At 70.0% G+C, this 115343-nt stretch carries 99 protein-coding genes and 2 tRNA genes (1 of these 101 running past the window's edge); 49 read left to right on the forward strand and 52 right to left on the reverse strand.

The window, feature by feature from the left end; genetic code table 11:
• Positions 1–1157: Nramp family divalent metal transporter (locus tag ABD893_RS14625; protein WP_345081860.1), on the forward strand; the 1157-nt coding region annotated here is incomplete at its 5' end.
• Between the two features lie 27 nt (positions 1158–1184).
• Here the strand turns inward: ABD893_RS14625 and ABD893_RS14630 are convergent.
• Genes ABD893_RS14630 through ABD893_RS14640 form a run of 3 tightly spaced genes read right to left on the reverse strand, consistent with a single transcriptional unit; the run spans position 1185 to position 4022 of the window.
• On the reverse strand, positions 1185–2117 hold the full coding sequence (locus ABD893_RS14630; RefSeq protein WP_345081865.1) for an alpha/beta hydrolase family protein: 933 nt from the start codon (positions 2115–2117) through the stop codon (positions 1185–1187).
• A gap of 7 nt (positions 2118–2124) precedes the next feature.
• Positions 2125–3159, reverse strand: a complete 1035-nt coding sequence (locus ABD893_RS14635; protein WP_345081868.1) for a Gfo/Idh/MocA family protein — start codon at positions 3157–3159, stop codon at positions 2125–2127.
• The gene (locus ABD893_RS14640) at positions 3159–4022 is read right to left on the reverse strand and encodes a Gfo/Idh/MocA family protein (RefSeq protein WP_345081871.1); all 864 of its coding nucleotides are present in this window, start codon (positions 4020–4022) and stop codon (positions 3159–3161) included. The genes ABD893_RS14635 and ABD893_RS14640 overlap by 1 nt, the downstream gene beginning before the upstream one ends.
• A gap of 216 nt (positions 4023–4238) precedes the next feature.
• Between ABD893_RS14640 and ABD893_RS14645 the strand changes: the two genes are divergently transcribed.
• The 4 genes from ABD893_RS14645 (at position 4239) to ABD893_RS14660 (ending at position 8571) form a co-directional block, all read left to right on the forward strand.
• Positions 4239–5282, forward strand: a complete 1044-nt coding sequence (locus ABD893_RS14645; protein WP_345081874.1) for a Gfo/Idh/MocA family protein — start codon at positions 4239–4241, stop codon at positions 5280–5282.
• 13 nt (positions 5283–5295) lie between these two features.
• Positions 5296–6297, forward strand: a complete 1002-nt coding sequence (locus ABD893_RS14650; protein WP_345081877.1) for a Gfo/Idh/MocA family protein — start codon at positions 5296–5298, stop codon at positions 6295–6297.
• Between the two features lie 117 nt (positions 6298–6414).
• Complete coding sequence (locus ABD893_RS14655) at positions 6415–7392, forward strand: LacI family DNA-binding transcriptional regulator (RefSeq protein ID WP_345081880.1); 978 nt, start codon at positions 6415–6417, stop codon at positions 7390–7392.
• 9 nt (positions 7393–7401) lie between these two features.
• A complete protein-coding gene (locus ABD893_RS14660) occupies positions 7402–8571 on the forward strand; it encodes an ROK family protein (RefSeq protein WP_345081883.1) in 1170 nt (389 codons plus the stop codon).
• Between the two features lie 36 nt (positions 8572–8607).
• Here the strand turns inward: ABD893_RS14660 and ABD893_RS14665 are convergent, their stop codons facing one another.
• Genes ABD893_RS14665 through ABD893_RS14680 form a run of 4 tightly spaced genes read right to left on the reverse strand, consistent with a single transcriptional unit; the run spans position 8608 to position 14185 of the window.
• A complete protein-coding gene (locus ABD893_RS14665) occupies positions 8608–9999 on the reverse strand; it encodes an ABC transporter substrate-binding protein (RefSeq protein WP_345081886.1) in 1392 nt (463 codons plus the stop codon).
• A gap of 8 nt (positions 10000–10007) precedes the next feature.
• Positions 10008–10979, reverse strand: coding sequence for a carbohydrate ABC transporter permease (locus ABD893_RS14670; protein ID WP_345081889.1), 972 nt, complete (start codon positions 10977–10979; stop codon positions 10008–10010).
• Between the two features lie 13 nt (positions 10980–10992).
• On the reverse strand, positions 10993–11907 hold the full coding sequence (locus ABD893_RS14675) for a carbohydrate ABC transporter permease (protein ID WP_345081892.1): 915 nt from the start codon (positions 11905–11907) through the stop codon (positions 10993–10995).
• 28 nt (positions 11908–11935) lie between these two features.
• The gene (locus ABD893_RS14680) at positions 11936–14185 is read right to left on the reverse strand and encodes an alpha-galactosidase (protein ID WP_345081895.1); all 2250 of its coding nucleotides are present in this window, start codon (positions 14183–14185) and stop codon (positions 11936–11938) included.
• A 163-nt stretch (positions 14186–14348) separates the two neighbouring features.
• Here ABD893_RS14680 and ABD893_RS14685 point away from each other — a divergent pair, with 163 nt between their 5' ends.
• Both ABD893_RS14685 and ABD893_RS14690 read left to right on the forward strand, forming a co-directional pair.
• The gene (locus tag ABD893_RS14685; protein ID WP_345081898.1) at positions 14349–15560 is read left to right on the forward strand and encodes a pyridoxal phosphate-dependent aminotransferase; all 1212 of its coding nucleotides are present in this window, start codon (positions 14349–14351) and stop codon (positions 15558–15560) included.
• A 65-nt stretch (positions 15561–15625) separates the two neighbouring features.
• Entirely contained in the window at positions 15626–17059 is a 1434-nt protein-coding gene (locus ABD893_RS14690) for an SGNH/GDSL hydrolase family protein (RefSeq protein WP_345081901.1), read from the forward strand.
• Between the two features lie 164 nt (positions 17060–17223).
• Here ABD893_RS14690 and ABD893_RS14695 read toward each other — a convergent pair whose 3' ends face one another.
• From ABD893_RS14695 to ABD893_RS14715, 5 genes are all read right to left on the reverse strand, one after another.
• Positions 17224–18690: an FAD-dependent oxidoreductase gene (locus ABD893_RS14695; RefSeq protein ID WP_345081904.1), complete on the reverse strand. Its 1467-nt coding sequence runs from the start codon at positions 18688–18690 to the stop codon at positions 17224–17226.
• 168 nt (positions 18691–18858) lie between these two features.
• A complete protein-coding gene (locus ABD893_RS14700; protein ID WP_345081907.1) occupies positions 18859–19791 on the reverse strand; it encodes a formate transporter FocA in 933 nt (310 codons plus the stop codon).
• Positions 19792–19913: 122 nt separating this feature from the next.
• Positions 19914–20912: a transglutaminase family protein gene (locus ABD893_RS14705; RefSeq protein ID WP_345081910.1), complete on the reverse strand. Its 999-nt coding sequence runs from the start codon at positions 20910–20912 to the stop codon at positions 19914–19916.
• A complete protein-coding gene (locus tag ABD893_RS14710) occupies positions 20905–23172 on the reverse strand; it encodes a circularly permuted type 2 ATP-grasp protein (protein WP_345081913.1) in 2268 nt (755 codons plus the stop codon). The genes ABD893_RS14705 and ABD893_RS14710 overlap by 8 nt, the downstream gene beginning before the upstream one ends.
• A gap of 35 nt (positions 23173–23207) precedes the next feature.
• Positions 23208–23885: an AIM24 family protein gene (locus ABD893_RS14715; RefSeq protein WP_345081916.1), complete on the reverse strand. Its 678-nt coding sequence runs from the start codon at positions 23883–23885 to the stop codon at positions 23208–23210.
• Between the two features lie 221 nt (positions 23886–24106).
• On the opposite strand from ABD893_RS14715, the gene ABD893_RS14720 reads away from it, so the two are divergent.
• The 3 genes from ABD893_RS14720 (at position 24107) to ABD893_RS14730 (ending at position 27218) form a co-directional block, all read left to right on the forward strand.
• Complete coding sequence (locus ABD893_RS14720) at positions 24107–26137, forward strand: serine/threonine-protein kinase (protein WP_345081919.1); 2031 nt, start codon at positions 24107–24109, stop codon at positions 26135–26137.
• A gap of 125 nt (positions 26138–26262) precedes the next feature.
• Positions 26263–27057, forward strand: a complete 795-nt coding sequence (locus ABD893_RS14725) for a DsbA family protein (protein ID WP_345081922.1) — start codon at positions 26263–26265, stop codon at positions 27055–27057.
• Positions 27058–27146: 89 nt separating this feature from the next.
• Positions 27147–27218, forward strand: a tRNA-Thr gene (locus ABD893_RS14730).
• 91 nt (positions 27219–27309) lie between these two features.
• Here ABD893_RS14730 and ABD893_RS14735 read toward each other — a convergent pair.
• Positions 27310–28614 (reverse strand): variant leucine-rich repeat-containing protein, encoded by a 1305-nt coding sequence (locus tag ABD893_RS14735; RefSeq protein ID WP_345081925.1) that lies wholly within the window; start codon positions 28612–28614, stop codon positions 27310–27312.
• Positions 28615–28987: 373 nt separating this feature from the next.
• Here ABD893_RS14735 and ABD893_RS14740 point away from each other — a divergent pair, with 373 nt between their 5' ends.
• Entirely contained in the window at positions 28988–29452 is a 465-nt protein-coding gene (locus tag ABD893_RS14740; protein ID WP_345081928.1) for a hypothetical protein, read from the forward strand.
• 30 nt (positions 29453–29482) lie between these two features.
• Here ABD893_RS14740 and treS read toward each other — a convergent pair whose 3' ends face one another.
• Positions 29483–31282: a maltose alpha-D-glucosyltransferase gene (treS, locus tag ABD893_RS14745; protein ID WP_345081931.1), complete on the reverse strand. Its 1800-nt coding sequence runs from the start codon at positions 31280–31282 to the stop codon at positions 29483–29485.
• Between the two features lie 126 nt (positions 31283–31408).
• Here treS and ABD893_RS14750 point away from each other — a divergent pair, with 126 nt between their 5' ends.
• Positions 31409–32062 (forward strand): hypothetical protein, encoded by a 654-nt coding sequence (locus tag ABD893_RS14750; protein ID WP_345081934.1) that lies wholly within the window; start codon positions 31409–31411, stop codon positions 32060–32062.
• 21 nt (positions 32063–32083) lie between these two features.
• Here the strand turns inward: ABD893_RS14750 and ABD893_RS14755 are convergent, their stop codons facing one another.
• A complete protein-coding gene (locus ABD893_RS14755; RefSeq protein ID WP_345081937.1) occupies positions 32084–32761 on the reverse strand; it encodes a uracil-DNA glycosylase in 678 nt (225 codons plus the stop codon).
• Between the two features lie 151 nt (positions 32762–32912).
• Between ABD893_RS14755 and ABD893_RS14760 the strand changes: the two genes are divergently transcribed.
• The 4 genes from ABD893_RS14760 to ABD893_RS14775 all read left to right on the forward strand — a co-directional run bounded on the left by ABD893_RS14760 (position 32913) and on the right by ABD893_RS14775 (position 36573).
• Positions 32913–33290: a DUF3263 domain-containing protein gene (locus ABD893_RS14760; protein ID WP_345081940.1), complete on the forward strand. Its 378-nt coding sequence runs from the start codon at positions 32913–32915 to the stop codon at positions 33288–33290.
• Between the two features lie 63 nt (positions 33291–33353).
• Positions 33354–33947 (forward strand): LytR C-terminal domain-containing protein, encoded by a 594-nt coding sequence (locus ABD893_RS14765; protein ID WP_345081943.1) that lies wholly within the window; start codon positions 33354–33356, stop codon positions 33945–33947.
• Between the two features lie 378 nt (positions 33948–34325).
• Complete coding sequence (groL, locus tag ABD893_RS14770; protein WP_345081946.1) at positions 34326–35966, forward strand: chaperonin GroEL; 1641 nt, start codon at positions 34326–34328, stop codon at positions 35964–35966.
• Between the two features lie 145 nt (positions 35967–36111).
• Entirely contained in the window at positions 36112–36573 is a 462-nt protein-coding gene (locus tag ABD893_RS14775) for an SRPBCC family protein (protein ID WP_345081949.1), read from the forward strand.
• A 39-nt stretch (positions 36574–36612) separates the two neighbouring features.
• Here ABD893_RS14775 and ABD893_RS14780 read toward each other — a convergent pair whose 3' ends face one another.
• Positions 36613–37443 carry a CPBP family intramembrane glutamic endopeptidase gene (locus ABD893_RS14780; RefSeq protein ID WP_345081952.1) on the reverse strand — a complete coding sequence of 277 codons (831 nt, stop codon included), beginning with the start codon at positions 37441–37443 and terminating at the stop codon, positions 36613–36615.
• Positions 37444–37626: 183 nt separating this feature from the next.
• Entirely contained in the window at positions 37627–38631 is a 1005-nt protein-coding gene (locus tag ABD893_RS14785) for an LLM class flavin-dependent oxidoreductase (protein ID WP_345081955.1), read from the reverse strand.
• A gap of 106 nt (positions 38632–38737) precedes the next feature.
• Between ABD893_RS14785 and ABD893_RS14790 the strand changes: the two genes are divergently transcribed.
• Positions 38738–39709, forward strand: coding sequence for an MsnO8 family LLM class oxidoreductase (locus ABD893_RS14790; RefSeq protein WP_345081957.1), 972 nt, complete (start codon positions 38738–38740; stop codon positions 39707–39709).
• Positions 39710–39788: 79 nt separating this feature from the next.
• Here ABD893_RS14790 and ABD893_RS14795 read toward each other — a convergent pair whose 3' ends face one another.
• A complete protein-coding gene (locus ABD893_RS14795; RefSeq protein ID WP_345081959.1) occupies positions 39789–40778 on the reverse strand; it encodes a cation diffusion facilitator family transporter in 990 nt (329 codons plus the stop codon).
• The gene (locus tag ABD893_RS14800; protein WP_345081961.1) at positions 40775–41155 is read right to left on the reverse strand and encodes an ArsR/SmtB family transcription factor; all 381 of its coding nucleotides are present in this window, start codon (positions 41153–41155) and stop codon (positions 40775–40777) included. Before ABD893_RS14800 ends, ABD893_RS14795 begins: the two co-directional genes overlap by 4 nt.
• A gap of 126 nt (positions 41156–41281) precedes the next feature.
• On the opposite strand from ABD893_RS14800, the gene ABD893_RS14805 reads away from it, so the two are divergent.
• A complete protein-coding gene (locus ABD893_RS14805) occupies positions 41282–42877 on the forward strand; it encodes a long-chain-fatty-acid--CoA ligase (protein ID WP_345081963.1) in 1596 nt (531 codons plus the stop codon).
• Between the two features lie 61 nt (positions 42878–42938).
• Here ABD893_RS14805 and ABD893_RS14810 read toward each other — a convergent pair whose 3' ends face one another.
• Both ABD893_RS14810 and ABD893_RS14815 read right to left on the reverse strand, forming a co-directional pair.
• Entirely contained in the window at positions 42939–43388 is a 450-nt protein-coding gene (locus ABD893_RS14810; RefSeq protein ID WP_345081965.1) for a rhodanese-like domain-containing protein, read from the reverse strand.
• On the reverse strand, positions 43385–44956 hold the full coding sequence (locus ABD893_RS14815) for a DEAD/DEAH box helicase (protein WP_345081968.1): 1572 nt from the start codon (positions 44954–44956) through the stop codon (positions 43385–43387). The genes ABD893_RS14810 and ABD893_RS14815 overlap by 4 nt, the downstream gene beginning before the upstream one ends.
• A gap of 373 nt (positions 44957–45329) precedes the next feature.
• Here ABD893_RS14815 and ABD893_RS14820 point away from each other — a divergent pair, with 373 nt between their 5' ends.
• Positions 45330–47297: a glycoside hydrolase family 2 protein gene (locus ABD893_RS14820; protein ID WP_345081971.1), complete on the forward strand. Its 1968-nt coding sequence runs from the start codon at positions 45330–45332 to the stop codon at positions 47295–47297.
• A gap of 18 nt (positions 47298–47315) precedes the next feature.
• Here the strand turns inward: ABD893_RS14820 and ABD893_RS14825 are convergent, their stop codons facing one another.
• Positions 47316–47696, reverse strand: a complete 381-nt coding sequence (locus ABD893_RS14825) for a hypothetical protein (protein ID WP_345081974.1) — start codon at positions 47694–47696, stop codon at positions 47316–47318.
• A 92-nt stretch (positions 47697–47788) separates the two neighbouring features.
• Positions 47789–48238, reverse strand: coding sequence for a hypothetical protein (locus tag ABD893_RS14830; RefSeq protein WP_345081977.1), 450 nt, complete (start codon positions 48236–48238; stop codon positions 47789–47791).
• A gap of 933 nt (positions 48239–49171) precedes the next feature.
• On the opposite strand from ABD893_RS14830, the gene ABD893_RS14840 reads away from it, so the two are divergent.
• The 3 genes from ABD893_RS14840 to ABD893_RS14850 all read left to right on the forward strand — a co-directional run bounded on the left by ABD893_RS14840 (position 49172) and on the right by ABD893_RS14850 (position 52306).
• Entirely contained in the window at positions 49172–50197 is a 1026-nt protein-coding gene (locus ABD893_RS14840) for a GNAT family N-acetyltransferase (RefSeq protein WP_345081979.1), read from the forward strand.
• Between the two features lie 66 nt (positions 50198–50263).
• On the forward strand, positions 50264–51298 hold the full coding sequence (locus ABD893_RS14845) for an alcohol dehydrogenase catalytic domain-containing protein (protein WP_345081982.1): 1035 nt from the start codon (positions 50264–50266) through the stop codon (positions 51296–51298).
• 36 nt (positions 51299–51334) lie between these two features.
• Positions 51335–52306, forward strand: coding sequence for an RNase H family protein (locus ABD893_RS14850; RefSeq protein WP_345081985.1), 972 nt, complete (start codon positions 51335–51337; stop codon positions 52304–52306).
• A gap of 54 nt (positions 52307–52360) precedes the next feature.
• Here ABD893_RS14850 and ABD893_RS14855 read toward each other — a convergent pair whose 3' ends face one another.
• Positions 52361–54289, reverse strand: a complete 1929-nt coding sequence (locus tag ABD893_RS14855; RefSeq protein WP_345081988.1) for an HNH endonuclease — start codon at positions 54287–54289, stop codon at positions 52361–52363.
• 507 nt (positions 54290–54796) lie between these two features.
• Between ABD893_RS14855 and ABD893_RS14860 the strand changes: the two genes are divergently transcribed.
• From ABD893_RS14860 to ABD893_RS14890, 7 genes are all read left to right on the forward strand, one after another.
• On the forward strand, positions 54797–55174 hold the full coding sequence (locus ABD893_RS14860; RefSeq protein WP_345081991.1) for a GntR family transcriptional regulator: 378 nt from the start codon (positions 54797–54799) through the stop codon (positions 55172–55174).
• On the forward strand, positions 55171–56136 hold the full coding sequence (locus tag ABD893_RS14865; protein WP_345081994.1) for an ABC transporter ATP-binding protein: 966 nt from the start codon (positions 55171–55173) through the stop codon (positions 56134–56136). Before ABD893_RS14860 ends, ABD893_RS14865 begins: the two co-directional genes overlap by 4 nt.
• Complete coding sequence (locus ABD893_RS14870) at positions 56133–56858, forward strand: hypothetical protein (RefSeq protein ID WP_345081997.1); 726 nt, start codon at positions 56133–56135, stop codon at positions 56856–56858. The genes ABD893_RS14865 and ABD893_RS14870 overlap by 4 nt, the downstream gene beginning before the upstream one ends.
• A complete protein-coding gene (locus ABD893_RS14875; protein WP_345082000.1) occupies positions 56855–57787 on the forward strand; it encodes an ABC transporter ATP-binding protein in 933 nt (310 codons plus the stop codon). The genes ABD893_RS14870 and ABD893_RS14875 overlap by 4 nt, the downstream gene beginning before the upstream one ends.
• On the forward strand, positions 57784–58545 hold the full coding sequence (locus tag ABD893_RS14880; protein WP_345082003.1) for a hypothetical protein: 762 nt from the start codon (positions 57784–57786) through the stop codon (positions 58543–58545). Before ABD893_RS14875 ends, ABD893_RS14880 begins: the two co-directional genes overlap by 4 nt.
• Before the next feature lie 139 nt (positions 58546–58684).
• Positions 58685–59944: a DUF418 domain-containing protein gene (locus tag ABD893_RS14885; protein ID WP_345082006.1), complete on the forward strand. Its 1260-nt coding sequence runs from the start codon at positions 58685–58687 to the stop codon at positions 59942–59944.
• Positions 59941–60498 carry a DUF4031 domain-containing protein gene (locus tag ABD893_RS14890; protein ID WP_345082009.1) on the forward strand — a complete coding sequence of 186 codons (558 nt, stop codon included), beginning with the start codon at positions 59941–59943 and terminating at the stop codon, positions 60496–60498. Before ABD893_RS14885 ends, ABD893_RS14890 begins: the two co-directional genes overlap by 4 nt.
• A 14-nt stretch (positions 60499–60512) precedes the next feature.
• On the opposite strand, the gene ABD893_RS14895 is transcribed toward ABD893_RS14890, so the two are convergent.
• The 7 genes from ABD893_RS14895 to ABD893_RS14925 form a co-directional block, all read right to left on the reverse strand.
• Entirely contained in the window at positions 60513–62111 is a 1599-nt protein-coding gene (locus ABD893_RS14895; protein WP_345082012.1) for a sensor histidine kinase, read from the reverse strand.
• A 3-nt stretch (positions 62112–62114) separates the two neighbouring features.
• Entirely contained in the window at positions 62115–62834 is a 720-nt protein-coding gene (locus ABD893_RS14900; RefSeq protein ID WP_345082014.1) for a response regulator transcription factor, read from the reverse strand.
• 54 nt (positions 62835–62888) lie between these two features.
• Entirely contained in the window at positions 62889–63383 is a 495-nt protein-coding gene (locus ABD893_RS14905) for a LapA family protein (protein WP_345082016.1), read from the reverse strand.
• 122 nt (positions 63384–63505) lie between these two features.
• Positions 63506–65161 (reverse strand): DNA repair helicase XPB, encoded by a 1656-nt coding sequence (locus ABD893_RS14910; protein WP_345082019.1) that lies wholly within the window; start codon positions 65159–65161, stop codon positions 63506–63508.
• Between the two features lie 22 nt (positions 65162–65183).
• Positions 65184–65969, reverse strand: a complete 786-nt coding sequence (locus tag ABD893_RS14915) for a hypothetical protein (RefSeq protein WP_345082022.1) — start codon at positions 65967–65969, stop codon at positions 65184–65186.
• A 148-nt stretch (positions 65970–66117) separates the two neighbouring features.
• Complete coding sequence (locus ABD893_RS14920) at positions 66118–66294, reverse strand: hypothetical protein (protein WP_345082025.1); 177 nt, start codon at positions 66292–66294, stop codon at positions 66118–66120.
• Complete coding sequence (locus tag ABD893_RS14925) at positions 66243–66875, reverse strand: hypothetical protein (protein ID WP_345082028.1); 633 nt, start codon at positions 66873–66875, stop codon at positions 66243–66245. The genes ABD893_RS14920 and ABD893_RS14925 overlap by 52 nt, the downstream gene beginning before the upstream one ends.
• A gap of 238 nt (positions 66876–67113) precedes the next feature.
• Here ABD893_RS14925 and gndA point away from each other — a divergent pair, with 238 nt between their 5' ends.
• Positions 67114–68574 (forward strand): NADP-dependent phosphogluconate dehydrogenase, encoded by a 1461-nt coding sequence (gene gndA, locus ABD893_RS14930; RefSeq protein ID WP_345082031.1) that lies wholly within the window; start codon positions 67114–67116, stop codon positions 68572–68574.
• Between the two features lie 187 nt (positions 68575–68761).
• Here the strand turns inward: gndA and ABD893_RS14935 are convergent, their stop codons facing one another.
• Together ABD893_RS14935 and ABD893_RS14940 are read right to left on the reverse strand one after the other, a co-directional pair.
• Positions 68762–69028 carry a hypothetical protein gene (locus ABD893_RS14935; protein WP_345082034.1) on the reverse strand — a complete coding sequence of 89 codons (267 nt, stop codon included), beginning with the start codon at positions 69026–69028 and terminating at the stop codon, positions 68762–68764.
• A 182-nt stretch (positions 69029–69210) separates the two neighbouring features.
• The gene (locus ABD893_RS14940; RefSeq protein ID WP_345082037.1) at positions 69211–71370 is read right to left on the reverse strand and encodes a helicase-associated domain-containing protein; all 2160 of its coding nucleotides are present in this window, start codon (positions 71368–71370) and stop codon (positions 69211–69213) included.
• Between the two features lie 61 nt (positions 71371–71431).
• On the opposite strand from ABD893_RS14940, the gene ABD893_RS14945 reads away from it, so the two are divergent.
• From ABD893_RS14945 to ABD893_RS14955, 3 genes are all read left to right on the forward strand, one after another.
• Positions 71432–71508, forward strand: a tRNA-Leu gene (locus tag ABD893_RS14945).
• A 102-nt stretch (positions 71509–71610) separates the two neighbouring features.
• The gene (locus ABD893_RS14950; protein ID WP_345082040.1) at positions 71611–72387 is read left to right on the forward strand and encodes a YggS family pyridoxal phosphate-dependent enzyme; all 777 of its coding nucleotides are present in this window, start codon (positions 71611–71613) and stop codon (positions 72385–72387) included.
• Positions 72388–72574: 187 nt separating this feature from the next.
• Positions 72575–73879, forward strand: a complete 1305-nt coding sequence (locus ABD893_RS14955) for an MFS transporter (RefSeq protein WP_345082043.1) — start codon at positions 72575–72577, stop codon at positions 73877–73879.
• A gap of 31 nt (positions 73880–73910) precedes the next feature.
• Here the strand turns inward: ABD893_RS14955 and ABD893_RS14960 are convergent, their stop codons facing one another.
• Positions 73911–75020, reverse strand: a complete 1110-nt coding sequence (locus tag ABD893_RS14960; protein WP_345082046.1) for an ROK family protein — start codon at positions 75018–75020, stop codon at positions 73911–73913.
• 146 nt (positions 75021–75166) lie between these two features.
• Between ABD893_RS14960 and ABD893_RS14965 the strand changes: the two genes are divergently transcribed.
• The 4 genes from ABD893_RS14965 (at position 75167) to cls (ending at position 80458) form a co-directional block, all read left to right on the forward strand.
• Positions 75167–76567: an MFS transporter gene (locus ABD893_RS14965; protein WP_345082049.1), complete on the forward strand. Its 1401-nt coding sequence runs from the start codon at positions 75167–75169 to the stop codon at positions 76565–76567.
• A gap of 112 nt (positions 76568–76679) precedes the next feature.
• The gene (locus tag ABD893_RS14970; RefSeq protein ID WP_345082052.1) at positions 76680–77813 is read left to right on the forward strand and encodes a trans-sulfuration enzyme family protein; all 1134 of its coding nucleotides are present in this window, start codon (positions 76680–76682) and stop codon (positions 77811–77813) included.
• A gap of 148 nt (positions 77814–77961) precedes the next feature.
• Complete coding sequence (locus ABD893_RS14975) at positions 77962–78885, forward strand: Bax inhibitor-1/YccA family protein (RefSeq protein WP_345082055.1); 924 nt, start codon at positions 77962–77964, stop codon at positions 78883–78885.
• A gap of 85 nt (positions 78886–78970) precedes the next feature.
• Positions 78971–80458 carry a cardiolipin synthase gene (gene cls, locus ABD893_RS14980; protein WP_345082057.1) on the forward strand — a complete coding sequence of 496 codons (1488 nt, stop codon included), beginning with the start codon at positions 78971–78973 and terminating at the stop codon, positions 80456–80458.
• 42 nt (positions 80459–80500) lie between these two features.
• On the opposite strand, the gene ABD893_RS14985 is transcribed toward cls, so the two are convergent.
• Both ABD893_RS14985 and ABD893_RS14990 read right to left on the reverse strand, forming a co-directional pair.
• A complete protein-coding gene (locus tag ABD893_RS14985) occupies positions 80501–81313 on the reverse strand; it encodes a hypothetical protein (RefSeq protein ID WP_345082059.1) in 813 nt (270 codons plus the stop codon).
• 55 nt (positions 81314–81368) lie between these two features.
• The gene (locus ABD893_RS14990; RefSeq protein WP_345082062.1) at positions 81369–82307 is read right to left on the reverse strand and encodes a hypothetical protein; all 939 of its coding nucleotides are present in this window, start codon (positions 82305–82307) and stop codon (positions 81369–81371) included.
• 234 nt (positions 82308–82541) lie between these two features.
• Between ABD893_RS14990 and thiD the strand changes: the two genes are divergently transcribed.
• Entirely contained in the window at positions 82542–83417 is an 876-nt protein-coding gene (gene thiD, locus ABD893_RS14995) for a bifunctional hydroxymethylpyrimidine kinase/phosphomethylpyrimidine kinase (RefSeq protein ID WP_345082065.1), read from the forward strand.
• Between the two features lie 9 nt (positions 83418–83426).
• On the opposite strand, the gene ABD893_RS15000 is transcribed toward thiD, so the two are convergent.
• Complete coding sequence (locus ABD893_RS15000; protein ID WP_345082068.1) at positions 83427–84641, reverse strand: glycoside hydrolase family 3 N-terminal domain-containing protein; 1215 nt, start codon at positions 84639–84641, stop codon at positions 83427–83429.
• Between the two features lie 76 nt (positions 84642–84717).
• On the opposite strand from ABD893_RS15000, the gene ABD893_RS15005 reads away from it, so the two are divergent.
• The 5 genes from ABD893_RS15005 to ABD893_RS15025 all read left to right on the forward strand — a co-directional run bounded on the left by ABD893_RS15005 (position 84718) and on the right by ABD893_RS15025 (position 90548).
• The gene (locus ABD893_RS15005; RefSeq protein WP_345082071.1) at positions 84718–85314 is read left to right on the forward strand and encodes a hypothetical protein; all 597 of its coding nucleotides are present in this window, start codon (positions 84718–84720) and stop codon (positions 85312–85314) included.
• The gene (locus ABD893_RS15010; RefSeq protein ID WP_345082074.1) at positions 85311–87482 is read left to right on the forward strand and encodes a prolyl oligopeptidase family serine peptidase; all 2172 of its coding nucleotides are present in this window, start codon (positions 85311–85313) and stop codon (positions 87480–87482) included. The genes ABD893_RS15005 and ABD893_RS15010 overlap by 4 nt, the downstream gene beginning before the upstream one ends.
• A complete protein-coding gene (locus ABD893_RS15015; RefSeq protein WP_345082077.1) occupies positions 87479–88135 on the forward strand; it encodes a DinB family protein in 657 nt (218 codons plus the stop codon). Before ABD893_RS15010 ends, ABD893_RS15015 begins: the two co-directional genes overlap by 4 nt.
• Complete coding sequence (locus ABD893_RS15020) at positions 88132–89592, forward strand: alpha/beta fold hydrolase (RefSeq protein ID WP_345082080.1); 1461 nt, start codon at positions 88132–88134, stop codon at positions 89590–89592. Before ABD893_RS15015 ends, ABD893_RS15020 begins: the two co-directional genes overlap by 4 nt.
• An 83-nt stretch (positions 89593–89675) precedes the next feature.
• On the forward strand, positions 89676–90548 hold the full coding sequence (locus ABD893_RS15025; protein WP_345082083.1) for a hypothetical protein: 873 nt from the start codon (positions 89676–89678) through the stop codon (positions 90546–90548).
• Here ABD893_RS15025 and ABD893_RS15030 read toward each other — a convergent pair.
• Positions 90526–91971 carry a DUF2079 domain-containing protein gene (locus ABD893_RS15030; protein ID WP_345082086.1) on the reverse strand — a complete coding sequence of 482 codons (1446 nt, stop codon included), beginning with the start codon at positions 91969–91971 and terminating at the stop codon, positions 90526–90528. The genes ABD893_RS15025 and ABD893_RS15030 overlap by 23 nt on opposite strands.
• A gap of 54 nt (positions 91972–92025) precedes the next feature.
• Between ABD893_RS15030 and ABD893_RS15035 the strand changes: the two genes are divergently transcribed.
• Both ABD893_RS15035 and ABD893_RS15040 read left to right on the forward strand, forming a co-directional pair.
• Positions 92026–92841, forward strand: coding sequence for a hypothetical protein (locus ABD893_RS15035; RefSeq protein ID WP_345082089.1), 816 nt, complete (start codon positions 92026–92028; stop codon positions 92839–92841).
• Positions 92842–93018: 177 nt separating this feature from the next.
• Positions 93019–95703 carry a S8 family serine peptidase gene (locus ABD893_RS15040; RefSeq protein ID WP_345082092.1) on the forward strand — a complete coding sequence of 895 codons (2685 nt, stop codon included), beginning with the start codon at positions 93019–93021 and terminating at the stop codon, positions 95701–95703.
• A gap of 432 nt (positions 95704–96135) precedes the next feature.
• Here ABD893_RS15040 and ABD893_RS15045 read toward each other — a convergent pair whose 3' ends face one another.
• The 9 genes from ABD893_RS15045 to ABD893_RS15085 form a co-directional block, all read right to left on the reverse strand.
• A complete protein-coding gene (locus ABD893_RS15045) occupies positions 96136–97293 on the reverse strand; it encodes a sialidase family protein (protein WP_345082095.1) in 1158 nt (385 codons plus the stop codon).
• Positions 97290–98525 (reverse strand): sialidase family protein, encoded by a 1236-nt coding sequence (locus tag ABD893_RS15050; protein WP_345082098.1) that lies wholly within the window; start codon positions 98523–98525, stop codon positions 97290–97292. Before ABD893_RS15050 ends, ABD893_RS15045 begins: the two co-directional genes overlap by 4 nt.
• Positions 98526–98646: 121 nt before the next feature.
• Positions 98647–99330, reverse strand: a complete 684-nt coding sequence (locus tag ABD893_RS15055; protein ID WP_345082101.1) for an N-acetylmannosamine-6-phosphate 2-epimerase — start codon at positions 99328–99330, stop codon at positions 98647–98649.
• Between the two features lie 72 nt (positions 99331–99402).
• A complete protein-coding gene (locus ABD893_RS15060; RefSeq protein ID WP_345082104.1) occupies positions 99403–100368 on the reverse strand; it encodes an ROK family protein in 966 nt (321 codons plus the stop codon).
• On the reverse strand, positions 100361–101332 hold the full coding sequence (locus ABD893_RS15065; RefSeq protein ID WP_345082107.1) for a dihydrodipicolinate synthase family protein: 972 nt from the start codon (positions 101330–101332) through the stop codon (positions 100361–100363). Before ABD893_RS15065 ends, ABD893_RS15060 begins: the two co-directional genes overlap by 8 nt.
• 81 nt (positions 101333–101413) lie before the next feature.
• Positions 101414–102244: an ABC transporter ATP-binding protein gene (locus tag ABD893_RS15070; RefSeq protein WP_345082110.1), complete on the reverse strand. Its 831-nt coding sequence runs from the start codon at positions 102242–102244 to the stop codon at positions 101414–101416.
• On the reverse strand, positions 102241–104298 hold the full coding sequence (locus ABD893_RS15075) for a dipeptide/oligopeptide/nickel ABC transporter permease/ATP-binding protein (protein ID WP_345082113.1): 2058 nt from the start codon (positions 104296–104298) through the stop codon (positions 102241–102243). The genes ABD893_RS15070 and ABD893_RS15075 overlap by 4 nt, the downstream gene beginning before the upstream one ends.
• Position 104299: 1 nt before the next feature.
• Positions 104300–105265: an ABC transporter permease gene (locus ABD893_RS15080; protein ID WP_345082116.1), complete on the reverse strand. Its 966-nt coding sequence runs from the start codon at positions 105263–105265 to the stop codon at positions 104300–104302.
• Positions 105266–105367: 102 nt separating this feature from the next.
• The gene (locus ABD893_RS15085; protein ID WP_345082119.1) at positions 105368–107011 is read right to left on the reverse strand and encodes an ABC transporter substrate-binding protein; all 1644 of its coding nucleotides are present in this window, start codon (positions 107009–107011) and stop codon (positions 105368–105370) included.
• 310 nt (positions 107012–107321) lie between these two features.
• On the opposite strand from ABD893_RS15085, the gene ABD893_RS15090 reads away from it, so the two are divergent.
• Positions 107322–108062, forward strand: coding sequence for a FadR/GntR family transcriptional regulator (locus ABD893_RS15090; RefSeq protein ID WP_345082122.1), 741 nt, complete (start codon positions 107322–107324; stop codon positions 108060–108062).
• A gap of 5 nt (positions 108063–108067) precedes the next feature.
• Entirely contained in the window at positions 108068–109051 is a 984-nt protein-coding gene (locus tag ABD893_RS15095; protein ID WP_345082125.1) for an aminoglycoside phosphotransferase family protein, read from the forward strand.
• A gap of 25 nt (positions 109052–109076) precedes the next feature.
• Here ABD893_RS15095 and ABD893_RS15100 read toward each other — a convergent pair whose 3' ends face one another.
• Complete coding sequence (locus ABD893_RS15100) at positions 109077–109679, reverse strand: LURP-one-related/scramblase family protein (protein ID WP_345082128.1); 603 nt, start codon at positions 109677–109679, stop codon at positions 109077–109079.
• A 42-nt stretch (positions 109680–109721) separates the two neighbouring features.
• On the opposite strand from ABD893_RS15100, the gene ABD893_RS15105 reads away from it, so the two are divergent.
• Entirely contained in the window at positions 109722–110261 is a 540-nt protein-coding gene (locus tag ABD893_RS15105) for an arsenic metallochaperone ArsD family protein (protein ID WP_345082131.1), read from the forward strand.
• Between the two features lie 5 nt (positions 110262–110266).
• Here ABD893_RS15105 and msrA read toward each other — a convergent pair whose 3' ends face one another.
• Positions 110267–110959, reverse strand: a complete 693-nt coding sequence (msrA, locus tag ABD893_RS15110; protein WP_345082134.1) for a peptide-methionine (S)-S-oxide reductase MsrA — start codon at positions 110957–110959, stop codon at positions 110267–110269.
• Between the two features lie 236 nt (positions 110960–111195).
• Between msrA and ABD893_RS15115 the strand changes: the two genes are divergently transcribed.
• Entirely contained in the window at positions 111196–112923 is a 1728-nt protein-coding gene (locus tag ABD893_RS15115; RefSeq protein ID WP_345082137.1) for an HNH endonuclease, read from the forward strand.
• Between the two features lie 43 nt (positions 112924–112966).
• On the opposite strand, the gene ABD893_RS15120 is transcribed toward ABD893_RS15115, so the two are convergent.
• The 3 genes in view from ABD893_RS15120 to ABD893_RS15130 are tightly spaced (each overlapping or abutting the next) and all read right to left on the reverse strand, a layout consistent with a single transcriptional unit that may run on beyond the window.
• Positions 112967–113518: a hypothetical protein gene (locus tag ABD893_RS15120; protein WP_345082140.1), complete on the reverse strand. Its 552-nt coding sequence runs from the start codon at positions 113516–113518 to the stop codon at positions 112967–112969.
• The gene (locus ABD893_RS15125; RefSeq protein WP_345082143.1) at positions 113518–114855 is read right to left on the reverse strand and encodes a DUF58 domain-containing protein; all 1338 of its coding nucleotides are present in this window, start codon (positions 114853–114855) and stop codon (positions 113518–113520) included. The genes ABD893_RS15120 and ABD893_RS15125 overlap by 1 nt, the downstream gene beginning before the upstream one ends.
• A protein-coding gene (locus ABD893_RS15130; protein ID WP_425548385.1) for an AAA family ATPase crosses the window boundary here: on the reverse strand, positions 114852–115343 show its final stretch. It continues 531 nt past the right edge of the window; the window shows 492 of its 1023 coding nt (coding positions 532–1023); its start codon lies off the right edge, out of view — the gene reads right to left on this strand; the stop codon is at positions 114852–114854. Before ABD893_RS15130 ends, ABD893_RS15125 begins: the two co-directional genes overlap by 4 nt.

The raw sequence follows: 115343 nt of genomic DNA on the forward strand, positions 1-115343 counted from the left end.
GGACCTCGACGTCTATCCCCAGCTACCCCGTTTCACCGGCGCGCCCACACTCAACTCTGAAGAGCCCCTATGACCTGGTCTGGGTGCCGGTGCTGGCCACCATCTTGATGCTCTGCTTCGTGAATCTCTCGGTGCGGATCGGCCTGACCACCGACCGTTCGCCGGTGGCGACCGTGAGCCTCGCCTTCGGCCGGATCGTGGGGGTCCTGATCGGGCTCGGCGCCTTCCTCGTCGCAGCCTCATTCCAAGCAGGGAACTCGGCCGGGACCGGAGCGGCCGGGCAGGTGCTGCTCGGTGGGGACCCTCGCCTGTATGCGGTGCTCTTCACCGCCGCCGCCATCGGTTTCCTCTGGCTGCCCCGCTTCTACCGCAACCTCGAGCGGACGATGGTGGTGATCATCGTGCTGATGCTGGTGATCTACGTGGCCACCGCCGTGGTCACCCGCCCGGACCTGCTCGGGGTGCTCCGAGGCCTGATCCCGTCGATACCCTCCGGCGCCAATGCCCTGGTGGTCAGCGCCGTCGCCACCACCTTCTCGGTGGTCGGGGCGTTCTACCAGATCCAGCTCGTGCGCGAGAAGGGGTGGACCATCGAGCAGTTCCCCGACGCGCGCCGGGACGCAGCGCTGGGGACGTTGATCCTCGGCTCGCTCTCCCTGGTCATCATGGTGGCGGCGGCCGCAGTGCTGCACCCTCTCGGCGCCACCGTCAGCTCCCCGGCGGATATGGCCGTGATCCTGGAGCCGACCCTCGGCCGCTGGGCGACCATCCTGTTCGCCCTCGGCCTCTGGGCGGCGGCCTTCTCCTCCCTGCTGGGAAACAGCACGATCGGCGGCTCCATGCTGGCCGGGGCGCTCGGGATCGACCAGCGCGGCCTGGACTCCGCCGCGGTGAAGATCTGCATCACGGTGGTGATCGCGCTCGGCGGCGTGGTCGCGATCCTCTTCGGTGGGATCCCTGTCCAGCTGATCCTCACCGCCCAGGCGGTCACCATCTTCGTGGTGCCGCTGATCGGCATCGTGCTGGTCGCGCTGGCCCGCAGCCGCCGCCGAGGCACGCTGCGGATCGGAGTCGGGCAGACGATCCTCGCTCTGCTCGGCATCGGCTTCCTGCTGGTGCTGGCCGTGCAGTACCTGATGGCGCTGCTGGGGCGGTGAGTCTCGGGCTGCGGTGAGGGCCGGCCCTCAGCACAGCCTCTCGCCCAGCCAGGCGGCGATGCCGGCCATGACGTGGGTGGGCACCGGGTGTCCACCATCGTGCAGCAGCAGGTCCAGGCCCTGCTCCTCGGGCCAGTGGCGGCGGGCGGAGTGGAACAGGCCGAGGTTGTGCACGCCGTCGCTGCCTCCGCCTCCGGCCAGCAGGAAGGGGCGCGGGGCGACCAGCCCCAGCAGCTCGTCCTGGTCCCGGCCTGCGGGGATATCGCCGTCCAGATACCAGGGATCGGCCCAGTTGGAGTGGGCGAAGCCGAGGCCGGGCTCGTGCGCGGCGCCGGCTTCGATCCGAGGATCCAGGGCCGCCAGATGCAGGGAGAGCTTGCCGCCCAGGGAGTGGCCGAAGGAGGCCAGCCGGGAGAAGGGGGCGAGCCCGGACTCCTGCAGCGCCGTGACGGCGAGCATCAGATCCGCGACGCTCCTGCCGAGTCCGGTCAGGGGCTGCTCGCCGCCGTCGTGCTCGCGACGGTGCCGCTCGGCGGCAGGGCTGTAGCGGGCATCGAGCCCGAGCGCTCCAGCGGTCGCCGGGTCTGCCGCAGCGACCTGCTCGAACCACCACGGCACGGCGAGCACCGAGTGCCCGGCCTGCGCGAGCTGCAGACCGAAGGCGCTGCCGGCAGGATCCCTACCGCTGAGCTCGGTGCGCGGGGAGGGCTCCGCGAACAGCGGAGCGGTGTCATAGAACGGCACCACCACCACGACCCCGGTCGACGGGGCGGTCGTCGGCCGCAGCAGCTCGCATACCAGCTCGCTGCCGAAGCTCTGGATCACCAGCTGATGGATCTCACCGCGCACCCCGGGATGCCCGGGGGCGCGGCGCCCGCCGGGGCGCCAGCTGCCCCCGGGATCGGGAACCGCTCCGAGGCGCTCCTGCCACCAGCGGCGGGTGTCCTCCCTCGAGGGCATCGTCTGCTCAGACCTCCACGGGAAGGGCGGCCGGGCGCACCGGGGCGCCGGTGCGCCCGGATTCGTAGACCGCCTCGATGAAGGCGACCGCGGCGCGGGCCTCGGCCGAGGAGACCAGCGGAGCGGTCTGGTTCTGCACCGCGGAGACGAAGTCCTTCAAGCCCTCGAGCAGGATCTCCCGCGGGGTGAACTCGGGCAGCTCGAGCCCGTCCCGGGAGTGCATGTGCACGACCCGTTCGTTCTCGGTGACGATCGAACCGGCATCGCCCATCAGGTTCATCCGGATCGGAAGGTTCCCGTAGGCGGCGGTGGTGGCCTGGAAGGTCAGCTGGGCACCGCTCTTCATCCGGGCGGTGACGGTGACGGTGTCCTCCACCTCGATCCGCTCATGGGCGAGCAGCCCGGTGAAGGCGAACAGCTCCTCGACCTCGCCGAGCAGCCAGAGGGTCAGGTCCACCAGGTGCACGCCCTGGTTCATCAGCGCGCCGCCGCCGTCGAGGGCCCAGGTGCCGCGCCAGGCACCGGAGTCGTAGTACTCCTGGCTGCGCCAGAGCGGCACCTCGATGGTCGCCGAGGTGAGGCGACCCAGCTTCCCCTCGTCGATGATCTGCTTGAGGAACTGGTTCTCCGCGGCGAAGCGACGCTGGCTGGCGATGGTCAGAATCTTGCCGGAGCGCTGTTCAGCGGCCCGGATCCGGTCCGCCGCCTCGACGGTGATCTCGATCGGCTTCTCGAGGAAGACATGCTTGCCCGCGTCGAGCGCCTGGATCGTGACCGCGGCATGCAGCCCGGAGGGCACGGCGATGATGACCGCGTCGATGTCCTCACGCGCCAGCAGCGCGGTGACATCCTCGGCGGCCTCGACCCCGTGCTCGGCGGCGATCTTCTGGGCCGCCTCGGGGTTCTGGTCGGCGACCGCGATCAGCGCGGCGGGGGCGGCGTCGGAGGTGAGGCGCTTGGCGTGACCCTGGCCGATGATCCCGACCCCGATGATGCCGAAGCGCAGCAGATCATGCGAAGCAGGGGTGGTGGACTCGGACATCAGGAGTTCCTCTCGAGAGAAGCGGTGATCGCGGAGAGCACGACGATGGGGGACAGCAGGTCCTGTGGGGAGCGGGGGGAGGTGCCACTCTCGACTGCGGCCAGGAACTCTGTGAGCGCGGGGGCGTTGTAGTCGTTCGTCAGGCTCAACGGGTGGGAGACGACGGCGTTCTCGTAGGCGCCGGTCGCGTGGAAGGGCGCCCGGGTCCCCTCGCCCGGGACGAGGAAGGTCAGGGTGAGCTGGGTGCCCGCGATCTCGAGCGAGGCGACCACGGTGTCCCCCCGGCGCACCGTGCGGACCTCGAGGGAGCCTGGTTCGACCACCGGGTTCCCCAGGATCTCGAGGGCCGCTTCGACGTGATGGATGCCGTAGAAGAACAGTCCCGAGTACTCGCTGTCCGGGTCCGCCGCACCGATCACGTGGAGATGGCGCAGCGCTCCGGTCTCCGCGGTCGGGGCGAAGCGGGGGAGCTCGGGCACGAAGCGCAGCGCCGAGCAGGACAGCAGCACGGCGTCATGGCGCGCGGCGAGGTCCAGCAGCTCCCGGGCATCCTCCACGGAGGCGGCCAGCGGCTTGTCCACCAGCACCGCCTTGCCGGCCTCGAGCAGCGGCCGGGCGTGCTCGAGATGCTTGGCGCCGTCGCGGGTGGAGACGATAGCAGCGTCCACCTGGTCGCCGAGGTCGCGGGGCTCCTCGACGATCAGCTCGATGCTGCCGAGCTCTGCGAGCTCCTGGTTCCGTGTCGATGGGCCGCCGACGAGAGCGACCGCGCGGGTCCCCGGGTGGCGATCTTCGACGTTCAGGAAGCGGGTGAAGTGGGTGATGTGCGAATTCTCGGTGCCGATGAGGCCGATGCGTAGCATGGCTGTTCCCCTCGTGGCCGGGCGGTGCCGGGTTGGTCGGTGGATCCGGTCGAGTCCCGCACGTCGGCTGCGATGTCACGGCGACGGGACAGGGTTCAAGCCTGTACTGCAATCGCTTGCACGTCAAGGGGGAAAACGTATCCACCGGCCACGGAACCTGAACTGCGGTCCGCGCAACCGATTGCGGTCCCGGGGTGGAGAGCCTACTGTCGAGCTATGGAGAAGATCGATGGCGTTCCTCGCGTGGGCCTGCTGGGTCTGGGCACCATCGGCGTCTCGCATGCCCGGGCGCTCGCCCAGCTCCGGGACCGCGCGACGCTCGTGGCCTTCAGCGGGGGCAGTGCCCAGAGAGCGGCGGACGCCGACTGGCCGGAGGCAGCGCAGCAGAGCCCCGCGGAGCTCCTGCGCCGGGACGACCTCGACGTGATCGCGATCTGCACCCCCAGCGGTGCGCACGCCGAGAACGTCCTGTCCGCACTGGGCCAGGGCAAGCACGTCGTGGTGGAGAAGCCGCTCGCGCTCACGGCGGCCGACGCGGACCGGATCGTCTCCCTCGCTGAGGACACTGGCGTGAGCGTCCATGTCATCTCCCAGCGCCGCCTCGAGCCCGAGGTGCGGGCCGTGCGGGCCGCGCTCGAGGAAGGTCTGCTCGGAGCGGTGCGGCTCGCCACCACCCATGTCCACTGGTGGCGGGACGAGAGCTACTACGCCGCCGCCTCCTGGCGCGGCGATGCCGCGGGCGGTGGCGGTTCCCTCATGAACCAGGGTGCCCACAACGTCGACCTGCTGCGCTGGCTCGCCGGCCCCGTGGACTCCGTCACCGCGCAGTCCGCGACCCTCGCCCATCAGCCCGGCGCCGAGGACACCACCGTCGCGACCGTGCGCTTCACCAGTGGTGCTCTAGGGATGATCAGCACCTCGACGGCGACCCCGCCCGGGACTCCGGCCACCCTCACCCTGCACTGCGAGCGCGGAGTCGTCGCGATCGGACAGGGCGTGCTGCTGCGTTGGGAGGTCGAGGGTGTCCCGGCACCGACGATCGGCGGCGAGGGGGACGGGATCGGCGTCGGCGCTTCCGATCCCGCCGCCATCGGCATCGCCGGGCATGTCCAGCAGTGGACCGACATCCTCGAGGCGCTGCGCGAGGGACGGGACTCCTCGATCCCCGGACACGATGGCGCCGAGACCGTGCGCCTGCTCGATGCCCTCACCACCGCGGCCGCCACCGGCCGGACGGTCACCATGGACGAGCTGCGATGACGGAGGAACTGCGATGAAGGTTGCCATCCTGGGCGCGGCCCACCAGCACGTCGACTATGCGCTGGCGGAGATCCAGCACCGAGGCGAGCTCGAGCTGGTCGCCGCCTCCGAGCCCGATGCCGCCCTGCGCGAACGCTTCCTCGGTGGCGTGGACGCGCCGCTCTACGACACCCCGGAGGAGCTGCTGGCAGCCCACGACGTCGACGTCGCGCTGGTGGCCGGGATCTACAGTGAGCGCGCGCGGGCGAGCATCGCCGCGCTGAACGCCGGCGCGCATGTGCTGGCCGACAAGCCGCTGTGCACCAGCCTCGACCAGCTCGACAAGATCAGGACCATCGCCGCTCGGGCCGAGCGGCACGTCTCGATCGTGTTCGAGAAGCGGTTCTACCCCGAGACCCTGGCACTGCGCCGGCTGCTCGTGGGCGACGTGCTGGGCAGGATCGCAATGGTCGCGAGCACCGGTCCCCACAAGCTGGGTCAGGCCAGTCGTCCGGACTGGTTCATGGACCCCGCCACCTACGGCGGGATCGCTGGAGACCTGCCCATCCACGACATCGATCTGGTCCTGCACCTGGTCGCCGGACAATCAGGCCTGGCAGCGCTGCACGGCAGCGTGAGCGCCTTCGTCGGCAATGCGCGGGAGCAGGACCACCCCGGCTTCGATGATCACGTCAGCCTGCTGATGCGGGTCGGAGAGGTCCCCGCCACCATCGAGGCGAACTGGCTGGGGCCGGAGGCGTCCGATGTCCACGGCCACTACCGCATGCGGGTCACCGGGGAGAAGGGGACCGCCGAGGTGGACTGGGCCTACCACCGCCTCACGGTCACCACCCACGACCGACCCACCTGGGAGGAGCCGCTGGGCCCGGCGCCCCGCCCCGCGCAGTACTTCTTCGACGCCCTGCTGGCGGGACGTGAACCCGAAGTCACCACCGCCGCGAGCCTGCAGGCCACCGAGGTCGCGCTCAAGGCGCAGCAGAGCGCCGAATCCGGGGGAGCGCTCCTGGGATTCTGAGGGCCAGGAGCGTTCGCCCGAGATCCGGTGCGGCACAATGAGGCTCCAGACCAGGCAGGCTGGTGACCAGCACCGCGGTGATCAGCACTGCAGCGACCGGCATTCAGGAGGTGGGCGATGCGCAGAGCGACGATCTACTCGATCGCGGAGAGTCTGGGGGTCTCACCCTCGACGGTCTCCCGGGCCTTCTCCCGCCCGGAGATGGTCAAGCAGTCCGTGCGCGAGCAGATCCTCGAGACCGCACGCCAGCTCGGCTACACCCCCAACCGTGCGGCCCGCGGGCTGGCGACAGGGCGCACCGGCGTGATCGGCATGCTGGTCCCCGATGTCGAGAACCCCTTCTTCCCGCCGCTGATCCGCGCGGTCCAGGACGCCGCGCGGGAGCAGGACGCGGAGCTGCTGCTGATCGACTCCGAGCTCAGCGCGAGCGCGGAGCAGGAGCTCGTCGCCCGGATCCGCCCGCAGGTCGACGGCCTGATCATTGCCTCGGCCCGCCTCCCCTCGAAACAGCTCCATGAGGTGCTCCGGGGAGTCCCCGCGGTGATCGTCAATCGCGCGGTGCGCTCCCTGCCGGCGGTGGTCTGCGACAACACCGCCGCGCTGCAGAGCCTGGCGCAGCAGCTGCGCGAGCACGGCCATTCCCGGTTCGCGCTGCTGCGCGGGCCGAGCGCTTCCTGGGCCGCGACCAGCCGCGCCCGGGCCGTGCGGTCATGGGCCGAGAGCTCCGAGATCGAGCTGGTGGAGCTGGGCCCCTTCGAGGCGCAGTTCGAGGACGGCCGCGCCGCTGCGCAGCAGATCATCGACGCCGACGCCACCGCCGTCTTCGCCTTCGATGATCTGATGGCCGCGGGAGTGATCGCGGGCCTCAGCGAGCGAGGGGAGCGGGTCCCCGCCGACCGCAGCATCGTCGGCTGCGACGACGTGCTGCTCGCCCGCACCATGACCCCTGGCCTGACCACCGTCGCCGCGCCCTTCACCGAGCTCGGCCGCGCTTCCGTCGAGGTGCTGAGCGACGTCATCGCCGGCGGCCCGGCACGCACGGTGACCCTGCCCGGCACCGTGGTGCTGCGCGGGACCGTCGGCCCGCCCGGATAAGCTCGGCGCATGCAGGGGGACGGAGACACAGGCACCGGTGCTGACGCCGCCGCGGTGGCAGATCTCGGAAGCGAGAGTGCACGTGCGGTCTATCGAGATCTGCTCCGTTTCGGGCCCCGCTCCCGCAGCGAGCTGTCCCAGCGGCTCGGCCTCTCGGCACCCACCGTCACCCGGGTGAGCCGAGATCTGCTCGAGCGCGGCCTGCTGCACCCGCTCGACATCGTGCAGCAGGCCAAAGGCCGCCCTCAGGAGCCGCTCGATGTCGAGGAGAACCTCGGCCCCCGCTTCATCGGGGTCAAGGTCACGGCCGACGAGGTCCACGCCGTGGTCGCCACCGTGCGTGCCAATGTCCTCGAGGAGCTCACGCTGCCCCTGGCCGACACCGCCCCGGGGACGGTGCAGGAGACGATCCTCCTCGCGGTCGAGGCGATGATCTCCGCGCACCCCCACGTGCTTGGGATCGGGGTGGGCCTGGGAGGGCTGGTCGCCGAGCGCCGCACCGTGATCTCCGCTCACCTGCTGGGCTGGCGGGAGCCCGTCGAGCTCGCCGCCGCCCTCGAAGCCCGGGTGCAGCTCCCAGTGGTCGTCGAGAACGACCTGGTCGCGATGGTGGGCGGGCTGCACTGGTTCGGAATGGGGCGCTCCTACGACTCCTTCGCCGTGCTCACCGTCGGCGCCGGGGTGGGTATCGCGACGGTGGTCGGCGGTAGGATCCTGCGCGGACGCCACCATATGGCGGGGCTGACCGGCCTGCTGCCGATCGGCGCCGGCCCCGGTGGGGAGCTGGTCGCAGTGCGGGACGTGGCCAGCACGCAGGCCGTGGTCCGTCGCGCTCGCGAGCAGGGCGTGCTCGGTGAGGGGGAGGGCGTCGAGGACCTGCGTGCCCTGCTGGCGACCGGACACGACGGCGCGCTCGCGATCGCGAGGGAGATGACCCGCGCGCTCGCGCTCGCGGCGGCCAGCCTGGCCGCAGTGGTGGACCCCGACGCGATCGTGCTCGGCGGGGAGAACGTGGACCTGCTGCGGGCCGCGGCTCCCGCCTTCGAGGAGATGCTGCGCCAGGGCCTCACCAGTGACCAGCAGGATCTGGCGATCCGCACCCTCAGCGGAGACTTCGATGAATGGGCTCGCGGGGTCGCCGTCATCGCCGTGCAGGAGTTCGTCGGAGTCGAGCCCTGAGGCGCGACCCCGACGACGCCCTGCCGACAGCTCTGGTCACTCGAACAGGGAGTTGACCCGGTCGTTGAACGAGACGAAGTCCGCACCGTCGATCTGCCGCATCCAGCACTGGTCGAAGGCCGTCTGCATGAGCGGCATGATCGAGGCGGAGTTCTCCACCAGCGGGTACAGCCCCGTCTCCCCGTTCGCCACGCGATCGGTGAACGCGGTGACGTCCAGTCCCTTGTCGGCATAGCTCTCGATCGCGGCCTCGGTCCCCGCATCCGTCGCCGGGAAGAAGGGGGAGCGTTCGCCGATGAGCTGCTGCGCCTCGTCGGAGGCGAGGAAGGCGATCAGGCGTGCCGCCTCCTCCTTGTGCTCCGACTGCGAGGAGATCGAGTCCCCGAGGCCGTTGAACATCGACATCGGGGTGCCGATCGGGCCCGTCGGCAGGGGAGCGATCCCCAGCTCCATGCCCTCCATGTTCGCGTAGGTCGAGATCATCCAGGAGCCGGCCAGAGCGATCCCCGCCTTCCTGGACTGCAGCTGGGTCTGGCCGGGGCTGGAGTCGCCGAAGACGCCGAAGGGTGGGAAGAACCCCTTGTCGACCAGGCCGAAGTACCAGTCCATGGTGGCGGCGAAGCGGTCGTCGTCGTAGTTGAAATGCGTGCCCCAGGTGTCGGAGTCCGTGAAGGTCCATCCCGTGGAGAAGGCGAACGGCGACCAGCTGGTCTGTCCCGTGTAGTCGATCACGGCGTCAGCGGCCATGCCGTAGCGCACCACGTTCTGCGGATCGAAGCCTTCCTCGTCACCGCGCACCCCGTTCGCATCCAGGGAGAGCCGGGCCAGCAACCGCTCGAAGCTGCCGCCGTCCTCGGGGTTCCAGTCCAGCCCCTCGAGGTCCTCGGGGGCGATCCCCTCCTCGGAGAGCAGGTTCTTGTCGTACATGATCGCGACCGTGTCGTAGTCCTTGGGGATCCCGTAGCGGGTGCCCTCCTGATCGCTCCACAGCTCCTGGAGTCCGTCCTGGAAGTGCTCCGCTGTGACGTCCTCGAGGGCGGCGAGCCCATCCAGCGGCGCGATCACCCCGAGGTTCACGAACTCGGGGAAGCGGGCAAGGTGGTCGGTGAAGGCATCCGGGCCCGCTTCGGCGACGAAGCTCGCCGTGAGCTTGGTCCAGTAGTCGCCCCAGCCCAGCTGCGTGACACGCACGAAGATGTCGGGGTTCTGCTCCATGAAGAGGTCGATCGCCGCGGAGTACGCGGGCAGCTGGTTGGCGTCCCACAGCCAGTAGTCGATCTCGGTGGCGCCCGCCGGGGCAGAGGCCCCGCCGCACGCGGACAGGGCACCGGCGCCGACCGTGCCGGCAGCGAGGGCGGCTGAGCCCTGCAGCAGGCGGCGTCGGGACAGGGAGGTGGGGGAGGGCAGGGTGTGCTCGGGGGTATGCATGGGTGACCTCACTTGATCCCGCTGAAGCCGATGGAGTTGACGATCTTCTTCGCGAACAGCGCGAAGAGGATCAGCATGGGAGCGGCGGCGACCAGGGTCGCGGCCATCAGGCCCGACCAGTCCGGGCCGGTGCCGGGAGATTGCGCGCGGAAGACTCCGAGGGCGACGGTGAGCACCCGGGACTGATCGGTATAGGAGACCATCAGCGACCAGAAGTACTCGTTCCAGGCTCCCATGTAGGTGAGCAGGGCCAGGGTCGCGAGCGGCGCGCTGGACATCGGCAGGATGAGGGTGAAGAACACCCGGGCCTTGCTCGCCCCGTCGATCAGCGCCGCCTCCTCGACCTCGCGGGAGATGTTGTTGAAGAACTGTCGCAGGAAGAAGATCGCGAAGCTCGAGATGAACAGCGTCGGCAGCATGATGCCGAGCAGTGTGTCCACCAGGCCCAGGTTCTTGATCAGGATGAAGTTGGGCAGCAAGGTGAAGATCTGCGGGATCATCAGCGAACCCAGGAAGATCAGGAACACCGTCTCCCGACCGCGCCAGCGCAGCCGCGAGAAGGCATAGGCGGCCATCGCGCAGGAGAACGTCTGCACGACCGTCACGGCGGTCGCGACGACGACGGAATTCAGCAGATAGCGCCAGAAGTTGATCGAGGCACCGGAGCCGCCCTGGGAGATCGCCGTCTCGACGTCCTGCAGGCCGAAGACGCGCTCGAAGCCGCCGAGGTTCAGGCCCACGGGCAGCAGGCTGCCGGGGTCGGTGGCCAGGGCGTTGTTGCTGGACAGTGCGGTGCGCAGCATCCAGTAGAAGGGGAACAGCGTGATCAGCAGGAAGATCACCATCACGGCCCAGGCCGCGATCTTCCCCCACGGGATCGGCTGCTTCGGGCGATGGATCGTGCGACCGGTGGGGTCGGTGGAGTGTGTGCTGCCGGCGGTGCCGGGACTGCCCGTGACGGGATGCGATGTGGTGGTCATGTCTTCTTTCCCCTCAGTCCAGGTCCGACTGTCCGGCCTTGGTCAGCCAGTACTGCGTGAAGGTGATGATCATGAGGATCACCAGCAGGGCCACGGACAGTGCCGAGGCATAGCCGAACTCGTACTGCGCGAAGGCGTTCTCGTAGATGTACATCTGCAGGACCTTCGAGGCGTCGGCCGGACCGCCCTGGGTGGTCACGGAGATCGTGTCGAACACCTGGAAGGAGCCGATCACGGTCATGATCAGCACCAGCGCCAGGATCGGGCGCAGCAGCGGCAGGGTGATGCGGCGGAACTGCGTGAGCTCGCCGGCACCCTCGGTGCGGGCCGCCTCGTAGAGGTAGGTGGGGATGGATTGCAGGCCCGCGAACAGCAGCAGAGCGGTGTAGCCCACGTGGCGCCAGACGTTGACCAGGGCGACCGTGGGGATCACCCAGGTCTCGCTGGCCCAGAAGGAGACCGGGTCGAAGCCGATCCACTGCAGGAAGATGTTGAAGATGCCCAGCTGGGTGTCCAGGATCCACAGGAACACGATCGCGGCGACCACGTTGGAGACGAGATAGGGGGTGAGCACCAGCGAGCGCAGGATCGTGGATTGCGTGAGGCGCTGCATGAGCACGCCGATGAGCAGGGCGACGACCGTCTGGACGCCGATGTTGATCAGCACGTACCAGACCGTCACCTTGAGCGAGTTCCAGAAGACGGGATCAGCGAACAGCCGCTGGTAGTTCTCCAGCCCCACCCAGACAGGTGGGGTGAGGGTGGTGTACTCCGTGAAGGAGTAGTAGATGCCGGTCAGCAGCGGCCACACCAGAAACACCAGCAGGCCGACGGACGCCGGCGCGATGAAGAGAAGCGCGAGCTTGGTGTCGTCCTTCCTGCGGCGTCTGGTGGGGGCTGACCGTGTCGACGTCGTCACGGTGGACATGGCGTTCTTCTTCCTGTGGGGTGAGAGGTCAGTGGCCGGAGACGGTGGTGGCCGGCTCGCGGACGAGGGAGAACAGCACGCCCTGCTCGGGGTCGATCAGGGGAGCGGCGAGGCCGGAGGTGCTCAGCACGGCACCGGGCAGGAGCAGCCCGTCCTCGTCGGCCGCTCGCTGCCACCAGGGAGGCAGGACGAGGCCGGTGGGACGCTCGCCGATCAGCAGCGGGCGGATCCGGTAGTGGGCGCGGGCATCGAGCCCGGGGAAGCGCAGCCGCTCGTGCTGAGACTCGGAGGAGCGCCCGACGGCCGCGAGGGCGAACAACGCTTCCGCCTGGCCCGGGGCCACCACTCCGTACATCCACAGCGGGCTGCTGCCACGGTCCACACGCACCAGGTCGCCGGTGAACAGCAGCTCACGGTGCTCCTTGTACAGCGCGATCCACTCCCGCAGCTCGTCCAGCTCCTCAGGGGTGGCCCGGGCGAGATCCCACTCGATGCCGAGGTGGCCGAACAGGGCGGAGAGACCCCGGAAGGCGAGGGTGTGGAGGCGTCCGGTGGTGTGGGAGCGGCCGGAGGCGATGTGGCTGCCCATCAGCTCGAGCGGGATCAGCTGGGAGGTCCAGCGGTTCATCTGCTGGCGGTCCAGCGGATCGATGCAGTCCGAGACCCACACCCGGTCGGTGTGCTCGAGCACCTCGAGGTCGACGCGGGCTCCGCCCGAGGAGCAGGATTCGATCTCCAGGCCCGGGTGGGCCGCCTTCAGCGCGTCCATCAGGGCGTAGGTGGCGAGGGTCTGCTCGTGCACTGCGGCCCGGCCGGTCTGCGAGGTCGCAGCCTCCAGCAGGTCACGGTTGTGGTCCCACTTGAGGTAGCCGATCTCGTACCGGTCCAGGATCGCCAGCATCTGGTCCCGGACATGGGTCGCAGCGGCCGGGAGGGACAGGTTCAGCACCTGCTGGTTCCGCGATGGAAGGGGCATCCGTGCGGGGGAGGGCGCCATGATCCACTCCGGGTGGGCGCGGGCGACGTCGGAGTCCTCGTTGATCATCTCCGGCTCGAACCAGAGACCGAATTCCATCCCCAGCGCCCGCACATGGTCGATCAGCGGGCCGAGCCCGTCGGGCCACACCTGCGTGGAGACCACCCAGTCGCCGAGCCCTGAGGTGTCATCGCGGCGGGAGCCGAACCAGCCGTCATCGAGCACGAAGCGCTCCACCCCGAGCGCCGCCGCGCGGTCCGCGAGGTCCTGGAGCCGGGCCAGGTCATGATCGAAGTAGACCGCCTCCCAGACGTTCAGGGTGACCGGCCGGCGCGTGTCCACGTGCTGGGAGCGGGAGCGCAGATGGCGGTGGAAGCGGGAGGCGACGGCATCGAGCCCCTCGCCGTAGGAGGCGTACAGCCACGGGCCCGCGTACTTCTGCCCGGGGGCGAGCTGCAGCTCGCCCGGCAGCAGCAGCTCACCGCCGCCGAGGACTCGTCGGCCGGTGTTGATCTGCTCGGCGAGATGGCGGTGGTTGCCGGAGAAGGCGGTGTGCACGCCCCATGCCTCACCGTGGCGGAAGCCGAGCCCGGGGCGGCCGGCGTGCAGGACGTGGGCGGCGTCGGCCCCGGTGCGACCGCGGCGGTTCTCGCGCAGGTGGGTGCCGACGGTGAAGGCGCTGCGCTGCGGGGTGCGCTCCTTCGCCCAGCGGCCGGCGAAGTCCAGCAGCTCCTCGGCATCGGCCGGGACCGGGACGGTGAGGGTCAGCTCTGCAAGTGCGTAGGAGGTCTCAGCAGTGTTGGTCAGGGCGGCGCGCATCCGCAGCAGCCCGGAGGGGAGCAGTTCGACCTCGAGGTCGACGGTGAGGCCGAGCAGGGCATCGGCCAGGGAGAAGTGCACCGTGGCGGCACCGGCCTCGACATGCGCCGCCGTCACCGCGGCGCCGCCCAGGGTGACGCCCTCGGTGACGAGTCGGGGGTTCCAGCCGGAGCCGTCCGGGCGGGAGCCGCCGAGTCCGGGCCGGCCGATCCAGCCGTCGCTCTGCTGGGGGATGATCCCGATCCGCACCGGGACATCCACCGCGTTCTGGGGGACGACGTCGACGGCGGCCTCGCACACCGCATCGATCCCTGCCTCGCCGAGCTCGCCGAGGGTTGCGCCCCAGTGGGTGATCGCCGGAGCCCGTCCCTCCGTGACATCCAGGACCACCGAGACGCCGGAGGCGGTGAGGTGGAGGCGGTGCGTCACCCCGGGGTGCGGAGCGAGCAAGGGGTGAGCGGCGGGGATCGGGCGAAGGGGCATCAGCGGCCTTCCGGGAGCGGTCGTGGCGACGGTGCGACGTCGGCGGCGACCTCGCATTACTGAAACTATGAAATTAAAGCTGTCTCGTCAAGTGCCCACGCAAGATTCGTTGGCATCGTGAGCGCTACGCTGTCGCTCACCCGAGAAGGCCAGGAGCCCCAGAATGATCTTCACCCAGTCCTCGAAACTGCGCGATGTGTGCTACGAGATCCGAGGACCGGTCCCCGCAGAGGCGGCCCGTATGGAGGCCGAGGGGCACAAGATCCTCAAACTGAACATCGGCAACCCCGCACCGTTCGGCTTCGAGGCGCCCGACGAGATCCTCGTCGACATGATCAAGAACCTGCCCACCGCGCAGGGCTACTCCGACTCAAAGGGCATCCCCTCGGCCCGTCGGGCAGTCGCGCAGTACTACCAGACCCGCGGGATGCCCGGCATCGAGCTCGAGGACGTCTACCTCGGCAACGGGGTCTCCGAGCTGATCCAGATGGTGTGCCAGGCCCTGGTGGACGACGGCGACGAGGTGCTGATCCCGCAGCCCGACTATCCGCTCTGGACCGCGTCGGTCTCCCTCGCCGGCGGCCGCGCCGTGCACTATCGCTGCGATGAGGACGAGCACTGGTGGCCGGATGTCACCGACATCGCTGACAAGGTCACCGAGCGCACCAAGGCGATCGTGATCATCAACCCCAACAACCCCACCGGCGCGGTCTATCCCGAGCACGTCCTGCGCGACATCCTCGAGGTCGCCCGCAAGCACGGCCTGATGATCCTCGCGGACGAGATCTACGACAAGATCCTCTACGACGACGCCGTGCACATTCCGATCGCCTCGCTCGCACCGGACCTGCTCTCGATCACCTTCAACGGCCTCTCCAAGGCCTACCGGGTGGCGGGCTTCCGGGCCGGCTGGATGGCGCTGTACGGGCCGAAGGACCATGCGACGAGCTTCATCGAAGGCCTGGACGTGCTCTCCAACATGCGCCTGTGCCCCAACGTCCCCGCGCAGCACATCGTGGCCACGGCGCTCGGTGGTCAGCAGTCGATCCAGCAGCTGATCCTGCCCGGGGGCCGGCTGCGGGAGCAGCGCGACGTCGCCTATGAGGGTTTGTCGGAGATCCCGGGGGTCTCGGTGCAGAAGGCGCAGGGCGCGCTGTACATGTTCCCGAAGCTCGATCTGGAGATGTACCGCATCGAGGACGACGAGCAGTTCGCCTATGACCTGCTGCGCGCGCGGAAGCTCCTGGTCACTCAGGGCACCGGCTTCAACTACCCCACCCATGACCACTTCCGGCTGGTCACCCTGCCGTCGGTCGAGGTGCTGGAGGATGCCGTGGACCGGATCGGAGACTTCCTGGCCGGGATCCGGCGCTGAGCCCGACAGCGGCGGAGCAGCTCGCCCAGCTCAGCCAGTTGCGGAGTTCTGCTGGCCTGCGCTGGGTGTTCACCGGGGACTCGATCACCCACGGCGCACTCCACACTCGCGGCTATCTCTCCTGGACCCAGCTGGTCGAGCATCATCTCCACCACGGGCTGGGCCGCGCGGACCTGGTGATGAACACTGCCATCAGCGGTGACACGATCCTGGCCACGGCCAACCCCGCCGCTGGCGGCATCACGCCGGGAGTGCTCACCGAGTCCGGGCCGCGCATCCATGACCTGCGACCCGACGTGGTCACCGTGATGATCGGGATGAACGACTGCGCCCTCGAGGTCCCGCTGCCGGACTACACCGTCGCGCTGCGCACGCTGGTCGCAGACGTCCGGGCCCGGGGAGCGCTGCCGATCCTGGCCACCTCCCCACCGATCCTCGGCATCGACCCTCGCCGTCCCCGGTATCCGGAGTTCATGGATCAGGTGCGACAGGTCGCCGCGGAGCTCACCGTGCCGCTGGTCGACAACCACCGCCGCTGGGAGCACGAGGGGCTCACCCACCAGACCACCTTGTGGGGCGACGCCATCCACCCCTCACCGGAAGGGCACCGGCACATGGCCCAGCACTTCCTGCGCACGCTGGGAATGCTGGACGACGATGCCCCGCTGGCTCGAGCCTCCGGCGAGCGTCATGCCGGGCTCGATCCCGTCCCGCTCGGGGCCACGGCGCCAGCCGTGGCGTCCGCACCGGCGGATCCCGTGGCGGATTCCACGGCAGCCACCGACGCAGTACCTGGTGCGGATTCCGAGCTGGATGCGGCCGCGACGGCGACACTGGATCGGATGCGGACGGTGCTCGGAGCTCCCGGCGAGGATTCTCTGCGTTCCCGGCCGCTGCTCGTCCTGGGGGACACCGGTCCGATGGCGCTGGCCGTGGATGGTCATCAGGCGAGCCGCAGCTGGTTGCACCATCTCGAGGAGGTGCGACGCTTCGAGCACGGCCACCGCCTGGACTACTTCCACCTGCAGCGGCTGGGGACGCTGCGCGACGGGGCGGACGCACTCGCTCCGGGGCACGTGGTTCCCCATGCGGCAGTGCTCCTGGTGCCGACTGCCGAGGACCTCGACGCCGCCGCCGCTGCTGCCACCACCACCGACGCCGCTGCCGACGCCGACGTCCGGCGACTGCTCGGCGAGCTCGCCGCCGCACTCGCGGCCGACGTGCCAGGCGCGCTGGTGCTGCGGCACCCGCTGTCCCGGGCTGCCCATGAGCGCTGGCTTCGCCTCGGCGCAGAATCGGGCCTCGCGCTGTTCGACCTCACGTCGGTGCTGCCGTCCCGTGAGTCGGCGATGCTCCTCGGCATCGCCGGGATGGTCGACATCGCCGGTGCCGAGGCTGATCTCGCCGCCGCCAGCCTGGTGCTCGAGCAACTGGGCTGGAGCACCCCCGCCGCGACGGTGGCGCGGCTCGATCCCCGCACCGCCGCGCTCTGCCCCTGAGCCGCGGCCAACTCCCGGCCCTCTCCGCGCCCCTCTCCCGGCACCGGAATCGGCCTGCAACACAGGATCGCGCGATTCCGAGCCATCCCGGGCAGGGGAATGGCTCAGAATCGCGCGATCCTGTGTGCACCCGCTCTGTGTGCACCCGTCACGGGTGCCGGGGGTCAGGCGGGGGAGGGCTGGTTCACCGCGTCGCGGGAGACGCGCACCATCTCCTCGCGCTCGACGACCTTGATCCGGGCGCGGGGCTCGCCGTCGGCGTCCACCGCGGCGGCGCCGAGCGCCTTCTCGTGCTCATCCAGCGCCATCCAGCCGTCCCAGGTCGTGTACGGCACGCCCCGGTCCTCGAGCAGGCGCAGGATCGCCTCGCCGTCACGCTCGGGCGCGGAGGGCAGCGCGCCGGACTCGATGTCCTCGAGCAGGCTGGCGATGGTCTCGATGGCGTCGGACTTGGTCGCGCCGATCAGGCCCACCGGGCCGCGCTTGATCCAGCCGTTGGCGTAGAGGCCGGGCAGCACGTCACCCTCGGCAGCGGTGACGCGGCCAGCGGTATTGCTGATCACGCCGCGCTTCGCGTCGTAGGGGATGCCGGGCAGCTCGGAGCCGTGGTAGCCGACGGCGCGGTAGATCGCGCCGAGCTCGTAGTCCACGAACTCGCCGGTGCCCTCGAGGTTGCCCTCGGCGTCCAGCTCGGTGCGCTCGAAGCGCATGCCGGTGACCTGGCCGTCCTCTCCCAGGACCTCGACCGGACGGTGCCAGAAGTGCATGTGCAGGCGGCGCTGGACCGGGCGGCCCTCGCGGTCCGTCGGCTCCTCGCCGGCGGCCTCACGACGCTGCTGCTCCTCGAGCCAGCCCACGAAGGTCTGCGTCACCTGGGACGTGCGCTTGTCGGCGTTGATGACCTCCCACTGCGCCTCGGTGATCTGCTCGATGTCCCGCGGATCCATGACGACCTGGAGACCACGCGGATGGGCGAGCTCGCGGGCCTCGAGCGGGGAGAACTTGGTCTGGGCCGGGCCCCGTCGGCCGAAGACGTGCACGTCGGTGGTCTTGGCGGCCTGGAGGCCCGCGTAGACGTTGTCGGGGATCTCGGTGCGCAGCAGCTCATCCGCGCTCTTGGAGAGCACCCGGGCCACGTCGAGGGCGACGTTGCCGTTGCCGATCACCGCGACGGACTCGGCATCCAACTCCCAGCTGCGGGGGTAATCCGGATTGCCGTCATACCAGGCCACGAAGTCCGCAGCGCCGTGGGAGCCCTCGAGCTCGACACCGGGCACGGTGAGCTCGGCGTCCTTGAGCGCGCCGGTGGCGAAGATGACCGCGTCGTAGTGATGGCGCAGGTCGTCGACGGTGAGATCCGTGCCGAACTCGACATCGCCCAGGAAGCGGATGTCACCGCGGCCCAGGATGCGGTGCAGCGCGGTGATGATCCCCTTGATGCGCGGGTGATCGGGGGCGACGCCATAACGGATCAGGCCGAAAGGAGCCGGGAGGCGGTCGAACAGATCGATGGCGACCTCGAGCTCACCGCTCTTGACCTGCTTGTTCTTGAGCAGGGTCTCGGCGGCATAGACGCCGGCGGGGCCGGAGCCGATCACGGCCAGACGGAAGGGCTGCTGGGAGGAGGACATCTCACCTCGGTCTCATGGCGCGGTGGCGCCGGGTCGGATGCGATCCGGAGCGGTCACGGCCTCACTCACCGGTCTCCGCTCTGCGCAGATTTCCGCACCACTCTATACGCGAAATTCGCGCTGACCCGGGCCACTGTGAGCGGCCTGACGTCCGGGCCCGCGAGCAGGTCAGCTCTTCGCCAGGTCGTCGTCGCCGCGACGGTAGGTGGCCCAGAAGTAGGCGCCGACCAGCACTGCGCCGCCCACGATATTGCCGAGGAGCACGGGGATCAGGTTGTCCCAGAGCGCGGCGCCGATGGTGAGGGAGGAGTAGTCCTCGAGCGACTTCCCGGCCGCCTGGATCGCCTCGCCCTGCCAGAAGGAGTCGCCGGCGAAGTTCTTGATCAGCAGGCCCATCGGGAGCATGAACATATTGGCGACGGAGTGCTCGAAGCCGGTGGCGACGAACAGTGCGATCGGCCCGGCCACCCCGAGCACCTTGTCCGTGACGGTCTTGCCGGCGGTGGCGACCCAGACCGCCAGGCAGACGGCGAGGTTCGCGAGGATGCCCAGGAAGAACGCCTGATGCCAGTCGTGGCCGAGCTTGGCCTGAGTGGTGTCCAGGACGATCAGCCCCCAGGCGGAGCCGTTGGTCGCGTGGGTCCCGGCGCCCAGCATCAGCAGTGCGATGAGCAGGGCGCCGATCAGATTGCCGCCGGCGGACATCCCCCAGTGGCCCAGCATCCGGCCGGTGGAGATCCGCCCGGACAGCCGCGGCATGAGCGTCAGGGTGGTGCCGGTGAACAGGTCGGAGCCGCTGATCACTACCAGACCGAGGCCGACGGAGAAGACGGTGCCGCCGATGAGCTTGGCGATGCCGATCGGCCAGTCGCCCATTCCCTGCTGGGTGGTGACCATGAAGACGAATCCCAGGGCGATGAAGGCGCCCCCGGTGAGGGTCTGCAGGAACATCTGGCTCCACGGCGCGGTGGCCTTCGCATACATCGCATCCTCGAGCGCCTTGGTGAGCGGCTTCGGGGCAGTGATCACGAGGCTCGGTGCTGCAGACGCCGCTGGTGGAGCGGAGGGAGCGGCGGTGTCGGTGGGCTCGTGCGTGTTCATGGAAGAGGTCTCCAGGAGGGGGTGAGGGGACGGCACCCGGAGCCTGCATGACCTGCACCGACCGGCTGCCGGGGGTCAGGCTACGCCCGTGCTGCGCACCCCAGGGCGCGAGGTGCCGAGGCTCACTCCGGGCTGCCGGCGCCCGTCTCCTCAGGCACCACTCCGACGGCGACGGAGAGGGTGCTGCTGGCACCGGGAGGTCCCACCACGATCCCCTTCAGCGGGGGCACATCCGCATAGTCCCGACCCCAGGCGGTGGTCACGAAGCGCTGGTCCACGAAGGTGCGGTTGGTGGGGTCGATGTCCACCCAGCCGGTTCCCGGCACCAGCACGCTCAGCCAGGCATGGGAGGCGGCCGAGCCGATCATCTCCCCGACGGGTGCCGTGCCCAGCGCCCCACCGGCCGAGGGCGCGGTCCGCAGGTACCCGGAGACATAGCGGGCGGCGAGTCCCGCGGCCCGTACCGCCGCGAGCCCGACATGCGAGAAGTCCTGGCAGACGCCGTGCCGGGCGGCGAGCACCTCCTCGAGGGTCGAGGAGACGGTGGTGGCTGCGGAGTCGTAGGTGAAATCGGTGTGGATCAGCGCGGTGAGATCGGCCAGGCATTCACCGATCGCGCGACCCGGGGTGAACACTTCGGCGGAGATCTCCTGCGCGGCGGTGCCCGCCGGGATGCGGGGGGAGGGGTGGACGAAGTCGAGGCCGGAATCCGGCAGCAGCGACCCCCAGTGCTCCGGGGTGCACTGCTCCCAGGGGCGGGACATCGGCTCGATCGGGTAGCGACGCTCCGCGACGGTGACGCGGGCGTGGGAGTGCACGTCGAGCTGTGAATGCGGGGTGTCCACCAGCAGATAGGTCGATGAGTTCCCGTAGAAGTCGGTGTGGGCGGTGAGTCGGGCCGGGGCCGGGTCCACCACCACCTCATGCGAGAGCACCCGTTGATGGGGGGTGGCGCGCGGCTCGATGTGGGCGCGGCCGAAGTTGCGGGAGACAGGCTTGGCGTACCGGTAGGAGGTCAGGTGGTGGACCCGGTAGTGGACGGGCTCGACAGTGCCCGCCTCGTCGTCCCGCAGTGGGATCAGCGGCCGGGTGCGCTGTGCGCTCTGGTCGTGCTCAGACATCGTCGATCCCCCATCGTGAGGTGGACTCCGAAGGACGGAAGTAGCGGTTCTCGAGGGCCGTCGCGAGCTCTCGCAGCAGGTCGATCGCGGCATCGACCTCCGCGAGCAGCGCGGTCGGTGCACTGGCGGAGTCATCGGCCTCGGCGACGGTGCGCAGCAGCTCGCGCGCCTCCCAGGAGCCGATGCGGGAGCGCAGCGCGATCATCGGGGCCCTCAGCTCGGGAGACGGGGTCACCTCCGGCAGCCGGTCCAGCGCCGTCCCCAGCCGTTCGAGCTGGAAGGCGATCGAACGGGTCAGGGTGGTGTCGTTCAGCAGCAGCTCCAGCAGCAGCTCGGGCTGCACCGCGGCGTGATACGCCCTCCGGTAGGAGGCACCGGATTCGGTGATCAGCGCGACCGCTCCGGCGACCCGCACCTCGGCGGCGCGGGTCCGGCGTCGGCCCAGGGTGGCCCGCAGCAGGGTCAGCAGGCTCATGGCGCGTTCGAGCTTGCGCCCCACCTCGGTGAGATCCCAGCCCAGGTTCCGCGGCATCGAATCGGCGACCGCGCCGGAGAGCGTCAGGCAGCCGTCCACGATGTCCGTCAGTCCCTGCTCGAGCGGTGGGCGATCCGGGCCGCCGAGCGCCCGGACCTCCTGGCGCATGCGGGCGATCACCGGCCAGACATCCTCCGAGATCAGGTCCCGCAGAGTTCGGGTGGTGTGGGCGAGCGCGGAATAGGACTGGGCGAGGGAGCCGGGCCGCGCCCGATCGGTGAGCAGGCTCTCGAGCTCGGTGCGCACCTCTTCACGGTCCTGCAGGTCGATGTCCAGGAACCCCGGGTAGGTGGTGGTGGCTTCCGTGACCGCCTCGAGCAGCACGGCCTGGGAGGTGCGGGCGGCAGGGCTGTGCTCGGCATCGAGGTCGTTGACGGTGTCCAGCACCGTGCGCAGGAGACGGGCGGTGGAATCCACCCGCTCCAGGTAGCGGCCGAACCAGAACAGATCCGAGCCGATCGACCGGGTCATCGCCGGATATGCGCTGAGCATCCCGCGGGTCCAGGTGGCAGGACGCGGTGCGGAGGACGGCTCTGCGTGCTGTGCGGGGTCGGTGATGGGAGAGGTCTCCGGCACGGTGACCCAGACATCCTTGAGCGCCGGGGGGCCGTCGTCGGAGGTCATCGCGATCCCTCCGGGCAGCACCTCGTAGCCGTCCTCGGTGCCCATCACCAGCAGTCGGATCTGCACCGGGCGCTCGACCAGGTCATCGCCCCCCTGGGGGTCCAGGCTGAGCCACCCGGCACCGGCGGCCTCCGGATCGGCGGGGCGCAGCAGCAGGTCCTCATGGAGCATCTGCCGGCACAGGTCCGGCAGTGCGGAGCGCAGATCCGGGTTCTCCAGCAGCCCGGCTCCCAGCGGGTTGAAGATCTCCACGTCACCGCAGCGGGCGGCCTCGACCAGGCCGGTCACGCCGCCCAGCGGGGTCGGCCCTAGGTCCAGCGGGTCCAGCAGCCGGGAGGGCACCAGGCGCAGCACCGCATCGACCGCATCGCCGGGATCGGAATCCAGTCCGGGCAGGCGCAGGGTGAGGGAGCCGGAGCCGGTGCGGAGATCCCCGACGGACACCATCGGGGCGCCCAGCAGGTTCGCCAGCCAGCTGTGGTCGAATCCCCGCATCGGATCGTCGGACTCGTGGGTCAGGACCACCGTGCGGCCAGCACGTCCTTCGGACCGGGTGCGATGATGCAGCGAGGTGCGCACGGTGTCGAAGAACGGGTGCAGGCGGCGCAGCGGGGTGGAGCGGTACAGGGTGGGCGCGCAGCGGGAGAGGACCCGGCGCAGCTCGAGAGTGGTGCCGGCGCCCTCGGGCACATCCACGGAATCCTCGAGCACCACCCATGCCCCCTCGGCCGTGCGGGTCACGGTGCTGGTCAGTGCGAAGAGATGGTGGTTCCCACGGGCCGGGATCCCCACGGCGGAGCGCAGATAGGCAGGATCCTGGAGGAGCTGCGGCACCGGGGCGACGTCGGTGCCGAGCACGGTGCGGGGGCCGTAGAGGTCCGTGTACAGCGCATCCAGCAGCCGCACCCGCTGGACCAGTCCTGTGGACAGCTCGGACCAGGAATCGGCGTCCAGGACCAGCGGCACAGGATCGATCATCGGCGCAGCGGAGGAGACGTCGGCGGCGAACATGCTCGCCGCCGACGTCGCCGCGCGCCGTCGTCCCAGCGGGCCGAGAGCAGCGAGCTCGTCGACCAGGGGCTGAGGAAGGGTGGAGGTCACCAGAACATCGTAGACACGGTGCGTCGGTGCAGTGGTCAGGAACCGGTGGCGACCGGGATCCCCTCGGAGGGCTGGACCACCACGAAGCCCGGGCCGTGGAAGGCGAGCTGGAAGGACTCGCCGGAGCCGCGGCCGATCAGCGAGCCCATCTTGAAGTCGTTCTTGATCTGCGGCTGCAGATTCGCCGACCAGCACACCGCGGCCTGGGGGTCCACATAGGTGGGCTGCTGCGAGCAGTCCAGCAGCATCGGCGGCCCGTCAGAGGTGACCGCGACCATGCCCTGGCCCTGCAGGAACAGGTTGAACAGGCCCCCGGCCATGAAGCCCGCACCGCCGAGGGACTTGATGTCCCACTGGATGGAGCTGTCGAAGGCGAGCATGTTCTTGGTGTTCAGGGTGAGGGCCTCGCCCTCGAGCTGGATCAGGAAGATCTCATTGGCCTGGCGCGCGTAGAAGATCTCGCCCTGGCCGCGGGTGCGCATCATGTTGCCGCCCTCGCCGGTGGCCATCTTCTTCAGCAGCTTCATGCCGCCGCCGGAGCCCTGGTACGAGAAGTCCATCTGTCCCTGGTAAGCGACCATCGCCCCGGAGGAGGAGATGATCTCGGGCGCGTCCGGGGTCAGCGCGCAGCGCAGCATCTTGTTGGACTGCAACGCCCATCGATCGGAGGTCTGGCGCTCCTGGTTGGAGGCATCGAACAGGTTCGAACGCATGGCACGGAGTCCTTCGGTCGCTCTCGGGCGCCGGGCGGCAGCCGCCCTGGCACCGCGGCGCCCACCGCGCCGCGAGGAGATCGTCTCACGTCAGCTCCCCGCCGTGAGGCTCCGGCAGGTCTGGGTCGGGACCGGATCCGGGGTGCGGCCGAGGTGCGGACTGTGTGGGGGAGCGGTGAAGCGGGCCTGGTGCCGGGCATCGGCCTCGTAGCATGGAGGGCATGGCAGAGTCCCGCAGCTCCCGCCGCGACGCCCGCGATCCGCGGCTGCTCGCGCTCGCCGAGGACTCCGGATACGAGATCCTCGGCCGGATCGGTGCGGGCGGTATGGGAATCGTCTACCGCGCGCACGACGCCGACGGCAACGATGTGGCCATCAAGCTGCTGCGTCACGAGATCGCGGATGACGCCCAGGCGCGCGAGCGACTGGCCCGGGAGGTCACGGCGCAGAAGCTGGTGCGCAACGACAACATCGTGCGCATCCTCGACGCGGAGCTGGACTCCTCGGACGCCTTCGTGGTCACGGAGTTCATCCCGGGGCCGACGCTGGATGAGGCTGTGCGCTCCCACGGCGGCCTGCACCCCGAAGCGGTGCGGGAGATCGGCCTGGTGATGGGGGAGACGCTGCGCGATATCCACCGCGCCGGCGTGATCCACCGCGACCTCAAGCCCAGCAACGTCATGCTGCGCGGAGCCACCGAGGGGGACCTGAGCAGGTTCGACCCTGACGGGGACAGGCTGGATCCGGTGATCATCGATTTCGGCATCGCGATCGCGGCCGAGGAATCGCGGCTGACCTCCACCGGCCTGGTGATGGGCACCGCCGCCTATCTCGATCCTGAGGTGATCCGCAGCGATCACACGGGGGAGGCGGGGGACTGGTGGGCCTGGGCGGCGCTGCTGTCCTTCGCCGCCACGGGACGTGACCCCTTCGGCAGCGGCCGTGCCGACCTGGTGTTCCTGCGCGCCGAGCGCGGAGAGATCGACGTCGATGGACTTCCCACGGAGCTTGCGGACTGGCTGCGCACCGCGCTGCGCTCCGTCCCTGCGGAGCGACCGGCTCCTGAGGACCTGATCGCGCGGCTCGCGGAGCTCGACCTCACCCGATACCCGGACCCGGGGGACACGGAGCTGCTGGATGCCGGTTCCCGGACCGCGGTGCTGCCCGCGATCGGTGCGGCCGCGCCTGGGAGTGGGAGCGCCGATCCGACGGGCGAGGTCTCGGAGCGGACTCCTGCTGCCACCTCGGACTCGTCGGCAGGCTCCCAGGACCAGCCCACCGAGATGATCCCGACGATCACCACCCCTGCGGAACATCCCACCGAGGCGCTGCCGCGGATCGATTCTGCCGCAGAGTCGGCCACCGAGGCGCTGCCCGTCATCGGCGCTCCCACCATGGCGCTGCCGGTCGTCCCCGCGCCGCAGCACAGCGCATCGCAGCACAGCGCACCGCCGCCCCACTCGCCGTACACCCAGCCCTTCCCGGCGGCGCAGCAGCAGGCGCCCCGCCCGCAGGCAGCCTCGCAGGCTCCGGTGCAGGACCGCCCGCACCCGCCGTACACCTACCCCCAGCAGCAGAACCCCCAGCAGCAGCACCCGGGGCAGTACCCGCCCGGAGCGGCTGGCCTGATGACGCCCTATGGACCGTGGCCGGAGCCGCCGCCGCGGCGTCCGCTGCTGGTGTGGATCGGGCATCTCCTGCTTGTGTCCCTCGCGGCGATCGCGCCCTATATGTCGCTGGTCGTGCTGCTGCTGCTGGGGGCGCTGGCCCGCACCTGGGAGCGGTCGCATCAGTCTGTGGCTGCTCAGCGGATGCGCGGCGCGAGCGGGTCCGGACCACGCTGGACGACGGGCCTGGCCAGCCCATTCCGGTTCCTGGTGGGGCTGTGCGAGATCGCGCTGCAAGCCCTGCTCCCGCTGGTCCTTGGAGTGCTGGTGGGGATCGCCGTCGATGCCTCCTGGACGCTGCTCCAAGGCGCGCCGCCCCCGGACGGGGTCGCGTTCGCGACCGCGATGGCGATCACGCTGCTGATCACCTGGGTCGGTCTGGGGAGTCGCACCACCCGCAACGGTGCGCACCGGATGGTGGACTCCGCTGCTCCGGACCTGCTCTGGAGCGCGGTCGTGGTGGTGCTGCTCCTGCTCCTGCTGGGCGCGGTGGTCTTCACCCTGCTCGCCCGCGGAGGAGCAGTCGACTACTTCCCCTTCCCGAGCGGTCCACGACTCGACGACATCGCGATCTGGCGGCGCTGAGACCGCGCGACCCCGGAACGGGCACGTGAGGTGCCCCATCCTTCCCGGCACCATCCAGGCAGAGACCGTTAAACTCTCATCGATCTGTCACCCACCGCAGCCCCGGAACGGGGCGAGGAGATTCCATGGCCGCGACCGGTTCATCCAAGTCAGCGCAGGAGCGTCGCGAGGCGCAGCGCGAGGTTCTGCGCAAGCAGCGCCAGTCGGAGCTCAAGCGCCAGCGCACCGTACGCACCGTGGTGATCGCCGTGATCACTGTGGTGGCGCTGGTGATCGTCGCCGGAGCGGGCTTCCTCATCTACCGTGCGATGCAGCCGGCGGCCCCGGTCGCCATGCCCGAGGGCATGAGCGAGGATCAGCCATATCTCTCGCTGGGCGCCCCGGAGGACTCGGGCAAGCCGGTGCTGGAGATCCACCTGGACTTCCTCTGCCCCCACTGCGGAGAGTTCGAGAACATCAATTCCGAGGACCTCGCGACCATGGTCGCGAATGAGGAGGCGACCGTGCACGTCGTGCCCCGCAACTTCATGGACATGCAGTCCTCCTCCGGTGACTACTCCTCGCGCGCGGCGAACGCCCTGGTCGCGGTCCACATGGATGACCCGGCCAACACGATGGCCTTCCAGACTCTGATGTTCGCCAACCAGCCCGGCGCGGAGGGGCTGACCGACGAGCAGATCGAGGCCTTCGCCCTCGAGGCAGGCGCCTCCGAGCAGGCGATCAGCGAGATCCAGGCCGGTACCTACGAGCCGTGGGTGGATCGGGTCTCCAATCCCTACGGCGAGGAGACCGGCGGCGGCACCCCGTACGTCGAGATCGACGGCACCACCTACGAGGGATGGAACCAGCCCGGCGCACTGCGCGAGTCGGTGCTGGCTGCGGGCGGCGAGGCAGCTGCCTCCGATGGCGGCGAAGGGTGACCCGCTGACCGACCTGCGGTGAGGGACGAGCGGCTCTGCGATTCCCTCTAGACTGCTCCGGACCGGCTGATCCGTCAGCCGGTCCGCCCGCTGGAGTGGCGCAACGGTAGCGCACCTGTCTTGTAAACAGGTGGTTGCGGGTTCGATTCCCGTCTCCAGCTCGAAGAAACAGCCCCTCATCTGCGAGGACATCGTCTCCGATGTGCTCCGGTGAGGGGCTGTTCTATGCTGCCGACACCGTCGGCGCTCGGGTCAGAACGCCTCGTAGGTCACCCGGTTCACCATGAATCCCTTGCCGGTCATGATGTTCCAGCAGGTCATGCCGTCGAAGCGGCTGGTGCAGGCGACGTCCCCGTGAGTGGCGCTCTGGTCGTAGTCGAGCGCGGTCGCGGAGTCGCTGAGGAAGGACGATCCGCAGGCCGGGGCGGCTTCACCGTCGGCGACCTGGATCGAGAACGGTCCGTCCTCGCAGTCCTCGAGACCGGAGTCGCCGAAGTCTCGTTCCAGGACGGAGCAGGACACCGAGTCCTCCTCCAGCAGGCAGACGATGTTGCCCGTCGGGGAGCGCAGCTCGGTCATCTCCTGGGCACCGTCAGGGGCGGGGGAGACCGGGTCCTGGCTGGGCGTCTCCTCGGCAGGCGCTTCGGAAGGCTCCTCGACCGGAGTCTCCTGGGCCGTGGTCGAGCTGTCTCGCTCATATCCGTCGTCATCCGCGGACAGCCAGGCGCGTCCGGCGAAGGCGATGACGATCACCAGCAGGAGGGAGAGCAGCAGGCAGCCCCCGCAGGCCCACCAGATGCGGCGGGAAGGCCCGGAGCCCTCTTTGCCCGTCGAGGCGGAGGAGGGGACAGGAGCTGCGGCAGCGTAGGGCGTCTGGGGGCTCTGCCCCTGGCCCTGCATCTGAGGCTGCACCTGAGGCTGCCCCTGCGGTTGCTGCGGCGAGGTAGCGGCCTGGACGCCATAGGCCCCCGCGGCGTCATAGGCACCGGGGGTGGCCGGGGCGGCGTAGTCCGGATACTCAGCTGGTGCTGGCGTCGGTGCCGGCGCGGGCGTCGCTGCTGCCGGGGACTCCGCGGCCGCGAGGGACGGCGCGGGGCCGAGCGGGACCACGCCCGCGTCCCGCGCGATCTTCACCGAGGAGGTGGGGGGAGTCGGCTCGGGCTCCACTGCGGAGTTCTCCTCGTCCCAGAAGGCGTCGTCACCGAAGTCGCCCCAGGCAGACACCGCAGCTGGGTCCTCAGACTCGGAACCCGCTGCTTCAGGGGGCTCCTCCGCGGCGGTGCCCTCCTCCACAGGGCTCTGCTCGGAAGTGCTCTGCGCAGAAGCTTCTGGTGCAGAGCTCTCCGGCGCGGAGTCCTTCTGCTCGAGGCTCTCCTCGTAGGCGCGCTTCGCCCACGGGTTCGTCGCGAGGATCCACTGACGCGCCACTTCGGGGCACGACGGGTTCAGGAGAATCGTCCGCTGCAGCTGGGGATGCTTCTCGGTGAGTTCGAGCAGGCGGTCCGGGCTGGTGCTCGGATCACCTGCCTCCTGTGCCGCTGAACGGGGCTCTGCCACCGCATTCTCCCTTCGTCACGCCGTCTCGGCCGGTACACCGGGGCAGTGTCCTGCCGCCTGCCACTCGAGCTCGGACCTCGTGCCCGCGCCTCGTGCCGACCCTCGAGAATGGCACATCAGGCTCGTTCCAGGTGCGGAGCAGGTGCGCAATGGAGATTTTTCACTGGGCGTCACCGCCGCTCCATTCCAGGCGACGCAGGGCCTTCAGAGCCCGTGGGATCGGCGCGGAGCCCTGCGCAGGACTCCCGGCGCAGGGGAGTTCTCCCCATGGCTCGGAGCCCAGCACGCCGCTACTCTCGATCCCTACGCCGCGGCGAGCGCCGCGGATGTGTGGGGCAGCGGCGTCATGGGCGCCAGATCGAGAGGGGATTTCATGATCATCTGGCGAGGCTGGGGGGTCCTGGCGGTCGTATATATCGCGCTGTGTGCGGCATTCCTGGGAGGGCTGATCGGCGCTTCGGTCCTGCAGTCCTCGGCAGCGGCGGGACCGTTGGCGGGGCTGGGGATCATGATCGGTGGCGCCCTGGCGGCAGTGCACGGGTGGTACCTCAACGTGCACGGACCACGGAAGCGAGCTGACCAATGGGAAGAGGCTGAACGGCCCCGGCTCGAGGACGCGGCGGATCGCGGCCTGCTCGTGGTGGGCAACACGCAGCCCAGCAGCCCCGAAGAGGCGGCGCAGATGATCGAGTCCGTCATCACCGATGGTCGCCGCGCGATCGGCCGCCATGGCCCCCATTCGGTGTTCTGGATCCCGATGGAGATCATCGGGATCCTGGCGATCGTCGGAGGTGCCATCCTCGCCGCCGCGACCCTCTTCTCCGCCATCGCAGGCTGAGGGGCCCCCGGGCCCGCCCTGCCGCGGAGATCAGCTCGACGGGGACGGGGAATCCTCCGCCACGATCACCGGTAGGGCGGTGGTGACGGTCATCGGCTCCCCATCAGGGTGCAGCGGGCGCACCTTCAGCCAGTAGTAGCCGTGCCCGCCCAGGGTGACGGTCATCGAGCCGTCCTCACCCACCGGCGGGAACTCGTGCCCGCCGAAGAGATCGCGCACCGTGCGCCGGGCCAGTCCGCCGAGCTCCAGGCCGACGGTCACGGGCTGCGGGGACAGGTTGAACACGCACAGCAGAGTCTCGGCATGGAACTCCGCGTCCTCGCCATGCTCAGCCCCGTCGTAGGTGCGGGTGAAGGCGAGCACTCGGTCCGAATCGGCGGGAATGTTGCGGTAGGCGCCCATGCCGAAGGCCTCGTGCTCCTTGCGCACCGCCAGCATCCAGCGCACGAAGTGCAGCAGCGAGCTCGAATGCGCCATCTGCGCCTCCACGTTGGTGGTGGCGTAGTGGTAGACGAGCGACTGGATCACCGGCAGGTACAGCTTGCCGGGATCGGTGATCTCGCTGAATCCGGCATTGCGGTCGGGGGTCCACTGCATCGGCGTGCGCACGGCGTCACGATCGGTGAGCCAGATGTTGTCGCCCATCGCGATCTCATCCCCGTAGTACAGGAAGGGTGAGCCGGGCAGGGACAGCAGCAGGGCGTGGATCAGCTCGAGCTCGCTGCGGGAGTTGTCCAGCAGCGGCGCCAGGCGCCGACGGATGCCGACGTTCGCCCGCATCCGGGAATCCGGCGCATACCAGCCCAGCATCGCCGTGCGCTCCTCGCCGGTGACCATCTCGAGCGTCAGCTCGTCATGGTTGCGCAGGAAGGTTCCCCACTGGGCGCCGCGGGGGATCTCCGGGGTGTCCTCGAGGATGTCGATGATCTGGCGGGCGCTGCCTTCACGCAGCGCGTAGAACAGTCGGGGCATCACGGGGAAGTGGAAGCACATATGGCATTCGGGCTTCTCCTCGGTGCCGAAGTAGTCCACGACATCGCGGGGCCACTGGTTCGCTTCGGCGACGATCACGCGGCCCGGCCAGTGCGCATCCACATAGGTGCGCAGCTCGGCGAGGAAGTCATGGGTGGCGGGGAGGTTCTCTCCGTCGGTGCCCTCCTCCTCGAAGAGGTAGGGGATCGCGTCGGCGCGGAAGCCGTCGATGCCCTTGTCCATCCAGAACTTCACGACGTCGAACATCGCCTCGCGGACCTTCGGGTTCTCGAAGTTCAGATCGGGCTGGTGCGAGAAGAAGCGGTGCCAGAAGAACTGCCGGCGCACGGGGTCGAAGGCCCAGTTGGACTCCTCGGTGTCCACGAAGATGATGCGGGCCTCGGAGTACTTCTCATCGGTGTCGGACCAGACGTAGAAGTCGCCGTAGGGCCCCTCCGGGTCCGAGCGGGATTCGAGGAACCAAGGGTGCTTGTCGCTGGTGTGGTTCATCGGCAGGTCGATGATCACCCGGATCCCGCGCTGATGGGCTTCACTGACCAGGCGCTCGAAGTCGGTGATCGAGCCGAACTCGGGCAGCACCGCCTCATAGTCGGAGATGTCGTAGCCGCCGTCGCGCAGTGGCGAGGCCATGAAGGGCGGAAGCCAGAGGCAGTCGATGCCCAGCCACTGCAGGTAGTCCAGGCGTTCGATGAGGCCGGTGAAGTCACCGGTGCCATCGCCGTTGCCGTCGGCGAAGGCGCGCACGACCACCTCGTAGAAGACGGCCTTGCGGTACCAGTGGGGGTCGTAGTCGACCCCTGGTCCCTGCGGCGTGAACTGGGCGGTGTGCAGGGGCATCGGATCCTCCACGACGGGGTAAGGAACAGGGCGTGCGACGTGGCACCACAGTAGCGTCCGCCGTACTATGGCGGGCAGCTCCGAGCAGCGTCGTTCGCGGAGTATGTCAGCACGTGGGGGGAGACCATGGGGCATCCGTATCCGGGGCAGCAGCCCCCGCCACCTCGCCCGCGCACAGGTCTTTGGATCGCGCTGGCCTGCGTCCTGATCGTGCTCGTGCTCGTCTTCCTCGCGGTGACCGGCGGGGTGGTCTACCTCGTGAGCCGGGACCGGGGTGCGCAGCCCGTGCCACCGGAGACCCCGAGCGCGGCCGAGCTGGTGAACGTCGAGCTCGAGTTCTTCAGCTTCTCCTACCCGGCGACCTGGTTCGACCTGAACGCGAGCGCAGATCCGGCAGATGCCGTGGGAGTGGCGGAGATCGCCGATGAGGACATCGCCCCCGATGACCTCTACAACCTCCCCACCAACAGCGTCGTGGTCTACCTGTTCGACTCCGACCTGCACGCGGTGATGACCTGCCGCACCCAGGCCACCTGGACCGGTTTCGGCTGGGACGACGCTGAGGACCCCGAGGAGATCGACCCGATCACCCTCGACGGCAAGGAGCTCGCGGCCCATCGCACGAGGGGCACCCACGAAGGGCAGGACGTGGTGGGGGAGATGTACTGCGCCGACGTCGCCGACGACGTGGTCCAGATCGTGGTGGAGACCCACGGCGCGACCGAGCTGTCCCCCGAGGTGCAGGGGATCCTGGACAGCTGGGTCTGGACCGACGCCTGAGCCCGGTCTGCGCGGGAGGGGTCAGTCCCCGACGCGCCAGTCGATCGGGCGCGCTCCCTGCTGCTCGAGCAGGGCGTTCGCCCGTGAGAACGGCCGGGAGCCGAAGAATCCGCGGGAGGCCGACAGTGGGCTGGGGTGCGGGCTGGCGATATGCGGCACCTTGCCCAGCAGCGGGATCAGCGACTGGGCATCGCGGCCCCACAGGATCGCCACCAAGGGGCCACCGCGGGCCACCAGCTGACGCAGCGCCTGCTCGGTGATTTCTTCCCAGCCGCGGCGACGGTGCGAGGCCGCCTCACCGGGTGACACGGTGAGCACCCGGTTCAGCAGCAGCACGCCCTGGTCCTGCCAGGCCGAGAGATCGCCGTGGGCGGCGCGAGGGATCCCCAGATCGTTCTCGAGCTCCGTGTAGATGTTCGTCAGCGACCTCGGCAGCGGGCGCACCTCCCGCTCCACCGCGAACGAGAGCCCGATCGGATGGCCCGGAGTCGGATACGGATCCTGGCCCACGATCAGCACTCGCACCTCCGACAGGGGACGTGTGAAGGCGCGCAGCACCCGCTCGGGGGTGGGCAGGTAGCCGCGGCCCGCGTCCACCTCGGAGCGCAGGAATCCGCTGAGGTCCTGCAGGCGGGGCTCGACGGGCGCGAGCGCCTCGGACCAGTCGGGGGCGATGTTCTCGGTGAGCGATGTCAGCACAGGCTCAGTCTTCCATCGGGTCTTCCATCAGGTCTTCCCTCGGGCCGTCTGCGGGGCCCGTGGAGATCCCCGGCGTGAGCCGTCCCGCACCCGGCTCCGCACAGCGGCGCGCCGGACAGCACCGGTGCAGCCGGGCCCGTACCCTCGAAGCATGCCCTCCGACCCCTCTCATCGAGCCTCCCGCGCAGCGCCCGCCGCCGCGGAGGTCGCAGCTGAGGTGGAACCGGCCCGCGACACTCCCGCCGCGATGTCCGATGTGTCACTGCCCGGCCCGCAGGGCGGACTCAGCGACCGGGATCGCCGGATCCTCGCCCTCGAGGGCCGCACCTTCCGCTATGTCGGTGCGAAGGAACGGGCGATCCGCGAGCAGATCGGCCTGTCCAAGGTCGCGTATTACGTGCGTCTGAACGCACTTCTGGACGAGCCAGCGGCACTGCGGGCCGCCCCCTCCGTGGTCCACCGGCTGCGAGGCCGGCGCACCTCCGAGGACGGCGCCGCAGGAGCCGACGACACCCACCGCGTGGCATGAGCCGAGTCGCTCGCAGGGCGTGTGCTCCGCACTCGGCGCGGGTGGAACGGGTTTAATAGGGACGTGGCTGATTCCCAGTATCCGTACCCGCCGGACCGTTTCGACGATGAGGCGGACGCCGTATCGTTCCACGGCGCCCATCGCGCCGAGCTGCCGTTCTGGCGGGAGAACCTGCTGTACATCATCATCATAGGCGCCGCTGCGGTGCTGCTGGTGGTGCTGCTCTTCTTCATCGGGGGCATGGGCAACAACGGCGATGACAGAGCAGAGGACCCCACCTCCGCTGCGGCGGAGAGTGAGGCTGCCGAGCAGAGCGCTGAGGAGACTGCCGCCGAGGAAGAGGCCGCGCCCGCTGCAGAGCCGGACCTCTCCACGCCGGTGCTGGTGGTCAATGCCGGTGGCATCAATGGCCTGGCCGGTACCTGGCGCGACACTCTCGAAGGCGAAGGCTGGGAAGACATCAGCCTCGCCACCTCGGACAACGCCCAGCAGGAGCCGGTGGTCTTCTACCGCGACGAGGCCGATGCGGACACCGCACAGGCGCTCGCCGAGCTGGCCGGTGCCGGGGAGGCCCGCCAGAGCGATGAGTACGACGCCCCCATCACCCTGGTGGCCGTGGCTGAGCCCGGCGCCGCCGAGGACGGTGGCGAGGGCTGACAGGGCTCGCCCTGGACAGCTGAAGGCATGAGCGGCAGGCGCCGACCGTCGAGGTCGGCGCCTGCCGCTCTCCGCATCCCTCCGCTCGGGGTGTCACAGACCCGACCGATGTGTCCGCCACGAGCGGAGAGTTAGCACTCTCCGCCCTCGAGTGCTTATGATGATCTGGCACTCGGTGATCGAGAGTGACAGCGCCTCGTGCGCTCGAGCTCCTGGACACCGGAGGCACGATCGACAGGCGGTCCACCGCTCTGTCGGCCACATACATTCCGGCCCCGTGAGGGGGTCGGCGCCGTGGGACATGAACATGGCGTCGGCTCTCGTCCGTCGCGGGCACAGGGTCGGGTGGACACCACACCACACGGGAGAGATTCCACAATGGCCAAGCTCATCGCATACGACGAGGAGGCCCGGCGCGGCCTCGAGCGGGGAATGAACCAGCTCGCCGACGCCGTCAAGGTCACCCTCGGCCCCAAGGGCCGCAACGTCGTCCTCGAGAAGTCCTGGGGCGCGCCCACCATCACCAACGATGGCGTGTCGATCGCCAAGGAGATCGAGCTCGACGATCCCTACGAGAAGATCGGCGCCGAGCTGGTGAAGGAGGTCGCCAAGAAGACCGACGACATCGCCGGCGACGGCACCACCACCGCCACCGTCCTTGCACAGGCCCTCGTCAAGGAGGGGCTGCGCAACGTCGCCGCAGGCGCCAACCCGATCGCGCTCAAGCGCGGCATCGACCTGGCGGTCGCTGCGGTCACCGAGACCCTGCTCGCGCAGGCTCACGAGATCGAGACCAAGGAGCAGATCGCCTCCACCGCCGCCATCTCCGCCGGGGACCCGGCCATCGGCGAGCTCATCGCCGAGGCGCTGGACAAGGTCGGCAAGGAAGGCGTGATCACGGTCGAGGAGTCCAACACCATGGGCCTCGAGCTGGAGCTCACCGAGGGCATGCGGTTCGACAAGGGCTACATCTCGCCCTACTTCGTCACCGACGCCGATCGCCAGGAAACGGTCCTCGAGGACCCCTACATCCTGCTGATCTCCTCGAAGATCTCCTCCGTCAAGGATCTGCTGCCGCTGCTGGAGAAGGTCATCCAGTCCGGCAAGCCGCTCGCGATCCTCGCGGAGGATGTCGACGGCGAGGCCCTCGCGGTGCTCGTGGTCAACAAGCTGCGTGGCTCCTTCAAGTCTGTCGCCGTCAAGGCGCCCGGCTTCGGCGATCGCCGCAAGGCGATGCTCGAGGACATGGCCATCCTCACCGGTGGTCAGGTCATCTCCGAGGAGGTCGGCCTCAAGCTGGAGACCGCTGGTCTCGAGCTGCTCGGTCAGGCCCGCAAGGTCGTCGTGACCAAGGACGAGACCACCATCGTCGAGGGCTCCGGCGACGCCGAGCGCATCGCCGGTCGCGTGTCCCAGATCCGTGCCGAGATCGAGAACTCCGACTCGGACTACGACCGCGAGAAGCTCCAGGAGCGTCTGGCGAAGCTGGCCGGCGGCGTGGCCGTCATCAAGGCCGGCGCCGCGACCGAGGTGGAGCTCAAGGAGCGCAAGCACCGCATCGAGGATGCAGTGCGCAACGCCAAGGCTGCTGTGGATGAGGGCGTCGTGGCCGGTGGTGGCGTCGCGCTGCTGCAGGCCGGTGCCGACACCTTCCACAAGCTCACCCTCGAGGGTGACGAGGCCACCGGTGCGAACATCGTCAAGGTCGCCATCGAGGCTCCGCTCAAGCAGATCGCGGTCAACGCCGGTCTCGAAGGCGGCGTCGTCGCGGAGAAGGTCAAGAACCTTCCCGTCGGCCAGGGCCTGAACGCTGCCACCGGTGTGTACGAGGATCTCCTCGCCGCCGGCATCATCGATCCGGTCAAGGTCACCCGCTCTGCGCTGCAGAACGCGGCGTCCATCGCGGGCCTGTTCCTCACCACCGAGGCCGTTGTGGCCGACAAGCCGGAGCCCAAGGCTCCGGCCGGCGGTGGCGGCGACGACATGGGTGGCATGGGCGGAATGGGCGGCATGATGTGATCCTTTGATCACGCCGCTCGCCTGAGCGTCACAGAGCCCCGATCCTCTCCGGAGGGTCGGGGCTCTTCGCTGTCCGGGGGCATCTGGCAGAGATCCAGGACTGATCAAGTGCTCCGCGCCGTCGCCGGTCGGGCACCATGGAGCCATGACCTATGAGATGCAGGATTCGATCGTCATCCCGGCCACTCCGAACGAGGTGTACGCGCTGCTCAGCGACGTCACCCGGACCGGCGAGTGGAGCCAGCAGTGCCTGCGCTGTGAGTGGGAAGGCGAGCAGCGAGGGGTGGGCGCCCGCTTCACGGGGTTCAACCGCACCCCGGAGCGTGAATGGCAGACCACCTCCGAGGTCATCGCGGCCACCCCGGGCGAGCACTTCGCCTGGTCGGTGGGGCCCGGCCGTGCCGAGTGGGGATACCGGCTGCGGCCAGCTTCCGGCGGCGGCACGGAGCTGACCGAGTACACGCTCACCACGCCCTACTTCGAGGAGGTGTTCGCCGAGCGCTACGGCGACCGCGCCGACGAAGAGATCACCGTGCGACAGGAGGCCGCGCGGACGGGGATCCCGGCGACGCTCGCTGCGATCAGGGACGTGCTCGCCCGACGCTGAACCAGCCCAGCGTGGCTCAGCCCCGCCCGCCCGCCCCGCTCAGATCAGGAAGATCCCGATCGCCCCGGGGTTGTGCGCGTGGACGATGGCGAGGAACACGAGCACGTCGAAGAGCAGGTGCACGATCAGCACGTACAGCAGGGAACCGGTGCGGGAGAACAGCCAGCCCTGGAGCAGCGCGAAGGGGGCGGTGAGCAGCGGGCCCCAGGCCTGATAGCCGAGCTCCCACAGGAAGGACACGAAGATGACCGCCTGCAGGAGGTTCGCCGTCCAGAGCCCGAAGTGGCGTCGCAGCAGTGCGAAGCAGGTGCAGATGAAGAACAATTCGTCCCAGGTGCCCACGAAGTTCACGCCGATGAAGAATCGTCCCAGCGCGCCGCCGTCGGTGATGGCGGGCCAGTTCTCGTAAGCGCCCGAGGTGATGAAGTAGTAGGGCAGGATCAGCCAGCCCAGCACCGGCACGGCGACGATGTACCCCCACTGCCACCGGTTCCACTTCTCGCCGGAGAGCCAGGGGAAGCGGATCGCCCGACGGCGCAGCAGCAGTCGATCCGTCAGCAGCGGCACGGTCACGGCGAGGATCAGCACGGTCCCGATCGTGAAGAACCGGTCCCAGTCCACGTCGGCCTTCACCGAGGTGGTCGAGACGATCGCGATCCCGAGGCCGATCAGGGAAAGATCTTTGCCGAACTCTCGGGAGATGAGGAACGCGCCGAGCAGGCTGAGCACGAGCAGGCCGTGCCCCCAACCGGCGAGCTGGAGGCCGAACAGGAGGAACGCGGAGGCGGAGACCCCGGCGGCCGGCAGCAGGCCGATGCTCGGAGTGCGCTGCGCGAGAATGGGTTCGGTGAGGGAGGGCGGCGTCGCCATAGGCACCAGCATGCCAGTCGCCGGCGCACATCGCAGCCAGACCTCGGAGCGTCCCTTTCACGGCGGGACGCAGTGCGAACACCCATGTTCGTTCCGCAGATCTCGATGTTCATGCCCGACCTGCTCGAGATGTCCAGCGAGTGACCCTGGATGCGACGGGTGCCGCGCTGCGGCGGCGTCAGCTCACAAGCCCCACGCCTCCGCGAGCAGCTCGAGAGCATGGAGCCGATCCGCCGGGTCGTAGTAGTAGGCGGTGAGGATCAGCTCGTCGGCGCCGGTGGCCGCGACGATCTCCTCGAGCTGGCGGACCACGGTGGCGGGGGAGCCGACGGCCTTGATCGACAGGGTCTGGTCGACCTGTGAGATGAGCTCCGCAGCGGCGACCTCCTCGATCGGCCGCGGCGGCTGGATCTTCTGGCGCTGACCGGTGACGACTCCGAGGAACATCTGCTGGAGAGTGGTGAACTGGCGCTCCGCCTCCTCATCGGTGTCGGCGACCACCAGGTTCACCCCGACCATCGTGCGTGGCGTCGAGATCTGTGCCGAGGCGGCATCCGGGTCGAAGGCAGCGCGGTAGACATCGAGCGCGTGCAGGTACTGGAAAGGTGCGAAGTGCGAGGCGACGGAGAAGGGCATCCCCAGCTGTGCGGCCAGCCGAGCACCGTTGGCGGTCGAGCCCAGGATCCACATGGGCACCTCGGTGCCGCGGGCGACATCCGCCGTGATCGGGAGCCCGCCGGTCGCTTCCTCGCGGGACCAGTCCCGCATCTGCTCGACGGCGGCGATGAAGGCGGACGGCTCCGCCGAGGTGCGCGCGAGCAGCTGGGCGGTGAGCTGGTCGGTGCCCGGGGCCCGGCCCAGTCCCAGATCGATGCGGTCGCCGTGGAACTGCACCAGGGTGCCGAACTGCTCGATCACCGTCAGCGGCGAGTGGTTGGGGAGCATGATCCCGCCGGAGCCGACGCGGATGCGCTCGGTCAGCGATGCCGCTCGGTCGATCAGCAGCGAGGTGGCCGAGGAGGCCAGGGAGTTGGTGTTGTGGTGCTCGGCGAACCAGAGCCGCTCGTAGCCCAGCCGATCAGCGGCCTTCGCCCCGTCCATCGACGCGTTGATCGCCTCGCGGGTGCTCATCCCCTCGGAGATGGAGACGAGATCGAGGATGGACAGCGGCACATGTGGAGCATTCATACTGCTCAGGCTATCGACGCCGTCGCCTTCGTGGTGGTCGCCGACATGAGAGGTTCTCGATCCCTGATCAGGGAAGATTCCTGCGCCCTCGGGCGTTGGCCCCGGCATGAGGTACTCCCTGCTCGACCGCTCCCGCACCCGGCATGGACTGCCCGAGGCGGCTGCCCTCGAGCATTCCGTGGAGCGCGCGATCGATGTCGAGCAGCTGGGCTATGCCCGGTTCTGGGTCGCGGAGCATCATGCGGTGCCCGGGATCGCGAGCGGCGCGCCCGCGGTGCTGCTGGCGGCGATCGGGGCCCGCACCCAGCGGATCCGGCTGGGCTCCGGCGGGGTGATGCTCCCCAATCATCGCCCGCTCGTGGTCGCCGAGCAGTTCCGGATGCTGTCCGCGCTGTATCCAGGCCGGATCGATCTCGGTCTTGGCCGGTCGTTGGGCTTCACCGAGCCGGTGCGGCACGCCCTCGGCCGGCTCGGAGCAAGTCCGGAGGAGTTCGCGCAGGAGATCGCCGAGGTGCGGGAGCATCTCGAGGGTTCCGCCGCGCTCACCGCCCGGCCCGCCGATGCCGGCGAAGTGCCGGTGTTCGTGCTCGCGACCGGCAGCGGAATCGACACTGCCGCCGCGCTCGGCCTGCCGCTGGTGCTCGGCGGCCCCTTCCTGGACTCGCCGGAGCTGCCGGACCGGCTCGCAGCCTACCGCCGCGAGTTCCGTCCTCACCGCGGCAGCTTGCCGCAGGTCCTCGTCTCGGTCGACGCGCTGATCGCAGATACCGAGGAGGAGGCGCGTGAGCTCGCGCTGCCGGAGGTCTGGGCGATGGCCCGCTCCCGGACTACGGGCCTGTTCGAGGCGCTCGAGCCGGTCGAGCAGATCCGAGCGACGCGCATGAGCGAGAGAGAGGCACGCCGGGTGGAGAAAGGTCTCGCAGCGACGGTGGCCGGGACGGCGGCAACGGTGCGCCGACGGATCGAGAAGCTGATCGAGCGGACGGGCGCGAGCGAGGTCCTGGCGACAGGCGCGACCTACGACCGGGAGGCGCTCAGCGTCTCGGACAGGGAGCTCGCACAGCTGCTGGCGGGCTGAGCTGGTGGCACGCTGGCCTGCTGGTGAGCTCGCCACCGGGTGATCGCGCGGCATAGCGGCCGGTGCGGCGGCGCCGGGCTCAGCGCGATCCCGGCTCCGGCGGCTTGGTCGGATCATGGTCATCGCCATGGATCGGGACGTGCTGCTCGGGGATGTCCGCATAGGAGGCCGGATCGGAGATCGGCTCGAGGTGGGTGAGCACGGTGAGGTCCGGCAGGCAGCGACGCAGTTCGTCCTCGAGCTCTTCGATGTAGTCGTGGCCGCGCTTGACGGTCCACTCGTCGGGCACCAGCACGTGCACGTTCATGTACTTCTGCTGGCCGGCCTCGCGGGTCTGCAGGCCGTGGAAGGTGACGGTGCCGTCGGTGCGGCGGCGCAGCACCTCGGTGATGATCTCGTGGTCGTCGTCGGGCAGTGCCTTGTCCAGCAGCCCGGAGACGGCCTCGGTGAGCAGCCCGATGCCGGTGACGATGATGTTCACGCCGACGGCGAAGGCGACCAGCGCATCCAGCCGCTCCCAGCCGGTCAGCGCGACCAGGCCCACGCCGACGAGGATTCCGGCGCTGGTGACCACGTCGGTCATCAGATGCTTCCCGTCGGCCCGCAGGGTGATCGAGTTGTGCTGCTTCCCCGCGCGCATCAGCACCAGCGAGACTCCGCCGTTGATCAGCGAGGCGATCACGATGATCACCAGGCCGATGCCGAGGTTCTCGAGGGGTCGCGGGTTGATGAAGCGCTCGACGGCGGTGACCATGATGACCGCGGCGGCCACGAAGATCATCAATCCCTCGACGGCGGCGGAGAAGTACTCGGCCTTGGCGCGGCCGTAGAGGAAGCGCTCGGTGGCGGGGCGCGCGGCGACCGTCAGCGCGATCAGGGCCACGACCGCGGCCACCAGGTTCACGGTCGACTCTGCGGCGTCGGAGAGCAGACCGACGGAGTCGGTCATCGCCCAGGCGCTCGTCTTCAGGGCGATCGTGATGACCGCGGCGACGATCGAGAGCCACGCGTACTTGCGCAGGTCCACACGAGTGCCGGTGGCGGAGGTGCGGGGAGCGGGGGAGGTCATGCGCGAGATTCCTTGGTGGGGGACGTGGCGGGGGGATCGGGGGCGAGTGTGCCGTCGGGGGCGATGTGCTCGAAGATCTGCTCGACCAGGGAGATGACATGCGGATCGTCCACGGTGTAGATGCTGTGGCGACCTTCGCGGTGGGCCGAGACGATGCCTGCCAGGCGCAGCTTGCTGAGGTGCTGGCTGGTGGTGGGGAGGCTGAGCCCGACCTTTGCGGCGAGGGCCCCGACGTCCGAGCGTCCGGAGCTCATCAGGCTCACCAGGTGCAGGCGCGCCGGGGAGGCGAGGAGCGCGAAGGTGTCGGCCGCCGCAGCGAGCTGCAGCTCGGTGGGCTCTGGAGGCTCGACGGGTGCGGAGTCGGGGTCCGTGCTCATGGCACTGATGGTTCTATCGTTTCGTCAGTTGCGCAAGTAGCAAAGTGTCTGGCGTGAGCAGTGCCTCAGGCGGCGCTCCGCACGGTGCTCCCCGCGAAATGCGCGCACGTCCCCGGATGACTTATCGTGAGCACCCGTCGAGACACCGTCGTCCGAAGGAGCCTGCTCATGTACAACCTCTCCGTGGTGCTGGAGGACAGCGCACGCACCGTCCCCGACCGCGCCGCTCTGGTGCTGGGGTCGATCAGCCTCACCTACGCCCAGGTCGATGCCGCAGCCAATCAGGTAGCCCACCTGCTGGTCTCCTACGGCATCGGGGCCGGGGACCGGGTGGCGCTGAGCTGCCCGAACCTGCCCCAGTTCCCGATCGTCTACTACGGCATCCTCAAGGCAGGCGCGGTGGTGGTTCCGCTCAACGTCCTCAACAAGCCCCGGGAGGTCGCCTACTACCTCGACGATGCCGAGGTGAAGGCCTTCTTCTGCTTCGAGGGGACCGGGGACCTGCCGATCGGGGCGTTCTCCCACGAGGGTGCCCTCGCCGCCGCCTCCCTGCCCCGGATGGTGCTGATGACCGCTGACCCGTCGGCACCCAGCCCCTACGAGGGCGTGCCGACCCTCGCGGAGGCGGTGGCGGAGATGCCCACCAACTTCGAGGCCGTGCAGGCGAAGGAGACCGACACTGCGGTCGTCCTCTACACCTCCGGGACCACGGGGCGGCCCAAGGGCGCCGAGCTCAGCCACTCGAACCAGCTGATGAACGCCCTGACCTGCAACCGGCTGTTCGGCACCACGCCCGGCGAGGATACCCATCTGGTGGCCCTGCCGCTGTTCCACACCTTCGGCGCCACGGTGAACCTCAATGCCGGCTTCTCGATGGGTGCGACGCTGGTGCTGCTTCCCCGCTTCGACGCGAAGCAGGCACTGGACCTGCTGATCCGTCACGAGGTCACGCTGTTCGCGGCGGTGCCCACCATGTGGTGGGGCCTGCTGCACGCCCTGGAGGACGACTCCGCTGCGGAGAGCCTCGCCCGGACGCTCACGCTCGGGATCTCCGGCGGCGCGGCACTGCCACTCGAGATCCTCACCTCGGTCAAGGAGCGGCTCGGGATCTCGATCATCGAGGGCTACGGCCTGTCGGAGACCTCCCCGGTGGCCTTCTTCTCCCTGCGGGACCGCCCGCGCCCCGGCTCCATCGGCCTGCCGATCTGGGGCGTCGAGGCCAAGCTCATCGATCCTGCGGACCCGGACTGGGCCGAGGTCACCGAGGCCGACGAGGTCGGGGAGCTCGCTCTGCGCGGCCACAACATCATGACCGGCTATCTGGACAAGCCTCAGGAGACGGCGGCAGCGATCCGCAACGGCTGGTTCCGCACCGGCGACCTGGCGAAGCGGGACGAGGACGGCTTCTACTTCATCGTGGACCGCTCCAAGGACATGATCGTGCGCGGCGGCTACAACGTGTATCCGCGGGAGGTGGAGGAGGTCCTCATCTCGCATCCGGAGGTCTCGCTCGCCGCAGTGGTCGGGATCCCCGATGAGCAGATGGGCGAGGAGGTCAAGGCCTTCGTGATCCTCGAGGACGGGGCGACGATCACCGCTGCTGAGCTGCGCGCCTGGGGCAAGGAGCAGATGGCCTCCTATAAATACCCGCGCGAGGTGGTGCTCATCGACGCGATGCCGATGACCTCCACCGGCAAGATCCTCAAGCGCGAGCTGAGCTGAGGGCCGGCGCACGGCAGAGAGCAGGGCCGGTTCCTGGGAAGGATCCGGCCCCGCTCTCTGCTCAGAGAATCTCGCGAGTGGGCTCCACGGTCGTGGGCAGCCCGGCCTCCGCGTGGGCGCGGAAGCCGCCGACCAGGTCTGTGGCCCGGTGGAAGCCGAGATCACGCAGGTCGCGGGCGGCGAGCGAGGAGTAGTACCCCTCATTGCAGACCACCACGACCAGATCGTCGTGCTCCGGGCCTCCGTCCATCCGATGCGCACTGCCCGGATCCAGCCGCCATTCGAGCACGAGGCGCTCGATGACGGTGGCGCCGGGGAGGTGCCCCTCAGGTCCGCGCGTCGCGGCCGAGCGGATGTCGATCACATGGGCGCCCTGCGCCTGCGCGGCCGCGAGCTCCTCCGGGGCGAGCCGATGCACGCCCTGCCGGGCAGCATCGAGCACCTCGTCGATGCTGTGCGGAGCGGGTGCTCCGGCGCGACGTCGACCGCCGGCCGCGGCGCCGTCGGTCACCGCTTGCGTCCGGAGGAGAAGGAGGCGAGACCGCCGCCGACGGAGTTACCGGTGCCGCCGCCGTCGGAGCTCGTGGAGTAGCGGGACGGAGCGCTCTGGCCCTGACGGCGCGCGCCTGAGGCGCTGCCGCCCTGCCCGCCCTGGCCGCCGCGACGCCCGCCGCCCTGACCTGCGGGACGGCTCTGGCCGCCGGCGCCCTGGCCTCCGCGACTCTGACCTCCACGGCCCTGGCCCCCACGACCCTGGCCCTCGGTGCGGGTCTCTCCGCCCTGACCATTGCGACTCTGTCCGCCACGGCCCTGAGCGCCACGACCCTGGCCGCCGGAGCGTCCGCGACGCTCACCGTTCAGGCGGGCCTGGTCGACCTCGGGCTCCGGCTGGCGGGGCTCGTGGGTGGCCACCCTCTCGCCCGGGGCGAGCGAGGTGAGCACCGGGCTGGTGGGCTGCACCTGGGGGTGGTAGGTCGGGGTGATCCCGGCCTTGCGCATCAGGTCGCTGACATCGCGCTTCTGATCCGGGGTCTGCACGGTGATCACGGTGCCGGACTCGCCGGCGCGGGCGGTGCGGCCCGAGCGGTGCAGGTACGCCTTGTGCTCGACCGGCGGATCGGCGTGGACCACGAGGGCCACGTCATCGACATGGATGCCGCGGGCGGCAATGTCGGTGCAGACCATGGTCGTCGCCTCGCCGGAGCCGAAGGCCTCGAGGTTCCGGGTGCGGGCGTTCTGCGAGAGGTTGCCGTGGAGGTCCACCGCGTCCACGCCGCGAGCGCTGAGCTTGCGGGCGAGGTTCTTCGCGCCGTACTTGGTGCGGGTGAACATGATGGTGCGGCCGGGGGCGGCGGCGAGGTCGCGCAGCACGTCGAAGCGGGTGGTGGAGGAGACCTCGAGCACGTGATGCTCCATGGTGCCCACCGGGCTGGTCGCCGGATCCGCGGAGTGGGTGACGGGCTCGTGGAGGAACTCCTTGACGAGCTTGTTCACCCCGGAGTCGAGGGTCGCGGAGAACAGCATCCGCTGGCCCTTCGAGGGGGTCTTCGCGAGGATCTTGCGCACCATGGGCAGGAAGCCCATGTCGGCCATGTGGTCGGCCTCGTCGATGACGGTGATCTCGACGGCGCCCAGGTCCACGTGGCCCTGGTTCATGAGGTCCAGCAGGCGGCCGGGGCAGGCGACGAGCACGTCGACGCCATTGTTGAGGGCCTTGACCTGGGGGTTCTGGCCCACGCCGCCGAAGACGACGGTGCTGCGCAGATCGGCGGCGATTTCGAGCGGCTTCAGCGACTCGGCGAGCTGCGAGGCGAGCTCACGGGTCGGTGCGAGGATCAGGGAGCGGGGTCGGCGCGCGACGCGGCGGCGGGGCTCCGCGATCAGGCGGGCCACCAGCGGCAGCAGGAAGGCGTAGGTCTTGCCCGAGCCGGTGCGGCCCCGGCCCAGCACGTCCCGGCCGGCCAGCGAGTCAGGCAGCGTCGAGGCCTGGATCGGGGTGGGCTCGGTGATGCCTCGCGGCGCGAGTGCCTTGACGAGAAGGGCGGGCACGCCGAGGCGTGCAAAATCAGGGGTGGTCACGAAAGGTGATCCGTTCTGTGTGGTGCAGTCCTGCCCGGGGCGTCGACATGCGGCGCTGCTCACGAGCAGCTCTCCTTCGCCGACGGTGTCGCTGAGGCGGAGCCTGCCGGAACCTAGGGTGACGAGGTGACGTCGACCAGGATCGGGGCTATCCGCTCAGGACCTGTGCCGCGGCGGGAGAACGGCACTTCGACTCACAGTAGCCGCCGGTGCCGCCGGTGGCGATGCTGGGCCCCGTCGGTGTGAGATACCACCGTGATCACCGGCCCTCCATATCCGTGTCCCACGCTTCTTTCCCACGTTGCAATCGGAGCGCACATGAGGTGGGATGAGCGGGTCCGATCAGCGTCGATCCCGTGCCGAGGAGTCCCCCGTGACAGTTCCGACCCCCGAGACCCCTCCGACCCCCGAGCTGCCCGCGCAGCTCTCCGCTCTCTTCACCCGGGCCGAGGAGCTCGCCGCGCTGCTGGACGCCCCGCCGTCGGCCGCGGACGTCCCTCGGCCTGAGCATCCCCGCCCCCAGCTGCAGCGCTCCGCCTGGTTGAGCCTGAACGGGACCTGGCAGTTCGAGATCGATCAGGGTGACTCCGGGCGCGAGCGGGGCCTGCTGGAGCGCGAGCTGAACGGGACCATCACCGTGCCTTTCGCCCCGGAGACTGAGGCTTCGGGGATCGGCAACCGCGACTTCCTCAACGCCGTCTGGTATCGCCGCAGCGTCACCATCCCTGCCGACTGGGACGGTCTGCGCCCGATTCTGCGCTTCGAGGCCGTCGACCACGACACCACGGTCTGGGCCGACGGGGTCGAGGTCGCCCGCCACCGCGGCGGCTTCACCCCCTTCGCCGCGGACCTCTCGGCTCTGCCTGGCGTCGGCCCCGGCAGCGAGGTCGGGATCGTGGTGCGCGCCCGCGATCCGCATGATGTCCCGCAGGCCCGCGGCAAGCAGTCCACCTGGTTTCACGCCACCCATGCCAGCTATCACCGCACCACTGGGATCTGGCAGAGCGTATGGCTCGAGGGGGTCCCTGCCGACGAGATCCGCTCGCTGCGCATCACCCCGTCCCTCGCCGGGGGTGCGTTCTCGATCACCGCACCGCTGGCCCGCAGCACTCGGGGGACTCGCCTCGAGGTGATCGCCTCTGTGCCCGGCGGTGAGGAGATCGCCCGCGCCGAGGTGCGCGCCGACCTCGACCTCGCCCCGCAGCTGCAGCTGGTGATCCCCGAGGACCAGGTGCGGATCTGGGGCCCGGGAGCGCCGGAGCTGTACTCGCTCACCGCGCGGCTGCTGGATGCGAGCGGCACCGTGCTCGACGAGGTCCGGTCCTACGCGGGCCTGCGCGCCATAACTCTGCGCGATCACGAGTTCCGGATCAACGGCGAGAAGGTGTTCCAGCGCCTCGTGCTCGACCAGGGCTACTGGGAGGAGACGTTCATGACCTCCCCGTCGGACAGTGCGATGACCACGGACATCCGCCTCGCGCTGGAGGCCGGGTTCAACGGCGCGCGCCTGCACCAGAAGGTCTTCGAGCAGCGCATGCTGTTCTGGGCGGACCTGCACGGCTACCTGGTCTGGGGCGAGTTCGGGGACTGGGGCATCTCCGGTCACGGCCCGATGGGGGACAACCAGCAGCCCACCGCCACCTTCATCGGCCAGTGGATCGAGGCTGTCGAGAGGGATGTCAGCCACCCCAGCATCATCGGCTGGTGCCCGCTGAACGAGACTCATCAGGTGCGTCATGACCGGCTCACCCAGCTCGATGACGTCACCCAGGCGATGTACGACGCGACCAAGCTCGCCGATCCCTCCCGGCCGGTGCTCGATGCGTCCGGATACGCCCACCGCGTGCGCGGCGCGGACATCTACGACTCCCACTCCTATGAGCAGGACGTCGAGCGCTTCCGCGAGCAGCAGGCCCCGCTGGCCGACGGCACCCCCTGGGCGAATCATCGCGAGCTGGCGCCGGATGAGATGCCCTTCGCCGACGGCTCCTTCTCCTTGCCCTTCACCGGACAGCCCTACTTCGTCTCCGAATACGGCGGCATCTGGTGGAACGAGCAGGAGGCCCGGGAGGCCCAGCAGGCAGAGCGCGCCGGCAACAACGCCGCCGAGTCCTGGGGCTACGGCGAGCGGGTGCGCAGCGAAGAGCAGCTCTATGAGCGGTTCGAGGGTCTCACCCGGGTGCTGCTCGAGGATCCGCTCATGTTCGGCTACTGCTACACCCAGATGACGGACGTCTTCCAGGAGAAGAACGGCGTGGTCGACTTCGAGCGCGGTCGCAAGCTCGACCTCGCCCGGCTGCGTGCGGTGCAGGAGCAGGCTGCCGCCTACGAGCAGGAGTGAGCACTGCCAGGGCCGCTTTCAGCCCTGGCCCACCAGGGTGATGACCATGACTGGTGAGTTCTGCGAGATCCAGACATGGGTGTCCCAGCCTTTGAAGGCGATCTCGCCGGCCACTGCAGGGCATTCCGCGTACCCCTCATCGACGAGCTCTCGAGAGAGTTCGTCGACGACGTCCGGCTCGCTCACGGTCCCGTCCGGGCACTGCGCACGGAGATCGTCCATGGCCTCGTCCGTCGTGCTCAGCCGTGCATCGACCCAGTACGTCGATGGGCCGGGCGCGCCGGAGCCAAGGGTCCCCGAATACCAGAGGAAATCGGCGTCCTCCGGCAGCCCCTGGGTTCGTTCTAGCACCGGGGCGGGATCGGTCTGCGCGGACTTCTCGATGCGCTTCGTCGACACAGGGTCCTCCTTGGGCTCGGTCAGCGAACAGGACGTGATAGTGAGTAGCGCGACAAGGGCTATGACAGCGCGACGGGGGAAGCGGGAGTCATTCATGGCGCACTGATCGTGACGTTGTTCGGATCATCGACATCCCATTCCACGACACGCTGGACGCTGCCCGTCACATTGAATCCCTGCGCCCACCCGAGCTCAGAGAATCTGCCGTTCGCCGAGTCGGGCTCGCCGGTCGCGATATCGGACTGCCCGGCATTGAAGTTGTACTGGTCCTCGGCGTGGACGGTGACGACCATTCTGGCGTGACCGGCCTCGTCAACGCTGACCTCCCCGCTGGACCACTGCTGGTATCCGCCCAGAGTCTTCTGCCAGTTCTCGGTCTCAGGGTAGATGCTGTGCTGAGCGGGAGGCCCAGTGAAAGAGAAGTCGTCCTGGCCATCCTCGATCATCTGCTGAACAGATGCCTGCGACGCGAGGATCTCCTGGTCGATGTTCTGGCGGGTCGCGGGGTCTTCTCGGTAGCCCTCCTCGTAGTCCACTGTCATCGGATCGCCGGAGGCTCCCAGATAGTGTTCATACAGGGCGAGTGAATCGTCCAGATCGGGGCGGAGCGCCTGCGCTTCGCGAAGCTTCGCTTTCCAACTGGCGAGACTGAGGTGGTCGTCGATGGTGTGTTCACCCTTCTTCGATTCGAAGGGATAGCTGTCGTCGTACTCGATGTGCGGTCTATCCGGAGGGCCGACTCGATACCCATCGGTGTGCTCCTTCCAGGTCGGACCTTTCGGGTGCGTCGCATTCCACGTCTCGGCTGCGTTCTCGGTCGAGACGGCCGTCGGTTCGTTCTCTTCACCCCGACTGTCCCTGCGCTGTCCGCTGTCGCCCTCACCCCCCCCATTTCGGCAGATGTGCTGGGCGGCTCAGCGCGGCCGGCAGGGCCGCCTGGGGGCGAGCCGGTGAGAATCGCGGCGACATCCGCCGAGGAGGCATCGTCCTGCTGGGCGGCGTGATCGGAGGTCTCGGATCCGAGCTCACGCAGTCGGAGGACGACCGTGTCGATGTCGCGGAACGTGCTCATCGATCGCGACCGGAACTCGTCGCTGTCGCCCCCTCTCCACACGGCGGTGTCCTGGGTGATCGGCTCCAGTTGCGCCAAGTGCTCGGAGATCGCCGTCGCCTGCGCGTCGAGAAGGCGCGAGAACGCCCCTGATGCTTCTGTGTCGCATCCGTAGAACACCATCGCCCCCGTACGGTCTACGTCTCGAGCTGAGTGGCACATAGTAGCCGCACAGAAGGAGAGGTGGAGGCGATGGCTGCCGCGCCCACGAGCTCGACCTGTTGGTGCAGCTGGCCGGATTCACCCTCGAGTCCCGCTGGGCGGACTGGGGCCGTTCGGAGTTCACGGCGGAGTCTCGAAGCCATGTGAGCGTCTATCGACTCTCTCGATGAATGCGACGTCGAGACCCGTCTACGCTGTTCCGGTGACCTCCACCGACTTCTCTCGCACCGACCGCGCCCTGACCCGCTCCCCGCTCACCCTCGATGACGTTCCTGCGCTCACCGCGCTGATGAATCGCATCGACGTGGCGGACGAGCTCGGCGAGCCCGCCGAGGAGCCCAGCATCCGCGAATGGCTCACGATGCCCGGACTCGACCTGGAGCGCGACACCGTCGCCGTTCGCGCTGGCGACGAGCTGATCGGCTTCACCGCCGTCGACGTCCACACCTCGCTGGACCGTGACGATCGGGTGCGCTGCCAGCTGATGGGCGGCGTCGATCCCGCCCACCGCCGCCAGGGCCTGGGAACCGAGCTGTTCGACTGGGCTGAAGACCGCGCCACCCATCTCGCCGCCGAACGCCACCCCGCAGAGTCCGAGGCCATCTTCCGCGCCTCCGGCGGCCGCGACCCGGACATCGACGCTGAAGAGGATGCCCCGCTCACCGGCGGCGCCGACGTGCGCCCGCTGCTCGAGCGGCGCGGCTATCGCCGGGCCCGCAGCTGGCTCGTCATGGTCCGCGACCTGCCCGGGGCGGCGCTGCCCTCCTTCGAACGCGAGCAGGCGCAGGTCATCGCCCCCGAGGACAGCCACGCCGAGGCCACCCGGCTCGCCCACCTCGATGCTTTCGCCGACCACTGGGGCTCGGCCCCGGTCCCTCCGGAGCGCTGGAACCTCTGGTGGTCCTCCCACACCTCCCGCCGCGAGCTCTCCTCGATCGCGATCGACGCGGAGGGCACCGTGCTCGCCTACGTCATCACCTCGGAGGACAAGCCCGGAGTGCTCCACATCGCGCTGGTCGGCACCCGTCCCGAAGCGCGTGGCCGGGGCCTGGCCCGCGCGGTCATCGCCCGGACCCTGGCCGCGGCGGCCGATGCGGGATTCGCCACGGCAGAGCTCGAGGTCGACGCGGAGTCGCTCACCGGCGCGACCCGGCTCTACGACGCGCTGGGCTTCGCCCGTGACGCGGTCTACGGCACCTTCGAGAAGCCCGTCGGCCGGCTGGTCTGAGCCGTCTGTGCTCAGCTGTCTGTCCTGAGCTGTCTGTACTGAGCTGTCTGTACTGAGGAGCATCCGATGAGAGCAGTCCGCTTCGACGCCTTCCGCGCCACGCCCGGGCTGGTGGAGGTGGCGAGCCCTGCCTGCCCGCCCCGCGGCGCGGTGATCGCCGTGCACGCCACCGGAGTGTGCCGCAGCGACTGGCATGCCTGGCAGGGCCACGACGACTCGGTGCAGCTGCCCCACATTCCCGGCCATGAGTTCGCCGGCGTCGTCGCGCAGGTCGGCGCGGAGGTGACGCGTTTCGCTGTCGGAGACCGGATCACCGCGCCCTTCATCCTCGCCTGCGGCCGCTGCGAGCAGTGCCGTGCTGGTGCTCCGCAGGTGTGCCCCGAGCAGCGTCAGCCCGGCTTCGACCTTCCCGGCGCCTGGGCTGAGCAGGTGGTCGTGATCGAGGCCGACCACAACCTCGTCGCCCTCCCGGACGAGATCGACATGACCCTCGCCGCCGGGCTCGGCTGCCGGGTGGGCACCGCCCACCATGCCGTGCGCGCGCAGGCCGCAGTGCAGCCGGGGGAGCAGGTGGCGGTGTTCGGCTGCGGCGGGCTGGGTCTGGCCTGCGTGATGATCGCCCTCGCCGCCGGCGCCGAGGTGATCGCAGTCGACGTGTCGCCCCGCGCCCTCGCCGCAGCCGAAGCGCTCGGTGCCACCGCACTGGCCTCCTCCCCGGATATCGCGGCGCGGGTGCGGGAGGTGACCGGCAGCGGCGCCCACGTCACCCTCGACGCGCTCGGCTCCGCGGCGACCGCCCGCGCGGCGATCGAGTCCCTGCGCCCCCGCGGCCGGCATGTGCAGGTCGGACTGCTGCTGGGGGACGACGCAGATCCTTCACTGCCGATCGGCCGCGTGATCGCCCAGGAGCTGCAGATCTTCGGCAGCCACGGCCTCGCCGTCGCCGAATATGGTGAGCTGCTCGCCGATATCGCGAGCGGCCGCCTGGACCTGGCAGGGACCGTCGGCCGTGTGATCGACGCCGAGCAGCTGCCCGCGGCGATGGTCGCGATGGACCAGTCGCCCGCCACCCCGGGCATGACCGTCGCGCGCTGGCGCTGAGCGACCCACCCCGCCTGCTGTGGAAGCATTGAGCCCATGACCATCACTGCAGCAGCCGACGGCTCAGCCCTCGGCAATCCCGGCCCCGCCGGCTGGGCCTGGTACATCAATGACGAGATGTGGCGTGCGGGCGGGTGGCCCCACGGCACCAACAACATGGGCGAGCTGAAGGCGGTGCTCGATCTGCTCGAGGCCACCGCCGTCGATGCCGACCAGCACCTGCACATCCTGTGCGACAGCCAGTACGTCATCAACTCGGTCACCAAGTGGATGCCGGGTTGGAAGCGCAAGGGCTGGCGCAAGAAGGACGGCAAGCCGGTGCTGAACGTCGAGCTGCTGAAGGACATCGACCGCGCGCTCGCCGGGCGCAGCGTCGAGTTCGAATGGGTCAAGGGACACTCCGGGCACGCCATGAACGAGGCCGCCGACAGACGTGCCAACGCCGCTGCGACGGCCTTCCAGAAGAAGCAGGATCCGCAGGTGGGCCCCGGCTATCCCGGTGCCGACGCTGCACCTTCAGCTGCTTCGAGCGCACCCAGTGCTCCTGCCCCGGCGGATGATCTGTTCAGCCTCTTCGATGCGCCCTCCGACCAGCCGTCCTCGTCCCCGGCGAGCTGCTCGACTGCTTCCGAGGAGACGGTGCTGGTGGCCGACGCCTCGGGCGCGACAGACTTCGAGCAGATCACCGCACGGGAGCTGGCGCTGCTCAGCGCGACGCTCCGTGCGGATCCGCCGAGCGCCGCTGAGCTGCTGCATCCGGACTTCACCGAGGTGGGCGCGAGCGGTCGCCGCTATGACCGCGAGGAGATGCTTGCCCACCTGGCCCCGCTCACGGGAGTGGAGGCGGAAGAGTTCGTCGCCGACGAGATCGCCCCTGGCGTGGTATTGCTGAGATACGCGACCGCCGGACCCGGAGGGACGGTGGAGCGCACCTCTCTCTGGACCAGGGAGAACGGCCGCTGGCTGCTGCGACACCACCAAGGCACCCGCGCCGACGCTGGTCGCTGATGACCCGCACCTGCTCCTGTCCAGCGCGGGAGCAGGTGGCTGGGACGCCGCGGTCTAAGACGTGGTGGGCGTCTCCGGCGAGCCCGGTTCGTCGTCGGCATCGCCGCAGTGCTCCTCCGGCGGGGCATCGGACGGCGGGGGAACGGACGACGGGGCACCGGACGACGGGGGATCAGACGACGGTGTGAACTGCGACGGCGTGAACGAGATTCCGACGGCCCCGTGCGGGCTGCTCCAGATCCAGGCTCTTGGCGGTGAGGACGGGTCGGCGCGAGTGTTTGCAGAGTCCGCCGCGCCCGCCTCGCTCTCCGACCCTGTCGTCGAGCTGGCAGCGGTCATGGCTGTCGCGGCTGTATCGGTCGCATCTGTGTCGGTGGCATCTGTGTCGGTGGCAGCGTGGGATCGGCTCAGCGGGCTCAGCACCCACAGGCCGAGCTCCTTGAGCAGGTTGCAGCGCACGCACAGCCCCTGGCCGTTCGCGTAGCTGGTCGACCCGCCCTTGTGATGCGGGATGACGTGGTCGATCTGGCGGATCTTCGCATCGCACCAGGGCGTGCGGCAGGTGGTGTCGCGCCAGCGGATCATCCGGGCGAGCCCGGCGGGGAAGGCCCGTGCCCGGGATTCCATCGCGATCAGTTCGCCGGTGCGGGGACTTCGGTACAGCCGACGGTAGAAGGCCGAGACCACCTCATCGGGATGATCACCCTCATCGGCTCGTAGATGACCCGGTGGCTGTCCGAGCAGGGTGTCTCTGACGATGTGAGCGGGAATGGTGCCGTAGCCCTCGAGCTCGGCGGTCTCGGAACCGTCATCCGGACCCAGCAGCGCAGTGTCGGAGATGACGATGCCGACGTCCAGACCGGGACGTATGCGAGGCATCTTCGGAGGTGCTTGCTCGGCAGTGGCGGACTCCAGGACCTCCTCCGCGTCGTCGAACATGCCGGGCTCGACGGCCGGATCGACAGGCTCCCGGACTGGATCGACAGGCTCGGTGGCCGGATCGACAGGCTCTGGGACGGGATCACTGGCTTCGAGGCTCTGGTCGCTGGGCACGACGCGTTGATCATCGGACTCCTCGACCTGGCCGCCGTGCAGCACGTCGTCGACCAGGAGATCCGCTTCAAGTGCGGGCACGGAGGCCTTCGCCCCTGCTGCGCGCAGTGACTGGGCACGGACGTTCAGGGAGTTCATCAGCCCGGCGGCGTCGATCCCACGCAGCACGGCGGTCACCCGAGCCATCCCATCGGCCAGGGGTGTCATCGTGACGTGCCGGGCGCGAGCGGCACGCTCCGCCCGCGCGCGAGAGGTCTCGGGCTCGAGTTGCTGAACCAGCTTCTGGGTGTCGCTCCGCAGACGCTTGAATCCTTTGTCCTGCAGGAACTCCGGATGCTCGAGGAGGTGGTCATCGACCCTGTGGCAGGTGTCTGCGCTGGCGCCGTCGAGTGCACCGGAGACCGCGGAGGCCTGCTGGTCCGTCATGGCGCCTGCCCAGAGGCGATCGATGGCGCCAGGCATGTTCTGCACCAGGCGGCGGGCCTTCGCCAGGGAGAACGAGGAGGCGGAGGGGGAGATCCGGCGTGCGAGCCCGATCTCTTGGCCGGCGCCGCGGCCCTGCTGCGAGGACGGCACACCCCGGGCGAGATCATCGCGCCGGATCCGGTTCTCGGCGGCAACCTGCCAGGACGCATCGATCGCGGCAAGGGAGGCACGCAGCTGTCCAACGCCAGCGAGCACGGCGAGTGCTTCCTCGGCGCTCTCAGGGGCGGTATCCGGCAGTGGGTCGCGCACCGAGCGGGTGTGGGTGAACGCCATCAACGTCGCGGCCAGAACCTGGGCGACGAGCGCCCGAGTCTCGGGGGCGGCCTCGATCGCGCTGAACCGGTCCAGCACCTCGTCGAGGACATCTCCCGACGGCGCAGTCACATCCCGGCGAGGAGTGTCCTCGCCGGGGTGATCCCCGCGGCTCATCGGTGTCGAGTTCATGTCGCCATCGTACGTGGGTTCGAAATCGCGCACCACCCCTATGTGGGTATTTGTGGACAACTTCGAGAATTGTGGACGGAAATGTGGATAGGTGGCCACTATGGAGGAACGGTCAGTGCAAGGGCGAGAGTGACGGGAGGTCTGGGATTGCGCTCGGCGTGGACGAGGAGGTTGCGTTTATACAGGTGAGGGTGGTGTGCGGGAAGGGGTGCGAGGCTCCGGGTGGTGTGATGGGTGGAGTGATGGCGCGATGGGAACTAGCGGTGTGCGAACGGAAGGGTGCGCGGTCGTGGCGTTCACGGAATTGCCATCGTGCTGATCGCTGATTGTTACATTCTGGGTGGATAGTAAATGTCAAGACCCCGCCTAGGAATGTGGATGAAGGTGGACTGGCTTCGCATGGGGTCTTCTGTGCAGTCGCAGGGCTTGACGCCCACTCCTCCGAACTGTCTATGCTGTCTATAGACAGTAAGTTCACTTCGGCGATGAGGGTAAGGAGGAGCAGCGATGCATATCCCCATCGACCCTTCCGCCTCCGCGCCGATCTACGAGCAGATCCGAGAGGGCATCGCCACTGCGATACTCACCGGCGATCTGGCCTCAGGGGATGCCCTCCCATCGATCCGCGCTCTCGCTCGTGACCTGCGGGTCAGCGTCATCACCACCACCCGCGCCTACAACGAACTGGTCGCCGACGGCCTGGTCGACGCGGTGCGCGGCAAAGGCGTGTTCGTCCGCGCCCAGGACAGCGATCAGCTGCGCCGCCGCGCCCTCGAGCAGATCGACGAGGGGTTCGACCTGGCACTCCGCGCCGCCCGCACTGCCGGGATCGAGCACAGTGAACTGACCGCACTGCTCGCGCACCGACTGGAGGAGGAGCTATGAACCCGCAGCTGCCCCAGCAGATGTCCCCGTCCCCGAGCAACGCCGTCGCCGTCCGAGACCTGGAGGTGCGGCTCCCCTCAGGCGACCGCCCCTACACCGAGCCCCTCCCAATCATCCGTGGTCTGGACCTCACCGTTCCCGCAGGCCAGGTCACGGCATTGGTCGGGGTCAACGGGGCCGGCAAGACCACCACCCTGCGCACGGTGACCGGCGCACTCGCCGTCGACGCCGGCACGGTCGAGGTGCTCGGAACAGCCCTCGGCCCCGCCCGGGTACGGCCCCCGCTCGGGGTGGCGAGCATGCCCGACATCTCCGCCTATCCACAGCGCTGGACCCCGCAGCATGTGGCACGACTGCGTCGGCGAGTGGTCCCCGGCTTCGACCGCGCCCGCTTCGAGGAGCTGCTCACCGCCTTCGGAGTCCCGCACCAGCGAGAACTGCGCCACCTCTCGCGCGGCCAGTCCACCCAGCTGGGGCTGGCCGCGGCCCTCGCACAGGATCCGCAGCTGCTGATCCTGGACGAACCTTTCGCCCACCTCGACCCGCTCGCACGCACGGAGCTCACCGAGGTGCTGCGGGACTTCATGGCCCACGAGGAGCGCGCGCTCCTGCTCGCCACCCATGACCTCGACGGCATGGATCGCTTCGTCGACCAGCTCGTCGTCATCGCCCACGGACGCGACATCCTGAGCGGGGAGGTGGAGTCCCTGCGCGAGGAATTCCTGCTGTGCGAACTGGACCTCCCCGACGTGGACCGCACCGACCTGGACCAGGGACCCGGCCAGCAGTTCATCGGCGCGACGAGCACCGGCGCCGGCACTCGGGCCCTGATCTCCGCCGATGACGCAGTGGGACTCCCGACCAGCGCGTCCCTGAGTCGGCCCGACGTGAGCGAGATCGTCACGCATGTGCTTCGCGCAGCGCGCGCCGACGCCCCCAGCCCCAGGAGGACTCACCGATGAGCTCCACTGCTGCCCGCATGCCCAGCGGACTCTCCGCCGAGCTGCAGCTGAACACCGGCCGCCTGGCCACCACCCTCCTCCTCTGCGCGGCCGCGCTGCTGTGGGCACTGCTGTCCACCGACCAGTACGCGGGCCTGCTGACCCTCTGGGCCGCGCTGGGCTGGTACCGCTACGGGCGGGCCGACACCGCCCCGCGTGAGGACCTGCGCGCAAGCCTCGGGCTCAGCCGTGCAGATCGGGTGCGCGGCCGGCTGGCGCTGATCGGCCTGGAGCACGCCGCAGTGATCGTGACCGTGGCCGCCGGTGCAGTGATCTCCGTGCTCCTCGGACGAGAGACCGCCGGGGGAGCGGCACCGTTCTCCTTCCTCTCCGACCCCTCCGCACCGCAGCTGCTGACCGTCCTGGTCGGGGCGCTGTTCTCCCTGACTGCCCTGGTGGCCACGGGGATCGTGGTCGGTGGAGAGTGCACGATCAGGCGGCCCGGACGGAGCATGGCCGTGCTCAGCATCCTGGTCTACTTCCTCGCCGGAGTGCTGCTGGGGATCCCCATGGCGCTCGCGGAGATCGCGCTGCGGTTCGATCTCTGGGCTGGCCCCGGCGGTATCGCGATCATCGGAGCGGTGCTGGCAGCGGTGCTCGCGGTGCTCCTGCTCCGGTTGCGCGCCTCGGCACGCCGCTGGATCCGTGACCTCGACTCGCATCGGCCGAGGAGGGCGAAGTGACCACGTCCTTCGACCATCCTCTCGACAGCTCCGACGCAGACCCAGCGAACTCAGCGGTCACGGTCCAAGACCTCGATATCCACCTGCCCGATGCACAGCGCTGGACCCGACCGCTGCGCCGCGTGCTGCGGGGCGTCTCCTGCGAGGTGCCGCGCGGCCAGGTGACCGCGCTCGTCGGCACCAACGGCGCCGGCAAGACCACCCTGCTGCGCGCCCTGTCCGGGGCGCTGGCTGCCAGCTCCGGCACGATCGAGGTGCTGGGCGTACCCCTCGGCGGGGCCGAGGACTCCCTGCCCGCCGGGGTCGGCATCGTCCCCGACGTCCCCTGCCACCCCGATCACTGGACGGCCGACGACCTGGTGCTCGCCCAGCGCCGAGTCGAACCCGCCTACGACGCCCACCTCACCGGCCGTCTCCTGCGCCGCGCGGGCATCGCTCCCGACGCCCAGCTGCGCCGGCTCTCCGCCGGGCAGCGGACCCGACTGCTGCTCGCCGTGGCCCTCGGCATCCGCCCCGAGCTGCTCCTGCTGGATGAACCGTTCGCCCGGCTCGACCCGCTGGCTCGCACCGATGTGCTCGACGAACTGCGCGAGCACCAGGCCGGGGGAGAGGACCGCACGATCCTGCTCTCCACCCACGACCTCGGCGAGATCGACCGATTCGTCGACCACGTGGTGCTGCTGCACGAGGGTTGGGTGGTGCTCGAAGGCTCCGCGATCGATCTGGTCGAGGAGCACCTGGTCGCCACCACGGCGGTGCCGGGACGGGAAGCGCACGCAGAGGTGCTGCGAGGTGCCCGACGCAGCGGAGACCAGCTCGAAGCACTGGTGCGCGCAGAGGACGCAGTGGGGCTGGACCAGCTGACAGATCTGCGCCGCGCCACCCTCCAGGACATCCTCACCTTCACCCTCCGAGAGGTCTCCCGATGACCGGAACTGCCCGGACCGCCACCCGCCAGCGGCCCTCGACCCCGCTGCGCCGCGCATTGGGCATCGAATGGCGGCGCCGACGCGATCTGCTCGCCCTGTATGGCGCGTTCCTCGTCGTCGCGATCCTGTGTGCAGTCTTCCTCGATCTCCGCCTCGGCGTGCTGCTGATCCTGCTCGCCGTGCGCCTTCCGGCAGATCTCGCCGATGCGGTGCCCGAGGACGGCCGGCAGCTGCGCAGCTCGCTCGGGGTCTCCCGCGCCGACGCCGTGCGCGCCCGCACCGTGCTGGTCAGCGCCGCGCAGCTCGTGCTCATCCTCGGTGCGGCTGGCGTCATCCTGCTCAGCGACTGGGCTCCCGAATCACAGCACTGGAACGATCTCGGCATCGTCACCGCTTCCGATGACGGCTCCTCCGCGCCTACCCGGTGGGAGCACCTCGTGGACATCAGCCTGTTCAGCGGTGCGATCGCCTGGAGCCACGCGCTGACCGGCGGGGACGCCTTCCGGCTCGGTGCGCGCCTGACGGGCCGGCACGCGGTCGCCCGGTATCTCGGCGTGTGCCTGCTGGCCTTCCTGGTGCTGGCGGCCAGCATGCTGCTGACGAGCAATCTGCTGCTGAGCGTCGGGTTCGACGACGACCTCGGCACCCGCTTCGTGATCGCTGAGCGGGTTGCGCAGGTCACCGCCCTTCTCCTCACCCTCGGCGGCGGGGTCACCGCTCTGGTGCTCCGCTCCCGTCGTTGGGTGCGCCGTGCCTGACACCACTGCCGTGCCTGACACCACTGCCGTGCCTGACGACCACAGCTCCGCCTGACCAGCGCTGTGGGACGATGGCGCTCATGGACTTCACCCTCGTCGGCACCCCCGTGCATCCCCTGCCGGGGCCTCGGGCGCGGTGATGACGTCCGTCCCGCTCGCTCGCCGCGCCGGCGGACCCGATCTCGCCCGCGGCTTCGCGCTGCTCGGTATCGCGCTGGCCAACACGGTGGGATGGCTGCGAGGCTCCCAGTGGACGGTGCTGGTCAAGCAGCTCGATGCCACGGTGCCGGACCGCATCGCCGACGTGCTGATCGCCCTGTTCGCCGACAACCGCGGCTTCCCCCTGTTCGCGATGCTGTTCGGTTACGGCATCGGGATCCTCTACCGCCGCTCCCACGAGCGCGGCGAGAGCGCGCGCCGCTTCATGCTGCGCATGCTGCGCCGTCATCTGGTGCTGCTCGTGATCGGCCTCGCCCACGCGATCCTGCTGTTCAGCGGCGACATCCTGGTCGCCTACGCCATCATCGGCATGTTCTGCGTGCTGCTGATCACCCGCCGCCGCATGGTGCTGCCCGCGGTCGCCGTGATCGCCCTGCCCGCGCTCGGAGTTTGGGGCTGGGCCGACGGGACCATCGGGCTGGGCAGCGGCAACGGATATGCCGCGGCGTCCGCCCCCGACTACCTCACCGGTCTCACGCTGCGTGCCGAGGAGACCCTGCGCAGCACGGTGCTCACCCCGCTCCTGGACCTCGGGCTGCTCACCCCGATGGCGCTCGGCGCGATCGCCGCCCGGCTGCGGCTGCTCGAGGAGGTGCGCGCGAACCGAGATCTGCTGATCCCTCTGACGCGCTGGGGTCTGCTGATCGGTCTGCTCGGCGCGATCCCGCTGACCGCAGTGCTGGTGCTCGACCCCGGCCACGCACACCTCGACAGCGAGCTGATGCTGGGCATCTTCGGGGTCGTGCACCAGTACTCGGGGGTCGCCGGAGCGCTCGGGCTGGCCGCCGCCGCGGCACTGCTGGTCGAGCACCTGCGGCATCGCGGCGAGCAGGGAGCAGGCCGGGCCGAGCACCTGCTGGGCGCGACGGTCCGAGGCATCGAAGCGCTCGGCGCCGTGTCCCTGAGCGCCTATATCGGCCAGTCGGTCGTCTTCCTCGGCCTCTTCCCGCCCTACGCCCTGGACCTCGGAGCACGGCTCGGCACCGCGGGCGCGGCAGTGATCGTGCTGCTGACCTGGCTGGCGATGATCCCGCTGGCCGACCTCCTGCGCACCCGCGGCCATCGCGGCCCGCTCGAATGGCTGCTTCGATCCCTGGCCGGCTCTGCCGCTCCCGCCGGACACGTCACGCATCGACCGCTCGAGCCTGCGCCGGAGCGCAGGAAGGGAGCCCGCTCATGACCGTCTTCGCCGATACCCCCCGCTGGCCGCGCCACGGAATGCTGTGGGGCCATCTGATCTCGGACACCTCGCTCGAGGAGCTGCACGAGGTCGCCGCCCGGGCGGGCCTGCCGCCCCGCTCCTACGACCTGGACCACTACGACTGGCCGAGCTCCGCCGAGGCTGCGCTGACCCAGGCCGGGGTGACCTTCGTGAGCGACGGGCAGCTGACGCGGATCCTCATCGCCTCCGGGCTGCGGGTCAAGCTGCGGGATCGCCCGGGTGCCCGCGCCCGTCGCAGCGCCGAGCATGCCGCCGTGCTGGGCCTGGAGCAGGTCCCGCGGGATCTGATCGTGGGCCGGCTCGGGCACGTCGACCCGCTGCCACCGGTCGCCGAAACCGCCCCGGGCGCGTTCCGGATGACGAAGGAGGAGCCGTCGGCCCCGCCCCGCATCGAGGCGCACGATGAGCTGGGTCGCCGGGAGGCTCTGAAGCTGCTCGCGCAGCTGGACCGGCTCGCACGTGCCCGGGGGGAGAGCGGCTTCGTCGGCCAGGTGCTCGTGGACGGTCGCTGACCCGGCCCCGACGCTCAGGAGTCTTCGCGCTCCGGGGACTCCGGAGTCCCCGGGGCCTCAGAGGGGCTCTGCGCATTCAGCGCCCGCAGCTGATCCGGTCGCACCCGGGCCTCCGGGGAGATCTCGGTGCCCTGCACCTCGAGCCAGAAGGTGGCGCCGCCGCCCTCGGTCTCGGACACCCCGATGATGCCGCCGTGCTGCTCCACGATCGAGGCCGCGATCGCGAGCCCGAGCCCGGCCCCGCCGCCCTGCGTCGCCGAGCGCACCCGGGAGGCGTCCGTGCGGTAGAAACGCTCGAACACCTTCTCGCGCTGATCGTCGTCGATGCCCTCGCCGTGGTCCCGGATCTCGATCCGCACCCGCTGCGGGGAGAGATAGCCGACGGCGATCTCGACCGGGGAGCCCTTGGACGTGTGCCGGTTCGCATTGCCGACCAGGTTCAGGATCACCTGGCGCAGGGAGGCCTCGTCGCCGAGCACACCGATCGACAGGTGAGGCTGGACGGACAGCGGCGTTCCGGACAGCGAGGTGACCATCACCTGCCGGCCGGGATCCAGTGCGCGCAGGTCCTGTGCCGCGTCGAACAGGGCGTCGGTGAAGTCCACCGGGTCCAGGGCGAGCTCCGGCTTCTCATCGAGCCGGGCCAGGCGCAGCAGGTTCTCCACCAGCGAGCCCATCCGCTTCGCCTCGTCCTCGATGCGGCGCATCGCCGAGGCGACGTCCTCGTCGCGGGGGAGGGCTCCCATCCGGTACAGCTCGCCGAAGCCGCGGATGGCGGCGAGCGGGGTGCGCAGCTCGTGGGAGGCATCGCCCACGAAGCGCCGCATCTTCACCTCGGAGGCCGTGGCCCGTTCCTCGGATGTGGATTGCGCGGCGAACGCCTGCTCGATGCGCACCAGCATCTCGTTCAGCGAGAAGGCCAGGTCATGAACCTCGAGGCTGGTCTGGGTGACGGGGACGCGGCGGGAGAGGTCACCGCCGGCGATCTGGGAGGCGGTCGCCTCGACGTCGCGCAGCGGCTCGAGCGACCGATGGGTCACGTAGCCGCCGAGGCCCATGCCCACCAGCACCACCATCGTCCCCACCAGCACGATGACCAGCGCCATCTCATGCATGGTGCGGTCCACACTGGTCAGGGGCAGCGCGACATACACGCTGCCCCCATCGGGGCCGGAGTTCAGCATCGCCACCACCCGCCACCGGTTCTCGGCGGAGTCGAGCACCGTGAAGGGGCGACCTCCCTGCTGCAGGATCTGCTCCGCGCTCAGCGAGGGGAAGGGGATCTCGATGTCACCGGGGCCGTAGTAGACCATCGCCCCGTCGATCCGCCGCCCGTCCCGGTCACGGATCTCGATCGCGTACTCGACCGGGGTGTAGGTGCTGTTGCGGATCGCGTCGTCGTCCCCTTCCAGCTCCTGCTGGGCCAGGGCGAGCATCTCGCCCATGCCCGCCTGCAGGTTGCTGTCGACCGACTGGATCAGGGTGCGGTTCAGGAGGAACAGGGAGAGGCTCCCGGTGACGACCGTGCCGAGCACCAGCAGCGCCGAGATGAGGGTGACGATCCGGGTCCACAGGGACACGGGCCGTTCGGCGCGCAGGGTCGGCAGGCCCACGCCTCAGGAGCCTTCGGGGGCCCGCAGGACGTAGCCGATGCCGCGCTTGGTATGGATCATCGGGTCGCCGATGACGTCGACCTTGCGGCGCAGGTAGGAGATGTAGGACTCCACGATGCCCACCTCACCGGACCAGTCGTAGTCCCAGACATGGTCGAGGATCTGGGTCTTGGAGACCACCCGGCCCGCGTTGAGCATCAGGTAGCGCAGCAGCTTGAACTCGGTGGGGGACAGCTCGATGTTCACCTCCCCGCGATGGACCTCATGGGAGTCCTCGTCCAGGCGCAGGTCCGCGACCACCAGCGAGCTGTCCACGGTGGGCTCGGAGCCGCCGTGGGTACGGCGCAGCACCGCACGGATGCGGGCCACGACCTCCTCGAGGCTGAAGGGCTTGGTGACATAGTCGTCGCCGCCGACGGTGAGGCCGGCGACCTTGTCCTGGGTCTCGTCCTTCGCGGTGAGGAAGAGGATCGGGTACTGCTCGCCGCGCTCGCGCAGGCGCCGGGTGACGGTGAAGCCGTCCATGTCCGGCAGCATCACGTCGAGCACCACCAGGTCGGGTTGATGCTCGGTGGCCTCGCGGATCGCCTCGTTGCCGGTCGACGCGGTGAACACCTCGAAGCCGGCGAAACGGAGGGAGGTCGCGAGCAGGTCGCGGATGTTGGGTTCGTCGTCGACTACGAGCAGGCGTGCCTCATAGTCCTGTTCTTCAGTCGTCGTCATGGGTCCACCGTCCTCCTTGAGCTTGGGAATCGGCTGGATGTCAGCTGGACGTGCTCACCGGGTGGCGCGGTGGATCCTGTCCTGCTGCTTGCGCAGCTTCCGGATCGTCCAGCTCATCTGGACCATCCGCATCGAGCCGACCAGCGCCATCACCAGAGCGCCTGCGATCGCCGCGAGCAGCATCGCCACCCCGAGCGGCAGATCGAACTGTGCGCCGAAGTACTGGAAGCCCGCGGTGACGTTGTTCTGGATCACGAAGATCAGCAGCAGCACCAGGATGATCGCGCCGAGGATCAGCCCGATCCACATGCCAGCGGTCTTCCCGCCGGCGCCGACGGGCTCGGGATCGGTGGCGGTCTCAGGGGCAGCGGGCCCGGGGGTGGAGGGCCGCTCGGCGGCGCGACGCCCGGTGGTGGGACGCTCAGAGGCGGGACGCTCAGTGCCCGCAGCGCCGTCCGCACTCCCGTCGGTGGGGCCGACGGCGGGGGAGACGGGGCGAGGTGCGTCCTCGTGACCGGTGGGACGGCGGGAATCGTCGGGTGAGGTCATGTCGATCTCCTGGGGGAGGGCCGACGGAACGCCGGCGAACGGGATGCGTCGCCCACTCTAACCAGCCTCGCCCCCGGATCAGGCGTCAGCGCCGGTGCGTCGTGTCCGGGAGCCCGCCCCGGTCAGTCCGCTGTCGCCGGGGCCTCCAGCTCGTCGGCGTCCATGATGGTGTAGGCATAGCCCTGCTCCGCGAGGAACCGCTGACGGTGCGCGGCGTAGTCCTGGTCCTGGGTGTCGCGCATGACCACGGTGTAGAAGTGCGCGGTGCGGCCGTCGGCCTTGGGGCGGAGCAGCCGCCCCAGCCGCTGCGCCTCCTCCTGGCGGGAGCCGAAGGCGCCGGAGACCTGCACCGCGACGGAGGCCTCTGGCAGGTCGATCGAGAAGTTCGCGACCTTCGAGACGACCAAGCGGTCGATCTGGCCGGTGCGGAAGGCGTCGAACAGCTCCTGACGGCGCTTGACCGGGGTCTGGCCGGTGATGAGATCCGCGCCCAGCCGCTCAGCGATCTCCTCGAGCTGGTCGATGAACTGCCCGATCACCAGCATCGGCTCGCCCGGGTGGCGGGCCGCGAGGCGCTCGACCACCTCGATCTTCGCGCCATGGGCGGCGCCCAGCCGGGGGCGGTCAGAAGCCTCGGCCATCGCGTAGGCCATCCTGTCCGCGGCCGGCATGGTCACCCGCACCTCGGTGCAGTCCGCCGGGGCGATGTAGCCCTGGGACTCGATGTCCTTCCAGGGGGCGTCATAGCGCTTGGGGCCGATCAGAGAGAACACCTCTCCCTCGCGGCCGTCCTCGCGCACGAGCGTCGCGGTGAGCCCCAGACGGCGCCGAGCCTGCAGGTCGGCGGTCATCCGGAACACCGGGGCCGGCAGCAGATGCACCTCGTCGTAGATGATCAGGCCCCAGTCACGGGCGCTCATCAGCTCCAGATGCGGGTGGATGCCCTTCCGCTTCAGGGTGAGCACCTGGTAGGTCGCGATCGTCACCGGGCGCACCTCCTTGGAAGCACCCGAGTACTCACCGATCTCCTCCTCGGTCAGCGTGGTGCGGCGCAGCAGCTCGTCCTTCCACTGCCGGGCCGAGACCGTCGAGGTCACCAGGATCAGCGTGGTGCGCTGCATGGAGGCCATCGCCCCGGCGCCGACGAGGGTCTTTCCGGCGCCGCAGGGCAGCACCACCACTCCGCTGCCGCCATGGCGGAAGCCGTCCACCGCCTCCTGCTGGTACGGGCGCAGCTGCCAGTCCTCCTCCCGCAGGGAGATCGGGTGGGCCTCGCCGTCGACATAGCCGGCGTGATCCTCCGCCGGCCAGCCGAGCTTCAGCAGCGCCTGCTTCAGGGCGCCGCGCTCGGAGGGGTGGACCACGATCGTGGTCTCGTCGAGGCGGGCACCGAGCATGCCCTGGATCCGCGTGGCCCGCGAGACCTCTTCGAGCACCGCGGGATCCAGGGCGTGCAGCACCAGCCCGTGGACGGGATCCGCGCGGAGCTGGAGCCTGCCGTAGCGGTCCATCGTGTCCGCCACATCGATCAGCAGCGCATGCGGAACCGGGTAGCGGGAGTGGTCCACGAGCGCGGCGACCACCGATTCGGCGTCATAGCCGGCGGCGCGCGCGTTCCACAGCCCCAGGTCGGTGATCCGGTAGGTGTGCACGTGCTCCGGGGCGCGCTCGAGCTCCGCGAAGGCGGCGATCGCGATCCGGGCGGTCTGCGCCTGGGGATGGTCGACCTCGAGCAGGAGGGACTTATCGCTCTGGACGATGAGAGGGCCGTCAGTCATCGTTCCAGGCTACGCCGGGACCTCAGACAGAAGCAGGCTCGACGAGCGCGTTCCCCGTCACCCGCTGGTGCACGCCGAGGACCAGCAGCTGCAGCACCGGGATCACGACCACGGCGAGGATCGGGAGGATCAGGGTCAGGCAGATCGCGACGGCGAGCAGCATGGTCACCACGACCGTCCCGACGTTCTTCCCCACGAGGCGTGCGCTGGAAGAGATCGCTTCACCGAAGCCAGCGCCGCGGGCCGCCTCGACGGTCGCGAAGTAGAGCAGGACGGAGACGACGATCGCCGGGAGATAGAACAGGAAGCTCACACCCTGCCCGAGCTGGTTCAGCACGGCGCTGAGGAGCGCGACCACGAAGGACACGGCGATGGTGGTGCCGTTGCCGAGGAAGCCCTCCTTGATCGTCGGGCGGCGACCGGCGAGCACCGCGGTGCCGGCATGGAGGATGCCCGAGATCCACAGCGCAGCCACGACCGCCATGAGCACGGAGATGAGCAGGCTGCCGACGCTGAACGCGGGCGGCTCAGCGCCAGCGCCCGACATCCCGCCGCTGCTGGGGGCCGACATCGCGACCACGACGCTGACGATCACGAACGCGATGACCGCGACGATCATGATCACGCCATAGACCAGGGCCGGCACGAGGAAGGCGGCGAGGTTGCGGGTGAAGGCGCTCCAGGCCCAGCGGATGCCGGCGGCCACCGGGCCACCGGTGACCATCGGCTGGTGCGACGGCGAGGCGGAGGGACCGGAATGCTCCGGCCCGTACGGGGACTGCTCGGCGGAAGGGAACGGGGAGGACACGAGGTGCTGCCTTTCGAGGAGGACGAGGAGGGGCCCGCAGGCCGTCCTCCCACCGTACGGGCCGCTCAGGGAGCGAGGTGCCGCAAGTCCGATTCTTCCCACCCGTTCATGCCCAGGACCAGGACCAGGACCAGGACTAGGATCAGGATCAGGCGCGGGCCGGCTCCGGCAGCTCGCGCCCACGCAGCCGCTCGTACATGCCGACCTCGAAGAGCACGATGAACGGGGTCAGCACCAGGAGACCCACCACGATCGTGGCGCCGATCGAGCTGATCACGGAGAGCACCAGGTACGCGACGATGGCGGTGCCGAGGTTCGCGCGCACCAGGTGGTAGCTCCCTTGAGCGCGGCGACCGGGGCGGCGCCGCGGGCCGACGCGGGGATCGCGAACATGAACAGCACCGCTGCGATGAGGCCGGGGACGTAGAGCAGGAGCATTCCCACCGTCACCAGCAGGCCGTACAGCAGCGAGGTGAGGATGATGCGCCAGGGCCCCACGAGCGCCTGGCCGATGGAGGGCCGGCCGCCCTGGAGGATGATCTCCGCGGCGCGGCCGGAGGCCGACTGCCACATCAGGGCGAAGGGGATCAGGAGCACGATCGCGCCCAGCATGACCGCATAGAGCAGGATCAGATCCATGACCGGGAAGCTGTCCGGGGTCCACTGTTCCGAGCGCGAGAGCATCGCGGCGAAGCCACCGAACATCCCGCCGACGATGACCACGGTGTAGATCGCGCAGTAGATGACCCCGACGACCAGGTAGGCCACCGGGTTCCGCAGCAGTGCGGTGCCGGCGAAGCGCAGTGCTGCGCCGAGGTCTGCGCCGAGGTCGGTTCCGGGAGCGGGGGCCCCGGTGGGGTGGGGGCTGAGGGAAGGCGGCGCGCTGGAGGGCGACGGATCGGTCATCGGGAGAGCTCTCTCTTGGGCCGGTGAGGGCGGTGGCGTGCGGGGACCACGGTACGGTGCGCAGGCCTGCTGCGAGGGCTGAGAGGTGCTGACGCCACGGCAAGCCCTGGCACTGCTGAGCACGCCTGGCGCAACATCCCTAAGATGGGGGCTGATGGACCGGGATCCCCGACCCGCCGACGACAGTTCGGCTGCGAGGTCCAGCCCGGCTCGACAGCACCCGACATGAGGAGAACCCATGGCTAGCTTCGCTCCGTCCCCCGCCGATGTGGCAGACATCGGCGTCACCGGAATGGCGGTGATGGGCTCCAACCTGGCGCGCAACTTCGCCCGCAACGGTTTCAAGGTCGCGCTCCATAACCGCAGCGTCGCCAAGACCGAGAAGGTCATGGCCGATCACAGCGCCGACGGGGAGTTCTACCCCTCGGAGTCCATGGCCGACTTCGTCGCCTCCCTGCAGAAGCCGCGCGTCGCGCTCATCATGGTCAAGGCCGGCAAGCCGACCGACGCCGTGATCGACGAGCTCGCCTCGCTGATGGAGCCGGGCGACATCATCGTCGACGCCGGCAACGCCCTGTTCGGCGACACCCGCCGCCGCGAGGCCGCACTGCGCGAGCAGGGCCTGCACTTCGTGGGCACCGGCGTCTCCGGTGGCGAGGAGGGCGCTCTGAACGGCCCCTCGATCATGCCCGGCGGCACCAAGGAGTCCTACGACCGCCTCGGCCCCATGTTCGAGAAGATCTCCGCACATGTCGACGGCGCGCCCTGCTGCACGCATGTTGGCGCCGATGGTGCTGGTCATTTCGTGAAGATGGTCCACAACGGCATCGAGTACGCCGACATGCAGGTCATCTCCGAGGCCTACGACCTCATGTCCAAGGCCCTCGGCAAGGGCGCCTCCGAGATCGGCGACGTCTTCGCCGAGTGGAACAAGGGCGACCTGGAGTCCTTCCTCATCGAGATCACCGCCGAGGTGCTCCACCACACCGACGTCGCCTCCGGCAAGCCGTTCGTGGATGTCATCCTCGACCGTGCCGCCCAGAAGGGCACCGGCGCCTGGACCGTGCAGACGGCTCTGGACCTCGGCGTCCCGGTCACCGGCATCGCCGAGGCGACCTTCGCCCGCTCCGTCTCCGGCTCCACGCCGCAGCGCGAGGCTGGCCGCAAGGTGCTGCCCGCCGAGGCGCAGACCCTCGAGATCGCCGATCCCGCCCAGTTCATCGACGACCTGCAGAAGGCGCTCTACGCCGCGAAGCTGGTCTCCTACTCGCAGGGCTTCGACGAGATCGCGGCCGGTGCCGCGGAGTTCGGCTGGGACATCGACCTGGGTGCGATGGCCCGGATCTGGCGCGGCGGCTGCATCATCCGCGCCCGCTTCCTGAACCGCATCACCGAGGCCTACGAGCGCGACGCGAAGCTCCCGCTGCTGCTGGCGGACGAGTACTTCACCACCGAGATCGCCAAGTGCATCCCGGCCTGGCGCCGCATCGTGGCCTTCGCAGCCTCGACCGGCTACCCGGTGCCCGTGTTCTCCTCGACCCTGTCGTACTACGACGCGGTGCGTGCGGAGCGCCTCCCCGCAGCCCTGGTCCAGGCGCAGCGCGACTACTTCGGTGCGCACACCTACCAGCGCGTCGACGCCGAGGGCACCTTCCACGTGGAGTGGTCCGAGGACCGTCGCGAGACCAAGCAGGACTGATCGACGTACTGCGAACGTGTGAGCGGTAGGAGATCAGTCAGTCAGACGCAGGACTGATCTCGCAGGACTGATCGACAGGGGCGGGGTGCCGGAGAGGGGGCCCCGCCCCTGAGCATGACGAAGGCCCCGGACCAGCAGGTCCGGGGCCTTCGTGATGAGCGGTCGGGGACCGGCTCAGCGGGTCGACTCAGTACGTCGACATGGAAGCGCTGAACACGCCCATTGCGATGCTGAGGCCGAAGAGGACCACGTAGAGAACGATCACGATGATCGTGAGGATCATGGCCCACTTCGTGAACTTCTGTGCGGTCTCCGGCTCGGTGTCAGCCTTGAGGTAGCCGAGCAGGCCGAGCACGCCGGAGATGACGCCGCCGCAGATGAAGCCGACGATGGTCCAGATCAGGGCCTTCTTCTTGATGGCCTCGATGTCGTAGCCCGAGTTGGGTGTGGTCATGGGAATCCCCTTCTTCCTGATGATCATTCCCCGGCAATGACGTCGCCGGGCCCCAGGTCGGGTGTTCTCGTGCGTCCGGTCCTGGCGATCGGAATAGTACCGCGAGAAGGGGGAGGTTCCGCCATGGGGAGGACTCCCCATAGCGCGTGGCGCCGCGGCGGCTCAGGCCGTCGCTGCGCCGATCAGCCCAGCGTCACCCGGTGCACGAGCACCGTGAACTCCTCGTCCCGGCCGGCCTCCCGTGCGCGCAGGCGACCCCCTTCGAGGGAGAGCGGCTGGGCGTGCTTCACCACCACTCCGCCGCGCCCGTCGACGATCCCGAGCGGGATCTCGTCGTGGCGGGAGATCGCATCCAGCAGACGATCGGTGACCGAGAGGTCGCTCGCTCCCTCGTCTGCAGCGCGCAGCCGGGCCACCGCTTCGAGGGCGGGCACCCTCAGCTCCGGTCCGTCGATGGTCACGAGGTCCGGCTCGATCGGGCCGCCGCGCAGGGAGTGGGTCAGCTCCTCGGGGACCGGTCGGCCGTCCGCCCCTACGGCCTGCGGGGAGAGACCGGCCTGGCGGGCGATCTGCAGCGCGAACCCGGGATCGGAGAGGGTGACGGCGACGGTGGGGGCCAGACGGTGCAGGTTCAGCGGCGTGGCCTCGGGCGCGACCTGCAGCAGATCGAGCACCTCGGCCTCCGCGGTGAGCACGGTGGTGGCCCGGGAGACCTGCACCCGGCCGTGGCGGCGCTGCTCATCGCGCAGCAGATAGGTGAGGGCCTGGGGGACGGGGGTGCGGCACACCTCCTCCAGCAGGATCAGCAGCGCCTCCGCGTCGCGGCCGTCCCCGAGTGCCCGACGCACGGCGGCGGTGGTGAAGCGCAGCGTGAGCGCACCGCCGCGGGAGATCACCTCGGACCAGTCCAGCAGCGGCAGCAGCTGCTCGGCGGGTCGGCCAGGGATGACGGCGGTCAGGTCCGCGTCCAGCAGCACCTCGGCGACCGGGGCCGGGGCGTGCTCTGCGAGGACGGTGGCGAGCCGTACGTCGGCGCTGGTGATCTCCTCGTCCAGGGCGAGGACCAGCTCATGGCCGAGCACGGTGAGCGCGCCGCCGTCGAGCAGACCCAGCGCCTGACCCTCGACCAGCAGCGCGACGGTCTCCTCCCGGATCACCTCGGCGGGGACCAGCGGGAAAGCCCAGGCCAGGGCCGCGGCGAGGGACTCCTCGCTCGCGTCCACGCCGGGGGAGGTGCGCAGCAGGCGCAACAGGCTGCCGCGCCGCGTGCGCACCCCGTCGCGCCGGGTGAGATCGGACAGCAGCGAGCGGCCGGTGCCGGAGGCATCCGGGGTCCCCACCACCGCCGCGAGATGGTGACCGCGTGCCCAGGCCAGCGTCAGCTCCGCCCAGCGCTGCTCCGCGGCGAGCAGACGGTGCGCGTCCCAGTCCTGGGTGGGATGCCATTCCTGACCGTCATGGCCGATCAGCCCGGCCTGCCAGGCGGACTGCAGGACGGTCGCAAAGGTCAGCAGCGGGGTCCCGGCCCGCTCCGCCAGGCGGCGCAGGTCCCGCTGGGGGAGACCTCCGCGGCGCAGCACTCCGGGCGGGTCCTCGTCGAAGCCGCGCACCGTGCCCAGCAGGCGCAGCGCCTCGAATGCCCGCTCCACGGCCTGCGCGGTGCGGGATCCGAGGATCCGCTCGGTGAGCTCTGAGCCGGCCGGGGCCGGGCGCTGCGCGAGATAGGTGCGGCGCAGCCGGCCCTCACGGAGGGCGAGCTGGACAGTGCGGGGGATGTGCAGGGAGTCCCCGTCGGCCACCACGATCCCGGCGGCCAGCAGGTCGGAGGCGAGCCGTCCGCCACCGGTGACGGCGCTGGGTCCCCAGGCGAGCGTCTCCAGCACCTCCGGGTGGCTGCGGCGGGCCCGTTCGACCCGCTGCCGCGCTTCCTCGGCGGTGGGGTCCTCCGGTGTCGCGGCGGCGAGGCCTGCAGGGGTGCGCATCCCCTCACGCAGGGGACGGATCAGGTGCAGCTCATCCTCGCCCCAGACCACCGCGAGGGTGATCAGCCGTTCCAGCGCAGGAGCGATCGTGGGCGGATCCGAGGAGACCGTCGCAGCCAGCTGCGCGGGGGAGGCACCATCCTCGAGCACGGCGAGCGCCTCGACCAGATGCAGCTCCGGCAGGGTCAGCGCCTCCAGGGCGCGCCGGGCGGAGGTGGCGCCTGCCGCCCGGGCCGCAAGCGGGCCGATGCCGCGGGGAAGGGGCGAGGTGAGATCCGGTCGGGCGACGAGCAGGGCCTCGAGGCGTTCGTCGCCGAACCGGCGCAGGGAGTCCGCAAGGGACCGGATCGCAGCGGTCATGATGCATTCCAGCATAGGCTTGCCCGCTGTGAGGTGCTGCAGGACGCCAGTCCCGCTCCTCGCCCCTATAGCCCAATCGGCAGAGGCGGTCGACTTAAAATCGATGCAGTGTGGGTTCGAGTCCCACTGGGGGCACCACTGGGGGCACTGTGCTGTGCGGGATCCCGGGCCCGGGCGCTCGCCGCAGGGCGGCGGGGGCTCCCGCCGCAGGAAGGCGCGGTCGTCGGCCACAATGGAGGCATGACCACTCCTGCCGACGACTCCGCCCCGACTCCCGGATCCCTGACCCCCGAGCATCGTGAGCGGATGGCAGCCCGCCTCGACGAGGTCCTCGTCCGCCTGGATGCGGCAGCGCAGCGGGTGGGCCGGGACCCCAGCGAGATCACCGTGCTGCTGGCCACCAAGACGCGCACCCCGGCGGAGATCGCCGCTGCGACGGAACTGCTGCGCGAGCGCGGCCGACGGGTCGCGGTGGGGGAGAACCGGGCCCAGGAGATCGCCAAGCACGCCGACCCGCTGCTCGCGGACAACGCGGTGCCGCGCCACTTCATCGGCCGCCTGCAGACGAACAAGGCCCGGGACGTCGTGGCCTTCGCCGAGCTGATCCACAGCGTGGACCGCGAGGGCATCGCCGACGCCCTCGAGCGCCGCGCCGAGACGGCGGGCCTGACCCGCGAGGTGCTCGTGCAGATCAACACCTCCGGCGAGGAGTCCAAGGGCGGCTTCGCACCCACCGTGGAGGCGATCGCACCGATCGTGGAGCGGCTGCGGGCGAGCACGGTGCTGCGACCCGTCGGCCTGATGACCATCGGCGCGAACACCAGCGACGCCACCGAGGTGCGCTCCTCGCTGCGGATGCTGCGCGAGCTGCGCGACCAGGCCCGCGAGCAGCTCGATGCCCCCGAGCTCGAGCAGCTGTCGATGGGCATGAGCGGAGACCTCGAGATCGCTGTCGAGGAGGGCGCCACGATCGTGCGCGTCGGTTCCGCCATCTTCGGAGCCCGCCCCGGGATGTGACCCGACTCCCTTCCAGGCCGTGACCCTCTGGCGGAAGGGCCGCTCCGCCGCATAGCGTGGTCCCCGAGGTGCCGAGCGCGGAGGCTAGAGCCGCGGCGGCGCCTCTTCGCATGCCCGCGTCGTTCTCCCCGTCCTCCTCCGCGGTCCCCCTCCGGACCGACCCTCACCCTGCGCCGGGAGGTGCCCCGTGACCGCTCCGCCGCCCCCTGCTGCTCCGGCCCCGTCACCGCTGTCGTCCCGGCGCCGCGCCCTGGCCCTGTTCGCGCTGGCCCTGGGCGGCTTCGGGATCGGCTCCTCGGAGTTCGTCACGATGGGTCTGCTGCCCGAGATCGCCGAGTCCCTGCTGCCGCAGATGATGGCGGAGACCCCCGATCAGGGGCTCGCACGGGCAGGCTGGGCGATCAGCGCCTACGCGCTCGGCGTCGTGATCGGTGCGCCGCTGCTGTCCCTGCTCGCGGTGCGCTTCAGCCGCACCACGCTGATCGTGGTGTTCGCGGTGCTGCTGACCGTGAGCACCCTGGCCTCCGGCCTCATGCCCGGCTTCGAGCTGACCCTGCTGGCCCGCTTCGCCGCGGGACTCCCGCATGGCGCCTACCTGGGCGTGGCAGCGCTGCTGGCCAGCACCCTGATGGGCCCCGGCTCCCAGGGGAAGGGAGCGGCGCTGGCGATGTCGGGGCTCACCGTCGCGAACCTCGCCGGCGTCCCGCTGCTCACCGCGCTCGGGCAGAGCGCGGGCTGGCGCGCCGCCTTCCTCGTGGTCGCCGGGGTGTTCGCGCTGACCGCAGTCCTGGTGGCGCTCACGATCCCTGCCCAGGCCGCTCCGCGCGGACGGCGTCTGAAGGATGAGCTGCGCGCCTTCCGCCGGGTCCAGCTATGGATGGTGATGGTGATCGCCGCCGTCGGCTTCGCCGGCTCCTTCGCAGTCTTCAGCTATATCGCCGACATCGGTCGCCAGGTCGCCGGAGTCGCTCCCGGCTACATCCCGGTGCTGCTGGCCGTGGCCGGGCTCGGGATGACGATCGGCAATGCGATCGGCGGGATCGGCACCGACCGCTCGCTGAACGGCACCCTGCTGGTGGGCTTCCCGCTGTACATCGCTGCGATGCTGATGATGGTGCTGGTGGTGCGCAGCCCGGTGGGGCTGACCCTCACCTTCTTCCTCGCCAACCTCGCCCACGCGATCCTCTCCCCGGCGATGCAGACCTGGCTGATGCGCATCGCCGGCCGTTCCGAGATGCTCGGCGCCTCCCTGCACCACGCGGCGTTCAACGTCGCCAATGCGCTCGGTGCACTGCTGGGCGGCGCGGTGATCGCCGCAGGCTACGGGATCGCGGCCCCGACCGTGATCGGCACCGTGGTCGCCACGATCGGCTTCGGGATGCTGCTGGCGACGCTCGTGATGCTGCGCCTGCGGTCTCGCCGGCGGTTGGCCCAGCTGGACCAGGTCGGCATCGAGCTCGCCCCGACGCGCGAGAGGGCCGACGCCCGCTGAGCCGCTGCGGCCCGTTGCATCCTGTCCCGCCTCAGCGGGGCGAGGGCCCGACGAGCGCCGAGGGCAGCCCGTACTCGTGCTCGAGCACCTCGCAGGCGGCGCCGGCCGCGATGAGGTCCACTCCGCGGGTGGAGAGCAGCACCTCGACATGCACGCGGGCTCCGGCGTGCAGTCCCTGGTCCAGTGCCTCCCGGATCGCATCCATGGTCACCTGATGGTGGGCGTAGATCGAGCGTCCGCCGAGCACCACCCGGTCCACGTCCATCAGCCGCACCAGGTTCAGCACCACAGTGGCGAGCACCTCGGCTGCCCGCCACGGGTCGCCCTCCCGCTGGGCGGCGAGATATTCGGCCTGGGCGCAGCCGCGGCGCCCGCAGGGACAGGGCTCGCCGCCCAGGTTCACCACCGTGTGCCCCGCCTCCCCGGCCCGGGAATGAGCGCCGCGCACGATCGTGCCGTCCACGCGCAGGGCCGCCCCGAGCCCCTCCTCGGCCAGCACCAGAGCGGCGTTGTCCAGCAGGCCCGGCTGGGACCAGCTCTCGCCGATCAGAGCCGCTCGGGAGTCGTGATCCACCAGCACCGGCATCCGCAGCTCGGCCAGGAGCAGATCACGGATCGATGCCCCGCGCCAGGCGTCGGTGCGCGAGGAGGAGCCGAGGTGGACGCCCTCGTGGACGTCGACCGGTCCCGGCATCCCGACCCCGACCCCGAGCAGCTCTCCGGGCCCGTGCCCCGTGAGCTCCCGCGCTGCATGGGCGAGGGAGGCGATCAGGGCGGGCACCGGCTGCTCCGGTGTGATCTCGGTGCTGTGTCGTTCCAGGATCTGCCCGGTGAGGTCCGCCACCACCCCGTGCAGCCGCGTCCGGGTCAGGTGCAGCCCGATCGCTCGCCGGGATTCGGGGACGATCCGGTACAGGGTGGTGGGCTTGCCGGGCCCGGAGGAGAACGAGCCGATCTCCGCGATCAGCCCGCGGGCGATCAGCCGGGTGAGGATCTTCGAGATCGCCTGGGGCGTGACCTGCAGGGCCTCGGCCAGACCGGTGCGTGCGACCGGCTCTCCGCGGCGCGCGACAGCGAGCAGGGCGGCGTCATGGGCGCCTGCCACGCGGTCCAGCGGTCCGGTCGTCTTCACGGCGCTCATCCTCGCACGGCGTCCTCCTGTGCGGGCGGTGTGACGAGGATCCGACGACGCACCCCCTTGACGTAACGCAACAGCGTTGGCTTATTGTGTTCGTTCGGTCGATGACGCCCTCCTGCATCTGCTCTTCCGACAGTCGAGGAACTCCTATGACGCTGACCACCGCGCCCCGCCCCACGCCGGCACCCGACCCCGCCGCTGACACCGCCCCCGCCCCCGCGCCGCACGAGATCACCCCGGGCCGCCGCGCCCTGGCCCTGTTCGCCCTGGCCCTCGGCGGCGTCGGCATCGGCGCCTCCGAGTTCGCGACCATGGGACTGCTGCCCGGAATCGCCGACGGACTGCTGCCCTCCCAGATGGCGACCGATCCCGAAGCGGGCATCGCCCGGGCCGGGCTCCTGATCACCTCCTATGCGCTCGGTGTGGTCGTCGGCGCACCGGTGCTGGCGCTGCTCTCCGTGCGCTGGAGCCGCACCTCGATGATCACCGCGCTGGCCGTCGCCCTCGTCGCAGGCACCGTGCTCTCCGCGCTGATGCCCACCTTCGAGCTCACCGTGGCCGCCCGCTTCCTCGCCGGCCTCCCGCACGGCGCCTACTTCGGGGTGGCCTCGCTCCTGGCCGCCTCCCTGATGGGGCCCGGCAGCCAGGGCAAGGGTGTGGCCGTAGCGCTCTCGGGCCTGACCGTCGCGAACCTCGTCGGAGTGCCTCTGATGACCGCCCTCGGCCAGGTCGCCGGCTGGCGCGTCGTCTACCTGGTCATCGCCGTGATCTTCGTGCTCACCGTGTTCGCCCTGCGCTGGGCGGTCCCGCACCAGGCTCTGGTCGCGGGCAGGCGGATGGTCGACGAGATCGTCGCGCTGCGCCGCCTGCAGCTCTGGGTCATCATGGCCATCGCAGCAGTCGGCTTCGCGGGCGGGTTCGCCGTCTTCAGCTACGTCGCCGACATCGCCACCCAGGTCTCCGGCGCTGCGCTGTCGATGGTGCCGTGGGTGCTGGCCGCGGCAGGCCTGGGAATGACCCTGGGCAACATCGTCGGCGGCACCGCGACGGACCGATCGCTGAACGGCACCCTGCTGATCGGCTTCCCCGTCTACATCGCGGCCCTGGTGGGACTCTTCCTGGGCTCCCAGAACTCGGTGGTCGGCCTGCTGATCGGCTTCTTCGCCGTCAACTTCGCGAGCTCTGCCCTCAGCCCGGCGCTGCAGACCTGGCTGATCCGGGTCGCGCACCGCTCGGAGGTGCTCGGGGCGTCCCTGAACCAGGCCGCGTTCAACGTCGCCAACGCCCTCGGCGCGGCTCTCGGCGGCGCGGTGATCGCGGCAGGCTTCGGCTACCGCGCCCCGATGCTGGTCGCGATCGTCCTGGCGAGCCTCGGCTTCGCCCTGGTCGCCGGCACCCTGCTGGCGCTGCGGGTGCGCGCCCACCGCACCCTCGCCGTGCTCCGGGAGCACGAGTCGACGTACACCGGAGCGATCCCGGTCGTCCTCCCTGAGCCCGCCCGCGAGGTGCCCGCCATCACCGACGCGATCCCGGTGCCCGTCGGCTCCTGACCGTGAGGGGTCTGCGTGCAGGCGTCACAGTCGTTCATCCAGCCTGCTGGACGGGCGGGACGGCGGCCTAGTGTGGGGAGCAGCCACCGATCCGAGGAGCTGAGGAGCCATCGTGCACATCCAGACCGCCGCCGTGCATACCCTGCGGGATTTCGAGCACGGAGCCGTGGTCCCGCCGGTGCATCTCTCCTCGACCTTCGCGCTCGACTGCGCGAGCGAGGGCGGGGAGTTCGCCTACCAGCGCGGCGCGAACCCCACCCGGGCGCAGCTCGAGACCGTGCTGGCCGCGCTCGAGGGGGCGCAGCACGGCTTCGCCTTCGCCTCCGGGATGGCGGCGACCGCGGCCGCCCTGTCGACGCTGGTCGTCGGTGACGAGATCCTGCTGCCGGCGAGCGTCTACGGCGGCACGTACCGCTTCGTGGATCTGGTGCTGCCGGGTCGCGGGGTCACCGGGCGCTTCGTCGACGACCTCGGCGCGCTCACCGATGACGACTTCACCCCCACCACTCGGGCCGTCTTCATCGAGACCCCCGCCAATCCGACCCTCCGGATCACGGATCTGCGCCGGATCTCCGAGCTCGCGCACCGCCACGGCGCCCTGGTGATCGTGGACAACACCTTCATGACGCCCGTGCTGCAGAAGCCGCTCGACCTCGGGGCCGATGTCGTCGTGCAGTCCGCCACCAAGTACCTCGCCGGGCACTCCGATCTGCTGGCCGGCACCATCACCACCAACGACGACGCGCTCGCCGACGCCTTCGCCCTCGCCCAGAAGGCCCAGGGCGGGGTGCTCGCCCCGCAGGACTCCTTCCGGCTGATCCAGTCGATCAAGACCCTCCCGCTACGCCTCGAGCGCCAGCAGGAGAACGCCGGCGCGATCGTCGCCCATCTGCGTGAGCACGAGGACATCGCCCAGGTCTGGTATCCCGGCTCGCACAGCGAGGAGGAGGCGCACATCCACGCCTCCCAGGCCACCGGGAACGGGGCGGTGCTCTCCTTCGAGCTCGCGGACGGGCTGGACCGGGTCGCCTTCCTCGAAGCGCTGCGCTATCCCGCCTATGCGGTGAGCCTCGGCGGGGTGGAGTCCCTGATCTGCCGCCCGGCCACGATGACCCATGAGGCGATGACCGACCAGGCCCGTGCCAACGCCGGGATCAGCGCCGAGCTGCTGCGCCTCAGCGTCGGTATCGAGAACCTCCAGGATCTGCTCGACGACCTCGACCAGGCCCTGACCGCCGCTCGCTGAGCCGCCGCTCCCGCCGCCCCGGCTTCGCCCAGAGCGGAGCCCTGCATACAGCGGGGACTCGGGTTTCGCCCGTACTATGGACACGTCGGTCCGACGGGTGCACCATGGCGCCGGTCGTGGACCCACCAGATCCCACGTGAGGAGCCCCATGGCACGCCATAACATCGTGTTCGGCCGCGACCAGGCCGTTCAGAACGGCGCGAACTACAACGCCCCCCGCTTCGGCAATTCAGCCCAGGCTGCACCCGCCCAGAACACCCAGTGGTCCTCGGGCTTCGCTCAGCAGGGCTACGGCCAGAGCGCGCCTGCCCAGCAGGGCTCGGAGAACCTCGAGGCGATGTACGCCCGTCCCTCCGCGACCGGTCACGACACCGGCCGGATGACGATGCGGGATGCGCTGAACGCCATCACCGCCACCCTCGGCATCATCGTGGTCGTCGGCTTCGCCGTCGCGATCCTGCCCTACGCGCTGTCGATCGTGGCCGGTCCCAGCGGCGCCCAGGCGGGACTCGTGATCACCGGTGCGGCGACCCTCATCGGCGTGATCGGTGGCCTCGTCACGGCCATGATCAACATCTTCAAGAAGCAGCCCTCACCGATCCTGGTGATGGCCTACGCCGCGTTCGAGGGCCTGTTCCTCGGTGGTCTCAGCGGCTCGTTGGAGTACGTCTACCCGGGTATCGCGCTGCAGGCCGTGGTGGGCACCCTCGCCGTCGCCGGCACCGTGCTGGTCCTGTTCCGGATGGGCGTGCTGCGCACCTCCCCGCGCCTGAACAAGATCTTCATGGTCGCGATGATCGCCTACATGCTGTTCGGGCTCGTGAACATCGGCGCGATGCTGCTGATGGGCCAGAACCTGCGTGACGGCGTGCTGGGCCTGGCCATCGGCGGCATCGCCGTGGTCATGGCCTCCTACTCGCTGGTGATGGACTTCGAGGACGTCCAGCGCGCCGCGGATGGCGGGGCGCCGCGCAAGTACGCCTGGCGCCTCGCCTTCGGACTCGCGGTCACCATGGTGTGGCTCTATGTCGAGATCCTGCGGATCCTCGCGATCCTGCGCGGCAACGACTGACCGGTGCGTGACGGGTCTGCACCCGTATGCTGAACGGCGGGCCCCTCGGGGGCCCGCCGTTCTGCTTCCCCCGAGAGGATCTTCGATGGCCGCCGTCTGGCAGTGGGTGATGGACCACGGGGTCCTCGTGACGACGACTCTCTATTGGACGCTGGACGTCCTGCTGCGCCTGGTGAGCCTGATCGTGGTGCCCCGGAACCGCCGGCCCGGCTCGGCGATCGCCTGGCTGCTCGCGATCATGGTGCTCCCGCTGCTCGGCTTCCCGCTGTACCTGATGCTGGGCAAAGCGCAGCTGCCTCGGCGGCGCCGTGAGAAGCAGCGGGCCATCAACCGTCTGATGCGGGTGCGGGCGCAGAACATCCCCGACAGTGAGCTCGATGCGGACGTGCCCAGCTGGCTGCAGTCCGCGGTGCGCCTGAACCGCGAGCTCGGCGCCTTCCCGCTGACCGGCAACAACTCCGCGGATCTCGAGATCGACTACGACACCTCGATCGCGCGCATGGCGGCCGACGTGCGCTCCGCGCGCGAGAGCGTGCATGTGCTCTTCTACATCATGGGGCTCGACGAGATCACCGAGGACTTCTTCGCAGCCCTCGCAGAACGCGCCGACGCGGGCGTCCCCGTCCGGGTGCTCTACGACCACTGGGGCGCGCTCAGCCACGGGTCGCAGTACCGGGCGATGCGTCGGAAGCTCGACGCCCACGGCATCGAGCATTTCCCGATGAATCCGATCCAGCCCATCCGCGACGGAGCCTTCCAGCGCCCTGACCTTCGCAATCACCGCAAGATGGTGATCGTCGACGGAGAGATCGGCTGGATGGGCAGCCAGAACCTGATCGCCGCCCACTACGACAAGCCCTCGAACATCCGCCGCGGGCTCCACTGGCAGGAGACGATGGTGCGCTTCCGCGGCCCGATCGTCTCGGAGCTGAACCTGCTGTTCGCCACCGACTGGTACTACGAGTCCGAGCAGATGCTTTCCGAGGACGCCCTGGTCAAGCCGTCCCCGGACACCTCAGGCAGCTACGAGTGCCAGCTGGTGCCCAGCGGCCCCGGCTTCGTCGCGGAGAACAACCTGGCGCTGTTCAACCAGCTGTTCTACTCCGCCACCCGCCGCATCGTCGCGGTCTCGCCCTACTTCGTCCCCGACGAGTCGATGCTCGCGGCGCTCGTCACCGCCGCCCGGCGCGGGGTGGAGGTGGAGCTGTTCGTCTCCGAGATCGGGGACCAGTTCCTGGTCTTCCACGCCCAGCGCTCCTACTACGCGATGCTGCTCGAAGCCGGGGTCACGATCTGGCTCTACCGGGCCCCGACGATCCTGCACGCCAAGCACGTCACCATCGACGACTCGGTGACGGTGATCGGCTCGTCGAACATGGACATCCGCTCGTTCCTGCTGCAGATGGAATGCTCGCTGATGATCGGCGGCACCGACTTCATGGTGAAGATGCGCGAGGTGGAGGCGACCTATCGGGATCGCAGCCGCCAGCTCACCCTCGAGGAATGGAACCAGCGACCGCGGACGATGCAGGTGGTCGACAACCTCTGCCGGCTCGCGTCCTCGGTGGTCTGAACGGGCTCGCCAGGTCAGGGTCTCCGGGTCTCCGGGTCAGGGTCAGGAGATCCCGGTGAGCGATGCGTATGCCTCGTCGGCGGCCTGCTCGTGCTCCGGCACGCCGACGGCGGTCTCGGTGACGAACAGGCTCGGGCCCTGGTCGGTCTCGAGCACCACGACCACCAGCTCGGTGGCGGAGGTCTTCTCCATCGGCGAGTAGGTGAAGTTCACGATCGCGGTGGTCCGGTAACCGGGCATCCCGGAGATCGTGACCGGCTCGGTGATCTCGTCATCCAGGGACCGGCCCGTGGTGTCGCCCCAGACCGGTGCCGAGAAGTAGCAGTCGACGATGGTCTGCGAGGCGACTTCCGCACCGGGATACTCGATGCCGGGCTGCCACTGGATCGCTCCGACGGTCATGGTGGAGGACCAGCCCTCCTCGACCCGAGCCTGAGCGCCCTGAGCATCAGTGGAATAGGCGGTGATCTGGGGGCCGCTGCGCAGGTCGTAGACGGCCGGGGGGATGAACTGCAGGCCGCCGCCGCGCAGCTTCCCGGAGGGGTTGGAGGAGGTCCGCTCGTTCCCCTCCGGGCTCCAGCAGCGCTCCGCCACGACGTCGGTCGGGGTGGCCGAGGGCGTCTCCGAGGCGGAGGTGGACTCCGGATCCATCGGCGCGCTCGCGGACGAGGAGGCCCCCGCATTCCCTCCGCCGCCGCCCCCCGAGGGGCGCAGCACCAGGTAGGCCACGGTCACGCCCACGATGAGCAGGAAGACCACGGCGAAGGCGATCCCACCGATCAGCAGGGCGGCGCCGCGGCCACCATTGCCACCGCTCTGCTGCTGGGTGGAGGTGTACTGGGGTCCGGTGTGCACTGCGGCTCCTTCGACGGGCGATGATCTCTCGACGTGCGGTGTGCGGGCCGTGTCATCACTCGACGACGGCAAGGCTCGCGAGGATGTCCTCGAGGTTCTGGGCGTGCTCGGGCTGGTCGGCGGCGACATCGCCGACCAGCGCGCTGGGGCCGTTCGGGGTCTCCACGACGATCGAGGTGACGACCGAGGCGCTCGAGGACTCGAGCTTGCTGGGATCCTCGAAGTGGTAGGTCGCCTGGACGATCCAGGCCGCAGTGCCGTCGACGCTCATGACCTCGGAGCGGTAGTCGGTGACCTCGGGGTGCTCGCCGAAGTGGGAGAGCACCCCCGAGGTGGTGGCATAGCACTGGAAGATCGCGACGGCGGCCGGCTCGAGGCCGGGATACCCGCCCTCGTTTTCGGGGAAGGCGACCCGGCCGAGGTTCAGCACGCTGTACCAGCCGCCCTCGACCAGCCGGGAGTCAGCACCGACCTCGGTGAGATACGGCAGTGAGGAGACCGACCAGCCATCGCCCCAGCCCTCAGGGTTCGTGTACTCCAGACCGCCGCCGCGCACCTTCCCGGGCACGGAGGGCGGAGGATTGCTGTTGGTCGGCACGGTGCACTCGGTGGTCGGCGCCTGCGTGAAGAGCGGTGGGGGCGGGGCGATATCCGGGTCCTGCGGGTCAGGCACGTACTCGGACTGCCCCTCGGCCGAGCGCTCGCCCGTCTGATACGCGGTGGGATCAGGATCGTCCAGCGCCGAGCGGAAGACGGTCTGGGAGAGGACCAGCGCGAGAACCGCGAGCACCACCACGGCGGAGCCGATGACCGCGAGCATCGTGGTGCGGCTGCGGCGCAGGGCACGCTCGCTCGGCGCACCGAGGGTCACCGGGCCGTCGTCGGCATCGAAGGCAGGCAGCCCGTCCGAGGACTGCGAGGAGAAATCAGGCAGCGAGGAATCAGGCAGCGAGGAATCTGCCGACCGCTGCTCGCCGCCTGGCTCCTTGCTCATCCCCACCTCCGCTGTCTCCCCGCCGTCCGCCGTGCAGAGTTCTGTGCTTGCGCCCCGGGGGTGCTCTCGGCCGTCCGCCCCGGGCGATTCTCGCACGTGAGCCTGCCCGCGATCGCTTCCAGGATAGAGATGCCAGCCGCGATTGGTACTCTCCGCTCACGGAACAGACCCGCAGCCCGGGCTCGCCCGCCCCGCGCCCTCCCGGAGCCGGGAGTCCCGAGAGATGGAGACCGCATGCGCCCGCCCCTCGTCCTGACCATCGCCGACTCGGAGACCGACGGTGCCGCGGGCATCCAGGCGGATCTCAAGACCTTCACGGCGCTGGGCACCTACGGGGCGAGCGTGGTCAGCATGATCACCGTCGTCACGACCACCGGCGTGCAGAGCACCCATCCGCTGCCCGGGGACGTGGTGCGTCGCCAGATCGACGCGGTCGCGGGTGACCTCCGGCTCGACGCCACCAAGATCGGCGCCCTGGGCAGCGCCGCCGCGGTCGAGGCGGTGACCGCCGCCGTCCGTGCCCATCGCGGGCGACTGGGACGGATCGTGCTGGACCCGGTGATGATCAGCGCCGACGGCACCCCGCTGCTCTCCGCGGAGGGGGCGACGGCGCTCGCGACGGAGCTGCTGCCCCTGGCCGATGTGCTCACCCCGAACATGGCCGAGGCCGCCCAGCTGCTGGGCCGGCCGCTCGCGACCTCGATCGACGAGATCCGCGAGCAGGCGCTCGCGCTGCAGGCGCGGGGGCCCGGGACGGTGCTGATCACGGGCAGGCTGCTGGACGGCGAGGACGTGGTGGATGTGCTGGTCCATCAGGGCGGCACCGACCTGCTGCGGGCCCGGCGGCTGCCGGGTCGTCGGGTCCGCGGCGCCGGGTCGACCCTGTCCGCCGCGATCGCGGCGCAGCTCGCCCGGATCGCCGAGTTCGACCGGGCCGGGGAGCTGGGGGAGATCGGCGAGAAGGGCACCGAGGACGACATGATCACCATCGTCGCCTCCGCGCGCGAGTTCGTCGCCAGCGCCACGGAGAACGCCCAGGGCTGGCAGCTCTCGCAGCACGAGGGTGGCTTCAGCCCGGTCAACCACCTCATCACCCTCGACAAGGACTGACCTGCCGGGCTACTCCCGGAGCAGCCCCAGCTGCTCCTTGAGCGTGAGCATCCGGCCCGCGGACTTCCGCACCCGCTGCTCCTGCTCCGGGCTCTGCGCGGCCCAGTTCTCGATCGCATCGACCAGCTCTCCGGTGAGCGAGGCGTCGGCCGTCAGCACCGCATCGCCTCCGGCCTCCAGCAGGCGGGTGGCGCGCTCGGGGACGGGGACGGAGGCCACCGCCTTCGCCGCGCCGATGTCGTCGGTGACCACCAGTCCCTCGAATCCGAGCCCGTCGCGCAGCAGATCCTGGATCGCCGCGGCGGAGAACATCGCCGGGATCCCCGCCTCGAGCTGCGGATAGATCGCCGAGGACATCATCACCAGCTGCGCACCGGCCTCGATCCCGGCGCGGAAGGACTGCAGGAACGGGTCCTCGGGCCCGGTGACCTCATCCTCGATGCCCTCGGCGGAGAAGTCCGTGTTCTTCTGAACCCGTCCCAGGCCCGGGAAGTGCTTGAGGGTCGCACCGACGCCCTGGGCGGCAAGGGCAGTGGTCGCGGCCGCTACGCATTCACCCACCGCCTCCGGGTCGGTGCCGAAGCCGCGGTCCAGCCCGCCGACGGGCTCGTTCGCGTTGCCCAGGGCGGGATCGACCACATCGGCGACCGGCGAGAACGCGACCTGGATGCCGCGGGCGGCGAGGTCCTCACCGATGCTCGTGTAGGCCTCCGTCACCGCCTCCGTGCCCTGCTCGCCGAGGTGCTCGGCCGACGGGGTCTTCCGGGCTGCATCCCCGCGCAGCATCCTCACCTGCCCGCCCTCCTGATCCACGGCGATCAGCGCTGGCAGGTCAGGGCGGGAGAGCTCGCGCGCCGTGGCGACCGTGCGGTCCACGGCCTCGGCGCTCTCCCAGACCTGGAGCAGGAAGATCCCGCCGGCATGATGCTCGGTCAGCACCTGCTCGGGGATCTCGGAGCCGGCGGGGATTCCCACCAGCACCAGCTGCCCGGCGAGCTCGCGCGGGGAGAGGGTCTCGAGCAGCAGCTCCGCGGCGGTGGGAGGCTCCGTGGGGGCGGGGGCCGACGGCGTCTCGCTGGGCTTCGGCGAGGTGTTCCCCTCGGAGCCGCCGCTGTCGCTGGTGCCGTCGGGTCCGTCGGCCCCGGGGCTCGGGGAGGGTTCCTCCGCCGTGCAGGCGGCGAGGGCCGCCGCGGGGGAGAGGGCCAGGAGATGACGACGACGCATGCCGTCAGTGTTCCATGGTGGGTCCCGATGTCAGCGGGACGTGAGCGGAGCAACCAGTGCCCCGTAGGGTGGCCCTATGAGCACCGAGACCCCGCCGCAGGAGCATCCTCATGCCCCGCGGATCGAGTCCGGCACCGGGACCCCGCTGGCGACCTGGGTGCAGCGGATCGACGACGCCGGGGGCCGCGACCTCGACCACACTGCGATCGCCCGTCTGCTGCCGCAGCGGTGGGAGATCAGCGAGTGGTGGGCGCAGGGAGTGACCGTCGCCTACGAACAGCTCATCGGCCGCCGCGTGGCAGGTCAGAGCAGCGGGGGCGACTTCGCCGCGTCGGCCTCCCGCACCCTGCCCGGAGACCCCGACTCCGTGCGTGAGCGATGGGACGGCTTCATGAACCCCGCGCGCCGCGAGGCGCTGGGACTCCAGCAGCCCAGCCTCAGCGACACCCCGACGTGGCGCTATTGGCGCGTCGCCGTGAGCGACGGGAGCCGGCTCTCGGTGAACATCACCGCCAAGGACGAGGGCCGCAGCACCCTCGGGATCGAGCACAAGGGCCTCGAGAGCGCCGAGGCCCGGGAGCTCTGGAAGACCGCCTGGAAGACCACCCTGACTGACTTCACTGGCTTTACAGATTTCACTGACCCCTCACACCCTGACCAGGAGATTCGATGACCGCCCCTGCTTCTCGCCCCGCCCCGCAGCTGCCTGCCCGTGATGGCAGCGCCGATCCCCATCAGTGGCTCGAGGAGGTCACCGGGGAGGAGGCGCTGGCCTGGGTGCGGGAGCGCAACGCGGCCGCGGAAGCAGAGCTGGACGGCGTCGGCGATCCGCGCGACCCGGCGGCCGCCTCGCTGGCTGCGACGCTGCAGGACGAGATCCGGGAGATCCTCGACGCCAAGGACCGCATCCCCGGCGTCACCAAGCGCGGGGAATACCTCTACAACTTCTGGACCGACGCTGAGCATGAGCGCGGGCTCTGGCGGCGCACCACCCTGGACTCCTATCGCACCGAGCAGCCCGAGTGGGAGGTGCTGCTCGACGTCGATGCGCTCAACGAGGCCGAGGGTGAGGACTGGGTGTGGCACGGCGCGCGCCTGCTGCGTCCGCAGGAGGGCGAGCCCTACCGTCACGCCCTGGTCGACCTCTCCCACGGCGGCTCCGACGCGGATGTCACTCGCGAGTTCGATCTCGAAACCCTCGCCTTCGTCTCGGCGGCCGACGGCGGCTTCGAACGCCCGGAGGCGAAGGGATCGCTGAGCTGGATCGACGCCGACACCGTCTGGGCCTCCACCGATTTCGGCGAAGGCACCATGACCAGCTCCGGCTATGCCCGCCAGGCCCGGATCTGGCATCGCGGCACCCCGCTGGACGAGGCCCAGCTGGTGCACGAGGTGCCCGAGACCGACATGGCGATCTTCGCCGCCCACGACTCGACTCCCGGCTGGGAGCGGGACTGGGTGATCGAGGCGCACGCCTTCTACAACGACACGATCCACGTGGTCGACCGCTCGCAGCAGCCACCGGTGCTGACCACGGTCGAGGTCCCCGCGGACCTCGAGGCCAGCGCGCACCGCGATCTGGGCATCTTCAGCCCGCGCAGCGACTGGGAGATCGGGGAGGCGGTGTACCCGGCCGGGTCCCTGGTGGTCGGCGACTTCGCGCGCTTCCAGGCAGGCGAGCCCGAGCTGCACATGCTGTTCGAGCCCACCGAGACCACCTCGCTCGCGGACATGACCATCACCCGCACCACCGTGGTGCTCTCGATCCTCGAAGACGTCGTGCACCGGCTCGAAGTGCACACCCGCGATGAGCACGGCGCCTGGGTGCGTCAGGACCTCTACCCCGAGCTGCGCGGCTCGATCGGGGTCTCCGCGGTCGACGCCGACGTCAGCGACGAGGTCTGGGTGACGGTCACCGACTTCGTCGAACCCACCACACTTCAGCTCGGCGATCTCGCAGAGGTCGCGGACGGCGGCGAACCGGGCGAGCTCGCACTGATCAAGTCCGCGCCGGCACGCTTCGATTCCGAGGGCCTGGACGTCAGCCAGCACTTCGCCACCAGCGACGATGGCACCCGCATCCCGTACTTCGAGATCACCCGGATCCAGGAGACGGACAGCGCGAGCTCCGCCGCACCCCGACCCACCCTGCTCTATGGCTACGGCGGCTTCGAGATCTCCTTGACCCGCTCCTATCTCGGGGCGATCGGGAAGACCTGGCTCGAGCGCGGCGGCACCTACGTGCTGGCCAACATCCGTGGTGGCGGGGAGTACGGCCCCCGCTGGCACCAGGCCGCCCTCAAGGAGAACCGTCACCGCGCCTATGAGGACTTCTCCTCGGTCGCGAAGGACCTGATCGAGCGCGGCGTCACCGACCGTGACCATCTCGCCGTGCGCGGCGGCTCCAACGGCGGCCTCCTCACCGGGAACATGGTCACCCTCTACCCGGAGCTGTTCGGCGCGGTGATCATCCAGGTCCCGCTGCTGGACATGAAGCGGTACAGCCACCTGCTGGCGGGTGCTTCTTGGATGGCCGAATACGGAGACCCCGATACCGAGGACTGGGAGTACATCCGCACCTTCAGCCCCTATCACCTGCTCGAGGAGGGCAAGGGCGCCGAGTATCCGCCGACGTTCGTGCTCACCTCCACGCGAGATGACCGGGTCCACCCCGGGCATGCCCGGAAGTTCGCCGCCGCCATGGAATCCCTGGGTGCTGACGTGCGCTATTGGGAGAACATCGAAGGCGGCCACGGTGGCGCAGCCAACAACGAGCAGGCCGCCCGGATGAATGCGCTGCTGTACACCTTCCTGTGGAACACCATCGGAGATCCCTCGTGAGCACACCTGCCCCGCCCCCGGACGGGCAGGGCGCTGATCCCGCCAGCCCCGTCGAAGGGCTGGATGACCTCGTGGACCGGCTGGCTGCGGAGCAGCGGGATGCTGTCGCCGCGGAGCAGGCGCAGGCGCAGATCGATGCCGACGAGCCCGCCGAGCAGCGTCCCGAGCCGCCGCTGCTGGGCGGGGAGCGGGAGACCCTCGAGGGATTCCTCGACTTCCTGCGCGCCACCGTGCTGTGGAAGACCGACGGCATGAGCGACGAGCAGGCCGGCCGGCGGCTGGTCGGCTCGGAGACCACCGTGACCGGCATGCTCCGCCATCTGGCCGATACCGAGCGCTACTGGTTCCGTGAAGTGCTCGGCGGAGTGCCGCTCGAGGACGTCGGCTACCGCTGGTCCGACGGTCATGACACCCGCAGCGAATGGGCGCTCCCGGTGGGGGCCACGCTCGCCGAGGCGCGCGAGGACTACCGCAGCGCCACCGAGCAGTCGCGGGCCCAGCTGGGAGGTCGTGACCCGGGGGAGGAGCTGCACGGTGGTGGCGAGGTGCGCACGGTGCGCTGGGTGCTGACCCATATGGTCGAGGAGACCGGACGTCATGCCGGGCAGCTCGACATCCTGGTGGAGCTGCTCGCGGGGAGGACCGGCGAGTGATCGCTCTGCCCGGGTTCCGCTCCACCTCCCGCACCCGGCCGTCGGAGTTCTTCGATCGGGCCGCCCAGGATGATCTGCTCCAGCTGCGCAACGACCTGATGACGGTCTACCGCGAATTCTCCGCGGAGGACCCGCGGCTGTTCCCGCTGCGTTACGCCCGCACGGTTCCGCGTCGCCTCCGTGCCGCGAGCAGCACTGCCTCGAGCAGCACGGCCTCGAGCAGCATTGAGCCGCACAGCTCTGCGACTCCACAGGCACCGGTGCTGCTGATCCCCGGCGGGCCGGCGCGGGCCTCGGTGCTGCCCTATGACGTGCTGCGTCGCAGCCTCGCGGGGCGAGGCCTGGACGTGCTGATGATGGAGCATCGCGGAGTGGGGCTGTCGAGGCTCGACGCGGAGGGCAAGGACCTTCCGCCGCATGCGATGGCACTGCGCGAGGTGGTGGGTGACCTGGTGGCGGTGCTCGACCATGCCCGGGTCCCGCAGGCAGCGGTGGTGGGCAGCGGCTATGGCGCCTATCTCGCGCAGCTGCTCGCGATCTTCCACCCCGAGCGGGTGCACTCGCTGGTGCTGGACTCTCCGTTGACCGGTGCGGGGGACGAGGTGATCGCCCAGGAGGCGCTGCGCGCGCTGTACTGGGACGGGACCGACCCCTCCACCGACACGACCGCTCGCACGCTGCGACGACTCGCGCGAGAGGGCACGGTCGAGGCTGCGCGGGCGGGGCCGGTGGTGCTCGCCGTCCATGAGCATGGCGGGCCGGAGGCGGTGCGGGACCTGGTCGACCTGCTGGCCGTAGGGCGTGGTCATCTGACCTGGACCAGCGTCCGCCAGGTGCTGAACCAGGCATGGCTGCAGTCCACCCCGTATGTGATCGAGCACGACCTGACCGCACGGATCCTGCACACCGAGCTCGGCACCGGGCATCACGCGGACGGCGGCCCGTTGGATCCGCTGCTGCTGGAGGCGGAACAGGCACGCGCGGTGCCCCCGTTCACCGGGGAGCAGCTGAATCTGCATGAGCTGGCCCCGGCGATCACTGCGCCGACGCTCGTGGTCACCGGCTCTCAGGACCTCGTCTCACCCCCGTGCATCGCCCGCGAGCTGGCCGGCCGCATCCCCGGTGCTCGGCTGCTCGAGATTCCCGGTGCCCGGCACTCGATCCTCGACACCCGCAGCCGGATCCTGCAGGTTGCCGCCCGCTGGAGCGCCTGCGGGACCGCCGCGCAGCTGCCCGAGCACGCCGCTGCTCTCGCGGCGCTGCCGGTCTCGGCGACCGACCTCGCGCTCTCGCGAGGGCTGCAGATCGCGCTCGCCGCAGAGCGCTATTCCCCGTGGCGCCTGCGCCTGGAATCGGCGCGCGCCGAGCGGGAGCGGCTGCTGTGGGAACGTGCCCGTGCTGATCCCCGGCCGCATCGTGGCCGTCGCTCCTCGCAGGAGCGGGCGGATCCCGTGTGAGACCCGCCCCTCGGCAGGTCACAGGAGAGTTCGCGCCAGTATCCTGAGCCGAACACAGGACGGCACAGTCAGGGAGAGCATCGATGGGGTCTGGGTCGAGCAGGCGACGCGCCACCGGAATTCGCAGCAGCGCAGCGCTGACGACCCATCAGGGCCTGCTGCGCGCCCTGGCGATCGCCAGCATCGTCGGGGTCGGCACGGTGACCGGTTTCGGTGCCGCCGGGCTGGGCCCTCTTTCCGCCCTGGCCGGTGACCCCGGGGAGAGCCCCGCCGAGCTCCCCGTCGCGACCGATCCCGCGACGCCCGCCCCCTCGGACGGCGGCGGAGCCCCGGACCCCGCCGGCACGCCGATCGCACCGGTGCCGACCGAGCCCGCCGCAGAGACCACGCCGGCGGAGACCGAGAGCGCCTCGCCCGAGGAGACGCAGCCGGCACCCACCGAACCTGCGGAGGATGACTCCGAGCGTGAGGCCGAGGGTGGGCGTGACGACGGCTCCACCGGCAATGACTCGCCCCGCGGCGGCAATGGCGGCTCCTCCGACGGCGGCACCAAGCCGGGCAACGGCTCCGGCGGCGGTAGCTCGACCCCGCCCTCGGCGCCGGAGACTGGAACTACCTCGCCTCCCGCGGAATCCACGACGCCGAGCGACGATCCTGAGTCTGGGAGCCCGGACCCCGGGCAGGAGACACCTGAAGACGGTGACTCTTCGACTCCCGGGGACGGTGACTCCTCGACGCCGGGGCAAGGCGACTCCACCACGCCAGGGGCTGGCACCGGCGAAGAGACCGCAACGAACCCGGAGAGTTCCGCCGATCCCGATCCCGAAGGCGCTGAGGGCGGCAACGGTTCAGGCGGCGCTGAGGGCGAGGGCGCCAGCGATCACGGAGCGAACCAGCGGGGAACGAACCCGCAGGGGCTGAATCAGCAGAGCACTACGGCCGGCACACGACGGTGAAGCCGCCGTCCTCGAACTCCGTCTGATACTCCGCGTCCCACTGCTGCTGTGCCCAGCTCGGCAGATCCTGCGGCGGGCCCTCGCCCCAGGAGAAGGCGTAGTCGTCGCTGAGCACGCAGTCCGGCACCCGTTGATTGGGTCCGTGCAGCCACTGCACGTCATGGTCCGGGACCGCCTGGGCCATCAGCGTGATGTCCACCGCGAGCACTGACCCGTCGGGCACTGCCGCGAGCGCCTCCGCTGCGGGCTCCGCCCGCCAGGTCGGCTCCCACAGCTGGGGCCGCAGCACGTCGAGCACCGGCATCGCCGGGCCGAGCAGCAGGGTGACCGCTGCGGAGGCGGCGACCGCGGTGATGCGGATCCGGCGCACCGGGAGCGGAGCATCCCGCCGCCACCAGGCGGTCGCGCGTCCTGTGCGTCGATCCCCGAGGGCGTCCAGCATCGCGGCCAGCGCGATCGGCATCAGCACCGCGTTGTAGTGCCAGTACCAGTCCCAGTAGAACTCGACGGTCCCGGTGAAACGCCAGGCGAGGGTGGGCAGCATCAGCGCGATCAGCGGTGAGCGGCCACCGATCAGGCCCGCGACCAGCAGCAGCATGAGCACTGTCAGCCACTTCACCGGCGGCCAGAACACCTCGAGCGGGGAGCCGAGGTTGTCGGTGTAGTCGTACTGACCGGCAGTGTTCAGCAGCGGCAGGAGCACGAAGGTCGACAGCACGAACCACCCCGCGCCCCACCCGGCCAGCGCCCATCCCGCACGGCGGTCGCGCGAGTGCTCGCGGTGGCGCAGCGCGATCAGCACCCCGAGCAGGGCGACGGTGAGCCCCAGATCCTCCTTGACGAAGACCAGCGGCGCCGCCCACAGCACTGCGTCGAGCACCCTGCCGCGCAGCAGCGCCGTCAGCGACAGCGCCAGCAGCGGCACCGCGAAGGCGATCTCATGGAACTGGACCGATGCTGCGGACTGCAGCCCGAAGGAGAACACATATGCGCCCCCGGCGAGGGAGCCGAGCCCCGGGCCCAGGCGGTCGATCGCGAGGCGGGTCAGCGGGATCGCGGACACCCCGAACAGCAGCGCCTGCGTCCACAGCAGCGCCTCACCGGAGGGCCAGGCCCACCACACCGGGGCCAGCATCACCAGCAGCGGATGGAAGTGATCGCCCAGCAGATTCACCTCGTCCCCCTTGATGGGGACGATCGGGGCACGCAGCTCCCCGTAAGCGCGTGCGAGCTGGGTGAAGATCCCCAGATCCCACGAGCGGGCGACGAGATGGTGGAACTGCTGGGAGCCCAGCATCCCGTAGGCGAGGGTCGCGGCGAGGGCGAGCAGTCCGGGCACCAGCCGTCGCGAGAGTCCGCCAGCATCGGGGGTCTCCGCTGTTCCGTGCTGGGTCACGGAGCGGGCGTCGGCCGGAGTATCCACGGTGCGAGGGTATATGCCATGACCGGAGGAGCCTCCACGCTCTACGATTCGCCTATGACCTCGAACTCCACGGCTTCCCTGCTCCGCTCCGCCGCCGCTGCGGCCACCATCGGCGGGCTCAGCCTCATCGAACCCCGACGGCTGGGCCCATGGTCGCGCGCCGCGTACCGGATCGGTACGGCAGGGGTGAGCGGTCTGCTCGTCGCTGACACCACGCGCGAGGAGGAGGTGATGCTCTCGCGAGGCCTGGACGGTGTGATCATCGGCGCCGCGACGCTCGGCCTGATGGATCTTGTCGAGCATCTCGATGCCCGGATCGTCGATGCGATGGGCCGCCGCGGGATCTCCCGGCCTCGCCTGGTGCTCGCCGCGCTCGGCGCGGCCGGAACTGTCGCGATGTACGCACTCGACACGTACCGGGCCTCGGAAGAGCACGGCACGGAGATCGAGGAAGACGTCGAGGAGCGCGAGCTGCCCACCCCGGTCCGGGACCTCGTGGACCTGTTGCTGGCGGCGGAGGGTACGGACCTTCCCGGTGCGGCGGCACTGCATGCCCAGCTGCCGGAGGCGAACGCACACGGTCCCTCCGAGGAAGCTGCAGAGGTGTGGCTCTCCGTGCCCGAAACCGCCGAGCGCGCGGTTCCGCGCCACCAGACCTGGCCGGTGCGTGGCGTCTTCACCCAGAAGGGCCATCGCTTCCAGGCCGAGCTGCAGATCGACGACGGTCTGCTGAGCATGCTCAGCATCGTCCTCGCCGACGACATCGAGGAGGCCGACGTGGATGCGGCGCTCGAGCACCTCTCGGGCACGGACTTCTCGCTGCCCGGGTCCGACGAGATCAAGATCGTCCGCGAGACGGCGACGCCCTGACCGGCCGAGGCCGCCCCAGCTTCCGCGGGAATTCTTCGGTTCTCGGCTTCGAATCGCTGATTCTCCCTCCTCGGCTGGGCAGTTCGTGATGGAATGCTGAGCGCCGGTGCGCGCCGGAGGATCCGGGCGCGATGATGCGCAGCGCACCGCTCATCCCATCCCCGGAGGAATGCAACGATGCACTTCAACCGTTCCCGTCTGCCCAGACCCCGGGGCGCGCTCGCGGCCGGCGCCGGTGCGGCCCTCGTGGCCGGCCTGCTGGTCGCCCCACCCGCTCTGGCCGAGGGAGGCTCTCCCGAGCTCCTCGGCACCGCTTCCGAGCTCGGCGTCGAGGTTCCCACCCCCGACGACGTGCTCGATGCGGCCGAGACCGCGATCCCGGGCCGCTGGCTCGTCGAGGTCGAGGGCGCCCCCACGCTCCGCGGCGGCAATGCCTCGGCGAACTCCCGTGCCCAGGACCAGGTCCACCAGCGTGCGGAGGCTGCCCAGATCTCGATGGAGGTCGAGGAGACCTTCGTGGCCGGCTGGAACGGCATGTCGGTCGCCATGGAGGACGCCGACGTCGCCAAGCTGCGCGATGTCGCCGGCGTGAGCGCCGTCTACCCGGTGCTCGAGGTCTCGATGCCGGAACCTGTCGATGCCGCACCGAATGACATCTACGGCAACGCGATGACCGGTGTGGATCAGGTCCAGCAGGTCGACGGCCTCACCGGTGAGGGCGTCACCGTCGCCGTCATCGATTCCGGCATCGACTACAACCACCCCGACTTCGGGGGCTCCGGCACAAATGACCAGACCGCAGACTTCCCGGGCGACCGGGTGGTGGGCGGCTACGACTTCGTGGGCGATGACTACGACTCCGGAGCGGGGACCCCCGTCTCCCCGGATGAGTTCCCCGACGACTGCGGCGGCCACGGCTCCCACGTCGCCGGCATCATCGGTGCCGACGGCGAGGTGCTCGGCGTGGCACCGAACGTCGACCTGCTCTCCTATCGCGTGTTCGGCTGCGAGGGGTCCAGCAGCACCGAGGTGATCCTCGCGGCGATGGAGCAGGCGATGGAGGACGGCGCCGACGTGGTGAACATGTCCCTCGGCGCGAGCTTCGTGACCTGGCAGGACTACCCGACCGCACAGATGTCCGACGTGATGACCGACAACGGGGTCACCATGGTGATCTCCGCCGGGAACGAGGGCGTCGCGGGCACCTTCTCGAGCGGCGCCCCGGGCGTCTCCGCCGAGGCGATCACCGTCGCCTCGGTGGACAACACCCACCTCCGCTCGCCCTACGCGACCGCAGCCGGCGCCGAGATCGCCTACAGCGGCGCCACCGGCGCGCCGGCGATCCCGACCTCCGGCGAGCTCGCCCTGGTCTCCGCCGGCGCCCCGGGCAGTGCAGCAGGCCAGGCCTGCGACCCTGCCGCCGTCACCCCGGCCGCCGGTCCGGGCCAGGCGCTGTTGGTCGAGCGCGGGGTCTGCTCCTTCTACGAGAAGGCCTTCTCCGGTCAGTCCGCCGGCTACGACGCCGTCATCCTCTACAACAACGCTCCCGGCGCCGTGAACCCGACCGTCGAGGGCGATCCGGCGATCACGATCCCCGTGGTCATGATCAACCAGGATGACGGCCTGGCCCTGCAGGAGGCGCTCGCCGCCGGCGACGTCACCTGGGCCTGGCAGGAGGGCACCGTCACCCTCGAGAACCCCACCGCGGGAATGGTCTCGGACTTCTCCTCCTACGGACTCACCGCCGAGCTGCAGCTGAAGCCCGACATCGCCGCCCCCGGCGGGTCGATCTGGTCCACCATCCCGCTCGAGCAGGGTGGCCACGGCGCGAAGTCCGGCACCTCGATGGCGGCGCCCCACGTCGCCGGCGCCGCCGCGCTGCTGCTGGAGGCGAAGCCCGACTTCGCCCCGGCAGAGGTGAAGACCGCGATGATGAACACCGCCGATCAGCTCGACTGGTCCCTGATCCCGGGGACCGGCTACCTCGAGCCGGTGCACCGTCAGGGTGCGGGCCTGCTGGACATGGTGGGCGCGGTGCACACCGCCACCCGCGTCGATGAGCCCTCGATCTCCCTCGGCGAGGGAGAGGCCGGCCCGAAGACTGTCACCCTCACCGTCCACAACGACGCCGAGACGGAGCAGACCTACCAGGTTGGCGTCCGCCACGGCATCGCCACCGGACACCCCACCTACAACCCGGCGTTCTACGATGCCCCGGGCATCGCCGAGCCCGGCGCGGAGACGGTGACCGTGCCCGCCGGGGGCAGCACCGAGCTCGACGTGGTCCTCGGTGAGGACTTCGGCGAGGACGGCATCATCTACGGCGGCTGGATCACCCTGACCGGCGCGGAGGATGACATCGTCGTCCCCTTCGCCGGACTCTCCGGTGACTACCAGGCGCTGCCGGTGCTGGATCCCCAGGGGATGGGCCTGCCCTCCCTCGGCGTCTCTGACGGAGCCGACGGCGTGCTGCTGGATCCCGAGGGCGGCCACACGTACACGATGCAGGACGGGGACATCCCCTACCTCGCGTACTACTTCGGCTACCCGGTCGATCGGCTGGAGATCCAGGCGTACTCGATCAACGGGGGAGGGAAGGCCAAGCCGGTCAACCCCTCCGTCGGCCTGATCGACGCCGCGGATCATCTGGGCCGCTCCGCCGCCCCCGAGGTCTACGGCTGGGATGGCAGCTATGCGCTGAAGAACCAGAAGTCCAAGACCGTGAAGAACGGGGACTACATCCTCGAGCTGCGAGTGCTGAAGCCGCTCGGTGATCCGGCGAACCCGGACCACTGGGAGACCTTCACCTCCCCGCAGTTCACGATCGACAACCCGAACCCGGGCAAGCCCGGAGCTCGCTGAGTCATGGCACGCTGAGCCTCGGCCCAGCGTCACAGGCGGAGGGCGGCGACACCATCTCGGTGCCGCCGCCCTCTGTTCGTCTGCTGGCTGCTGGCAGCCCCTGCCTCTGCCGTCTGCCTCTGCCTCTGCCTCTGTTCGTCTGCCTGTTTGCCCGGCAGCCCGTCCGTTCTGGGTCGGGCGCGTCGAGTACTGGCGATAGAGAGCACGCTCTGGTCATATTTCCGGAGCGTGCTCTCTATCGCCAGTAGTTGACGGGAATGCGGCTAGATGGGCGCCAAATTGGGGCCAAGGTGGGATGGGACGGGATGGGATGGGATGGGTTGGGCCCAGCCCAGGCCAGCCCAGGCCAGCCCAGGCCAGGCCAGGCCGGGCCAGGCCAGGCTGGGGCCGGGCTCAGATTGGTGCTGGGGCTGGCGTGGCGCGGGGGCGGGCTCAGGCCCCGGGCAGCTCCTCTGCCTCGATCCGTGCGAAGCGGATCTCGCGGGCCTCGACCTCCCAGAGCACACCGATCGCGCCGTCCTCCAGGGCCTGGACCACGGAATAGTCCAACGGACCGGGCTCGAACACGAGCACCTCGTGCCAGGTCTCCCCGTCATCGTGCGAGGCGCTCAGGGTGCCGCGGATTCGGGCGAAGCGGTCGTGGGCTCCCGTGAACAGCAGCTCCCGTGCCCGCGGGTCTCCGGCAGGGGCGTCCGGCCAGCGGCTCGCCAGCTGGGAGTTGTTGCCGGGGTCCACGAACTGAGGATCGATTCCGCGGTCCTCCCAGCTCTCCCCGCCGTCAGCCGAGACGGCGATCCGCCGATGCCCGCCGCGGGCGTGATCGCGCGAGTTCAGCAGCACGCTGCCGTCGGAGAGCTCCACGATGGTGGTCTCGTCCATGTCCTCACCCACCGCAGCGCCGCGCTGCCAGCTCTCGCCATGGTCGTCGGAGAAGAGCACGAAGGAACGCACCACCTCACCATCGGTCGGACTGTCGCCCACACGGTCTCGGGGGCCGCTGTCACCGGAATGGAACCATCCGCAGTACGGTTGCAGGAGCCTGCCTGCATGCGCGCCGCGACGCAGCACGATCCCGGCGCCGGAGGTCGGGAAGGCGGTGCGGAGCAGCTTCGGGGGAGCGACGATCGCGGTCACGGAGCGGAACTGCCAGCTGCGGCCCGAGTCCTCGGACATGCCCACGGCAGATCCCATCACGTTCCGGTCCGCGTCATCGGTGCCGGCCACCGCATCCCAGACCCCGCGGTCCTTCGCGTGGGTGTGGAACACGAAGACCCGGCCTGAGGCAGGGTCGTGGAGATAGCTGGGATCGCAGTACCACTGACGTCCCTCGCGATCCGCGGCCCGCAGCTCCTCGAAGGGGCCCCAGCTGCGGCCGCCGTCCAGGGAGCGCCGCTGCACCAGGCCCGTCGGGTCCGGGACGTCCTGACCGGTCTCGCGACCGTCGAAGGCCGCGAGGACCAGGCCGTCACCGAGGTGGACCAGGCCCACGATGCGGTACCGCGGCCAGGGCCCCTCCCCGGCCCGGGCCAGCACGGTGTGCGGGACCGGGTCGTCCGGGACCGGGGCAGGGCTGTGGCCGAGGGAGATCACCGCGAGAGGATCCAGTCCAGGTCCAGGCGCGCGATCATGATGGTCTCCTGCTCTCCCTCGTAGGCGAGCAGGAACTCGTCGCGGCCCGCGGCGATGATCACCGAGTACTGGCAGGCGCCGGGTGCGAACACCCGCTTGCGCTCCCAGCTGGCTCCGTCATCGGTGGAGATCTCGACCGTGCCGTTCACGCGATCGTTCGGGACATGGTCCGCGTGGGAGAACAGCAGCACCTTCGCCTTCGCGGAGCCCTCGGGCGCCTCGGGGTATGCACGGGTGAGCTGGGCGTTGTTGCCGGGATCGACGAGCGACGCGTCGCGGTGCAGGTCCTGGTAGGTCGCGCCGCCGTCGTGGCTGAGCGCCACCCAGCGGCGCCCGGTGCGCACGTGCTCGCGGGAGTTCAGCATGACCGTGCCGTCGGAGAGCTCGGCGACCTTGTTCTCGTCCAGCTCGGTGCCCACGGGGGTGCCCATGGTCCAGGTCTCGCCGTGGTCGTCGGAGTAGACCGAGTATGCGGAGACGTCCTCACCGCCGGTGTCGTTCCGGAACCAGCCGGCGTACTGCTGGATCAGGCGGCCCTGGTGGGCGCCGTGGCGCAGCTGGATGCCGGCGCCCGAGGAGGCGAACATCGCCCGGCAGTTCTCGGGCTTGACGACCTCGGTGAGGGAGCGGTGCTCCCAGCTCTCTCCGCCGTCATGGCTGACGCTGAGGTTCGCGCTCATGACTCGACGGTCCGCGTCGTCGTTGCCGTACTCGCTGTCCCAGACGCCGACGTCCTTGGAGAACACGCAGAACAGGAAGATGCTGCCGGTCTCGACATCGACCACGTAGGACGGGTCGGAGTAGCCGAGCTTCTCGCCGGGGACCTCGGACTCCAGGCCCTGGCGCACCACGGTCGGCTCCTCCCAGGTGCGGCCGCCGTCCCGGGAGCGACGCTGCCAGATCGAGTTCGGGGCCGGGGAGTCGCCGTGCACCGGGCGCTTGTCGAAGGCGGCGAGCAGATCACCGTTCGAGGCCACGGCCAGGGCAGGGATCCGGAAGTTCAGCACTCCCCAGTCGCCGGGCGCGGCGAGCACCTGCTCGTCGTAGCTGCCCTGGCGGTGGCCGCGGTCCTTCACCGGGGGCAGGGCGGCGGAGCCGGCGGGGGAGGCGGACGCGCCGGCGGCACCGGTGCCCAGGGCGGTCATAGCGGCTGCCGTGCCGAGCAGGCCGCGGCGGGTCAGATGTGCATCCATCGGGTGATCTCCTTCATCGGGGGTTCCTTCTGGGACCTTGCTCCCTGCGGTCAGGGCGCAAGAGCTTCTCGCACGACGCCCCGCTCAGGGCGGCAGGTCGTGGGCGGTGCAGCCGACGGGATCAGGCGTCCTCGACCGCGGTGCAGAACCAGCGGGTGATGCTGGTGGGATGGGTGATCGCGGTGCCGACCACGACCGCGAAGGCGCCGGTTGCGCGGGCGTCGGCGGCCTGCTGAGGGGTGTGGACCCGTCCTTCGGCGACCAGCACTGAGGACGCCGGCAGCTGCTGCGCGAGCTCTCCGAGCAGTGCGAGATCGGGTCCGTTGGTCTTCGGGCGTGCTGCGGTGTAGCCGGCGAGGGTGGTGCCGATCAGCTCGACGCCGAGATCCGCCGCGATGCGTGCAGATTCGAGGCTGTCGCAGTCCGCCATCAGCGGCCCGTCGAAGCGCTCACGTACGGAGGTGACGGTCTGGGCGAAGGTGCGCCCGTCGGGGCGGGGCCGGGTGGTGCCGTCCAGGGCGAGGATGTCCGCGCCCGCATCGATCACGGCGAGGCAGTGGTCGAGGGTGGGGGTGATGAAGACTCCCTCCTCCCCGTCCTTCCAGATCCCGATCACCGGGACCGCAACGGCGGATTTGACCTGCGCGATGTCCTCGAGCCCCTGGGCACGCACGGCCGACGCACCGCCCTGCTCGACCGCTGCGGCGATCTGCGCCATCGTGCGCGGATCGCGCATCGGCTCACCGGGGTAGGCCTGGCAGGAGACGATCAGAGAGCCCTCGAGCGGGGCGAGCAGAGGATGCATGAGAGGTCCTATCGGCAGAGCGGACGGTCGATGGTGAGCAGTAAAAGGCGCGGGAACCGGGTTAGGGCAGAGTCAGGGCAGCGTCGCGACGGGGGCGGCGAGATCGTCGAGCGCACGGGCGGCGGCGCCCAGCAGAGCAGCATGCTCGCCGGCGCTCGCCGGCAGCACGGGGGTGGCGGCGACGACATCCATCGCCTCCTGCGCGATCCCGGCATTCACGGCGTCGCGCCAGGGCGCTCCGGCTCCGTGGACCCCACCGGTCAATGCCACCACCTCGGGATCCAGCACGTTCAGCAGCGCGCCGATCACCCGCCCGGTCGCGAGCCCGGCGATCCGGTAGGCCTCCCGCGCCGCGGTATCACCGGCGTTGGCCGCGGCGGCGAGCGCCCGGCCACCGGTCAGTGCGGGATCCGCACCGAGCCGGGAGGCCAGCTGGAGGATCCCGGGCCCGGAGGCCAGGCCCTCGAGATGACCCATCCGGCCGCAGGGGCAGGGCACCCCCTCCGCCTCGGGCACCGGCATGTGGCCGACGTGACCGGCGGCGCCGTGCGAGCCGAGGACCGCGCGTCCGTCGAGCACATGGCAGCCGCCGATCCCGGTGCCCACCGCGACCAGCAGCAGGGAGGCGCGGTCGCGGCCGGCTCCGAACCGCGCCTCGCCGAGCCCGTGGGCGTGGACATCGTTCAGCGCACTGACCGGCACTCCGAAACGGTCCGCGAGCGGAGTGAGGAGATCGGTGCCGGCCCAGCCGGTGAGGGAGTCGGTGGCGTGGGAGACCCGGCCGCGGTCGCTGTCGATCACGCCGGCCGAGGACAGGCCGACGGCCTGCACCTGCGCGCCGGCGCGGACCTGTTCGGCGAGCTCCGCCGCGGCGCCCAGGATCGCGGCAGGGCCGACGGTCGCGGGGGTCGGCACCTCGGCGACCCGGTCGAGCCGCGGCGGGGCGGGGCGGGCGGCGTCGTCGGCCCCCGCCCCGTGCACCAGCGCGGCGCGGATCTTGGTGCCGCCGAGGTCGAGGGCGAGGACCGGGTCAGGCACCGGTAGGTCCCGTGGTGCCCGCCCCGCCTGAACCTGCCCCGTCGAGCAGGCCGGTCTGCTCGAGGATCGCGCGGATGCGGTCCACGGCGTCTCCTTCGATCGGGGTCATGGGGGTGGCCATCGTATTGGTGGAGAAGATCCCCAGCTCGCGCAGCGCGGTCTTGAAGGCGCCGACGCCGGCGGCAGGACCCACCTTGTCGGTGGGCTGGAAGACGATCTCGAACAGCTGCGCGAGACGGTCCTGCTCGCGGCGCACCTGCTCCCAATCACCGGCCTGAGCGGCCTGGTGCATGCGCACATAACCGGCCGGGTCCACATTGCCCAGCCCCGGCACGGAGCCGTCGGCCCCGGCGAGGTAGGCGCCGTCGACGACCACTTCGTGACCGGTCAGCAGGGTCAGCGGGGAGCCTGCGGCCCGGTTCGCGGCAGCGAGCCGGCGGAAGCCGACATCATCGCCGCTGGAGTCCTTCACCCCGGTGATGATGCCCTCGGTCCCGAGCTGCAGCATCTGCGCCCCGGAGAGCTTCGCGTGCACGCAGACGGGGATGTCATAGGCCCAGATCGGGCGCTGGGTCGCGGCGGCGACGGCCCGGAAGTGGGTGTCGATCTCCTGGGGCCCGGTGATCGCATAGAACGGGGCGGTGACCACATAGCCGGCGAGGTCGAAGCGCTCGGCGGCGCGCACGTGCTGGATCACGCGATCGGTCTGCATGTCGATGACGCCGGCGATCACCGGCACCTGGCCGGCGACGGTGCCGGTGACGGCTTCGAGCACGGCGGCGCGGCGGGCATCGTCCCAGAAGGCGACCTCACCGCTCGAGCCGAGGGCGAAGATCCCGTCCACTCCGCCTTCGAGCATGCGGGCGACCAGCCGTTCGAGGGAGGGCAGATCGATGTCGCCGTCAGCGGTGAGGGGGGTCAGCAGCGGGGGGACGACACCGGTGAGAGGGGAGGGAGAGGTCATGAGGGTGGTGCTCCTTGGAAGAACGGTGGATGTCTGGATGCTCGGAGTGGTTTTCACAGCGGCGCTGTCACAGCAGTGGGATCACAGCAGGGAGGGCGCCGCGGCCAGCAGGGATCGGGTGTATTCGTCTTCGGCGTGGTCGAAGATCTGCTCGACCGTGCCGTGCTCGATGACCTTGCCGTGGTGCATGACGGCGATGGTGTCGGAGATGAAGCGGACGGTGCTGATGTCATGGGAGATGAACACCAGGCCCAGCCCCAGCTCCTGCTTGAGGTCGGTGAGCAGGTTCAGCACCTGCGCGCGGACGGAGACGTCCAGGGCGCTGGTGGGTTCGTCGGCGACGATGATCTCGGGTTCGAGCGCCAGGGCGCGCGCGATCGCGACGCGCTGTCGCTGCCCGCCGGAGAGCTGACGGGGCAGCACCTCGAGCGCGGACTGGGGCAGCCCCACCAGGTGCAGGAGCTCCTTCACCCGGGCCAGGCGCGCGGACTCGGTGCCGATCGAGTGCACTCGCAGCGGGTCGATCAGCGTCTCCCGCACCGCCAGGCGCGGGTTCAGCGCCGTCGCGGGATCCTGGAAGACGACCGACACCTTCCGGCCCAGCTGCTTGCGGGCCGCGCCGCCGCGCCGCAGCGGCTGGCCGTCGAAGAAGACGTGACCGCTGGTGACCGGCTGCAGGCCGGTCATCACTCGGGCCAGGGTCGACTTCCCGGACCCGGACTCGCCGACGATGCCGAGCACCTCGCCGCGGCGCACGGAGACGCTCACCCCGTCGACGGCGCGGATGGTGTCCGGATGCAGCAGGCTGCCGCTGCGCAGCTGGTGGACGACGTGGACGTCGACCAGCTCGATCGTGGGCTGCTGCTGGCCGGCAGCATCCGAGGTGAACTGCGGAGTCGAGTCGGTGGTCATCGCGGGTCTCCTTCGAGGGCGGCGGGGACGGAGCCGGTGGTGGCCACGAGGTGGCCGCTCATCCCGATCTCGACCAGGCGCGGGCGCGTGGTGGGATCGGCCGACGGGTCCAGCGAGCGCGGGGCGAAACGGTCGCCGACGGCGAAGTCGCGGGGGGAGGGGACGGTGCCGGGGACCTGGTGCAGGCGTTCGGCGCCCGCCTCGATCGACAGCACCGAGCCCAGCAGGCCGCGGGTGTACTCGTGGCGGGGGTCGATGAGCAGCTCATGGGTGGTGGCCTGCTCCATCACCTGGCCCGCATACATCACGGTGATGCGGTCGGCGAGCTGGGAGACCAGCGCGAGGTCGTGGCTGACGAACACCATCGCGAAGCCGAGCTCCTCACGCAGCCGGTTCAGCAGGTCCACGACCTGCCTCTGCACCGTGACGTCCAGGGCCGTGGTGGGCTCGTCGGCGATCACGAGCTTCGGGTCGCGGGTCAGGGCCATCGCGATCAGCACGCGCTGGCGCTGGCCGCCCGAGAGCTCATGCGGGTAGGAGTTCAGCATCCGCTTCGGGTCCAGGCCCACCAGCTCGAGCAGCTCTTCCGCGCTGCGGGTGCCGCCGCGGCTGGTCAGCTGAGCCATCTGGGCACGGATCAGCATCGAGGGGTTCAGCGAGCTGAGCGCATCCTGGTAGATCATCGCGATCTCGTGGCCGCGCAGGGCGTTCATCTGCTTCGCCGGCAGGGACAGCAGATCCACACCGTTCAGCAGCACCTTCCCGCTGACCTGAGCGCTGCGGGGCAGCAGCCCCATCACGGCGAGGCTGGCCACGGACTTGCCGGAGCCGGACTCGCCCACCAGGCCCATCGTCTCGCCGGGCCGCACCTGGAAGGAGACCCCGTCGAGGATGTCGGTCCCGCCGTGCGCGGAGGCGAAGGACACCCGCAGATCCTGCACCTCGAGCAGGGGCGCGGAGACGGTGTCCGCGGCCACGCGCTCGGGGCGCGCCAGCTCGGCGCTGCGCAGGGCGGAGAGCGACTCCCGCAGCAGCCGCTGAGCGGTCTGCTCGTCGGTCGTGCCGAGCACCTCATGGGGGAGCTCGTGGGCGGGGCCGGCGGTGCCGGTCGGGTGGGCGGCCCCGCCCGTCTGGCCCTCAGCGTCAGCCCCGACGAGGGACTGCTCATCGGCCTCGACGTCGACGGCCACCTTGACCCGGGGGCTGGCCATCGCGTCGGTCAGGCCCTCGGAGAGGATGTTCAGCGAGAGCACGGTCAGCAGGATCGCGAGGCCCGGGAAGAACGTGGGCCACCAGTAGCCGGACAGCAGCAGCTGCTTGCCGTCGGCCAGGATGTTGCCCCAGGAGGGGTTCGGCGGCTGCACACCCGCGTTGATGAAGGACAGCGAGGCCTCGAGCACGATCGCATCGGCGACCAGCACGGTCGCGAAGACCATGATCGGGGCGATGCAGTTGCGGGCCACATGCTTGACCAGGATCCAGGGGGTGGAGGCACCCATCACCTGGGAGGCTGCGACGTAGTCCTCACCGAACTGGGCGAGCACGTTGGCGCGGATCACGCGGGCCAGCTGGGGGACGTAGAGGAAGCCGATCGCGAAGATCAGCACCGGCAGCGAGGTGCCGAACACAGCCACGAACACCGCGGCCAGCGCGATGCCGGGGAAGGACATCACCACGTCCAGCACGCGCATCGTGACCTCGGAGAGGAACTTCGGGGCGGTGGCGGCGAAGGAGCCGATCACCGCAGCGGCGACCAGGGCGCCGGCGGTGGCCACGAGGCCGATCAGCAGCGAGGCCCGGGCGCCGTGGGCGACGCGCGAGAAGATATCGCGGCCGATCGCGTCGGTGCCCATCCAGTGCTCAGCGCTGGGAGGCTGCACCGGGGTGCCCGTGGTCAGCGGGCCGTGCAGGGAGACCAGCGGGGCGAAGATCGCGGTGAGCCCGAGCAGCGCCAGGAAGACCACCGCGATCCGGCTGGGCCAGGGGAGCGCGGTGAACGGGGCGAGCGGGCTGCCGCTGACGGACTGCAGGCGGGATCCGAGCTTGGGTCGCATGTCAGATGCTCCTGATCCGGGGGTTGATGATGACGTACAGGAGGTCCACCGCGATGTTGACGACGATGAAAGCGATCGCGACCACCAGGGTCACTCCCTGCACCAGGAAGACGTCGTTGCGGGTGACGCCGTCCAGGATGAGCTGGCCCATGGCCTGGATGTTGAAGATGATCTCGATGATCACCGCGCCGCCCATCAGATAGCCGACCCGCAGCCCGAGGACGGTCACCGGGGTGATCAGCGCGTTGCGGAACACATTGCGACCCACGACTACCGGGTAGGGGATGCCGGCGCCGATGGCGGTGCGCACGTAATCGCGGTCCAGCTCTTCGACCATCGCGGTGCGCACCACGCGCACCAGGGAACCGGCGACGGGGACTCCCAGCGCGAGGGCCGGCAGGGCGATGTTGCGCAGGTAGGTGGCGGGATCGTCGAAGACGCTCACCCACCGGGTCACCAGGGCGGGGAAGATGCCCCAGCCGCCGGGGATCTCGCCGAGCCACTGGATCAGCAGGATCGCGAGCCAGAAGGACGGGGTGGCGAGCGCGGCGATACTCAGCACCCGGATCACCTGGTCCACCCAGCGATCACGGAAGAGGGCGGCGAGCACACCGAGCAGCCCGCCGAGCAAGATCGCGATCGCGAGGCCGAGGAAGGTCAGCTGCAGGGTGATGGGGAAGGCCTGGGCGACCACCTCGGTCACCGCCACATTCCCGCTGGTGGTGCCGAGGTCGCCACGGACCATGCCGGCGAGGAAGGTGAAGTAGCGCAGCCAGATCGGGTCGTTGAGCCCGTTGGCCTCCCGATACATCTCCAGCGCTTGCGGGGAGGCGGATTCCCCGAGGGCGAGACGGGCAGGATCCGAGGGCGAGAACGACATGATGACGAACACCAGCAGGGTGACGCCGAGGGTCATCATCGGCAGTGCGATCAGTCGCCGCCCGAGCAGTCGGACGAGTTGGGACACGAGGTCCTCCGAGACGTGGAGGTGGGCAGATGCAGGGGGACCGGGGTCGGGGCCGACAGGTGGTGTCGGCCCCGACCTCACCGAGTCAGGGGACTGGCCGGGTCAGGGGGCCTGGGTCGAGGCGACGTCGACGAAGCTGAGGCCGGTCAGCGAGATCGGCTGGAAGTCCACCAGGGTGGTGGAGTCCCAGGCGGTGGGGGCCTTGCGGTGCAGCAGCGGGTAGAGCGGCACCTCGTTGGAGAGCAGGTCGAACAGCTCTCCCCAGGTGGCTGCCTGCTCTGCCGGATCAGACGCCTCCAGACCTTCGGTCAGCAGGGTCTGGACCTCGTCATAGGAGGGCTGGCCCTTCCAGTGCATCCGGTTCTCGGTCCAGACGTCGCCGCCGTACCACCAGCGCATGAGCAGGTCGGGATCGTTGCCGAACACCGAGGGGTCGCCGGGGGCGATCGTCACGTCATACACGTCGGGCCCGCCGTCGAGCGTCGCGTAGACGTCGGCGGACTGCTTCTGCTCGAACTTCACCTCGACGCCCGCGGCGGTGAGGGACTCCTGGATGATCGGGGTGCACTGGGCGACCCAGTCGTGATCGGTGCAGAGCAGCCGGAACGAGGTCAGGCCGGTCTCGGCGAACAGGGACTTGGCCTTCTCGAGGTCCAGCGAGTAGACGGTCGAGGCTTCCTTGTATTTCGGGTGCTCCTTCTGCACGAAGCAGCTGGCCGCCTCGGCCTGGCCGGCCAGGCCGGTCTCGATGACCTTGTCCATGTCGATCGCGTAGAGGAACGCCTGACGGTTCTTCAGATCGTTGAAGGGGTTGTCGGGATGGTTGTTGAACATCGCGAACAGCAGCCCGAAGCCGCCGACGGATTCGACGTCGGCTGAGGCCTTCAGCTGGTCGATCGAGAGGTAGGGAACCGAGTCGATGGCCTGGACGGTCTGGGACTGCAGCGCGTTGGTGCGGGTCGAAGGATCGGGGATCACCTGCCAGCTCATGGTCTTCGCCTTCGCCGGCATCGGGCCGTTGTAGTCGTCGTTGCGTTCGAACTCGACGATCTTCGAGGCGGCGGAGTTGTCGGTCATCTTCCAGGGGCCGGAGCCCACCGGGTTCGAGTCGAAGGCCTTCGGGTCCGCTTCGACCGCAGCCTTCGGCACGATCTTCACCGTCGAGAGCCGCTCGGCGAACACGCCGGTGGGATGCAGGAGGGTGAAGGTGACGGTGGTGTCGTCCTTCTTCTCGACGGTGTCGATGAAGGGGATGAACTGCGAGTACAGCGACGCATTCGCCGGGTCCTGGACCCGCTCGACGGAGAAGACGACATCGTCGACGGTGACCGGCGAGCCGTCATGGAAGACGGCGCCCTCGCGCAGGGTGACGTCGACGCTGGTGCCCTCGGCGGCGGGGACTTCGGTGGCGAGCGCCGCGTACACCTCGCGGGTCACGGGGTGCAGCTCCGTGAGGCCCTCGAGGGTGTGCCAGTTGACCGCGACGGTCAGCGCCGCCGAGGTGGTCATGGGGTCGTAGCCGTTGGTGCCGAGCTCGTAGCTGATGGCGGCATTGATGTGGCCGTCCGGGTTCGCCTCGCCGGCGGGGGCGCCGCCGCCGTCGGAGCCGCTGCCGCTGTCGCCGTTGCCGGAGTCGCTCGGTGCGCAGGCGCCGATGCCGGCGACGATGCCGGCCGCGCCGGCGATGGCAGCGGTGCCGCGGAGGAAGCCGCGTCGGCCGAGCCGACCAGTGGAGTTGGAGATCACCGTTGATACATCCCTTCAGAGGGTGGTCCCGGCGCCGGTGGCGACGGGGATGGTCACGCCGTCCTCGCGAGTCAGCGGGAAGTCCGCCACAATGCGAAGATCAGACGTATGATGTCTGATGACTGGTGAGAGTACATCACGGATCGCGTGATCGCCACCACCTCGGGAAGCGGTCGTCACCGAACGGTGACCAAACGTTCAAGAGGTCGCCACGTCGAGGTAGGACCCTCCGGACCGGAGCACGGTGGAGGCCGAATCACGGCATGATGAGACCTGCGCCATAGCGGCGCCGGGTCCGAGAGGAAGAGGCATGGTGCGCAGCAGAGGCACGGGCAACAGCGCTGTCGAGCGCATCCAGGATCTGATCCTGGTCGAAGGGCTGGTGCCGGGGGACCCGATGCCGACCGAGAGTGCGCTCTGCGAGCGGCTCGCGATCTCACGCTCCTCGGTGCGCGAGGCGATGCGCACCCTGGCCTCGCTGGACATCGTCGAGGTACGACACGGGCACGGCACCTTCGTAGGTCAGCTCTCGCTCTCCCCGCTGGTGGACGGGCTGCTATTCCGGGCCCGGCTCGATGACGGCAATGATCTGCGAGCACTGCGAGAGGTGGTCGAGCTGCGCATCGCCCTCGATCTCTCCGTCGCGGATCAGCTGGTGGGCTTCTACCGCGACACCACGAACCCCGAGCTCGAGGGGCTGGTCGAGCAGATGCGAGCTCTCGCCTCCGATGGCAGGCCGTTCCCCGACGCGGATGCCGCCTTCCATACGGCGCTGTTCTCACATCTGGACAACGGGCTGCTGCGGCAGCTCGCGCAGGCGTTCTGGGAGATCCACACCGTCGCCGTGCCGCTGCTCGAGCTCCCGCCGGCCGAGGACATCCTGGACACCGTCGACGCCCACCAGGCCATGCTCACCGCGCTCGAGGCCGGCGACGCGGAGGCCTACCGCCAGGCCGTCCATGCGCACTACCTCCCGCTGGGGCGGGTGCTGGACGCGGCGGCGAGAGCGCAGGGAGCGGCAGCGGAAGCGGCCGTTGCGGAACCGGCCTGAGACCCGTGCACCTGACGGAGGTGCTCGATGAGGCGCGGGCTCGTCCCTGGGCCGTGCAGCCCTGGGCGCGGGACCTCCTCGACGCACTCCCGGACCGACTGGGAGCGGTGCTGTCCCGCTGGGAGCTCACCGTGGTGCGGACCTTCGCCGACGGGGCCGAGCTGCCGGTGCTCGAAGTGCACGGCCGCACCACGGGCCCCGCTGTGCTCAAGCTCGGCGGGCACGGCTCCGATCACGCCCAGCAGGTGAGGATCCTTCGGGCGGCAGACGGGAACGGCTACGTGCGAGTGCTCGAGCAGGCCGATGACCTCGGCGCGGTGCTGCTGGAACGACTCGGCCCGTCGCTGTGGGCGTCCGTCCCCGACCCTGTCGCCCAGTCCCTGACCCTCGCCGACCTGCTGCCGACCACCTGGGAGCTTCCCGTCGCCGTCGGCACACCCTTCACCCCCACCCAGAAAGCCACCTCTCTGCTGGCCCTCGTGGACGGTGCGCTCGAGAGCTTGCTCGCGAACGGCGTGCTCGAGGGCGCGAGCGGTGGGGTGCTGGAGGGTGCGGGCGGTGGGCAGGGAGAGCGCGAGGTCCTCGAACGCGCGCGAGCCCTCGCCCTCGAGCTGATCGCCGCTCCCTCTCCGCGCCAGGTGGTGCTGCACGGAGATCCGCATCCGGGCAATGTGCTGCGTCGTGGGCCGGAGCATGTGTTCATCGACCCCGACGGCTTCCTCGGTGAGCCGGAGTATGACGTCGGGGTCGCGCTGCGGGACCACCAGCAGGTGATCGACGACCTCGATCAACGCGAGGGAGTCGGCGCAGGGCGGCGCTGGCATGCAGCGCTCGTCGTGCAGCTCGCGGAGCGCCTCGAGCTCGACGCGGAGCGGATCGCAGCCTGGGCTGCGCTCGAACGCGTCACCACCGGGATCCACCTGGGCAACCTGGGCTGGACCGAGGAGTCGGCGGCATGGTTGCGCACCGCGCAGCGCATGCTGCGGTGATCAGAGACTGCCGTGCCTGCCGGGCTCAGTTGCTGCGCGACTTCTTCTGTCGGATCAGGTCAAGCACGATGCAGCCGCCGATGATCGCCAGCCGCAGCTGCGGCGGCGCCGTCGGGTCGATCGCGAGCACATAGCGGCTGTGCCCGAGGAAGCCACGGGAGAGCCCGCCCCACTGCCGGGCGACCGTCGCGGCGACGAAGCCCTCGACCTCGAACGTGAAGTCCATGCCCAGCATGTCTCCGTTCAGCTCGAGCGAGGGCCCGCCCGCCACCGCGATCCCTACGCGCGTCGAGAAGAACGCAAGCTTGCTGGTCACTTCCGCCAGCGGTGCGCCGTCGGGGGTCGAGAGCTCGAAGCGATCCAGGCCGATGTCCGGCGGATCCTCCACATGCAGCAGGGGCGTGCCATCGGCGTCGGCGACGTCCAAGGAGCGGCTCCCTGCGAAGAAGCGCGACACCCCGCCGCCTGAGGTCGTGACGTGCCCGATCACCTGTTCGCCGGTGCCGTCGAGGATGTCGAAGTCGTTGGACATGAACCCGGTGATCTGCTGCATCACCAGTGTGTCGTGGCCGAGGAGCACGGGGCCGGGCACTGCGTGGGGCACGGGCATGGCTGCGGAGGAATCCATCGCCACAGTGTGCCAGGCGCCCGGAGCGCTACGGTGGTGCTCATGAACGTTGTGGATGACTCTGCACAGCAGGCGGCACTGGACATCTTCCTGCCCTCCCCGCCGCCCGATGTCGAGCAGCAGGAGGCCTTTCTCGACGAGGCCGCGGCGCTCGCGCTCGCCGGCCAGCCGATCACCGTCTACCTGCAGGACGAGGATGCCTGGGCCTTCGAGGAGTGCGAGCCGGTGCGCGCGCTGTTGGAGTCCGCGGGGGAGTCGGCCTTGCCGGTGACGCTGCTGGGGCTGGACATCGTGGTCAGCTCGGTCTACCCCACCACAGAGCAGATGACGCGCTTCGCCCGCGAGGGAGGCGCCCCGCGAGCGCCCCGCTCAGCGGCGGCGTCGGCCTGCGGGCCCGGGGGAGCGCCCGGCGGGGGCGCCATGCCGATGCCGCGCGAGGCGGGTGGTTTCGCGGCGCAGCTGCTGGGCGTCGCCCCGGCTCCGGCACGGCCCGAAGGCGGGCCGGAGATCGGCGTCCGACGGAACCTCATGGGCGGGGACCACGGCGACGGGCTGCCCGGCCAGGATGCCCCGGCCCGCTGAGTCGCTCAGATCGAGCAGGCCACACCATTGAACCCGTGGTTGCAGTAGCCGCTGGGATTCTTCTCCAGGAACTGCTGATGCTCGGGCTCGGCTGTGTAGTACACGCCGTTTCCGGCCTCAGCGAGCGGTGACAGCTCGGTGGTGATGCTCCCGCGGCCGGCCTCATCGAGCGCCTGCTGGTAGCGCTCCGCAGAGCTGCGCACCACCTCGCCCTGTGCCTCGGACGTCCAGTACACAGCGCTGCGGTACTCGGTGCCCACATCGTTGCCCTGACGATTCGCGGTGGTGGGGTCGTGCTGCTCCCAGAACTGCGTGAGCAGGGCGCGAAGCGTCGGCTCGCCGCCGGAGTAGATGACGCGCACGGCCTCGGTGTGGCCGGTCTTCGCGGAGAAGACTTCCTCGTAGGTGGGGTGCGGCGTGTACCCGCCAGCGTATCCCGACGAGGTGGTGTGCACGCCGGGGATCTGCCAGGCGATCCGTTCGATGCCCCAGAAGCAGCCGCCGGCGAGGATGATCTCCTCGCTGCCAGCGGGCCAGGGGCGAGGATCGGCGGGAGAGTCGGGGCCGAGCATGTCGGTGCCGAGCACAAGGTGCTCGCGCTCGAGCGGGTAGAGATAGCGGTCGCGGCCCGGGAGGGCATCTTCCCGCGCGACCATTTCTTTCTTGTGCCCATACAGGAGGTCCATCATCTGCCACATGCCCCTCACGGTAGACCTCGCAGGCCGATCGTGGCAGGTAGGAGCGACGTGGGCCACGCGAGTTCCGCCCAGGGCGTGACGTACGGCGTGACCTTTCCTCCCCACCACCCCTTCGTCCACATCTGGGGCGCAGATCTGGTGCTGCCACGGTGCGGAGCGCACGCTTGTTCGAACAGCACGACAGCCTCGGACGCTCTCGTCCGGGACCGTGACCAGGCATGAAGGAGGGCAGAGGAATGATCGCCAGCGCGACGCAGTGGGCCGCCGACCTCGAACTACTCCTCGACACCGCTCCGTCCCTGGAACTGCTCCCCAAGGAGCATGACGACACGCTCATCGATCTCATCACCGCGATGGAGCAGGGCAAGGCACGCCTCGCCGCCGTGCAGGCGCTGGCAGAGGCTGTCTTCCACGACTCTCAGATCCGGGAGCAGAAGCGCCTCGGGGTACCGCGAGATGAGCTCGGACGCGGCATCGCCGACCAGATCGGCCTCGCGCGCAGAATCACCCCCAAGCAGGCCTCCGATGAGCTTGCGCTGCGACGGATACTCGTCACCTCGATGCCGCGCACCACTGCGCTGCTCGGCGCCGGGAAGATCAGCGAGTGGGCCGCCCACATGGTGGCGGCCAATGTGGTGGTCCTCGATGACGAGGACCGCGCCACCATCGATGCCGAGTTCGAGGCGAGCCTCCCGAAGGTCACCGCGGGCCGCGCGAACGACATCACGCGGGCGCGAGCCATGGAGCTCGACCCTGCGGCGGCAGTGGCTCGGAACCAGCGAGCGGTCAGCGGCCGACGGGTCACGCTGCGCCCCGCCGTGGACGGGATGTCGGTGCTGCGAGCAGTTCTCCCGGTGAAGGAGGGCGTCGCGAGCTTCGATGCACTCACGCGCGTCGCCAAAGCTGCCAAGAGCGCTGGTGATCCCCGTGGAAAGGGCCAGATCATGGCCGATACGCTCGTCGAGCGCACCACCGGGGTGGAGACCGTGGACGACATCCCGGTGGAGATCCAGCTGCTCATGACCGATCTGACGCTGCTCGGCGAGGACGTCGAGACCGCATGGATGGGCGGCCTTCCGATACCTGGCCCGGCTGCTCGAAAAATCGCCCTCGGCGCCCGCACGGCGCCGTCACGGCCACCGCGGAGTGTGCCCGAGGCACTACTGTCCGGGCCCGACGCTGGAGCTGCCGCGCCCGCCCGGTCTGTTCAGTCCGCCGACGACGCTGCGGCCGACGACACCGCGGCTGATTCGCCGTCCGCCGAGACGGCGACGGTGGGCACGCCAGCACCCGGCGGGACAGCAGAACCTTCGCCCGCGAAAGGCCAGCCAGCCCCGGAGCTCACGACCAGTCCACCAGAATTCACCACCACAGAAAAGGACCCACGGGAGGTGACCGAGGCGAAGCGCTGGATACGACGCCTCTACACCGACTCGACCACCGGTGATCTGACAGACGTGGACGGCCGCCGCCGCCTCTTCCGCGGAGAGGTCCGACGCTTCATCCTCACGCGGGACCAGCGCTGCCGCACGCCCTACTGCGATGCCGCGATCCATGACGTCGACCATGCCCGCCGCCACGCCGATGGGGGCAGCACCGACGTCGGCAACGGCGTGGGCCACTGCCAACGGTTCAACCTGGCCAAGGAGATGCCCGGGTGGACGTCGACCCTGGACCCAGCCACCGATGAGGAACCAGGTCGGCTCACCATCGAGACGCCCACGGGGCACATATACACCTCGACCTCACCGCTGCTGAGGCGGCTCCTCGACGGGCCCGACGGAGAGCGGTCCAGGATCCTTGCGAACGCGCCGGAGGAGTCTCTGCCTCTGCAAGACCCTCTGCAAGACCCTCTGCAAGATCCGCTGCGAGGCCCCCAGGACCCTCAAGACCGTCAGGAACCACCGGCCGCTCAGCAGCGTACGGAGGGCGAATCGCCGCCGGATGCCGCGGCTTCCGCCTGAGGCTCGGTATCCGTGCGGGGTCTTGCGGGGCGCTCCTGCCACCTCACCGTTCCCGCGGCAGCACCGCGATGAAAAGTCCGATCGCCGCGAGAACGCCGACCACCATCATCCAGGGACCAAGCTGCACACCAGAAAGACCCGCCACCAGCAACCCGCCGAGCAGGCTGAGGACGAGCACCGGCAGCAGCCCCTTGCCGGCGAGCAACCAGGCGCTGCGGCCGAACACCCCGTGCACGGGAGTCGTCGCAGCCAGGGCGAAGGCGCTGTGTGCGATCAGCAGCAGGAACCCGATCCCGGCGGTGCGCAGCATCGAGCCCCCACCCATGGCGAGGGCCCCCACGACGATCGCGCCGGGTGCCAGCAGTCCCAGATCGGAGTCCGGATTGCGGAGCTGGAACAGGAGCCCGAGCGCGACGAAGAACGTGATCAGCATGGTGCCGAAGTGGGCGAACAGCCCCGTCCCTCCGATCGTCAGCAGCAGCGCGAGCACCGTCGCTGCCGCGCCGCCGATGCGCAGCAGCCACTGCGTGCCGCTCACCTTCTGCAGCTCGAGCAACCGCTGGGCGACCGGATCGACCACCTGTCCCATCCGCATCAGGACCTCCTCATCCGCGGCGCCGTCCGGGCCGCCGAGAGCGACAGCAGCACGGGGGCCAGCGAGCTCGGGCCCTCCCAGGCCGTGACCGGCACCCCGGCCTCGCGCAGCTCCCGCACGGTCTTCTCGCGCAGCAGGCGACGCATCGCCCAGGCCTCGGGCCAGAACCGATCCGAGATCTTGCCCTCGATCCGCAGCGGCTTGCCCTGCAGCACCGAGGTGTCGCCGATGCTCGGCGGCAGCGTGTCGACCACGATGACGTCGGCGCCGTGTGAGACCAGCACTCCGATCTGGGCGATCGTGTCGCGGCTCAGCAAGGGCGTGCACACCACGGTGAGGGTGCCGGAGCGCACCGTGCGCAGGCGTCGCGATGGGCGCAGCGCGCCGGCATCCCGGCTGGCTCGGGACAGGGCGGTGGTCAGCACCCGCAGCTGGCGGGGGCCGGAGCCGGCGGGCACCGGGCCGATCAGGTGGCCGATATCGAACAGCGAGACGCGGTCCCCGGCGGCGAGATAGTGGCGGGCGATCGCCGAGGTCGCCCGGATGGTCATGTCGAGGCTGGTGGGTGCCTCGGCATCGGACCAGGGCGCGGGGGCGATGTCCGCGATCGTGTCGGTGACGATCAGGACCTCGGTGTCCTGCTCGGTGAAGGTGGCGTTGGTGTGCATCTGGCCGGTGCGGCTGGTGACGCGCCAGTTGATGCGGTGCAGCCGGTCGCCGGGGCGGAAGGCCCGCACCTCCGAGAGCGCGGTGCCGTCGCCGCGGCGTCGGGACAGGTGCACTCCGCTGACCCCGATCGGGGTGGGCACCTCGACAGGGGCATCGAGCACGGTGGAGGCGGGGACCACCTGCACCTCGGCAGGGCCGAGAGTCCGCTGAGCACGGTAGGCGCCGAGCGCGTCCGCGACCAGCACATGCATCGGGCCCACCCGGACCTTCCCCCAGCGCTGCGCGCTGACTCGCATCTGCACCTCCCCATCACCGGCGAAGGAGCCGTGGCGCGGGGCGACATCGGCATGGGGCGGCAGTGGCAGCGTCGCCGCGGTGAGCACCCCCGGGTCGGTGCGCACAGTGACGGCCGCGGTCCCGCCCTCCTCGATGCTGCGACGGTTCACCCGCTGCTGCGGATCCACCACAGCCCGCTCCTCCCCGCGCAGGGTCCGCCGCGCCAGGGCCACCAGCGCCCAGACCAGCAACGGCAGCCCGACCAGGATGACGTCAGGCCGTCCCAGCACGAGCGCGAGCGCGAGCGCGGCGCCGCCGATGACGGCGGCGCGCACCAGCGCCGCCGTCGGCCGGGTGCGCAGCTCTGCACGCCGCGGAGAATCGAAGCTCACGCCGAAGCCTGGGGGACCGGTTCGATGGCGGCGGGCACCGGCACCTGCCCGAGGACCGCTTCGACCACGCCAGCGCCGGTCGCGTTCTGCAACCACAGCTCGGGCTTGACCGTGACGCGGTGGTCGAGCGCCGGATGGGCGAGCGCCTTGATGTCTTCGGGCACCACATAGGAGCGGCCCCGGATCACCGCGAGCGCGCGGGCGCAGGTGATCAGGGCAAGGGTGCCGCGCGGGGACGCGCCGACCAGGGCGTGCTGGTGGCTGCGGGTCGCGGCGGTGAGCTCGACCGCGTAATGGCCCACCGAGTCCTCGACGTGGACGTCCTCGACGGCCTGCTGCACCCCGAGCAGCCCGGCGGCGTCGAGCACCTCGGGCACGATCTGCTCCTCGCGGCGACGGTCGATGCGGCGCGAGACCACCTCCCACTCCTGGGCGGCGGTGGGATAGCCGAAGGAGAGCCGCAGCAGGAACCGGTCCAGCTGCGCCTC

The sequence above is a fragment of the Brachybacterium paraconglomeratum genome (assembly GCF_039541415.1).
Classification (GTDB): domain Bacteria; phylum Actinomycetota; class Actinomycetes; order Actinomycetales; family Dermabacteraceae; genus Brachybacterium; species Brachybacterium paraconglomeratum_A.

Coding starts and splice junctions, on each gene's coding strand:
- ABD893_RS14630 (WP_345081865.1), bottom strand. CDS start 2,117: ATGCCCTCGAGGGAGGACACCCGCCGCTGGTGGCAGGAGCGCCTCGGA.
- ABD893_RS14635 (WP_345081868.1), bottom strand. CDS start 3,159: ATGTCCGAGTCCACCACCCCTGCTTCGCATGATCTGCTGCGCTTCGGC.
- ABD893_RS14640 (WP_345081871.1), bottom strand. CDS start 4,022: ATGCTACGCATCGGCCTCATCGGCACCGAGAATTCGCACATCACCCAC.
- ABD893_RS14645 (WP_345081874.1), top strand. CDS start 4,239: ATGGAGAAGATCGATGGCGTTCCTCGCGTGGGCCTGCTGGGTCTGGGC.
- ABD893_RS14650 (WP_345081877.1), top strand. CDS start 5,296: ATGAAGGTTGCCATCCTGGGCGCGGCCCACCAGCACGTCGACTATGCG.
- ABD893_RS14655 (WP_345081880.1), top strand. CDS start 6,415: ATGCGCAGAGCGACGATCTACTCGATCGCGGAGAGTCTGGGGGTCTCA.
- ABD893_RS14660 (WP_345081883.1), top strand. CDS start 7,402: ATGCAGGGGGACGGAGACACAGGCACCGGTGCTGACGCCGCCGCGGTG.
- ABD893_RS14665 (WP_345081886.1), bottom strand. CDS start 9,999: ATGCATACCCCCGAGCACACCCTGCCCTCCCCCACCTCCCTGTCCCGA.
- ABD893_RS14670 (WP_345081889.1), bottom strand. CDS start 10,979: ATGACCACCACATCGCATCCCGTCACGGGCAGTCCCGGCACCGCCGGC.
- ABD893_RS14675 (WP_345081892.1), bottom strand. CDS start 11,907: ATGTCCACCGTGACGACGTCGACACGGTCAGCCCCCACCAGACGCCGC.
- ABD893_RS14680 (WP_345081895.1), bottom strand. CDS start 14,185: ATGCCCCTTCGCCCGATCCCCGCCGCTCACCCCTTGCTCGCTCCGCAC.
- ABD893_RS14685 (WP_345081898.1), top strand. CDS start 14,349: ATGATCTTCACCCAGTCCTCGAAACTGCGCGATGTGTGCTACGAGATC.
- ABD893_RS14695 (WP_345081904.1), bottom strand. CDS start 18,690: ATGTCCTCCTCCCAGCAGCCCTTCCGTCTGGCCGTGATCGGCTCCGGC.
- ABD893_RS14700 (WP_345081907.1), bottom strand. CDS start 19,791: ATGAACACGCACGAGCCCACCGACACCGCCGCTCCCTCCGCTCCACCA.
- ABD893_RS14705 (WP_345081910.1), bottom strand. CDS start 20,912: ATGTCTGAGCACGACCAGAGCGCACAGCGCACCCGGCCGCTGATCCCA.
- ABD893_RS14715 (WP_345081916.1), bottom strand. CDS start 23,885: ATGCGTTCGAACCTGTTCGATGCCTCCAACCAGGAGCGCCAGACCTCC.
- ABD893_RS14720 (WP_345081919.1), top strand. CDS start 24,107: ATGGCAGAGTCCCGCAGCTCCCGCCGCGACGCCCGCGATCCGCGGCTG.
- ABD893_RS14725 (WP_345081922.1), top strand. CDS start 26,263: ATGGCCGCGACCGGTTCATCCAAGTCAGCGCAGGAGCGTCGCGAGGCG.
- ABD893_RS14740 (WP_345081928.1), top strand. CDS start 28,988: ATGATCATCTGGCGAGGCTGGGGGGTCCTGGCGGTCGTATATATCGCG.
- treS (WP_345081931.1), bottom strand. CDS start 31,282: ATGCCCCTGCACACCGCCCAGTTCACGCCGCAGGGACCAGGGGTCGAC.
- ABD893_RS14750 (WP_345081934.1), top strand. CDS start 31,409: ATGGGGCATCCGTATCCGGGGCAGCAGCCCCCGCCACCTCGCCCGCGC.
- ABD893_RS14760 (WP_345081940.1), top strand. CDS start 32,913: ATGCCCTCCGACCCCTCTCATCGAGCCTCCCGCGCAGCGCCCGCCGCC.
- groL (WP_345081946.1), top strand. CDS start 34,326: ATGGCCAAGCTCATCGCATACGACGAGGAGGCCCGGCGCGGCCTCGAG.
- ABD893_RS14775 (WP_345081949.1), top strand. CDS start 36,112: ATGACCTATGAGATGCAGGATTCGATCGTCATCCCGGCCACTCCGAAC.
- ABD893_RS14780 (WP_345081952.1), bottom strand. CDS start 37,443: ATGGCGACGCCGCCCTCCCTCACCGAACCCATTCTCGCGCAGCGCACT.
- ABD893_RS14785 (WP_345081955.1), bottom strand. CDS start 38,631: ATGAATGCTCCACATGTGCCGCTGTCCATCCTCGATCTCGTCTCCATC.
- ABD893_RS14790 (WP_345081957.1), top strand. CDS start 38,738: ATGAGGTACTCCCTGCTCGACCGCTCCCGCACCCGGCATGGACTGCCC.
- ABD893_RS14795 (WP_345081959.1), bottom strand. CDS start 40,778: ATGACCTCCCCCGCTCCCCGCACCTCCGCCACCGGCACTCGTGTGGAC.
- ABD893_RS14800 (WP_345081961.1), bottom strand. CDS start 41,155: ATGAGCACGGACCCCGACTCCGCACCCGTCGAGCCTCCAGAGCCCACC.
- ABD893_RS14830 (WP_345081977.1), bottom strand. CDS start 48,238: ATGACAGTGGACTACGAGGAGGGCTACCGAGAAGACCCCGCGACCCGC.
- ABD893_RS14845 (WP_345081982.1), top strand. CDS start 50,264: ATGAGAGCAGTCCGCTTCGACGCCTTCCGCGCCACGCCCGGGCTGGTG.
- ABD893_RS14850 (WP_345081985.1), top strand. CDS start 51,335: ATGACCATCACTGCAGCAGCCGACGGCTCAGCCCTCGGCAATCCCGGC.
- ABD893_RS14855 (WP_345081988.1), bottom strand. CDS start 54,289: ATGAACTCGACACCGATGAGCCGCGGGGATCACCCCGGCGAGGACACT.
- ABD893_RS14860 (WP_345081991.1), top strand. CDS start 54,797: ATGCATATCCCCATCGACCCTTCCGCCTCCGCGCCGATCTACGAGCAG.
- ABD893_RS14865 (WP_345081994.1), top strand. CDS start 55,171: ATGAACCCGCAGCTGCCCCAGCAGATGTCCCCGTCCCCGAGCAACGCC.
- ABD893_RS14870 (WP_345081997.1), top strand. CDS start 56,133: ATGAGCTCCACTGCTGCCCGCATGCCCAGCGGACTCTCCGCCGAGCTG.
- ABD893_RS14880 (WP_345082003.1), top strand. CDS start 57,784: ATGACCGGAACTGCCCGGACCGCCACCCGCCAGCGGCCCTCGACCCCG.
- ABD893_RS14885 (WP_345082006.1), top strand. CDS start 58,685: ATGACGTCCGTCCCGCTCGCTCGCCGCGCCGGCGGACCCGATCTCGCC.
- ABD893_RS14890 (WP_345082009.1), top strand. CDS start 59,941: ATGACCGTCTTCGCCGATACCCCCCGCTGGCCGCGCCACGGAATGCTG.
- ABD893_RS14900 (WP_345082014.1), bottom strand. CDS start 62,834: ATGACGACGACTGAAGAACAGGACTATGAGGCACGCCTGCTCGTAGTC.
- ABD893_RS14905 (WP_345082016.1), bottom strand. CDS start 63,383: ATGACCTCACCCGACGATTCCCGCCGTCCCACCGGTCACGAGGACGCA.
- ABD893_RS14910 (WP_345082019.1), bottom strand. CDS start 65,161: ATGACTGACGGCCCTCTCATCGTCCAGAGCGATAAGTCCCTCCTGCTC.
- ABD893_RS14925 (WP_345082028.1), bottom strand. CDS start 66,875: ATGACCGATCCGTCGCCCTCCAGCGCGCCGCCTTCCCTCAGCCCCCAC.
- gndA (WP_345082031.1), top strand. CDS start 67,114: ATGGCTAGCTTCGCTCCGTCCCCCGCCGATGTGGCAGACATCGGCGTC.
- ABD893_RS14935 (WP_345082034.1), bottom strand. CDS start 69,028: ATGACCACACCCAACTCGGGCTACGACATCGAGGCCATCAAGAAGAAG.
- ABD893_RS14940 (WP_345082037.1), bottom strand. CDS start 71,370: ATGACCGCTGCGATCCGGTCCCTTGCGGACTCCCTGCGCCGGTTCGGC.
- ABD893_RS14950 (WP_345082040.1), top strand. CDS start 71,611: ATGACCACTCCTGCCGACGACTCCGCCCCGACTCCCGGATCCCTGACC.
- ABD893_RS14960 (WP_345082046.1), bottom strand. CDS start 75,020: ATGAGCGCCGTGAAGACGACCGGACCGCTGGACCGCGTGGCAGGCGCC.
- ABD893_RS14965 (WP_345082049.1), top strand. CDS start 75,167: ATGACGCTGACCACCGCGCCCCGCCCCACGCCGGCACCCGACCCCGCC.
- ABD893_RS14975 (WP_345082055.1), top strand. CDS start 77,962: ATGGCACGCCATAACATCGTGTTCGGCCGCGACCAGGCCGTTCAGAAC.
- cls (WP_345082057.1), top strand. CDS start 78,971: ATGGCCGCCGTCTGGCAGTGGGTGATGGACCACGGGGTCCTCGTGACG.
- ABD893_RS14990 (WP_345082062.1), bottom strand. CDS start 82,307: ATGAGCAAGGAGCCAGGCGGCGAGCAGCGGTCGGCAGATTCCTCGCTG.
- thiD (WP_345082065.1), top strand. CDS start 82,542: ATGCGCCCGCCCCTCGTCCTGACCATCGCCGACTCGGAGACCGACGGT.
- ABD893_RS15000 (WP_345082068.1), bottom strand. CDS start 84,641: ATGCGTCGTCGTCATCTCCTGGCCCTCTCCCCCGCGGCGGCCCTCGCC.
- ABD893_RS15005 (WP_345082071.1), top strand. CDS start 84,718: ATGAGCACCGAGACCCCGCCGCAGGAGCATCCTCATGCCCCGCGGATC.
- ABD893_RS15010 (WP_345082074.1), top strand. CDS start 85,311: ATGACCGCCCCTGCTTCTCGCCCCGCCCCGCAGCTGCCTGCCCGTGAT.
- ABD893_RS15025 (WP_345082083.1), top strand. CDS start 89,676: ATGGGGTCTGGGTCGAGCAGGCGACGCGCCACCGGAATTCGCAGCAGC.
- ABD893_RS15035 (WP_345082089.1), top strand. CDS start 92,026: ATGACCTCGAACTCCACGGCTTCCCTGCTCCGCTCCGCCGCCGCTGCG.
- ABD893_RS15040 (WP_345082092.1), top strand. CDS start 93,019: ATGCACTTCAACCGTTCCCGTCTGCCCAGACCCCGGGGCGCGCTCGCG.
- ABD893_RS15050 (WP_345082098.1), bottom strand. CDS start 98,525: ATGGATGCACATCTGACCCGCCGCGGCCTGCTCGGCACGGCAGCCGCT.
- ABD893_RS15055 (WP_345082101.1), bottom strand. CDS start 99,330: ATGCATCCTCTGCTCGCCCCGCTCGAGGGCTCTCTGATCGTCTCCTGC.
- ABD893_RS15065 (WP_345082107.1), bottom strand. CDS start 101,332: ATGACCTCTCCCTCCCCTCTCACCGGTGTCGTCCCCCCGCTGCTGACC.
- ABD893_RS15070 (WP_345082110.1), bottom strand. CDS start 102,244: ATGACCACCGACTCGACTCCGCAGTTCACCTCGGATGCTGCCGGCCAG.
- ABD893_RS15075 (WP_345082113.1), bottom strand. CDS start 104,298: ATGCGACCCAAGCTCGGATCCCGCCTGCAGTCCGTCAGCGGCAGCCCG.
- ABD893_RS15090 (WP_345082122.1), top strand. CDS start 107,322: ATGGTGCGCAGCAGAGGCACGGGCAACAGCGCTGTCGAGCGCATCCAG.
- ABD893_RS15100 (WP_345082128.1), bottom strand. CDS start 109,679: ATGGATTCCTCCGCAGCCATGCCCGTGCCCCACGCAGTGCCCGGCCCC.
- ABD893_RS15105 (WP_345082131.1), top strand. CDS start 109,722: ATGAACGTTGTGGATGACTCTGCACAGCAGGCGGCACTGGACATCTTC.
- msrA (WP_345082134.1), bottom strand. CDS start 110,959: ATGTGGCAGATGATGGACCTCCTGTATGGGCACAAGAAAGAAATGGTC.
- ABD893_RS15115 (WP_345082137.1), top strand. CDS start 111,196: ATGATCGCCAGCGCGACGCAGTGGGCCGCCGACCTCGAACTACTCCTC.
- ABD893_RS15120 (WP_345082140.1), bottom strand. CDS start 113,518: ATGCGGATGGGACAGGTGGTCGATCCGGTCGCCCAGCGGTTGCTCGAG.